Source organism: Pedobacter sp. CAN_A7 (genome assembly GCF_015752175.1).
In the GTDB taxonomy this organism is placed as follows: domain Bacteria; phylum Bacteroidota; class Bacteroidia; order Sphingobacteriales; family Sphingobacteriaceae; genus Pedobacter.
In genome coordinates this window covers 1-115,343 of record NZ_JADOUW010000003.1, presented here as the reverse complement: position 1 = coordinate 115,343, position 115,343 = coordinate 1, and the positions used below count along the sequence as shown (strand labels likewise).

The following is a 115,343-nucleotide window of genomic DNA, read 5'->3' as shown; positions in this document are numbered from 1 at the left end:
GTAACATTTTAAAATATACGACAATGAAGAGAGTATATAAGAATTATTTTACACTGCTATTTTGTGCGGGAATTGCCCTTACAGGATGTAAAAAAAATCTGGAAGAAACGCCACGTGCGATCTTTACGCCAGAGTATTTCAAAACACAAGCAGGGGTGCAGGGGGGGATTACTTCACTTTACGGCCACCTACGTTATATGTTTGGCAATGGTTATTTTCTGAATTCGAATGTAATCAGTACCGATGAAGCCACCTGGGGACAAAATTCTGATGGTAATGTTAAGAACCTTGATTTTTCTGGTGTAGGTAATATAGATCCCTCCTCCAGTAATACAGGGATTCTGTGGGGCGCAGCTTTTGGTGCCATTAACACAGCCAGTGGTGTTATTGAAAACGGTGAGGCCGTTGGTGTTTCCGAAGCCTTACTTGCAGAAGCAAGATTTTTCAGGGCATTCGATTATTTCTGGTTGGTGCAAACATTTGGTGGTGTACCACTGGATCTGGGTGGTGGTGAGTTAAAGTTTAACACCTCTACTGTAAGAACATCCGTTCGTAATACCGTACCTGAAGTCTATACTAAAGCAATTTTTGCCGACTTAAGGATTGCGGTAGACAAGTTGCCTGCTACCGGACGTGTGGTTGGTGGGGTAACTAAAACCGTTGCTCGCCTGTACCTGGCTAAGGCTTACCTTACCTATGGCTGGTGGTTGCAAAATCCAAACAACATTCCAACTTATCCAGCTGCGCAAAGAACTGATCCCGATGGTCATGATGCGGCTTGGTATTTTAACCAGGCATATACTATCGCTGCGGAGGCTATTGAAAGTCCAGGGGCAGCAGGTTTACAGCCTACATTTTATGATATCCATGTAGGTACTAACGACCGTAATAATGAAGTGATCTTGTACGCAGACCATACCCAATCAAGCAGCCTATACAATGGTGGAGATTTAGGCTATAGTGGCGGTGGTTTTGGTACCGACAGTTTTGCCCAATGGTTTTGGCAATGGAGTTATCCAAATATCAGGAGTAGCACTTCAGCAACAGCCTGGACGCCTTATAGCTCTGTACAACGTGCAGCAGAACAGCCTTTAGGTCGCCCATGGACCATGCTTGCTCCGCCTCATGGTGTATTTAAAAACACTTTTGCCGATAAAACCAATGATTCGCGTTACGATGGTACTTTTACAACCCGTTATCGCACAAACTTTAAACAAGCGGGTTTCAGTGGAGCAACTTTGTATAATGCTAACTTCCTACCTGTTGGTCCGAACGAGCCTGTATTAAGCTTTTTAAATGAAGATGTAGGTGGTGTAGATTATTCAAATACAACCTTTAACAGTACTGTAGGCGCAGGTGTATTGCCTGGAAGAGCAGACTTTGTGATTGAGCCTAGTAATTTCAGCAGAATTGCTTACCCTGCTAACTGGAAATTAGGACCTTATCGTACAGACAATAATGGTGGTTTAGGTTCGCCAAATGGTAGCCTTACCCGTCCGTTCCCAGTTGCTAAATTCTCTGAATTGTTTTTTATCGCAGCAGAGGCTGCAGCGAAGGGTGCTGCAACAAGAGGCATTAGCGGTACTTATGCAAACGACGGAACCGCAAGAGGTTTAGTTAATGTGATCCGTGCCCGTGCAGGTAAGTGGCGTTTTGACAATGCCAATAATGTGGCTAAAGTTCAGGATAACAGTGCGGCATTAATTGCAGCTACCCCAGCTTTAGTTGATGTTAATTACATCCTTGCAGAAAGATCACGTGAGTTTTTTGGTGAAGGTTACCGCTGGTTAGACCTGGTGCGTACACAGAAATTGATTGAGTTTAGCAGCAGTTTTACCATTGCCGGCAGTACGAATCCTAACAATTGGAATGACCATTCGGTTAAAACGTTTACACGTAACATCACGCCAAACCATTACCTGCGTCCGGTTCCAACCTCTCAGTTAGATGGTATGGACATGAGCGCAGCTGATAAACAAGCTTACCAAAACCCAGGATACTAAGTTTGTAGCCTGTAATTATTTATTAATGGTGAATTTATTAAGGAGAGACGGCTGTCTCTCCTTTTATAGTATAAAAAGCAGGGCGTTATTTTATACAAGTATTATTTCACATCACAAACAGCCTTAATATTGCTTATGAATTATTCAGTACTTCTTCATCAACCAAAAAAAAACTGCGTAAGCATTTTGTTGGTGCTTGTGGGATGCTTTCCATCCCTGGCACAGCAAAAAATTGCAGACAAGGGAAGGGAAAGGATAAATTTTAATGCCGGATGGTTGTTTATGCGCTATGAGGGCCAAGCCGATAGTTTAATTTATGATGAACGGCCTGTGGATTATAATCGCAAGGATGACATGGTAGCCGACAGCCGGCCGTCGCAATCTGGCTTTGAAGGCAGCTCTGAAAAAGTATTAAAAAAGTGGATCCTGCCTACGGCCAATGATTTCATTAAAGATACAAAAAATCATTATTTAAGGCCTACGGGCAATCCGGGGAGCGATTTTCCTCTTGTACAGAAAAACTTTGACGATAAAAAATGGGAACAGGTGAACCTCCCTCACGACTGGGCAATAAAAGGTCCGTTTTATAAGGAAGCCAACGCAATTGTTGGGGGTGGCATGGGGCGCTTGCCCATACAGGGCGTAGCCTGGTACCGTAAGAAAATGAACATTCCTGCTGCCGATCGGAATAAATCTGTTTACCTGGAACTGGATGGCGCCATGTCATATGCTATGGTCTGGTTAAATGGGAAACTGGTGGGGGGCTGGCCTTATGGTTACAATTCTTTCCGGCTTGACCTGACCCCATATCTAAATTTTGGAGGCGACAATCAAATTGCGATCAGAATAGATAATCCACCTAACTCGGCCAGGTGGTATCCAGGTGCGGGATTATACAGGAGCGTTTGGTTAACCAAGACCAATAAGGTGCAGGTAGCACAATGGGGTACCTCAATTACTACGACTAATGTATCCAAAGCTTCGGCTAACGTAGCCTTAGGCATAACAATTCAGAATAAAGGCTTGAAGGAAGAACAGGTAAAAGTGTTGACAGATATTTACAGCCTGAACGAAAAGTTTGAAAAAGTGAAAAAGGTGAGCAGTTTCCCCGTATCCACTATCAGATTGGGTAAACTGGCGAAACAGGTGGTTGAAACTCAGGTATCGATTAAACAACCTGCACTGTGGGGCCCGCTGCCTACTCAAAAACCAAATATGTATGTGGCGGTGACCCAAATATTTGTAGGTAATCGCCTTGTGGATAGTTATGATACGCCCTTTGGCATTAGAGATATACAATTTGATCCTGTAAAAGGAGTGATTGTTAATGGCGAAGCGGTGAGGATACAGGGGGTTAATCAGCATCATGACCTTGGTGCGCTTGGTGCAGCTTTTAATTACCGGGCGGCCGAAAGACAATTGGAAATGCTGAGGGAACTGGGAAGCAACGCCATTAGGTTTGCGCACAATCCTCCGGCACCTGAATTATTAGACCTGACAGATAAAATGGGTTTTCTGGTGATTAATGAAGTTTTTGACTGCTGGGCACAGGGGAAAACTCCTTTAGATTTTCACCTGATATTCCAGGATTGGCATGAAGCTGATGTCAGGTCATTTATTAGAAGAGATAAAAACCACCCATCAATTATCGCCTGGAGTTTCGGTAATGAGGTAGGGGAACAGTATACAGCAGCAGCTGGAGCCGCATTGTCCAAAAAGTTAAGTGACATTGCAAAAGACGAGGATCCAACAAGGGCGACTACGGCGTCTATGAATTATGCAAAACCAGATATGCCTTTCCCTGCAACGATGGACCTTATTTCATTGAATTACCAGGGGGAGGGTATCCGCGATGCGCCTGCATATGCCCATTTAAAAGGAATTAAAACTTCTCCTTTATATCCGGCTTTTCATCAGAAATTCCCAGAGAAACTGATTCTGAGCAGTGAAACTGCATCAGCTTTAAGCACACGCGGAACGTATATTTTTCCTGTTGTGGAAGGATCAAGTGCTCCGGTAAGTGATTCTACAGGTGGCGATCCAATAAAACAGCAAGTAAGTGCCTATGAGTTGTATACTGCGGCATTTGGTGCATCGCCAGACAAAGTTTTCGCTGCACAAGACAAACATCCCTTTGTGGGTGGTGAATTTGTATGGACCGGCTGGGACTATTTAGGCGAGCCTACCCCATATTATGGAGCACGCAGTTCCTATTCTGGTATTATTGACCTGGCAGGATTTAAAAAGGACAGGTTTTATTTGTATCAGGCACGCTGGCGACCAGCGCTTCGTTTTGCACATATCCTGCCACATTGGACCTGGGCTGATCGTGTAGGTAAGGTAACACCGGTTCATGTTTTTAGCGCTGCTGATGAGGCAGAACTTTTCCTGAATGGCAAATCTTTAGGTCGTAAAAAAAGGGGAACTTTTGAATACCGCTTCCGCTGGGATGAGGTGAAATATACACCTGGGGAATTGAAGGTGGTAAGTTATAAGGATGGGAAGCCATGGGCTACAGAAAGTGTGAAAACGGTGGGCGAAGCGGCCAAACTGCAATTGACTGCCGACCGGAATAAAATCCGTGCCGATGGAACAGACCTTTCATTTATCACCATAAAAGTTATGGATAAGGATGGGAATGTAGTACCGGAAGCTACGCATCACATCACTTTTTCTATTGCCGGCCCAGCGGAGTTAATTGTTACAGACAATGGTGATCCAGCTGATCTGGTGGCTTTTCCTGCTAAGGAGCGGAAAGCATTTAGCGGTTTGGCCTTAGCAATTGTGAGGTCAGTAGATAAACAGTCTGGCGAGATCATCGTGACCGCAAAAGCGGAAGGTATGACTGAGGCGAAAATAGTGTTAAGAAGTGAAAAATAGATAAGGTTTAAAGGCCTTGAAAGCCTTAAACCAGTAAATTACAATTTTGGTTAGTTGTATGATAGAGGCCGATCATTGAAAAATGATCGGCTCTCTTTTTTTAGGAGATATATGTTACCTCACCCTTGCTTCAAAAGGAGATGCAGGCAGGTGCTCCTGGTTATACAGGTTTGCAGTATCCGGGTGATGTGCCCAGGCATACCTTACCGAAACTGGGTGCGGGATATTATCATTCCACACGATCACCTTGTTACCTTTTATTTCTGCTTTAGCCCATTGGTATTTACCATCAGTGCCGGCAATGGCAAAATGTTTAAGCTCACCACCGTTTTTTGTTTTTAATCCCGATCCGGTATTTGTAAAACTGATCACCAGTTTATTCCCTTTCGCAATAACTTGTGTAAATAAGGGGCCACTGTGTATAATATTCTTGTTTCCATAAACCAACTGTTCCGCCTGTAGCGCCAGTCGTTTACCCACATCTTTTTTGTTCAAAGGGTGAATGTCATTCCACTCCCCTAAATCAAGGGCTACAACCATTGCCGTGTGGTCAACTTTTAACAACTGTAACTGCTGCATCCGTAATTCCGCCCAATTACTTTCTTCCGGTTGGGTATTACTTTCCATAAAACCTGGCAGTTGGACATAAAGGAAAGGAAGCTTTGGCTTGTTCCAAGCCTGGCGCCAATCTTTAATCAGTGTTGTCATCAGGTCTGCATATTCAATGGCCCTCCCGGTATTCGATTCACCCTGGTACCACATTACACCTTTTACCGAATAATTAACCAAAGGCGCAATCATCGAATTATATAAACCTACGGGTTTCCAGCGTACAAAGGTGGTGGAAGGGGTAATACCCATTTTTGCACCTAATTTATATTTCCAGGGGCCGCGCAGACTTAGTGTATCTGTTCCGGCAATTAGTTGATAAGGTTTATCTAACACGAAACCACCTTTGCCCGAATTATTGATCACTTTAATGGCAATGGTGTTTTTGCCTTTTTTTAAGGTTTCGCGAGCTAACAAATACCTTCTAGGTGGGTATTGGTAACTTGTAGAACCCACCAGCTGGCCATTGATAAACACCGAATCAGCGTCTACAATTCTTCCCAGCAGTAGTTTAACAGGTTTGCCGACCATGGAAGCAGGGATGTCAATGGTTTTTCTAAACCATACGGCACCATTTACATTTTTTAATTTTTGGTCATGCCAATAGCCTGGAATGTTCATTTCCTCCCAATCCTGATCGTTTAATACTGCCGCTTTCCAGTTTTCTTTTAATCCCTCATCCTGCTGGTTTAGGCTGTTGTACCATGCTTCAGCAGCAGATTTATCTTTTTGTTCAATGCTTGCAATTAGGCTGTCGTCTTTAAATTTCTGCAATTCCTGATCATATTCAGGGAAATTTTTGATTGCTTTTTCACTGATCCAGGCCTGTGCAGGCGATCCGCCAAGTGCGGTATTGATCAGACCTACAGCAACTTTGTTTTTTTTATGAATGTCCAGCGCGAAAAAATAAGCAACGCCCGAAAAGTTCAGGATATTTTCTGCTGTAGCAGATTTCCAGGTGCCTGAAGACACATCTTCCTGTGCTGCTTTGAAATTATACTCATCGGGAACCAGAAACTGCCTGATCTGTGGATAATTTGCGGCCTTAATTTCCTGAGGATATTCATCAATCAGTCTGTCTAAGGTGAGTTCCATGTTCGATTGGCCGCTGCAAATCCATACATCACCGAATAGGATGTCTTTTAGAATTACTTTATTACTCGCCGTGAAAGTCATTTCATAAGGGCCACCGGCCGCTTGGGGGGGTAATTTAATAGACCATTTCCCATGTTGATCGGCAGTAGTTTGATAAGTTTTATGTTTAAAAGAGAGTTTGATGTTTTCTTTCGGACTAGCCCATCCCCAAATGTTGGTGGTATCAGCTCTTTGCAAAACCATGCCGTTGCTGATTAGTTTTGGAAGTTTAATTTGCCCTACCGCAGGGCTAGACAACAGGAATAGGGCAGGGAGCAGGTATTTTTTATTGAAATCTATCATACAGAGAAATAAAGAATTTGGTTTCTCTAATTTATGAAAATAATGCAGTTATGCAATCGGTTGTAATGATGTTTTCTAGTGGTATGAGTACTTTTGCGGTAATCAGGCTTTCAAATAAAAGATGTTATGGTTTACAAATAGAACAGGCCCCATATCCACCTGAAATAGCTGCTTTTTTTGTTGTTTCAATTTTACTGCGACTTAGGTAACGGCATGTGCCAGTATGGTATTTATTACCTGTTTTTGTGGTGTAAACTGTAACTTCTTTTTTATCACTAAAGTATGTGTTAACGCAAGATGTACTAAATGCGGGAGTTGCAAAGAGACTTAAACCTATAAGTAAGGAAAGAATAAGATTTTTCATAGGAGATGCGTTATTTCATAAAAGTAATGTTTCTTGGGTTAAGAACAGGTGAATAGATCAAGATATTTACTTAATAGAAAATAGCCGTTTAACCCTTAATTGATTAGATTGGTTATTTTAGCTCCTTAAACCAATAATATTATGCAACCTATAAAAGAAGATGATTTCAAAGGTAAATCGATGGGCCTGCCTGAAATGGCGGTCTGCATTATGAATACCCAAGCCATGGTAGAAGAATCCATTAATATGCAAGCTAAAATATTGGCCAAATTGAATGGCACCACAGTTGATGAGGAGAAAGCCATAGCCTCAACACACATTGAAGCCAACTTTAAAGCGCTATTAAAGACCTTGTTGATCCGTGAAGAATAGCCGGTTTACTTGCTGTTTAATTCGTTAGTTGGACGTAACCCAATGTCTATGAGATGTTTCTTGCTACTCAAATTTAACTATTTAATTGTTAACTTAGGTCCTATGACTATCCGATCGTTATTACCACCTATCTTCCTCTTTATCATTTGTTTATATTTAGCTCCATTCGCATCTGCGCAGATCAGAACTGAAGCAGAACTCACGAACTGGAAATTTCAAAAGGGACCAAGTGATGTTGCTTCGGAAGTAGGATTTAATGATAAAAAATGGCAGACCGTTACTGTTCCTCACGACTGGGCAATCTATGGCCCATTTGACAAAGAGATTGATAAGCAGGTAGTGGCCATCACGCAGAATGGAGAGAAAGTGGCTAGTGAAAAAACCGGCAGAACAGGCGCCCTTCCTTATATTGGTGAGGGATGGTATCGCACTTCCTTTACACTCCCCAAATATAAAGCAGGGCAGAAGGTGCTTGTGGTCTTCGAAGGCGCCATGAGCGAACCTAAGGTGTTTCTTAATGGAAAGAAGGTTGGGGAATGGAATTATGGATATAACTATTTTTATTTTGACATCACCAATACCATCTTAGCCGGAAAGTCAAACCTATTGGCTGTTCAATTAAATAATAAAGGATTATCTTCTCGTTGGTATCCCGGAGCTGGATTGTATCGTAAGGTGCGCATTATTGTTAAAAATGAGGAGAGTGTAGACCAATGGGGGATTAATGTAACCACGCCGTTTATTTCTGCGGAAGTGGCTAAAGTGAACATTAAAACTAAAGTATCCGGGGAAAAGCTTCGCTTACAAACAATCATATTAAATGCATTGGGCGATACTGTGGCTTCTGACGAAACAAAGGCAGTATTTGGGAAGCAGTTTGAACAAAATATTGCAGTTTCAACACCACAATTGTGGAGCCCTGAAACACCCTATCTCTATAGGGCGGTGATTAGATTATACGAGGGTGATGTACTTAAGGATGAAACCACCACACGTTTTGGAATCCGTGAAATAAAATATGAGGCGAGTGTTGGTTTTAGCTTGAACGGAAAGGTTCGTAAATTTAAAGGTGTTTGTTTACATCATGACCTGGGCCCTTTAGGTACAGCCATCAATGTTGCAGCTTTACGCAGGCAATTGGTTATTTTAAAAGATATGGGTGTTGATGCCATCCGGAGCGCGCATAATATGCCTTCCATAGAACAATTGGAGCTCTGTGACGAGATGGGTTTTATGTTTTTAGCAGAAAGCTTTGATGAATGGGCTAAGCCCAAGGTGAAAAATGGCTACAATCGCTTCTTTGATACCGACGCGGAAAAAGATGTGGTCAATTTAATTCACGCTACACGTAATCACCCCAGTATTGTGATGTGGAGTTCGGGGAATGAAGTTCCTGACCAGTTTGGGGCTGAAGGTGTAAAACGTGCCAAATGGCTCCAGGATATTTTTCATCGGGAAGATCCGACACGGCCGGTAACTGTTGGTATGGATCAGGTAAAGGCCACCATGGCCTCGGGTTTCGGCGCATTATTAGATGTGCCTGGTCTTAATTACAGAACGCATTTATACGAGGATGCCTATAAAGCCTTCCCTCAAGGCATGATATTGGGTTCAGAAACAGCCTCCACGGTAAGCTCCAGAGGGGTTTATAAATTTCCGGTCGTAAAAGGCGTGGAAAAGCAATACCCAGATTTCCAATCCTCCTCTTATGATTTAGAATATTGCAGTTGGTCTAACCTTCCGGAAGACGATTTTATACTGGAAGATACCAAACCTTGGGTAATTGGGCAGTTTGTGTGGACAGGCTTCGACTATTTAGGTGAACCCACGCCATACGATGATAAATGGCCCGCCAGAAGCTCTTACTTTGGCATGGTAGACTTAGCTGGCATACCTAAAGACAGGTTTTACCTTTACCGCAGTAAATGGAATACCAATTCAGAAACATTACATATACTTCCGCATTGGAACTGGGAGGGTAGAGAAGGTCAAATTACGCCTGTGTTTGTATATACCAATTACGATAGTGCAGAGCTTTTCATTAATGGGAAGAGCATGGGCGTAAAAAAGAAGACTGATGAATCGGCCCAAAGCAAATACCGGTTAATGTGGATGGATGTAAAATATACACCAGGTACTTTAAAAGTAGTTGCGTTTGATAAAAATGGAAATAAAGCTTCGGAGAAAACTGTAGTAACCGCTGGAAAGCCCCATAAACTTGTGCTCGACCCTGATTGTACGGTCATTAAAGCCGATGGTAAGGATCTTTCTTTTGTTACGGTTTCTGTAGTAGATGAAAAAGGAAATCCATGCCCAAATGTAAATGACCAATTAAAATTTAATGTAACCGGGAAAGGAACCTTTCGTGCTGTGTGTAATGGAGACGCCACTTCCTTGGAGCAGTTTCATTTGCCAACCATGAAGCTGTTTAATGGTAAACTGGTGGTCCTGGTGCAGTCTGGAACTGCCGCTGGAGATATCAATTTGTCTGTAAGCGGCAAAGGGTTTAAAACCGAACGTGTGTTATTACAGGCCCAATAAATACCTATTATTTTAAATGAAAAACCCCTGCAAAATACGAACCTTAGGCATAGTTATACCACTTTCATCAGAAATGAAGTCTCTATCATAGTTATGATTTTAAAATATTAACGATTTCCGTAAATCTTTTGGACTGCGCATGTTGGAGTGGTGTTTTACCATCGTGGTCTGGAATATCCAATTTAGCGCCAGCATCTTTGAGAATCTGCACAATCTGCTGGTATTTTTTACTTCCGTCGCCAAGGACGATGGCTTCCATTAAAGCGGTCCATCCCAAACGGTTAATATGATCGATTGGATAGTTTTTAGTGTTTGCCAGCAAGTGGACCGTTTCTACGTGTCCACGCTCACAAGCCGGTATTAGTGCCGATCCGCTGTAGCGATTGAAAACATCAAAACGTGCATCATTATCTAAAAACAACTTGACCAATTCTGTTTGTCCACTTGCCCCAGCATACAGAAATGGGCTGTCTTGGTTACTTGCTTGCTGGTTGACATCTGCTTTATATTTCACCAACAGTTTCGCCATTTCTGCATGTCCGTTATTGGTTGCAATAAGCAATAGCGAACGTTTATTATTGTCTGTGCTATTGACGTTAGCACCGTTTTTTAAAGCCGTTTCAACAGCGGACAGGTTATTTTTATTGACTAATGCTATCAGCTCTTTGTCTTCTTTCATTATATCAGCATTAAACGCTTCGGCTTGCGGAGCGGAATGGCAGGCACTTGTCGTTATAAATAACGGCAATAGAAGGGTGATTAATTTCATCTTATTAGATTTCTTAATAAACAATATTTCCGTTATGGATCAGCGAACGTATCGGCGACATTCTGGAGACAGCTTCCGCAGAACAACTGGCATCGACCAATACAATATTTGCCACATCGCCTGTTTTTGGCCATTGTTGCACACCTTTATCATCTAATGGAATAGCCCCAGCAGTAGCCAATTTGAGCATTCGAGATAATCCGAATTCGCTTACTTGTCCATACAATTGTGTAGCGAGATTAGCTTTTTGCAAGACACTTCCCGTTCCGAAGGTGTTCCAATGATCGACAATGCTATCGTTTCCAGTCATTACAATGACGCCAGCTTTCAATAAAGTAGGAATAGGCATGATGGTATTGCCAAATGGAATTGTAGAAACAATACCGACCTTTGCTGCTGCCAGTTTTTCTGCCATTTCATCTTGTTTGGATTTTTCCAATCTTGCTAATGCAAAAGCATGACTGATGAAGGTTTTTCCGTTTAGTTGAGAATTTTCATTGACTTTATCGATCAGGTATTCAAAGGTTTTTATTCCCGATTCACCCGATTCGTGCAAATGAATATCAATCCCTTTATTATTATCTAAGGCAAGTTGCACCGTAAAATCTATTGTTTTTTCAATAGCGCCATCAATCGTAAAAGGATCCAAGCCACCAATAAAATCAATATCCATTTTTGCAGCTTCTCTTAGATAGGGAACCGAGTCAGTATAAAAAACACCATGTTGAGGAAAGGCTACCAGTTCTGCCCTAAAACCTTGCTTTTTATTGACCAAAGCCGCCTGTAAATTTTTTAGTGATTGTAGTTTTGCCGTTGGATCAATATTCACATGACTACGGGCAAAGGAAGTTCCGTGCGATTGCAGAAGTTCTATTAATTTTTCGGCCTTATAGGTAGAATTTTCCAATATTCCAGGTAGTATTTGCTGTTCCAAAGCAATCATACCTTTCACGCCACCTGTCCGTCTTCTTACTGCCTGCCATTTGTCCCCATAAAATGTTTTATCCAGATGAATATGCATATCCCGAAACGCAGGAAGCATTAATAACCCTTTGGCATCAATAGCTTGCGCGTTTGGGTTATTAGGCAAGGTTTTTTGTATTTTTCCGTCGCTGATTTCTATGCAGAACAATGCTGTTTTAGTACGGATAATTTCTTCACCATCGCACTCAAAGCCGATTTCCAGTCTGACATTTTTCAACGTATAAGACTTGGATTTATCATTACGCAGAGAATTTTCTCCAATTTCGGCAGCGGTTGCCGAATTTAAAAATCCTGAACCGATCGTTACTCCGGCAATTCCTAAAGCTGAGTTTTTTAGAAAGTCCTTACGTGATATAGCTGAATTTTTCATACTTTAACATGGTGTATTGTTCTATACAAACTTACCTATAACACCAACAAGGATACTGAAGAATTTATTCCGAAGCTTGTAGAATTTATAACTGCCCTCGAAAATCAGTAGGTGTCATGCCGGCTTGGACTTTAAAGAAATTTGAAAAATAGGAATGATCCATGAAACCTAGTTCATAAGCAATTTCCTTGACTGAAAGCGCGGTAGATTTTAGCAAACGTTTTGCCTCCAGAATGGTTCGTTGCTGAATCAATTGTGTTGCGGAAACTTTTAGGTGCTTTTTACAGCGTATGTTCAGATAATTGGCGGAAATATGCAATTTTTCGGCATAAAAAGAAACCCTCTTTTCTTCCTTAAAATGGGTGTTGATCAGTTGCTGGAACGTTACAATCCTTGGTTCTACCTGATAAATTTCGGGATTTTCAAAAACCTTTATAGCTTCCTTGCTTACAATAGAAGCAATAACTGCTGCACGTGAACTCATCAATTCATGGAGCGGATTTTCAGATTCAAGTTCGTTTTTAATCGCATCAAATTCATAATGGATTAATTGAAATGATTCAGGACTTAATTCGATTATTGGGTGCTTTTGGTATGCAGCAAAAGAGAACCGAAAACGGGGGTAAAAACGTTCAAAAAAATCGCGGTCTATCATTAATTGATAGCCAGTTGTGTTAGGTTCTATGTTCCATGTATGTACTTGTCCGGGAAACAACAAATGTACTTGCTTGTTCCCGATGGTATAATCAATAAAGTCGATATTGTGAATGCCTTTTGCCTGATCAAAAAGTATGATGATGAAAAAATCGTGCTGATGCGGTTTTTCGATATGTCGTTCTCCATGCAGCTCATTGAACAAAACCTGATTTCTGACCTTCAACCGATTTTTGCTGAATTCCTGTAAGCCGAGGATCGGAAAATGTTTGTTTTTTTCAGTTCGGACCATATTTAACTTATCATCATGTGAAGTTAACCATACAAACCAAGATATGGCGGTATGATCCTATTTAGATTGATATTTATTTGAGTTTGTTGATATGATGTAAAACAGAAAACTCGCAAAATTAGACTGACCCCAAAAAGCTGGACTAATTTACGCAATGTTTTTAAGGGAATGAGTTCGGTAATTCACCGTACTAATTCCTACTAAAATTGCCCCGAAAAGTGTCTAACTTTTGGGGCATGTCTATAACGATTTGTTAAAGGGGTGTTTATATACCAGCCAAATGCAGATTTAAATGTTATTCTGATGTTAAGCTAAATAACTTACAAAAAATTTAATAAAGACATTGTTTAAAATATCAACAAAAAAAGCACCTACCATAGGCACAATTAAAAATGCTTTATGTGAAGGTCCGTATTTATCGGTGATGGCTTGCATATTGGCAACGGCTGTTGGGGTTGCACCCAACCCAAAACCACAATGCCCAGCGCTCAATACAATGGCGTCATAATCGCTTCCCATTACCCTAAAAGTGATAAACATGGCAAATAAAATCATTAATATGGTTTGCAACACGAGCACAATTAATACTTGAGAGGCCAAACCCTGTAATTGCCATAATTGTAAGGACATTAAAGCTACGGTCAAAAACAGGTATAAACCGGTATTACCCAGAACATCTACAGCATGGTCATTAACAATGTAGTCAGATACTCGGGTAATGGTGTTGCGAATAATAACACCGATAAACAGACACCAAACAAAATTAGGTAGTTCCAGCCATGTTCCTTTTAAATAGTCATATAGTAATGTTCCTAATGCTAAACAAATGGCTAACATGGTTAGGGTTTCAATCATATTCCTAACATTGATTCTTCTATTGGAAGTCGGATTTTCGAACATTTCTACAGGTTGTTCATGTTCCAAGATTACTTTTGATGGCTGTATATTCTTTTTTTTCAATAGTGCTTTTGCAACTGGGCCTCCAATGATACCACCCATCACTAAGCCATAGGTAGCACACGCCATGGCTAATTCCATCGCACCACTTATTTGAAACGTTTCCGTAAGATTTTCTGCCCATGCAGCACCTGTTCCATGTCCTCCTGTTAGTGTTATAGAACCTGCAATAAGGCCATAGCTGGGGTCTAAACCTACTAATGAAGCTATGGATATTCCAAAAATATTCTGAATCATGATGAATGCACCGGTCAACATAATAAATATGCCTAAGGGTTTTCCTCCTTTTTTTAGCTTTTCGAAATCAGCACTTAACCCAATGGAGGCAAAGAAGACGAGCATCATCGCTGATTGAAGCGAGCCTTCAAAGGAGAGACTTATGCCCATGGTGTAATTTAATATATAGAGGATAATGGCAATGAAGAAGCCACCAACTACGGGTTCGGGAATGTTGTAGTTTCTGAAAAAACTTACTTTTTTAACGATAAAAAATCCTAAAAGTAAGACCAGGCATGCAAACGCTAATGTTTCAAATAATCCAAATGTCATCATAGTTTCGTAATAGGTTTTGACTTAAATTAAAATGGAAAGGTAAGCATAAAATTTGAAGACACGTTTTTGGAGAATCTCCGTGTTTCAAAAAGCTTAAAAACAACAAAACCCACTGATAGTCAGTAGGTTTTACATCGTTGCTGCGGAGAGAGAGGGATTCGAACCCTCGGTACCGTTGCCAGTACGACAGTTTAGCAAACTGTTCCTTTCGGCCACTCAGGCATCTCTCCATTTCCACTCATTTACTTGCGGTGAGGGAGTGCAAATATAGCAATTCATTGATATTTGCAAAAGAAAATTACACAGTTTGTAGATAATCTATTCGGACATGATAAATGCTCATCAGCATCGTCTTGAATATCAGCTTTATAGTTTCTAAATCTTTTAACGTTAAATCGCAGTTGTCTAACTGATTTTGTTCTAATTTGTAGTTAATGATGCGTTCTACCAGGTCATTTATGTTCTGAGCGTCCGGATTTTTAAGACTTCTTGATGCCGCTTCCACCGAATCTGCCAACATTAAAACCCCTGTTTCCTTAGAAAATGGAATAGGACCGGGGTAACGGAAAATGTTCTCATCAACAAACTTTTCAGGTGAGTTCTTTAAAAATGATTGATAGAAGTAATCTACCCGTGTATTGCCATGGTGCGTTCTAATGAAGTCGATCACACTTTCGGGCAATTGGTGCCGGCGGGTAATTTCTATGCCTTTAAGTACATGTTTGATGATGATCTGTGCACTTTGCTCGTATGGCAGCTTGTCGTGCGGACTTACAGCTGTATTTTGGTTTTCAATGAAGTACTGTGGGTTTTCAATTTTACCAATATCATGGTAAAGTGCACCGGCACGAACCAACAGGGAGTTTCCGCCAATTTTAAAAATAGCTGCTTCGGCAAGGTTAGCTACCTGCAACGAGTGCTGGAAAGTACCCGGCGCCTTAAATGCCAATTCGCGCAGTAACTTATTATTCGTATTGGTTAACTCAATCAGTGCCACATCCGAAGTGATCCCAAACATCCGCTCAAAAGCGTAAATTAAGGGGTAAGCCAATAAAGAGAGCAATACACTTACTATAAAAGGAACAAAGTTTACCCATTCAATTTCATTTAGGGAACCTTCACGTAATAAGCCGATACCTAGAAAACATATAAAATACGAACTGAGAATAAATAAAGCCGACAAGAGCAACTGCTCCCTTTTTATAAGGTTCCTGATGCTGTAAATGGCTACCATACCTGCTGTGATTTGGTAATACACAAATTCAAAACTGTTGGGTACAAAAAAACCAGCCACCAGAATAACCAGCAGGTGGAGGTAGAGTGCAAGTCGGGTGTCAAATAATATCCTAATGATAATCGGAACAATGGTAAAAGGGATATAATACAGCGTAGGGAGGTTTAACTTAATGGCCCAGGTTAAGGCAAGCAGCATAATCGTGATCACCAGGAGCAATAAGGAAAGCTGTCTGTTGTCAGCGAAAATGTCCTTCCTAAACATGTATAAAAACACCATCAGCAGACTCAAATTAAATCCAACCAGTAATATCTGGCCGATGTACACCAGGGTACTATCGCCAATGGTTTTTGTTTGCGCTTCGTAAGTAGACCTGAAGGAATGTAGTTTCTGGTAGGCTTCATCATCTATCACACTGTTTTTTGCAATGATCAGTTCTCCTTTTTGTACCATGCCATGTGTGGTCGATAAACTGTTCACCGTGTTGTTTTGCACAATGGTAGTCATGCGTTCATCAAAAAGAATATTGGGTTGCAGGTGATTTTCAATCAAACCAATCACCGCATCTTTATAAGCAAGGTCTGTAGCTTTAAAGTTATCTTTTACATAGTCAAGCGCAGTTTGCACGGTATAAAGGTCCTGCGAATTCACCGTTTTTGTGATATTGTCTTCCAATAAGGAAATATCGTAGGGTTTCTTTTCTTTCAGGTGTTTTAAATCCGGCGCTATAATGCCCTTTTTATAAACCGAGGTCAGCATTTTGTGTGCAGCCGTTTTATAGTTCTGGCGGTCATTTTCCGGGAAGGTACTGGTCTTCCACCTCACATCAAATTCATTTAAAAATGCCTCTTCTATGGCATTAAACATATCCGTTTCATAACGATAAATGGGCAATACATTTTGCAGGGCCTCTTGTTTATCGGTTACCACCTGAGGGTTGGTTTTTAGAATCGCAAAGCTAAATGGCGAGATCAGGTCCTTGTTTAACCACACTTTGCCTTTTTCAAATTCATACCTGAACCTTGGCTGTTTGGGTAAAAAGAAGGTGATGATCAATACGGTAAGTACCATCATAATATACTTGATATTTGATGAGTACTTTCGGTAAAGCACTTTGTGGGAATTCTGTTTAATCTTAGCCAAAATAAGGGGGATTGATTTATGTCAAAATTAACATTATTTCAGCAATAACAGTATAGGAATAAAGTGACCGACGATGATCGCATCCCGATCCCGTCAGCCAGCCCCCTGATTATTTTTTTATCAGCTTGTCCTCTTCAGTATCTTCATCTTCCCGGTCATTTCCCAGGTCGGTATCCTGTGCATTTCCGGTTAAAGAATCATCATTTTTAGTGTCCATATCGGCTTTATTACTGGTTTCATCAGCATGTAACTGGTTATTTTCATCATTTTGTTGATTTAAATTTTCAGTTTGTGGTAACCCTTCACTGCTTCTTTTATCAGTATTGCTATTAAACGCTGGCTTGGTAATGTTTTGCGGATTATTAACGTCATATCCCTCATTATCAGGTGATTTGAATTTACTCTTGTTTTCTTCGTTACTCATGATGATTGGTTTATTTTAACTTTTTAATTAAACAAACTCAAGAATTTATAGTTTTATAAGATATAAAATATAAAAACAAGCGTTTCTAACAACGTTAATCATTTGTTTGAAAACCAATAATTATTATCTTTAAACCCATAATACATTTAAAAACGAACAAAATCCCATGGAAAAATTTTCAAAATTAAAAGAACTACTTGCCGGAGTTGAGGCAGATGCTGAGAAATTTTATAACTCAGGAAATGGTGCTGCAGGAACAAGAGTACGTAAGGCAATGCAGGATTTAAAAACTTTAGCTCAAGATATCCGTACGGAAGTAACTGAGAAAAAAAATAGTGCGAAATAATAACTACCCGCATTAATCAAAAGGTCTGCTTCGGCAGGCCTTTTTTTATTTTCGCTGTTTAGCAATTACACCAAAAGAATCACGTTATACAATAGTTTTAAATACTTTACTTAAAGTCATAAAAAAGTAATAGATTGACAGCTAATTCCTTACTTAGATTATTTTCTTATCTTTGTATAAGCATTACATTAAATAGGTTAAACAAAACTTATTATTTTTAGCACGAACCTAAATAGATACCTATGAGAAAATACATTTTAGGAATTTCCGGAACCATGGCTATTGCTGTCGCTTTAACGATTAGTAGCTGGACGTCTACAGATAAAACAGTGAACATTACTAAACCAATTGCGGTTGCTGAACTTACAGAAGATTTATATAATTCACACATCAGAGATATATATGTAACCGCACAGCTTGCAAACCGCGGTTTATCACTTTCAGTCTTTGAAAAAGCAGTAACCGGTTTTTATAACCTGAAAAGCACAGGGAAGGTAGCGGAAGGTAAATCAATTTTAAGTATTGCAGATTTTGACCAGAACAGTACCAAAAAACGTTTATGGATTATTGACCTGGATAAAAAAGAGCTCTTGTTAAACACTTGGGTAGCTCATGGACAAAATAGTGGTGCAGACATCGCATCGAAGTTTTCGAACGTGAACAACTCTTTCCAAAGTAGCGTGGGTTTTTATGTGACCGGCGAAATATATACTGGACAACATGGAAGGTCATTACGCCTTGATGGTATGGATGAAGGATTTAATTCAAATGCCCGTCAACGTGCAATTGTGGTACATGGAGCCGACTATGTAAGTCAAGGTACAATCAATGCCTTAGGTAGGCTTGGACGTAGCCAGGGTTGTCCTGCAGTAGCTTCTGCATTAGCAGGTACAGTGATTAATACCATTGGTGGTAAAACTGTCTTGTTTATAAACTCAAGTCAGGAATCTTATTCCTCTAAATACTTGAACCTACACCAGGCAGCTTTACTTGCTGTAAATGACTTAGAAACAGAAAAAACCTTAGTTACGCCAACGCGCAGCTAAGGTTCTTCCATATATTATCGATCCCGTTGAATTAATCAACGGGATTTTTTTATGCTGTTTTATTTAGCTTTTGCAAGTAGGAGTAAAGCACTACATCTAATCCGTAGATGTCATCTCTAAACTGCAAGGTGCCATTAGCATCAACCCAGGTGGTGAAATAGGTTAAGTAAACTGGAATCTGTGTAGGTAAGGCAATGTCTTTTGCTTCCTGATTCTCTGTTTTAGCCATCTCGGTTTTGATCACCTCATACTGTTTGCTGTTGCCAAACAAGGCTTGTGCTAGTTCCAATGGTTTCTCTACACGTACGCAACCATGACTTACCGCCCTCACTTTCTTGTCGAAAGCTGCTTTAGCCGGGGTATCATGCAGGTATACTGCTACATCATTTTTGAAAAGGAATTTAATTTTTCCTAATGAGTTATCATCTCCTGGGCGTTGTTTAAACAAATAGTTTTTTCCTGTGGCAGGGTCCGACCAGTCAATTAATTCTGTGTCTTCAATTATTTGACCGTCTTTAAACACGTCAATATTGTTGTTTGATAAATAATAACGATCTGCGGCAGCATGTTTTCTAATTTCATTGGTCACAATACTTTCCGGAATATTCCAAACCGGGTTAACCTGCACACTGTGAATCATACTTCCTAACTGTGGAGTTTCGCGACTAAACGGTCGGTCTTTCTTTAATCCGGTTTCATCATATTCTTTCAATTCGTCGCTTGCATTTAACTTACGGCCTTCACCTACACAAACTTTCATGTCAAGAATTGACTTTCCATTGTCCATTACATTCAGCGTAAAGTCGGGAATGTTAACCACAACATACTTCTTGTTATCTTCCCTGTTTTTCCAGCGAAATCTTTCCAGGTTAACTTGTAACATGCGGAGGGTTTCTTCTTGTGTCATCCCTGGAGCAACTACATTACTGGCTAAACCTTTTTGCAAAGCCAGGTATTGCGGACTTTTAGGTTGTATGCTATCCAGGTAGTTTTTCAAATCTTTAACCGCAAACACCCGCATCATCGATGCACTATCTGGTCTTTCCGTTTCAGTATAGTATGTTGCATAGATTTTTCGGGGACTAATCATGCCATATTGCAATGCATTGCTGTAGTCAATTAAAGAATTTGCAGTAAGCAACTCTAACTCAGCAATAGTTTTGTAAGCATCTTCTACAGATTTAATTGCTTTTTTGTCATAAACTTTTTCAACCAATCCAGCTAAGGTCGTCGCGCTAAACAATTGCGGGTCCAGACCATGGGCATTTGCCTGGCTCAGGTAAGTAGACAAGGTCTTTAACTGTTCGCCAGGTAGGTGGCTTGTCACCAATACCGGATCAAAATCATTGCTTTCATAGAAAGCGGTAATCAGTTTTGGGTTTCTTAGTGTAGATTTCTTTTCTTCCAGAGTCTGTTTGAACACCGCGATGAATGCATCCGTTTCAATGTTTTTAAAAACTTTATTCTTTGTTTCTTTGAATAAAACCTGCCCTATATCTGAGCGGCTTTTCTTGCAGGATGATAAGGTAGCAAGGGCTATAAATAAGTAAATTATTTTGTTCATGATACATGTATAATAAAATTCATGCCCCTTTTCTAAATCCAGATATTTCATTGTGTTTTTACCTAATAAAATACGAATGTTAACACTTATCCACAATAAAATTTGTAAACTTTCTTGTATGCTTGTGCTAATGAATTAGTTAGAAAAAAGACAAAATTTTCCTACTCAATGTTAGTAAAATTTGTGATCTTCGCATCCCCAACCACGGGGATATCCTGAACGCTCGGGAAATAATAACCTATAAAACTAAAGAACTATATGATGAACACTTGTACACAAGTATGGAATAACTGTCTTCAAATTATTAAGGATAATATCCCTGCCCAGAGCTTTAAAACCTGGTTTGAGCCTATTACGCCGTTGAAATTGGAGGATAAAGTTCTGACGATACAAGTGCCTAGTTTGTTCTTTTATGAGTGGTTAGAAGAACATTACGTAAGCTTACTTCGCCGTACACTTAAGCTACAGTTGGGTGATGAAGGACGTTTGGAATATAACATCGTTGTTGATAAAAGTTCAAATGGTGTTTTGCCTTATACCACCAAGATGCCATCAAGTGGAAATGGCTCTGATAACCGTAAGCAAAGCATGAATGTACCGGTTAACATTAACCGTGATATTAAGAACCCATTTGTGATCCCTGGATTGAAAAAGATACAGGTAGATCCTCAATTAAATCCCAATTATACTTTCGAGAATTATGTGGAAGGTGACAGCAATCGACTGGCACGTTCTGCGGGGCACGCAGTGGCTGCAAAACCGGGTGAAACATCCTTCAACCCTTTAATGATTTATGGCCCGTCAGGGATGGGCAAAACCCACCTGGCTCAAGCTATCGGAAATCAAATCAGACAAACACTTCCAGATAAACTGGTGATTTATGTTTCTTGTGAGAAATTCTGTCAGCAGTTTGTGGAATCCCTAAAAAACAACACGATTAATGATTTCGTGAACTTTTACCAGGCCATGGATGTAATCATTATGGATGATGTGCATAACTTTGCCGGTAAGGAGAAAACACAGGATATTTTCTTCCACGTGTTTAATCACCTGCACCAATCGGGTAAACAGATTATCATAACGTCAGATAAAGCACCTAAAGATTTATCAGGGCTGGAAGAACGTTTATTAAGTCGTTTCAAATGGGGACTTTCAGCAGATCTGTCGTTACCGGACTTACAGACGCGTATCGCCATTCTGAAAAAGAAAATGTATGTTGATGGTATTGATTTACCAGATGAGGTAGTGGAATACGTTGCACATAACATCAATAACAACGTGAGGGAGTTAGAAGGGGCCATGGTTTCTCTATTGGCTCAATCGACCTTGAATAAAAAGGAAATTGATCTTCCCCTGGCTAAAGCCATGATGAAGAACTTTATCAAAAATACCAATAAAGAGGTTTCTATGGATATTATTCAGAAACTGGTTTGTGAGTATTTTGAGGTTCCTATGGACTTGCTTAAAGCATCTACCCGTAAACGTGAAGTGGTACAGGCCCGTCAAATCTCTATGTATTTGTCCAAAGCCATGACCAGATCATCGTTAAAAACAATAGGCGCCTTTTTTGGCGGCAGGGATCACTCTACCGTTATTTACGCTTGTCAGACGGTTGAAGACTTAATCCAAACCGATAAAAAGTTCAGAACTTACGTGAACGACATTGAGAAGAAACTAAAAATGGGCTAATTACTTCTTTCTGGAAGCGAAAATGGCACCAGTCACCAGCGCATCTTCAGCAAGACCCAAAGTCACATCAGGCACATTTGTTTTTAGCTTGATCTCTTTTCTCAGTTTATACATTGCATAAGAAGATACTATAGCCGTAAGGCCACCCACTAAAGCTCCTGTTAAGGGGCTTTTTTTGGCTAAAGTGTAAATAACAGCACCAGATATGGCACCCATTACCGCCCTGCCTGTTAATGGTGCCGGTGCTACGCGGTCTGGTGTTTCCGGTAATTTATCGCCTACAAATTCTCCTGCAGCAAGTCCATGTATGGTTTTTGATACGATAGGGTTGGCTAGAAAACGCAAAGGCTTTGAAAGTGGCAATATTGCCCTATGCTGGTGGATCAGATTACTGGTAAAGGCCAAAGCCGATACACTTCTCATGCCCGATATCCAACCGGCTGCAAGGGTTTTTAATATATAATGGTCGTTCAACTTGATGGCTGGTTTAATCTTCATATGATTTAAATTTATAACCCTAGCGGGTTTATGTGCTCTTGAACAACAATAGGACGCTATTTTAGTTCTAAAAAAAAAACGTCACCTGGAAATTTTCCAGCTGACGTTTTTTGTAACAAAAAATATGGATTGTTATTTTTTAGAAATCTTAAATAATTTACCACCATCAGTAACGGCATACAAGGCGCCATCTTGTCCTGGTGCAAGTCCACGGAAACGTTCACCCTTATCTTTCAATAAGCGTTCTTCGCCAACTACTTTGTCGTCTTTAATCACCAAACGTGCAATGTGAGTACCACTCAAAGCACCAACAAACAGGTTGCCTTTCCATTCTGGAATAACGTCGCTGTTATAAAATGCAATTCCCGACGGCGAAATGCTTGGATCCCAGTAATACACCGGTTGTTCCATGCCTTCTTTTTGCTGAATGGCATCACCAATTTTTTCACCACTATATTCTAAACCGTAAGTAATAATTGGCCAGCCATAGTTTTTACCTGCACGGATGATGTTAATTTCATCACCTCCGCGTGGTCCGAACTCTGCTTCCCATAGGTCACCGGTACTTGGATTCCAGGCCAGTCCCTGTGGATTACGTATACCATAAGCATAAACTTCTGGCTTCGCCTTGGCATTACTAGCGAATGGCCCATTGGCTACTGCTTTACCCTCTTTGGTGATGTGAACAATCTTTCCAAGGGTAGCATCAAGATCCTGTGCCTTAACACGGGTTTCTTTTGTAGAACGTTCGCCGATACTTACGAACAAATTCCCTTCTTTGTCAAACACAATACGTGATCCGTAATGCAGGTATCCTTTAAACCTTGGTGATGCCCGGTAAATCACTACCGGATTCTCCATCGTGTTATCATTGGCAGACAGTTTACCTTTAGCAATAGCTGTAACCGTACCTTCATTAGTTTCTTCAGAATAACTCCAGTAAACCATGCGGTTAGATGCAAACTGTGGATCAATGTTTACATCGAGCAATCCACCCTGGCCTTCAGCAGTTACTTTTGGCAAACCTGCTATATTTTTAACGGTAGCACCATCGGCCGAAACTAATACCAGTGTGCCTGCTTTCTGCGTAACCAGGAAACGACCATCAGGTAAAGGGCAAATGGCCCAGGGATTTTTCAGCGTACTATTTAAGACCTCGATGGACAATGCTGTATTTGTTTTTACACCAGGGGCACGTGTTTGTCCTTCTAACGCCGCTTTGTATTCTGTATTTGGGGCGTTAGTTTCCACTGGAGGCAGTTTGGTTGTATCCGATGCTGCGCTATCTGTCTGTTCTGCAGACCCTGAAAGGCCAGTATCACTATTACATGCGGCAGTTGCAGACAGGAAGGTCATTCCAATGACCATTGTTTTGTAACTTATAGATCTCATAGAAATTATCAAGTTTATTTATACTAAAATGTATTCGTAATTAAAGATAAAGGATTAATAAGCGTTTTGCAAATGAATAAAATCTAAAAATGGCCATCTGTAAAACCGGCTGGCAGTAATAGCTGTTATGGAAAGGAAACTAAAAAAGATCATTATGCAAAATCTAAATCAAAGACCAGAAGACGAAGAAGAAGAAATTCAAAACATTGAACAGTTCCAGGTTAAACGTTCACAGCTACCAGATGAGAACGACGATGAAAATGGCGAAGAGGAAGAAGAAGTGGATGTAGAGGAGGATGTAGAAGATGACCAGGATGAGGGTGATGACGAAGATGTGGACGATATCGGCGGCGACCTTGCCGGAAATGCTTCAGGAAATGAAGATGACCTGAGTACTTACGATGACGACGATGATGAAGACGTTGATATTGATGAAGATGATGACGAGGACGAAGTTGACCGTTAGTACCCTTGAATAACATCTGGATTTGGGGCGTTTAATCACGCCCCAAATTTTTAATTCATCAGCATTCAGTCTTGATTATGGTCTGCTACGTTGTGTATGTCCCCAGGGGCCAGGGCTGTCTTGCAACCAGAACTCTAGTTTTCCACCTTCCATGATCTGCTCGTAAGTGATGTATTTCTTTTCGTAAAATTTTCCGTTTAAAAATACTTTCTCCATGTAAACAGCTTCTGGGGAGCGCTTATGGGTAACAATTTCAAAAGTCTTTTCCCCTTGTAATTTCATTTTTACCTGATCAAATAATGGAGAAGTAAGCTGGTATTCATTGGAAACCGGGTTTACCGGATAAAAACCCAAGGAAGCAAACACATACCAGGCACTCATCTGGCCAGCATCATCATTGCCACTCAAGCCTCCCGGGCCGTCGCTGTATTCGTTTTTAATAATTTCCCTCACTGCCTTTTGGGTCTTAAAAGGTGACGCTGTATAATTGTATAGAAAGGGAATCTGGTGGCCAGGTTCATTGCCATGCCAGTACTCATTTTTGTGAAATAAACTGTCCAATGCATTTTCAAAAGGCTTCGTGCCGCCCATTAAACGGGCAAGTCCTGGTATGTCATGTGGTACATAAAAGGTGTAGTGCCGCGGTGTGCCTTCGGTAATATAGGCTTCTCTTTTATCGGCATTAAAGGAGGGATCCCAGCTGCCATCTTCATTTCTTCCGCGTACCATACCTACCGAAGGATCAAATACATTTACATAGTTAAGTGCACGCTTGGTCAGTAATTTAAAGTCTGCATCCTTATTCATTCCTTTAGCCATGACCGACAGCGCATAATCATCAAATGCGTATTCTAAAGTTCTACTCACCTGCTCTTTTGTATGGTAAGCATCAGGTACGCTATCCTGCATTGGTATATAACCATATTTCAAATATGTGGTTAAAGCTCGTCTTCCCATGCCATTTTTGTAATCCTTATCGTCAGGCGTTTGAAAGGCATTTTTACGCATCAGCTGATAGGCTGCTTCCGTATCATACTGGCGGATGCCTTTGTGATACGCTGAAGCAATAAAAGCGGTTACATGGTCGCCAATCATTGCTGCGGTATAATTGTTCCAACATGGAAAAATGGGTAACCATCCACCTTGCTGTCCTTTCAAAATCAAAGATTGAACAAAGGCATTCACCTTTTCGGGCTTTAGAATTTCCATCAGCGGCAGTTGCGCTCGGTAGGTGTCCCACATGGAAAAGTCGTCATAATATTGACCGTCTGCCATCTTTTTTAACTGGTTGTTGCTCGCAAAAGCCGGATAAGTGTGGTCTACATCACTAAACAACCTGGGGTGTTGCATCGCATGGTACATGGCGGTATAGAAGATTCGTTTGTCCTTTTCATTGGTCGTTTGTACTGTAACCTGCGATAATGAAGTTTCCCAATTTTGCTCCGCCAGCTTTCGGATATCGTCGAAACTGCTTGTCCCAATTTCGGCTGCCAGGTTGTTCCTTGCGCCTTCCATGCTGCAAAAGGAGGTACCAATGCTTAGGCGCAATTGTTCTCCTTTTTTCATCTTAAAACCTACGTAAGCACCAGCTTGTTTTTTGTTTAACACCTCATTTGCGGCAAACACCTCAGCGCCGCTAAAAGTCCCGCTGGTACCGATGGCTTTTTCTATCCGGATAAAAAACCAGCCTTTAAATCCGGCTGATTCCCCTTTTCCCTGGTAAAGCCGGTGTGCAGGATTGTACCCCCAGACGACGCCATTTTTCACATCTATTCTTACATATCCTTTTCCCTGATCACTATTTGGCGTCACCAGCAAATAGAGACTATCGGCAGCTGCAGCTGTAAATTGCATAAAGCCTGATCGGGCCGTAGCCGTCATTTCTACCTGTAGTTTTTGTTGAGGTAAAAGGAGTTTATAATAAGCAGGACTGGTTGTTTCCTGGTCATGTGAAAATGGAAGGGCGTAATCACTGGCTTTGGTCTTTAATTTACCTACGACCGGCATGATCGTGAAACTGCCATAATCCTGCGTGCAGGAACCACTTAACCAATGGGTGCCGCGGAAGCCGCTCAGCATCGTGTCTTTATAGAAGTAGGGTGGTATACATTTATTTTCTGTCTGCTGTGTTTGCGGCGTCCATTGTGTCATGGCAAAAGGTAATCCAACCGCTGGAATGGTGTTTGCGTTTTTCTCTGATCCGGCCTCGCTGTGTTTTAATGCCGCGCCGGTGGTTGAGCCCGCTGTTCCAGATAGCGGTTGTACATAGGGTAACAAACTTTGCGCGTGCGCACCTGTGCAAAAGAAAGCCAAACAAATAAGGTGTATAATTGAATTCTTACAAGAACTTAATTTTGCTAAACGTTTATTTGTTAGGTTGTAATACATGTAGCAAGATTAAGATTACCAGAATACCGTGTAGAGGGCCACGAGGATGCCCATGATGATGATGGAACCAAAGGCAAAACCTGTGGTGATCCTGAACATAGATGTATCCACCTCAATCACATGGCTTTCATTTTCTTTTTTAGGGTTAATCAGGGTAATTGCAATCATCACTAACACTATGGATACAAAAGTAATGCTCATGCGGTCTAAAAAAGGGAAATCTGGGAAAGCACCATTAGTCCACACCGGTAAGAACTTTAAAACGGTCGACATGGGGATGGTAAGTAAAGCGCCTGCCATTGCTGCCGTTGCTGTTGTACGTTTCCAGAAAAAGCCCATCAGGAAGATGGCCAGCACGCCTGGAGATATAAAACCTACATACTCCTGGATAAATTGGTAAGCTTGATCGAGGGATTTTAAAGCCGGGGTCACTAATCCTGCGATAACCATAGAGATGACCACTGCCCAACGGCCAACAACAACCATTTTACGTTCAGTGGCTTCTTTATTAAAATATTTTTTATAAATGTCAAGGGAAAATATAGTGGAAATACTATTGGCTTTCCCTGCAAGGGAAGCCACCACAGCAGCCGTTAAGGCAGCAAAGGCTATACCTTTCAAGCCTGCTGGCAATAGATTCATCAAGGTAGGATACGCATGATCGGGTTTTACAAGGCCGGCTTCATTCATCATTTCCTGTTGGAAAAGTCCCTGATTGTGTAATACATACATCACTATACCCGGTAATACGGCAATGATGGGGATCAATAATTTTAGAAATGCAGCGAATAAAATACCATTTCGTGCGGTTTTTAAATCGGCACCTAAAGCCCGTTGTACAATGTATTGGTTACAGCCCCAATAGGCCAGGTTATTCACCAGCATACCACCAAATAATACAGATAAACCTGGCAATTCCTTATAGTAGGGGTGTGAAGAGTCAAAAATCATATGGAAGTGTGATGGGGCTTCCTTTCTTAAAATAGATAAACCTTTAAAAATGTCTTTGCCATAACCAAATTCCTGCGATAACAACGTAAGGGCAAGATAAGTGGTGACCAGTCCGCCGATAATCAATACCACCACCTGTATCACGTCTGTATAACCAATCACTTTCATGCCACCCAAGGTCACAAACATAGAGAATATGAGCAGGCCTATGATGCTCCATTCAAAGCTGATGGTGGAGATAGAAGAAATGGCTAAGGCACCGAGGTAGATGATGGAAGTCAGGTTTACAAATACGTAGACTAAAAGCCAGAATATGGCCATGATGGTACTCACTTTATCGTTATACCGCACCGAAAGGAATTGCGGCATGGTAAAGATTTTATTTTTCAGGTAAATGGGGATGATAAATACCGCTACGATGATAAGGGTGGCTGCCGACATCCATTCGTAGGTAGAAATGGCTAAACCTAAAGCAAATCCAGAACCAGACATGCCGATAAAATGTTCTGCCGAGATGTTAGAAGCAATGAGGGATGCGCCAATGGCCCACCAGGTTAAGGATCCTTCGGCAAGGAAAAAATCTTTTGAACTTGTACCGGTGGTCTTTTTTCGGTTGTAGATGTAAAAACCATAGGCTGTTACCGCAAAAAAATAGACAAAAAAGACAATGTAATCGGCAAGTTGTAATTGGTTCATATTTGGTGAGGTCGAAACAATAATTATCCTGGAAAATAAACAAGGTGTAGGTTAACCAGCCAACACCTTGTAATGATAAGCGATAATAAGAAATTTATCTTAATATCCTGGATTTTGTAATGATTTTTAGTTTGGGAAATAGAACAAGGCATGCCCATTCCTTTCTATGATGAAGCTAGCCTGGGCTTAATAGCTTATATTTAAGCAATTTGCGGTTACAATTCACAAATGGAAAGATGTAGCTTGGCCACAAGTTTTCGTTTTCATTTTAATGCTGAGGCAACAATAACAGGAGTATATTCCCAAAACAGGAGTTCATTCCAAACAACTGTTGTGAAAAACTGAAACGGCATTACAATTTCAGTTTTTGCGGGAAATATTTAGCCGCTAAATCTTCATAATAAGGCTTTAATTCGGTCCAATTAGGTGCAATGGCACTTTTCGAATACAAGTCGTAGGGGTTAAATAGGTCTACCCATTTAAACATTTCATGGTCATATGCATCCATCAGGTGGTCATATGCATGTTCACGGTGCTGTGAATAAAAAGAGTGATACCTTAACATGTACAATCCAGATTCAGGTAGGTAATCCTTAGCCATATGGTATACATATTCATCATGTCCCCAGGAAAGGTGTACATTTTTTAAGCCGCAATTTGGGCTGTATACGCCATATTTTGTATTATACCTAGGGTCGTTGTAGTCAGGATTATCTTTGAAAAACTCTGCGTACACAATTTTATCAGAGAAAGCGCAACCTACGGGAAAGGTGTCACCCACTACGGCCCATTGAGGTTCACCAAATAAACAAAGCACTTTCCCCATATCGTGTAGCAGACCTACCATCACCATCCAATCGGGATGTCCATCGCGGCGTATAGCTTCTGAGGTTTGTAACAGGTGCTGGAACTGGTCAAGATCAGTGTCTGGGTCTGATTCGTCCACCAATTGGTTTAGAAACTGAAAGGCATCCCAAAAAGGCATTTCTTTTTTGTTAAACTGCAGGAATTCTGCTTTTTTATCAACTACAAACTGATAAGTTTGGTATTTGTGGTTCAACCTATAAAACTCCCGTACGTTATCTTTTTCCGTTTTATCATAATCACGAAACGCTTCTGTAGCCTTGCCATCACTGATAGTGTTCGGGTCTGGATAGCGTTCCAGCGTATCGTCTTCCCATTCGTCAAGGCTTTTTAACGGATTAATCTCTTTTGGCTCCAGTTGCTGATATTCAGGGTTCATACCTTTGATTTTTGGTTTATGATTTGGTCATTCTAATTTGCAGAATTAATTGATTGAAGCCCAGTACATCCCGATATATTTTTACGCAACCGTTTTCGTATAAGCGCATTATTGGTAATTATTTGTAGTTTACATCATAGTTTACCAGCAGTTTAGGCATCTATGAGTAAGATTACGATCAAAACGTTAGCGAAAGAACTCCAATTGTCGGTTTCTACCGTATCTAAGGCCATGCGCGATAGCCATGAAATTAGTGAGGAGACAAAATTGCGGGTAAATGAGCTGGCGAGGAAACTGAATTATGTGGTCAATCCTTACGCGAGTAGTTTAGGTAGTAAAAGCAGTAAAACTATAGGTGTGGTGATACCGGAAGTAGTGGATAGTTTTTTTGCCCTGGCCATTAATGGTATCGAGTCAGTTGCACAGGAAAATGGCTACCATGTACTGATCTATTTAACGCATGAAAGCCAGGAAAAAGAGAAAAACATCCTCATGGATTTTGAAAGCGGCAGGGTAGACGGGGTGTTGATGTCGGTTTCCCGCGAAACCCTTGACCACACTTATATCGATGAATTGATGCTTGCAGGTATTCCATTTGTGTTTTTCGACCGTGTATTTGAGGATATTGAAACCACACAAATTACCACCAACGACTATGAAAGTGCGTATCTGGCTACTCAACACCTGCTGGGAAAGGGTTGTCAGCAAATCATGTTTCTCTCTTTCTCTAAAAACTTATCGATATCAAGTAAAAGATTACATGGTTACCTTGATGCTATAACAGCGCATGGTTTGGTGCCTGATAAAAACGACGTGATTAGTTTTGATGAGGACTTTAGTGAAGCTTACCCGGGTTTGAAAGCCAGGTTACAAGCAATTAATCGCCCTGATGGCGTGTTGGCTTCGGTAGAAAAACTGGCCATCCCAATTTACCAGGTCTGTGAAGAATTAAACTTAAGCATTCCCGGCAACTTGCAGATCATCAGTTTTTCAAACCTGGAAACTGCGGCTTACTTAAACCCACCTTTAACCACCGTTACACAGCCAGCGTTTGAGATCGGTCAGGCTGCTGCAGCAGCCTTGATGAAAGCTTTGAAGCGAAAAGGCAGTGTGTTAATTAAGGAAGAAATCGTCATTCCCTCCACCCTCGTGATCAGAAAATCGACAAAAACGTAAATCGGTAACAGCGCATGTGTGTTTTTATGTGTAGTGGTTTTGTGGCTTAAGCATTTCTCTGTAACCTTATGTAGTGTTGGACTGCAAAAACTGTATGTATATCTTAATAAAAACAGGTTTTTTATAGGTTCCATAGGTTGCAGAAACGATACCATTCAAGTGAGTTTATTTGCATAAACCCTAATTATAGGGCTTTAAAGCTAGTAAGTTTTACTCAATTCCATAAAAAAACCGCTCTAGATATATCTAAAGCGGTTTAATGTACACCCAATAGGATTCGAACCTATGACCTACGGTTTAGAAAACCGTTGCTCTATCCAGCTGAGCTATGGATGCATTTCCTAATTCTTGGAGCGCCAAAGATAGGAGAAAAGCCCTTAAACAGCAAATAAATTTAGTTTTTTCTGCTAAGGAATTGATAATAAGGCTAAAATTTTATACTTAACTTCTTTGAAGGGTGCGCATCAGCGTAAGTAAGGATCAAATTGAGGATATAATCGTTGGATGGATAGGGCTGAAGTGCAGATTTCAATGTTTCCAGATCGGTCACATCACTGTAGTGCGAAACATAACCCATACCGTAAAACTGTCCTTTTTCTACCCACAAACAACTTTGTTCTTCTTCATTCCGCCCCTGATCAATTAAGGCAAAGGAGGGAAGTAAGGTGTGTAGCGACTGCAAGGCATATTTCACGCGAACATTGTATGAAGCAGCTGATTCTTCACCTACACATGCGCCTGCACAGGTACCTAATGCATGACCAGTACATGCGGTTCTTTTACTTTGAATAAAGCAAAGCTTCTCACACAGTACATGCTCCTTAATCAACATCCTAAGTAGTTGGTGGCCATCGGTCAGGCTGTTGAAACTGTATAAGGATAAAACTTGTTTTTTGTATTTGTCGATGCCTAGTCGGATATAACCTTGCTGGTCAGTATAAGAAACCAGGGCATATTTCTGTTCGAATCTTTTCATTGCCCGGTTACTGCTAGGCCACAGTCGCTTAATTTCGGTAGCCTCTAATATGAATGCCATCAGTTCAGTACCGCAAATTTCAAAGTCCACGTGGTGGATGCTTCGTAAAAATTCCTGGCGTTGCGGCCCCGAGTTATTGCCGGTGAAATGCGAACACACTCTTTTTTTTATATTTTTAGCTTTCCCGATATAAACCACAGCACCTTTTTGGTCTTTAAAATAATAAACACCTGGTTTGTCTGGCAGCCCATCTATACAGGCTTTAGCCAGGTTAGGCGGTAGGGCCTGTTCTTTTGAAGTTTTGTTTAAAGATTGTTTAATATGGCCATCTGCGTCGGCTTCCAAAAGCAAGCTCAGCAAAATAGCTGTGGCAGCCGCATCACCACCTGCACGGTGTCGGTTTTCTATATTGATCTTTAAGTTGCTGCAAAGTTTTCCAAGGCTGTAAGATGGGAAGCCTGGAAATATCTTCCTGCTTAACCTCACTGTACATAATTTTTTACATTGCAAGTCGTAACCGGCTAAGGCCAGGTGATGTTTGACAAATGAAAAGTCGAAATTCACATTATGGGCTACAAACACGCGGTCTTTAAGCAGATTGTAAATGGTATCGGCCACCGCCTCAAATACAGGTGCGTGTTCCACCATGTCATTACTGATGCCTGTTAAGGCCTCGATGTAAGGAGGGATAAAACTTTGTGGATTAATCAGGGTTTCGAAGGTGTCAAGCACCCTCATCCCATCATGAATCTGTATCGAAATCTCAGTAATTCCGTTTCCTGATGCAAATCCACCGGTCGTTTCAATATCTACTACAGCATATTGCATTGTCTAATAGAATTTATATCTGGCAAATATACTAATTATTTTAGTAACAAGGCTTTGTGTTTGACAGACTTGCACAAACGTGATTTGAACTTCTTTTTAATTATTGTAATTCAGAAGTTACAATTTGTATTGGATTTGATAACATTTTGTGGATCGGGCATTTATCAGCAATTTGTAGTAAATGCGCACGTTCTGCTTCGGTCAGTTCTCCTTGTAAATGTATAACCCGGTTAATCACCGTACCAACAGAAATCGTATTTTCAGGCTCGATGGCCAGTTCTATTTTGATGGCGCTCAGTTGATATTTTTTTCGGTCTGCATACATGCGGAGGGTGATGGCAGTGCAACTGCCTAAACTGGCTAATAATAGTGCTGCAGGCGACATGCCTTCGTCTGTACCGCCCATGGATAAGGGTTCATCTGCATAGATAAAATGACCGCCTGCATATATTTTGGTCCTGTAGTGTGATTCATCTAATTCTGTAATCGCTGTAATCTGTTCTTCGTTACTCATATCTTGATTTTGTTTAAATTTACGAATATCTTCCTCAATGGGGGGCAAAGCAGTGCAGTTCATTGCTTTGCTTTCAAAAGCGACTGAAAATCAGGTTATTCCAATATGCTGATGGCCTTCATTCATAAAGAGTTTAAATGTTAATAATTTGTTAATATCTTCTTTAACATGCCGAAACATTTTATATAGAGCTTTGTTATTCTTACTCATTAGCCAAATATAATTATGTTAAGCAATTATCTTAATTTCGATTTTGATCTTCAGGGAAAACATGTCAAAGGTTTTTGCATGCGCATACCCGACGATTTCCACGAAACCTACGCGGTAATTATGGATGGCTGCCATTCATTTTGCGTGTGGATTGATGGCAACTCTACCTGGAAAACCTCTAAATACACAAATGTGGAGCCAGGGGTGTTAGAGAAAATACTCAATTACCTCAGTACAAGTAAAACTGCTTAAGGGGGCGCTAGAGGTTTAGTCTATCGTTATCCCTTTGTTAAATGGGGCTTAGCTATCGCTTATCCGAAGAATAAATAACAAAGGGAAATGGCGGTAATGATACCAACCAGGTCGGCAAGCAACATGGCCCCCACGGTATAGCGGGTATTGGATACACTTACGGAACCAAAATATACGGCAATCACATAGAAAGTGGTATCGCTGGAACCCTGTAAGATACTGGATAAGCGCCCTGCAAAAGAGTCGGGTCCGTGGGTGGTCATCGTATCGATCATCATACCCCGGGCACCGCCACCACTGAGTGGTTTAATCAATGCAGTAGGTATCCCGTCAATAAATCTGGAATCGGCTCCCAAAGCAGTACATACATATTTTAAACCATTAATCACCAGGTCGAAAGATCCGCTGGTGCGCAATAAACTGATCGCAATCAGCATACCTACCAGGTAAGGAATAATTCTTACGGCAGTATCAAAACCGCCTTTGGCGCCTTCAATAAAGGAATCGAACACATTGATGTTTTTGTAAACACCGCCCAATACAATCAGAAAGAAAATGAGCAGCAGGATGCCGTTGCTTAATATGCCTGAAAAAGTTTGTAATCCGCTGGTGCTTAAGCTGGTTAAGTATAAAACCAATAAGGCAATAACAAAAGATATCCCTAACACCCAAGCCAGGATTACGGGCTGCAATACATTAATTTTCTGTTTGAAAGAGACAATGAGCATAGCCGCGATGGTAGCCACAAAGGTGGCTATCATGCAGGGAATAAAAATATCTGTAGGGTTAGCTGAATTTAAAGAGGCACGAATGGCAATAATACTTACGGGAATGAGGGTTAAGCCAGACGCATGGAGACATAAAAACATGATCTGCGCGTTTGATGCAGTATCCTTATTTGGATTTAACTCCTGCAAACTTTCCATGGCTTTTAAACCAAAAGGGGTAGCAGCATTGTCCAACCCTAGTAAGTTTGCCGAAAAGTTCATCACCATGTGTCCTGTAGATGGATGTCCTTTTGGAATATCTGGAAACAACTTAGCGAAAAAAGGGCCAATCACTCTGGATAATAACCTGATACCACCTGCTTTTTCGGCAATACTCATAAAACCCATAAAAAGGGCCATGATACCAATTAGCTTTAGACAGATGTTTACTGCTGTCCAGCAGGTTTCAATGATGCCATCAACATGTAAAGGGTTTCCTGGATCGTCTGCTTTCCCGATAATCATCCAGTTGAAAATTTCCGTCTGCCCTAAAAAAAAGCACTTAATACTGGCTACAACAATTGCAACGATGATAAAGGCTGACCAGATTCTGCTTAATGCCATGTAAGATATATTGTTTTAAAGGCCTAATTTATAGTTTTGATTGTGAAATCCCGTTTTTGAAGCTCATAATTATTTCGCCATCTCGGCTGAGCTGGAAATTTGCAGGTTTATAAATATCGATTTCACCTGTGATTTGCAATCCTTCTCCTTCCAATACCCTGTACGCGCCAAGGTGCCTGAGGTCGCCAATGTCTTGGATGATATAACTTTGGCATACAGCCTCACCGTTTTGCACAGGTTCTTCTTCATAACACAAACCTATGCTTAGTGTTGTGCCTTCAAAAACAAGGTTGTGTACCAGCAGGTGAAATATTTCTTTATTATTTGCCGGAATGGTGTGGTAGACATCAGGATTTTTATGGTGGTAGTTGTTTTTAGCGATGGACATCAAACCACTTAGAATCGACAAAAAGTAATATTTTCTAATCTCCTGTTTTTCTTCATCCAGGTGCAGTCCGCCAGCTTCAATTAATATGGTCGACATGCCTGCAGCCTGAAAGTTGTCGCCGAAAGCCCGGTGTTCATATTCGTCATCAAACAAGCCAATCTGCTGCGGGAGTAAGGGATTAAGCTGCTCAAAGATATCGCCAATGACCAGCATGGCATTTTTCCGCGTAACGTTGATGTCAAGCGCTTCATTGTAAGGCGGGGCTAAAAAGGAAAGGGTAGCTGGATTACCAGTTTTTTTCACGCTCCACAAGGTGGACTGGTCGTGCAGGTTGAAACCAAATGCTGGTTTGATCTGTTCGCGGATGCTTTTCAGGAGCCGGGCCTCGGGCGTAGCGGTTTGCAGGTAATCGCGGTTGATGTCGATCTTTTGCGCACTTCTGCGGGTAAACATTTCTGCGCCATCTGGATTAACCATAGGCAGAAAGTGCAGGGTACATGACTTTTCCAATTCTTGGGAAATGTCTTGAAAAGCAGGGCATTGCAGGAAATTAAAAAGATCAAATATCGCCATGGTGCCTGTGGCTTCGTCGCCATGCATCTGACTCCACAGGAAAATGTCAATGGGGCCGCGGCCCCATTGAATTAGCTGTAAAGATCGTTTCTGGTGAGATTCGCCAACTTTGGTTTGTCTAAAGTTAGTTGGCAGTTGTTCCAGTAGCTTAACTACTGTTGCATGTTTAACAAAGCGGTTGGTCAGTTCTGGAGTAATAAATTGACCGTATTGTTTTAAAATATCAACAGCTTGCATGTTATGGTTTCTCATCGGTGAGTTCAAATCCCCAGGTGGTACCTTTTTCTGTAGCAGGAACGCCACCCGCCATCCAAACGGGTGCTTTAGCACCTTTCAAATAATGATCGAAGAACTGTTGTTCCCTAATTTGTATGTCTTTTCTGTTTTGACGTAAAATAAGGTTGTGTGCTTCGTTATTATAGTTTAACAACCAAGAAGGTTTACCTAATCTTTTTAGTCCGGTAAACAACTCTATTCCTTGATACCATGGCACCGCTCCATCGGCATCGTTAGCCATGATCGCTAGTGGCGTATTTACTTTAGGCAGGTAGAATAATGGGGAGTTCTCGATATACAATTCTGGTTTTTCCCATAAAGTAGCACCAATCCTGCTCTGGGTTTTCTCATATTGAAACTGTCTGTTCATGCCACTGTCCCAACGGATACCACCATAAGCAGAAGTCATATTGGCTACCGGTGCACCAGCCCATGCGGCGGCATACATATCTGTTTGGGTGATCAGGTAGGCCACCTGGTATCCACCCCAGCTTTGGCCCTGTATACCGATTTTTTTACCATCTACCCATGGATTTTTCTTGAGGGATTCAACGCCGGAATTAACAAATTCAACCGCCGATCTGCCAGGATAGCCAGTTTCATAACTGATATCAGGAGCAAACACCAGGTAACCATTACTCACGAAGAAGGGAATGTTTAACCTAGATGGTGTAGGAGCAGGGGCCTGGTAGTTAAATAACCCGTCTGAAAGTTTCTCATAGAAATAAGCAATCATCGGATATTTCTTGTTGGGATCAAAGTTTTCAGGTTTATACAAAATACCTTCCGCTGCAAAGCCTTTTGGCGTAGTCCATTTGACCAGTTCTGCTGTGCCCCAGTTATAGTTTTGCTGCTGCAGATTTGTTGAACTTAGTTTAGCTTCTGTTTTTAAATCTACTGTGGTATAAACATCAGGAGATTTGGTGTAATTTCCTTTATCGTATAAGTATCGATTTTCCTCTTTTGCTTTTACCAATGTTGAATATTTAAAAGGCCCCATCACCGCTAATTCGGGTGTTTTATTATCGTACAAGCTTTTTTTGAAGAAACCGTTTTCTTTGGTTACGTTATTAAAAGCATTCACAAATACCTGCTCTTTTTTTGGGATAAATCGTTCTTCAGTTGATAAAGCATCATAACGGAAAGTGATGTTGTTTTTGCGTCCATAACCGTCCGTCACGTTTTTAGGTGATGACTTCCCATCTGGCGAAAATGACCAGATATCATAACGATCGTATATTAATACGGCTTTATCCTCTTCAGTCCATCCGGCAATACCATATGGAGATGGGTCTGCCGGTACATCATTAAGTTCGTCAGCAAATTTTACGGCCATGCCTTTGGTTAAGGGAATGGTTTTATCCGTTTCGATACTGTAGCTATACCAACCCGCATTCTTTTTATCATAAAACAGGATGTAGTTTCCACCTGGTGAAGCAATAGCAGAACCATTTAAACTTTCCATGATTTTCTTGCGTGCACCGGTATTAACATCAACCAGGTGGTAGTCTCTTGCAGGCGAACCGCTCCATTGTATGGCAATTCGGTTTCCATAATCTGTAGAGGCTAGTATCCAATCGGCATTTCCTTCATTTAATATTGTTGCTTCCGGCAGTTTAACATCTGTTAGCGGAATAATTCTAGGGTCGACATTAAAGATATCGATGACGCTCAGGTAACTTTTTTTACCTTCTTTATCTGCATTTTTCAATTGCATGGGTTGCAGGTAATCATCTTTATAACCCCATACATCAAGCTTGGCATGCTCAAATTCAACCAGTGTAGTATCTTTTGGTTTTTTAACGGGTGCAATTCCAAAAAACAGGCGATCGCCATTTTTGCTGAATGTTAGTTTCCCTTCACTACTAATGCCCCAATTAGCGGGCATACCCGGAAAATCTCTTTCTACCAATATTTGGGCAGTATCCAGGGTAATGGTGTTGTAATAGATGTTATAATCTTTCACTTCTGCTTTTTCTGGTCCGGTTTCACCTAAAAACACCAGGTTCTCGTTTTCTTCATCAAATAGAAAGCTTTTAAAGGTCCCTTTTTTAGACACCAAAGTTTTCATATTTCCTTTTTCAACATTGAAAAGAAATACACCTGCCGGCACTGTTTTATCGGTCTTAGATCCCGAGCTAGCCAGGGCCAAAAGCTTACCGTCTTTACTCAAAGCATATTCAGTAACATACTTAAACCGGCGTTCTGTACCTGTAGTCAGGTTTTTGAATACCAATTCCGTCCCTTCAGTAGCCGGTTTTTTCACATCAGCAGGCGGGGTGGGTGTCGTTTTTTTAGTGGTATCTACAGGTTTGTCTAATTGATAAGCAATTAAATCGCCTCCAAGTTCTGGAATCTGGTATGTTTTTACTTGTGGTATTTTAGTCACGGCCAGGGTAGTCAGGTTTAAAATACCCAGGGTGTCCTTAGTCAAATCTTCTGGTTTCTTTTTTTTGATTTTAGCTAAGCGGATGTCTTTATGTAAAGGCTTAATCAAAAAGATGGCGTATTTAGCATCTCTGGTAAATTTTACCTGTTCGCCTCTTGGGATTTCTTTTTTTGTATTACTCGTAAAATTATGGAAATAGAGTTTGCCATCACCTTCCTGCAGCAGAATGTTATAGGCTGCCCATTGCCCATTATTAGATAGGTGTTTAGTGCCCACATTCTCCCAGGTATCATAAACACTATGGTCCAGCGGTTTTTTTTGTGCATAACTCATGCTCGCTAGCAGGAACAGAAAAAGAAAGAGGTTTTTTTGCATGGAGGTTAAGGGTTAGTTTAGAATTCTTAAGGGCTAAAAATACAATTTTTACGGCGCAGTTTAAACGAAAAAAGTGCCCCATAAAGGCACATTTTTCGTTACAATAAGAGGTGTAATAAAGATTATTTGTTCTTTTTAGTCTGTATTTTTGTTTGTTGCTGTTGTCTCATGTAGTCATCAAGACGCGACTGAAACTTGCTTTTCTTTTTCTCTTCTTTTGGTTTGGTTTTGTTCTCTTTTAAAATCGCGTGGATTTTATCATCGTTCACCATTTTCTTAATTAAAAACTGCTGACCGAAAGTTAGCATGTTAGCCAGGAAGTAGTAATAGTTCAAACCTGCTGGGTAATCGTTTAACACTCCTAAGAAAATGATTGGCATAATGTAACCAATGTATTTCATTTGTCCGGTTGCACCGGAGATCTGGTTATTGTAATACGTGTAGATTAACGTAGATATCGTCATCAACACACACATCAAACTTAAGTGATCACCTATAAAAGGAATGGTAAATCCAAACTTAACGAACTCATCATAAGTGGAAAGATCGTTCATCCATAAAAAGCTTTCTCCCCTTAATTCAAATAAATTCGGGAAGAAGAAGAAGAATGCCATCACGATAGGTAATTGTAATACCATAGGTAAACAACCGCCTAATGGATTAACACCCACTTGTTTATAGAGTTTTAGGTATTCCTGTTGTAAAAGCGTAGGGTTATCATCGCCAACTTTGGCTTTAATTTCGTCCATTTCTGGTTTCAGGATTCTCATCTTAGCCATGGAAACGTATGACTTGTAGGTTAACGGCGATAAAACCACTTTTAACAAGATCGTTAACACTAAAATGATTAGTCCATAATTCCATCCAAAACCTTCTAAGAAGTTGAAGACAGGAAGTACCACAAAACGGTTAATGTATTTAATAGGCCAGTAGCCCATTTCTACTAATTTCTCAATTTCATGTCCCTGGCTTTTTAGTTCACTGAATTTGTTATTTCCGAAGTAGAAAGACATGGCATAATTTTGCGAAGCCAGTTGATTAAATGGTAACTGCATGTTTGCACCGTACCATTTCACTTTGCCTGGCTCTGTGCTTACCTTAACTTCCAGGTCTCCTTTTTGAAAGCCATCTTTAGGAATTAAAACACCAGAGTAGAAGTGTTGTTTAAAAGCAATCCATTCGATTTTACCTTCAGTAAGTTCTTCTTTAACATCTTTGTCGGTACCAATATGGTCAGGATTCTTTTCTGCATATTTATAGTAAGGAGCCGAGTAACGTTGTTCGTTTTTAACAGATTTTTCCTGTTCCAATAACACCGTTTCCCAATTTAAGGAAATGCTGTTACCTTGGATCACCTGGTTTAATCCGTTAAGATTAATATTGAAGTCAATATTATTACTTTTTGGTTTCAGGTTGTAAACATATTCTACATATTTACCGGCGCCATAAGTAGCACGCATTGTCATTGATGTAGCAGATGATTTAGTAGCTGCAAAATACAAGTCGTTTGTGCTTGTAATTTTCCCACCGATGTTCAGGTTTAAACCAAACTTATTCTGGTCACCCTGAAATAAAATTAGTGGATCTCCCTTATACGTTTTCTCGTTTTTAACCTCTACAGAAAGTAGTTTACCACCTTTATTGGTGAAGGTTAATTTAAGTTTTTCATTTTCAAGCACACTGGTCGATTGCTCACCAGTAAGGTTAGCCCCAAAGGGACCTTTTAAAGCTGCAGAATCTAAAGCTGGAGCAGCGGCAGCCAGGGGAGCAGCAATGCTATCAGGTGTAACACCTGCTTTTCTTGCTGAATCTGCTGAAATCCGTTGTTGTTCTTTTTTGATTTCTGCCTCACTAGGCTTAAAAAAGTAAAAAGAACCCGCAAAAACGATCATGATCAGGAACAGCCCTGTAAATGTATTTCTATCCATTATTATTGTTTAAACGCTTATTTGTTTGTTTTTTTCTTCGCATACTCCATTGCAGCGGCGACAAATTTAACAAAAAGTGGGTGAGGATTTGCTACTGTTGATTTTAATTCTGGGTGAAATTGTGCACCTAAGAAGAAAGGGTGATTTTTCAACTCAATTATTTCCACTAAATGATTGTCTGGATTAGTTCCTGTTGCCACCATGCCTGCTTCTTCGTATTGTTTTAAATAAGCATTGTTAAACTCATAACGGTGTCTGTGACGCTCCGTAATATGGGCTTTTCCATATGCTGCAAAGGCTTTGGATCCTTTTTTCAGGTCGCAAGGGTATGATCCTAAACGCATGGTTCCACCTTTATTGGTTACTTTTTTCTGCTCTTCCATCATGTTGATCACCGGATGTGGTGTTTCTTCATTGATCTCGGTGGTATTCGCGTCTTTTAAACCTAATACATTACGGCCATATTCAATCATGGCACACTGCATGCCTAAGCAGATTCCAAAAAACGGGATATTGTTTTCTCTCACATACCTAATGGTATCAATTTTACCTTCAATACCACGGCTACCAAAGCCTGGAGCTACTAATACACCATCTAAATGGCTTAGTTTTTCAGCCGCGTTATCAGGATAAATGCTTTCTGAAGGAATATATTCCATTCTTACTTTACATTCATTCGTTGCACCTGCATGGATAAATGATTCTATAATTGATTTATAAGCATCTGGCAATTCTACATATTTTCCAACCAGGCCTACCGTTACTTCTGCAGTTGGGTTTTTAAGTCTACCTAAGAAATCTTTCCAGAGCTCCATATTTGGCTCGTTTTTCTGAGGTAATTTTAATTTACTTAATACCGTTTTGTCAAGTTGTTCTTTAATCATCAATAATGGAACACTATAAATGGTCTTCGCATCCATGGATTCAATAACTGCATTGATGTTCACATTACAGAACAAAGCTATTTTTTTACGAATATCAGGGGTAAGGTGGTGCTCTGTACGGCATACCAGAATATCAGGTTGAATACCATATTCTAATAAGGTTTTTACAGAATGTTGTGTTGGTTTAGTTTTTAATTCGCCAGCTGCAGCTAAATAAGGAATTAGTGTTAAGTGAATAACAATGGCATTATTAGCGCCCTCTTCCCATTTGAATTGACGAACAGCTTCGATAAATGGTAAGGACTCAATGTCACCTACAGTACCACCAAGTTCGGTGATCACGATGTCAAAGTCGCCACTTTCACCAAGGATCCGCATGTTGCGTTTGATCTCATCAGTAATGTGTGGAACCACCTGAACAGTTTTACCTAAATAATCGCCCTGGCGTTCTTTGTTAATTACATTTTGATAAATACGACCGGTAGTAATATTATTGGCTTGTGAGGTAGGAACATTTAAGAAACGCTCGTAATGACCTAAATCCAGATCTGTTTCTGCACCATCTTCTGTTACATAACATTCTCCGTGTTCATAAGGGTTAAGGGTGCCTGGATCGATATTGATATAAGGATCAAATTTCTGGATGGTTACCCGATAGCCTCTTGCTTGTAAAAGCTTGGCCAATGAAGCGGAGATGATGCCCTTTCCTAAGGAGGAAGTAACACCGCCCGTAACAAAAATATACTTAGTCATGTTTGTGAGTTTGTGTGAGAGAAGTGCCTTTTTACAGCATTTCTTATCGTTTTTGTACGGGATACAAAGTTAGTAAATAAAAGGAAACTCCAAGGGATTTGTGAATATATAAAAGCAGCCAGGCCTTGGGTAGGCTGGTGTTTTAAAAAAAAAGGCCTGAAAATTTCAGGCTCTTTTTTTAACTTATATTTGGTTAGAATATTTGAGTTTAGGCGATTGTTTAGCATTACACTAAGTAATCGTTTTATAATGTTAAGTATATATTTTGACAAAATAAAAACAATTGAATATAATAAAACTAAAGTGCTGTAAATCAACGTGTTTAATTTACTATACAATAATTACAATACCTGATTTTGAATTTATCCCTCCTAAAGCATGATAAATGTCATTAAAACATTTATTTTCCTAATCTAAAAGGCTTGATGTATAAAATACACTAAGGTCAATTAACAGCACTGATAATAGATTTTAACTTGTTGCTCTTTTTCAGACCAGGCAATATAGATTTTCGTCTCCTTACTGATCCGGTATTTAAAACCATTTAAATTTGTCCTCTTAAGTTCCTGGTAAAAGACTTTGTCGGGCGTGTATTGGTCTGGAGATTCTTCTTCGGTCACTGCTGGTTCCAGGAAATTTTCATCGTCCAGGAAAAAATTCAACTCTTGCAGCATAAAATCATGTTGCATTTTTTCTTTTCCTAAGTCCAGGGTTTCTTTATAATTGTCCAGTAAAGCAGAAGCCTGCAGAACCTGCTGATAAATTTCTTTTCCCTTCCAGTTCTTTATGCTGAAAGTGAGCAACATGTTTTTTGGTTTTTTTCCGGTAAGGGTAATTTGAAAAGTATCAACTTTAAGGGAGTCGCTGAATGATTTGGTCATTGTTTTTACCTGCGTAGCCTCCTCCGTCTCTGGCGATGACTTGGTTGTGCAGGCTGCAAGTAATAAGATAAATGCGAGGATTGGGAGCGTAAATATTTTCATAGGCGATAATTAAATAACCACAAACATTATAATATGTTTTATGAGAGCTTATTCAGGTCCTCTGGCGTATCGATCGCGAGGGTTTCCAGGGTCGTGATCCTGACTTTAATTTTATAGCCGTTCTCCAGCCAGCGTAATTGCTCCAGGTTTTCTGCCAGTTCTAAACTAGATGGCGGAAGCTGGGTAATGGCCCGAAGTGCCGTAGCTGTATAACCGTAAATACCGATATGTTTATAATACGGATGTGCTGATAGCCATTGTGCCGGTGAATGATTTCTTATAAAGGGGATGGTTTGCCGGCTAAAATAAATAGCTTCTTCCATGGCATTAAACACCACTTTAGGAATATTGGTGTTAAAGAGATCTACTTCATTGGTAATGGCTTTTACCAATGTGGCCAGTTGAACATGAGGGTCGTTAAAACACCTGGCTACTAAATCTATTTGTTCTGGGTCAATAAAAGGCTCATCGCCCTGAATATTTATCACCGCATCGATATCAGGAAAGTGGCCGACCACCTCTGCACAACGATCTGTTCCACTTTGGTGAGTATCACTGGTCATCACATACTGGCCGCCAAAACTTTTAACTTCATCTGCAATGCGCTGGTCGTCTGTAGCTACAACAACTGCATGGAGCAAGGAAGATTTTGAGGCTTGTTCGTATACCCTCCTGATCATGCTTTTTCCATTGATTTGTACCAATGGCTTACCCGGAAAACGGGTGGATGCATAACGGGATGGGATAATACCTAATATTTTCATGTTAAAACAAGCCGTGAATTTCCGCTTCGATCGATTGGATTACCGCACCTAAATCATCTGTGTTGTTTGTAAAGTCCAATTTGTCTTTATCTAGAATAAGTAATTTACCTAAGGTATAACCATTAATCCATTCCTCATATTTCTCATTAAGCTTGGATAAATAGTCTAAGCGTATACTGGCTTCATATTCTCTACCCCGGCGCTGAATGTTATTGACTAGCGTAGGTACCGATGCACGCAGGTAGACCAGCAAATCAGGTGGTTTTATAAAAGAAGTAATGTTGTCGAAAATCGCTTTATAGTTTTCAAAATCGCGACTGGTCATTAAACCCATATCATGCAGGTTTTCAGCAAAAATGTGAGCATCCTCATAAATGGTCCTATCCTGGATCACATTGCGGTTTAATAGCTCAATCTCCACAATTTGCTGGAAACGGCTATTTAGAAAATAAATCTGCAAGTTAAAGCTCCAACGTTTCATGTCCCCATAAAAGTCTTCCAGGTAGGGGTTGTTGTCTACAGCCTCATATAAAGCTTCCCATCCGTAATTTTTAGCTAACAGCCCTGTTAAGGTTGTTTTACCGGCACCAATATTTCCAACAATTGCTATATGCATATATTTTATTCTAATAGGCTAAACAGGCTACTGCTAGTCTTATTTGTGTTCAATTTAAAAAGGTTTAAAGCCAATTAATTCCCTGACTTCCTTAATGGTTTTCTGAGCGCTTTCTCTTGCCTTTTCTGCGCCAGTATGAGCTACTTTTCTTAAGTAATCTGTATCGTTAGCAATATCTTCAATACGTTCCCTGATCGGGTTGTTCGCAATAATCATGTCTTCTGCCAGTTGTTTTTTGAAATCGCCATAACGAATCGCCATTTTATTATACAGATCATTATAATGTGCAAGCGTGTCTGGTGAAGATACAATAGACATGAGGTCAAACAGGTTTTGAATGGCCTCTGGTTTTGTTTGATTTTCGGCTGTGGGACCACCATCCGTAACCGCACGGGATACTTTTTTGCGGATAATTTCAGGGCTATCGGCTAAATAGATGCAGTTACCATCGCCTTCTGATTTACCCATTTTTCCTTTTCCATCTAAACCCGGTACTTTAACCAGCTTATCAGAATAACTGAAAGCATAAGCTTCTGGAAAATATTCCTTGTTATATAACCTGTTGAAACGATTGCCGAAAGTGCGTGTCATTTCCAGGTGTTGTTCCTGGTCTTTACCTACAGGAACTTTTGTAGCATGGTGCAACAGGATGTCGGCAGCCATTAACGAGGGGTAAGTTAACAAACCAGCATTTACGTTATCTGGATGCGAGCGGATTTTGTCCTTAAATGAAGTACTTCTTTCCAGTTCTCCCAGGTAAGCATTCATGTTTAAATAAAGATACAGCTCTGCTACTTCCGGAACATCCGACTGGATATAAATGGTGCAGGCTTCCGGATCAATTCCGCAAGCCAGGTATTCGACCAATACGTGTTTAACATAGCCGTTAAGGTCTTGTGGCGTCGGGTGGGTTGTTAAGGAATGTAAATCTGCTATAAAAAAGTAGCAATTGTACTCGTGTTGCATTTTTACAAAATTGCTAACAGCACCAAAATAATTTCCCAGATGCAATTTTCCTGTTGGACGTATCCCACTAACAACCGTTTCTTTCATAGGGCCGAAATTAATAAAAAAATGATTTGGAATGGTAATTTCATCACCATATACCTATTTTTAGTATTTTTGATTTGAATGAACAAGCGCTTAAGGCGGGCACACCGCATCTATGTCATCTTCGTAATTGTATTTTTCTTCCTTCTATTTTATCCATTATATTATATCGCTGCCAGTAAACCCGTGTATTACCGCTGGCTCAACAAACTTCGTAAGTATAACGCCAGGTGTTGTTGTCTGTTTACAGGCATCTTTTTCAGGTTAACTTACGAACAGCCTTTAAATAATGAAAGGACCTATATCTATTGTGCTAACCACAGTTCTAACCTTGATATCATGGCCTTTTGCCTGTTGGCGACCGGCAAATTTCATTTTATGGGGAAAGAGGAGTTACTTAAAAATCCAGTCTTAAAACTATTCTTCAACACCATAGATATTCCGGTAAGCCGGAGCAATAGGATATCGGCTTTTCGGGCGTTTAAAAAGGCAGGACATAATTTAGAATCGGGGAGGAGCCTGATCATTTTTCCCGAAGGAGGAATTTCTGCGGAGAACTATCCGCCGGTATTATCTCCATTCAAAAATGGACCATTCCGTTTGGCCATTGAGAAAAAGATTCTTGTTGTACCGGTTACCCTTTGTGATATATGGAAAAAAATGTGGGATGATGGAGAAAAATATGGCAGTAGTCCGGGGATTTGCGATATTTACATCCACAAAGCCATTCCAACGGCTCACCTGACGTTGGATGATACTGATAGGCTTAAAGATGAAGTGTTTGAATTGATTAACAGTAAACTGGTGACCCAATGAATATAGATAAAGAAACCATATATAAAGTTGCCGATTTGGCCAGGATTGAAGTGAAAGAAGCGGAAGTTGATGGCCTTATTACGGAGATGAGTAAAATCCTTACCTTTATGGAGAAGCTTAACGAACTGGATACCCAGGATGTGGAGCCGCTGGTGTATATGAATCCGGAAGTAAATGTCTGGCGCGATGACATAGTAAAACAAGAAATTAGGGTGAAAGAAGGTTTAATGAATGCCGCAAAGCATAATGACGACTTCTTTATGGTGCCGAAAATCATAGAAAAATAACAATTGGTGTAACATTAAGGCCTTGATTTCGGTCTAAAATTAAAAAAGATGGAAGAAGCATTAATCCAGATTACAGATATAGGCCGGAAATACGTTATAGGAACAGAAGTTATTCACGCTTTAAAGTCAGTATCCCTTCATATTAAAAAAGGGGAGTTTGTTGCATTGATGGGGCCATCAGGCTCTGGAAAGTCTACGCTAATGAACATTCTTGGTTGTCTGGATACGCCCACCAAAGGCGTTTATGTGTTGAATGGCATAGATGTGAGTCGCATGACTGATAATGACCTTGCCGAAGTACGTAACAAAGAAATTGGTTTCGTATTTCAGACCTTTAACTTATTGCCACGTTCAACTTCACTCGATAATGTGGCCCTTCCATTAATTTATGCTGGAGTTAATAAAACTGATCGTGATTTACGTGCAAGAACAGCGCTTGAAAACGTTGGTTTAGGCAATCGGGTTACCCATAAGCCAAATGAACTCTCCGGTGGACAGCGCCAGCGTGTGGCGGTAGCACGTGCACTGATCAACAACCCCTCTATTATTCTGGCCGATGAGCCTACCGGTAACTTAGATACCAAGACTTCTGTGGAGATCATGGGGCTGCTGGAAGAGATTCACAGTAAAGGCAATACCATTATTTTAGTTACACACGAAGAAGACATCGCTCAGCACGCCCACCGTATTGTAAGGATGCGTGACGGATTAATTGAAAATGATTATTTAAATACAGATATTAAAACGGTATCCCCAAGATTAACCGTACTCCAGGAGAGAGGCGACGATTTTGAATCGATGGGTTAATATCGACGCATTTCATGAAGATATATACAAAAACAGGTGATAAAGGCTTAACCTCCCTTATAGGGGGTACCCGTGTACCTAAATACCACCTCCGCATAGAATGTTATGGCACCGTAGATGAACTGAATTCTTACGTAGGCTTAATTGCCTGCCAGGAAATAGATCCACATGACCAGGCCATGCTAAAAGAAATTCAGGACCGTTTGTTTACCATTGGGGCCGCCCTGGCTGCAGATCCTGAAAAGTCCAAAATGAAAATTCCAGACCTGCTGACCACTGATATCGAATTGCTGGAAAGTGAAATGGACAACATGAACGAAATTTTGCCTCCATTAAAACATTTTGTTTTACCAGGTGGAAATACGACAACCTCTTATTGCCATGTCGCCAGGTGTATTTGCCGCAGAGCGGAACGCCTAACTTTTCAACTAAACGCTGAAAGCTTTGTTGACGAAAAAATGACTATTTATTTGAACAGGTTAAGCGATTATTTATTTGTTTTGGCCCGCAAACTTAATTTAGACGCGGATACAGATGAAAACATCTGGATTCCAAGGGTTTAAAAAAAAATTATAAAATTTTGTTTTCATCAGGTTTTTTAATATACTTTTGCGGAATTAATATAGAATAAACTAATAAGAAAACATATGTATTGGACATTAGAACTCGCATCGCATTTGGAAGACGCTCCATGGCCTGCAACAAAAGATGAATTAATTGATTACGGCATTAGATCAGGTGCTCCTGTTGAGGTGATTGAGAATCTGCAAGCACTGGAAGATGATGGTGAGCCCTATGAAACCATTGAAGAAATTTGGCCGGATTATCCGACAAAAGACGATTTCTTCTTTAATGAAGATGAATACTAAATTAACCATTTAAAGCCCTGCATCCCCAGGGCTTTAATTTTTGGAACGAAGATTGTTTATGAATTGTCAAGAAAGCAGTTGATGCTTTGAAAAATCATTTAATTAACAATTAACTCTAAAAATTACAATTATGGGAAATTTACTTTATCTAGTTGCAGTAGTATTAGTCATATTATGGATCATTGGTTTTTTCTTTCAAGGATTTGGTGACGTAGGTGGATTGATCCACGTTTTATTGGTAATCGCAGTGATTGCAATTATCTTGAAATTAATCAATCGGGCGGCTTAATATAAAAAAAAGGCTTCTGCTTAGCAGGAGCCTTTTTTTTGTAATAATAAACTGGCCAGTTCCAGATCTACTGGGTAAGTTATTTTCAGGTTTTCCCTTTCACCTTCAATAAGTTGTATCGGAAATCCCGCTTTCTCTACTACAGATGCATCATCCGTAAAGCCATTCCGAAAAGGTTGTTCATAAGCCTTTTTAAGTTGCGCCAATTGAAAAGTCTGTGGTGTTTGGATTAAATATACATCTTCTCTATTTATTGCCCTCGTTTCGTTTGCCTGCGTTATTCTGATAGAATCGACCGGGCGTATGGCCGCAACAGCATTCCCTTCTGCTTCTGCAATCTTAAAAGATGCAGCAATTAAATCCACCGATACCAGGGGTCTTACCGCATCATGAACCGCAACAATGGCCGTTCCTTTAATCAACTTTAACCCGTTTTTTACCGAATGATACCTTTGTTCTCCTCCTTTTACCAATTGGAGTGGGACAGTAAACTGGTATTTAGTACACAAATCTGTCCAGTACTGGTGCTGGTCAATGTTGAGTACAAGAACAATTTCAGGGTTCACATCACACTGGTGGAAGGCATTTAAAGTATGCATCAGAATAGGCAGGTCGTTTAACAGCAAAAATTGTTTAGCCTCTGCGGTATTCATTCTGGTTCCAGATCCTCCTGCAACAATGATCGCGTAGTATTTCATGGTAAAAATGTATAATCAGGTCATAAAAAAGGAGATTTATACCTAAGTCTAAATCTCCTGTCCTTTGCTATATAAAAATGGATTAAATAATCAACATGGCATCACCATAGCTATAAAAGCGATATTTTTCTTTTAAAGCCACTTCATATGCATTTCTTACATAGTCATATCCACCAAATGCACTTACCATCATTAATAACGTTGATTCTGGTGTATGGAAATTGGTGATCATTGAATTAGCAATACTGAATTCGTATGGAGGGAAAATAAACTTACTGGTCCAGTCGTTTGCAGGTTTCAATAAGTGTCCTGAAGATACTGCAGATTCAATTGCACGCATAGATGTAGTTCCTACAGCACAAATTTTTCTCTTTTCTTCTAAAGCTTTATTAACGATCGCTGCATCTTTAGCTTCGATAATGAATTGCTCAGAATCCATTTTGTGTTTCGTTAAATCTTCTACCTCTACAGATCTGAAAGTACCTAATCCTACGTGTAAAGTTACTTCGGCAAAGTTTATACCCTTTAATTCCAGTCTTTTCATTAACTCGCGGCTAAAGTGCAAACCTGCAGTTGGAGCTGCAACAGCGCCTTCATGTTTAGCGAATATCGTTTGGTAACGTTCTTTATCCTGAGCAGTAGCCTTACGTTTAATATATTTCGGAAGCGGTGTTTCGCCTAAAATTTCAATGTTCTTTCTAAATTCTTCATCCGTGCCATCAAAAAGGAAACGAATGGTACGTCCTCTGGAGGTGGTGTTGTCAACAACTTCAGCCACTAAAAGATCGTCTTCGCCAAAATATAATTTATTTCCAACACGAATTTTACGTGCAGGATCAACCAAAACGTCCCATAAACGGAGCTCTTTGTTGAGTTCGCGTAGCAAAAATACTTCAATAGTAGCACCGGTTTTCTCTTTATTGCCATATAAACGGGCAGGGAATACCTTTGTATTATTTAAAATCATTACATCCTGATCATCAAAATAGCCTAAAACATCCTTAAATATTTTGTGCTCAATCTTGCCACTATCCTTGTGTAATACCATCAAACGGGCTTCGTCGCGCTGATCAGAAGGGGTATTGGCAATTAATGATTCAGGTAAATTAAATTTAAATTGAGATAACTTCATGTTTTTCGATGTAATAATTAAGGGTGCAAAATTACTAAATTTATTCCCTAATTTAGAAATAATGATTATATGTACTAAAAAATTGACGCTTCATTTATTTTAATTATACCCCAACAAAGCTGTAACCTTTTTAACTAGTTTTGGTCTAAACATTAATTATGATGATCTTAAGACTTATAGGCGAGAGTTTTTGGTTTGCCTCCGATGCCCTCCGCCAAAATAAACTCCGCACCATGTTGTCCTTATTGGGCATTACAATTGGTATTTTTACCATCATATCCGTGTTTTCAGCGGTTGATACCTTACGTAATAAGCTTCAGGAAAGTGTTGATAAATTAGGTTCTAAAACCATCTTTGTCCAGAAATGGCCATGGATTTTCGGCGATTCTTATCCCTGGTGGAAATATATCAACCGTCCTCAGCCTAGCATGAGGGATTATGATGCCTTAAAAGAGCGCCTGGAAAACGTACAGGGCATCTCATTTGAAGCTTCAGCCAGCAACCGCACCGTTAAATACAGAAGCAATTCAGTAGAAAATGTAGGGTTAAACTCGGCATCACAAGACTATAATCAAACATGGAACCTTGATTTTCAGGAGGGACGTTACTTTACAGAAAGCGAAGGACAAAGTGGTGCCCCGGTAGTCATATTGGGGGCAGATATTGCTGATGGGTTGTTTAGCGGAGCAGAAGCGATGGGTAAACAAATTAAGGTGATGGGCCGGCGACTTACCGTTGTGGGTGTCTTTAAGAAAGAAGGCGAGGATATGCTGGGCATGTCACAAGATAAAAATGTATTAATTCCTATTAACCTCGCCCGTGGTTTATTTGATATAGAAAACGAAAATTATAATCCCCAGATTACCGTAAGGGGTAAAGAACACATTAGCCTGGAAGAAGTAGAAAGTGAATTGCAGGGTGTATTGCGTTCTATTCACCGCCTAAGACCTGGTGCTGAAGATGATTTTTCACTCAACAAAGCCACTATTTTATCAAACCAGCTCGATGTGATGTTTAAAATGGTCAACATTGCCGGTTGGGTTATCGGTGGATTTTCTATTTTGGTCGGTGGTTTTGGGATTGCAAATATTATGTTTGTTTCCGTAAAAGAGCGCACTAATATTATTGGAATCCAGAAGTCACTAGGTGCAAAAAACTATTTTATATTGCTTCAATTTATGTTCGAAGCCATCGCTTTATGCCTCTTAGGTGGGGCCCTGGGTTTATTCCTGGTGTACCTCATTACCGTCTTTTTCACCTATGTCATGGATGTTAAAATCATTCTCGACATGCAAAACGTCATCACAGGCATTACCATATCGGTGATCATCGGTGCCATATCAGGCTTCTGGCCAGCTTATGCCGCCTCTAGATTAGATCCGGTAGAAGCCATCAGGTCATAATCCTTGCATAGCATAAGTAATTAAACACCAAGAGCCCGATGATCCATCGGGCTCTTGGTGTTTAAAATAGATTTTATAAAGTACCCGCACCTCCACCTAATGCCCTGTACAGTGATACTGCAGCAATAAGTTGTGAAGTTTTAATTTCGGCCAATGCCAATTCACTTTGTAAAGAATTACTTTGTGCCGTAATTACTTCCAGGTAGGTAGCCATCCCATTCTTAAATAATAAGTTCGAATTTTTAACGGCCTGTTGCAGCGTGTTTACCCGTTGCAAAGAAATATCATATTGCTGCTGCAGCTTCTGAATTTTCACCAGCTCATCCGACACTTCGCCCGTGGCGTTCAGCACCGTTTGTCTGAATTCGATCACTACCCGTTCACGGTCAATTTTAGCCAAATCATATTGCGTTTTCAACTGCTTACGCTGAAAGATGGGCTGGGTAATTCCCCCTGCCACCACACCAAACAAGGATGCGGGTATATTAAACCAGTTACTGGCCTTTAAGGAGTTTAATCCACCGTTTGCTGTAATACTTAAGGTAGGGTAGAGATTCGCTTTAGAAATGCCAACCTGGGCATTAGCAATGTTTAAGGCTAGCTCCGCGCTTTTTACATCCGGCCTGGCACTCACCAAGGACGCTGGATACCCGGAAGCCAATGCAATAGGTGTATTTATCTTTTCCAGTACCGAATGGCGCTCCACTGCGGCCGGTACTTTCCCCGTTAGCATACTGAGTGCATTTTCCTGTATGGTAATGGCTTGTTCCAACTGTGGAATCAATTGTGCAGCAACCAATTGTTGTGCTTCTGCCTGTTGAATGGCCAGCGATGTGACTTGCCCTACATCAAACTGCATTTTTATAATACGCAGCGTACTGTCATTTAATTTCAGATTTCTTTTAGCCACTTCCATCTGCGCATCCATCATCAATAACTGGTAAAAACCCTGCGCTACATTGGCTACAATCCTGGTTTGTAAAGCCTTTCTGGCTTCAGCAGTTTGCAGGTAGGTCGCCAATGCAGACCGTTGTTGGTTTTTTATCTTGCCCCAAATGTCTGCTTCCCAGCTTAAACCCACACTAGCGTTGTAATCTTCGATATGTTTAGTGCCCAAAAACTGACTGGTGCTCAATCCATTTAAACTATTGTCTGATGGCCGGTTTGAACTGGCTGATAGCTGCATATTAATTACCGGTAAATTGCCCAGCCGCGATTGTTTGAAAAGCAACTCCGCAGCTTCAATGTTTTTAACAGCCAACTGCAGATCATAATTCTTTGTTAATGCGGTATCAATAAGCTGCTGAAGGTCAGTCTCCCTGATGAATTCATGTATCGGAATAGAAGCAATACTACTGGAATCATTAGGCACAGCATCTCTATAGGAAGCCGGTATGGCATTGACAGGCGAGGGGATATCCTTTGATATTTTACATCCCGCCGCTACTGCCGAAAGGACGAAGAGGTAATATAAATAGTTAAACGTTTTCATGGGCAAGTTCTTTAACATGATTTGAATTTTTAGTGAGCACTACATGTAGTGGCGATACTTTTTCCTGTAAATACTGGAAGAAGATAAAGAGCACGGGAATGAGCAATAAACCCAAGACCACACCGAACACCATTCCTCCGGCAGCACCGATACTGATCGAATGATTTCCCAATGCAGAAGGGCCAACGGCATTCATCATTGGGATCATGCCCACGATAAATGCCAGGGAAGTCATAATGATGGGACGAAGACGTAGCTTTGCGGCCTCAATTGCCGATGCTGCTAATGATTTACCTGCACGCCTGCGTTGTACAGCAAACTCTACAATCAGAATGGCGTTTTTGGCTAATAAACCGATCAGCATGACCAGTGCAACCTGCACGTATATATTATTAGAGATTCCAGTCAAACCAATGGCTACAAATACACCTAATATTCCAGCAGGAATGGACAATACTACGGCTAATGGTAAAATATAACTTTCATATTGTGCAGCCAGCAAAAAGTAAACAAATAGCAGACATAAGCTGAAAATGATGGCCGATTGCCCACTGGAAGAAATCTCTTCCTTGGTAAGTCCAGTAAATTCGTAGGAATAACCGAATGGTAATTGTTTTTGGGCCACTTCTTCCACGGCTTTAATGGCATCACCTGAGCTGTAACCCGGTTTAGGAATCGCATTGATCCCAATGGAGTTAAACAAATTGTACCTCGACACATTCTCTGGTCCGTAAACACGTTTTAACTTGACAATGGTGTTAATAGGAACCATGTGGCCTGCACTATTTTTTACAAAAACACCATCCATGGCGGCCGGATCAATTCTGTTGGCTTTATCTGCCTGTACCATGACCCTGTAATACTTGCCAAAGCGGTTAAAATCTGATGCCTGGGTACTTCCAAAATAAGCTTGCATGGTCTGCAGCACATCTTTTACACGCACCCCAAGCTGATCTGCTTTTTCATCATCCACCTGCAGTTCTAGTTGGGGGTAATCTGACCTGAAGGAAGTGAAGGCCACAGCAATTTCCGGTCGTTTCATTAACTCCCCAATAAACTTGCTGCTCAGGCCACTAAACTTATCCAGACTACCACCCGTGCGATCCTGAAGAACCATGTCCAGGCCATCAACATTACTAAATCCGGGAACAGTAGGGAAGGTGAAGACAAAGAAACTGGCACCCTTGATGCCTGCAAGTTTGCCCCTCACCTCATTCATAATCTCATTAATGTCTTTTATTTTACCTCTTTCGCCAGTAGGTTTTAATAAGATGAAAGATACTCCCATAGAAGGACTGGAAGATTGAGTAAGGATGTTAAATCCTGACAACCCCATCAATGTTTTTTTAGATTCCATATCATCAAGCCTGGTTTCCAGCTCTTTAATCACTTTAGTGGTCCGGTCTAAAGAAGCACCAACAGGCATGGACAAGGAAATCGCAATAAAACCTTGATCCTCAGATGGGATAAAGCCTGATGGTGTTCTTTTAACCAAAATTCCGGTCGCAAGCATCACAACGAGTAAACCAACTACACTCACCCATTTAAAACGGATCAGAAAACGTAAAGCTCCTAAATAGTTATTGGTCAGTTTATCAAAGCCGCTATTGAAACCCATAAAGAACTTTTCTTTAAAACTTCTCTTTTGCGTTGGGTCAGCGTGATGACTGTGGTTTTCTTTTAAAAATAATGCTGTTAAAGCGGGACTCAAAGTTAGGGCGTTAACCGCGGATATTACAATCGCAATGGCCAGGGTAAAGGCAAACTGTCTGTAAAAAACACCTGTTGAACCTTCCATAAAACCGACAGGTAGAAACACTGCCGACATCACCAGGGTTATCGATATAATGGCACCGGTTATTTCATTCATGGCTGAAATGGTGGCCGCTTTTGGAGGCAGTTTCTGATGCTCCATCTTGGCATGCACAGCTTCCACCACCACAATCGCATCATCTACCACAATACCTATGGCAAGTACTAAGGCAAAAAGCGTAAGCAGGTTGATGGAAAAACCAAACAACTGCATGAAAAAGAAAGTGCCTAAAATTGCTACAGGTACCGCAATCGCAGGAATTAGCGTAGAACGGAAGTCCTGCAAGAAAAGGAACACCACAATAAATACCAGAATAAAGGCTTCAATAAGCGTAGTTTTTACCTGGGCAATCGAAAGATCAAGCGAGTCTTTGGTATTGTATAAAATCAGGTGTTTTACTCCTTTAGGGAAATCCTTCGCAGATTTTTGCATCAGCTTATCAATGGCAATCTGGATCTCATTGGAATTGGATCCTGATAATTGCATCACTGCAATGTTGATTCCGGGCTTGCCATTTACCCGCGTAAAATTTCCATAGGTATAGGTGCCAAATTCTACCTTAGCTACATCCTTAAGTCTTAATACAGAACCATCCGCATTTGTCTTCACCGCGATATTTTCATAATCTGCCGGTTTGTTCAACTTTCCTTTATACTTAATTACGTATTCAAAAGAAGCGGTGCTGCTTTCACCAAATTTACCTGGCGCGGCTTCCAGACTTTTGTCCTGTATGGCAGCCGTTACTTCTGCTGGTGATAACTGGTAAGCAGCCATTTGCGCTGGATTTAACCATACCCGCATGGAATAATCTTTATTTCCTCCAAAAATGATCGATTGCCCTACACCTGGTATCCTTTTGATTTCCGGAATGATGTTAATCTGTGCATAATTGGCTAGAAAAGCCTGGTCGTAGTTTACTGTATCCTCGGCATACATGTCCACCACCATGATCAAGCTGTTCTGTTGTTTTGCGGTAGTAATACCTGCCTGTACCACCTCAACGGGTAACTGACTGGTAGCCTGGGCTACCCGGTTTTGTACATTTACCGCCGCCTGGTCTGGGTTAGTCCCCAGTTTAAAATAAACGGTAATCACTAAAGAGCCATCGTTACTGGCTGTAGAGCTCATGTAACTCATGTTTTCTACACCATTAATAGACTCTTCTAAAGACGGCGCAACGGATCTTAAAACCGTTTCTGCGTTAGCACCAGGATAAAGTGCCATGACCTGCACGGCAGGCGGCGCAATATCTGGGAACTGCTGTAAGGGCAGTTTGGTGAGGCCAAGTATACCCAGTATGACCAGGATAATGGATATAACTGTGGCCAGCACGGGCCGCTCAATAAATTTCTTAAACATCTTGCTAACTATTTTTTAATATGAACTGCTGTTAAATCTGGGGTTGTTTCTGGTGTAATGATTTCACCTTCTTTAAGGCCCTCCATACCTTTTAATACAATTCTGTCGCCTGCCTTCAAGCCATTTTTTACCAGGTAACTGTTGCCGCTGGTGCCCATCACCGTAATGGGCTGCTTGCTTACTTTGTTGTCTTGACTAACTGAATAAATGAAAATTTTGTCCTGTATTTCCATGGTCGCTTCCTGTGGTACAGATAAAGCTTGTTCATGCGTCATCGTTAACCGTAGTTTGCCTGTATTTCCAGAGCGCAACAAGCCTTTTTGATTTGGAAAGGTGGCCCTTAAGGTTATGGCACCTGTTTGTTTGTCAAACTGTCCATCTACCATGTCTAATTTACCAGGATGTGGATATTCTGTATTGTCGGCCAGTAAAAGGGAAACGCCGGGAATATTTTTTAAACGCTCCGCTAAGGTGTGTCCAGGATATTTTTCATTGAAATTTATAAAGTCATCTTCGCTCAATGAAAAATAAACATGTACTTCATGGGCATCAGAAAGCTGTGTAAGTGGAGCCGGATCAGCATTGCTGACTAAACTACCTTGTTTCTTAGGTAATCTGCCTACATAACCTGTTACAGGGGCCTTAATTAGCGTATAACCCAGGTTGATATGAGCAGTGCCTATTCCTGCTTTAGCCTGCGCCACATTGGCAAGAGCCATTTGATAGGCAGCTTTAGCACTTTTCAATTGAAAGTCTGATACCACCTTGTTTGCCACCAATGGCGTAAGCTTCTCGATGTCGAGCTGCGCATTTAATGCTGCGGCCTGTGCCGACTGTAACAATGCCTTCGCATTATTCAACGCTTCTTTATAAGGAAGTTCATTGATTTTGAATAATGGCTGACCTTTCTGTACCAGCGCACCTTCATTTACAAATACCTTTTCTATGGTGCCGGATACTTGTGGACGAATTTCCAAGTCTACAGCGCCTTCAATTGCTGCGGGGTATTCCAAAAATGTTGTTTCTTTACTGTTGCTAATGGCCATTACGGGCAGGGTTTGTACGATCGGATTGGCCACCTGCATTTTCTCCTGGCGATTGCAAGCAAAGAGAATAATGGCTAAAACAAGGCTCATTGCCTTTATAACGTTATTAGATAGTTTAACAGCGTTAGATACTGGGGTGTGATTGGGTAATTGTTTCATGATATATTGGATTTTTAAGGACTGGTTATGTAACGGCTGTAATTAATCTAACACCGTTAAGTAAGAGGTTAAAAAAGCGGTTCATATGAATGAACCGCTTATATTTTAGTTAATCGTTAATGTATTTAATAATGCCTTTTATGGCGTCGTGCAAAATCTGTTCGTTCATTTCCTGACCTCTGCCTTTGTTGACCAGGTTTATGGAGATCAGTCCATGTATAATGGACCAGAAAGTATAGAATTTTCTACATACTAATTCTTCCTCAGGATTTTCGGCCGTCATCACCTCCCTAATTTTGTTGTAAAAGAGATTATTGGCGTGGACAGCTTCCGGAAAGGCTTTCTTTTGGTAACAACAGTTCATCTCCACACCATACATTAGCTGGTACAATTCTTTGTGTGCAAAGGCGAAATTCCAGTATGCAATCCACATGTCTTCCAATTGCTTTTCCGCATCGGTTTCCACATTCATTGCTTTTTTGACTTCCTGGTTTAAAATCACATATCCCTGACGGGTAAGTTCCAGCAAAATACCTTCTTTATTTTCAAAGTATTCATAAATAATAGGTGCGGTATATTCTATCTTATCCGCAATCTTGCGCATACTTAAAGCTTGCCATCCTTCTTCTTTTACAATTTCTAAGGATGCATCCAGAATATTACTTCTGGTGTCTTCTTTTAATCTTGCAATCCGTTCTTTACTTCCCATAGCATAAACCGTTATATTATTTAACAGTGTTAGACAAATGTAAAACGGAATTTCTAACTATTCATCATTTATTTGTCAAAGAATAAATCGCCTAATGGTTCACTGAAATTAAGACCCCGGCAACCGTGATTTTTGGCCAGCCTAATTAAAGAGAGGAGTAAGGTGGTTCTCAAAAAAAATGAGCCCAATACAATATTGGGCTCATCTATAAGTTATAATAATCGTATAAACTTTACAAAGCTTCGCTGTGTGTTCCGCTTGGCTTAGATTAATTTACTTAACGCATTTGCTATTCTGCTTACCGCATCTCTTAAGGTATCTTCAGATGCAGCATAGGAAATACGGATGCAATCTTCATTACCGAAAGCTTCACCGGTCACCGTAGAAACATGAGCTTCGTTTAGTAAGTATAAGGATAGGTCTTCTGCAGTATTGATGGTTTGTCCGTTAACGGATTTACCGAAAAACGACTTTACTTCCGGGAAGAAATAAAAGGCACCTTCAGGAAGGTTAACCTTAATACCTGGAATTTCTTTCAGCAGGTCATAAACAACATCCCTGCGTTTTTTAAATTCTGCTACCATTTCGTGTACCGTATCCAGTCCGTCCTGGTAAGCTTTTAAAGCTGCTCTTTGGGCTATAGAACAGGTACCAGAGGTAATCTGTCCTTGTAATTTATCACAAGCACTTGCAATTTCTTTGTTAGCGGCTACATAACCTACTCTCCAACCAGTCATTGCATAGGATTTTGAGAATCCATTCACCACCACTACGCGGTCCTTTATCGCGTCGAAAGAAGCAATAGATGTATGTTTTCCTACAAAATTGATGTGTTCGTAAATTTCATCTGAAAGGATGTAAATGTTAGGATATTTCTCGAAAACAGCTGCCAATGAAGCTAACTCTTCCTGTGTATATACCGATCCAGTTGGGTTACATGGCGATGAAAACATAAACAACTTTGTTTTCGGGGTAATGGCAGCTTCTAGTTGTGCTGCTGTAATTTTAAAGTTTTGCTCAACAGTAGCATTAATAAACACCGTTTCACCTTCCGCAAGTTTGATCATTTCCGAATACGATACCCAGTAAGGGGTAGGAACGATAACTTCATCTCCTGGATCAATTAAACACAGGATAACGTTTGCCAAAGACTGTTTAGCACCTGTAGATACCACAATCTGGTCAAAGTTATACGACAAACCGTTTTCTTTCAACAATTTCTCTGCAATAGCTTTACGTAATTCTGGGTAGCCAGAAACGGGTGTGTAGTACGAGTAATTATCATCTATGGCCTGTTTACCCGCTTCTTTTACGTGTTCAGGGGTAAAAAAGTCTGGCTCACCAAAACTCAGGTTGATCACATCTATTCCCTTTGCGGAAAGTTCTCTACCTAGTTTTGCCATTTTGATGGTCTGCGATTCTGAGAGGTTATTGATTCTTTTCGATAAAAATGTCATAATATTTAAGGCCTAAGCAAAATATAATTTTGTTGCTAAGCAAATATAGGAACCTGACGGAATTTTAAACTAAAAAATAATACTTTTTGACAGAGTTCAGCCACTAAAGCCTATTTTTGTACGCTAATTACTGAAGTTTGAATCCAAAGAAAAAAGCAATACTCGTATCCTTATGCGTGAGTATCCTGTTGATGCTCGCGAAGTTTACTGCTTATTTTATCACCAATTCCAATGCGATTTTAACAGACGCGGCCGAAAGTATCGTCAACGTTTTAGCCAGCAGCTTTGCCTTTTATAGCATCTACCTCACCACTTTGCCAAAAGATGAGAACCATCCTTACGGACATGGTAAGGTAGAATTCTTCTCAGCTTTCGTGGAGGGTGTCCTTATCGGCATTGCCGGAATCATCATTATTTGCAAAGCCACTTATGACCTGATTAATCCGAATGTAATCAGGCAACTTTATGATGGGGCCGTGATCATCGGTGCCACCGGTGTCATCAATTTACTAGTGGGCTATTTCCTGATCAACATGGGCAAAAAGCACCATTCCTTAACGCTGGAAGCCGACGGAAAACACCTGCTCACTGATTCCATCACCAGTGCGGGTTTAGTCATTGGCGTGGTCCTCATCCAGCTCACTCAAATTTACTGGCTCGACGGGGTCATTTCTATCCTGATGGGTGCTTATATCGTATACAATGGTTATCGCCTTACCCGAAAATCAGTTGGTGGTCTTATGGATGAGAGTAATACTGAACTGGTTAAAGATATTGTAGGCATTATGCAGGATAACAGAAGTGATTCCTGGATTGATGTTCATAACCTGAGGGCACAACAATATGGTGCCGACCTCCATATCGATTGCCATGTGACCTTGCCTTATTATTACGACCTGAATAGGGTACACCAGGAAATATCGTCTATTGATAAGTTGATAAACAAAAATAAAGGTCGTACAACCGAATTATTTATTCATACAGATCCCTGTTTATATGAGTGCTGTCACTATTGCAAAGTGAAAAAGTGCCCGGTGAGGCAGGATAACTTTGGCGGAGAAATTCCATGGACTTTAGAAAACGTCACTAAAAACAAAAAGCATTTCGATCAATGAGTTATTTCAATGTAAGGGTATACGGACTGCTGATTGATCCGGAACGCGGGATATTGATCAGCGATGAGCAGGCCGAAGGTAAACGTTTCAGTAAGTTTCCGGGTGGGGGATTAGAATTAGGCGAAGGCCTGAAAGATGCCCTAAAACGTGAATTTGTCGAAGAATGTGAAACAGACATCGAAGTGCTGGAGCATTTTTATACCACTGATTTTTACGAAAAGTCTTCCTTTAACGACAGCCAGGTCTTGAGTATCTATTACTTTGTGAAGGAGTTACATCCTTTAATTCACCTTGCTTTTACCAGTAAACCCTTTGATTTTGCAGAAAACAGTGACCAGAGTTTCCGCTGGATCCCTTTAAAGGATTTAAAAGTGGAGGATGTCACCTTTAAAACCGACCAGACTGTAGTTGAACGTTTATTAGCCCAGGTAGCGCTTTAAACGGCGACAACCCCTGTAGGTGTAATGGCATAGACCTCATCCTCATCCTTGGGTTTAAGCATGCTCAATCCTGTAAATACACTAAAGGCCGGCAGAATGGCACAGGTTTTTCCAAAGAAAAAACAAGGCAGGCGTAGCTGTTGCCGCGCTCGGCCAAAGAGCGTAATACCTGGATGGATATGGCCTGAAATATTATAATACTCGTCAAAGGTATCCGGCTGGTCGTGTACAAAACGAAATGGTCCATAAAGCAATTCCTTCAGGTGCACCTCAATTCCCAAGGCTTCGTATTCTTGCCGTGTTAAACCATCATGATTACCCTTGATTAATTTAATTTGCAGCGCCGGGTATTGTTCCCTCCATTCCTGAAAAGCAGTGACATCACTGTTCATGTAATTGTGGAACATATCACCAGTAACCAGCAGTACTTCAGTCTCAAAGCTTGCTAAACACTCGCTTAATCTTTCGAGGTCTGTCTGGCCCACCGTTGCAGGCACCTGTATCCCGGATTTGCGGAAAAACGCCGCTTTACCAATATGCAGGTCGCTGATGATCAGTGTCTTTTTTGCTTCCCAATACATCACTCTTTCTTTACACAGCAAAAAGGTTTCACCTTTACATGGTATGATCATTTTTCTTCCTTGGTTTTTTCTCTGCTTCCGCAGTCATTCTTTGTATACGTTGTCCTAACTCCTCTGTACTCATGTTTTCCCTCAGGCTATCTACCTTAATAGGGAAACACAATGGGGTATAGGAGGTGGTGGTAACCACCACTAACTTACTCGCCTGTATGCGGTGTAAGGCTGCTGCCAGGCGGGGCTCTTCAATCTGCTGATAAAACGCTTCATCGTAGGCTTGGCGCAATAATAAGTTATGTTTATCATAATCACTAAAAACGTTGAAAAATAATGCCGATGAAGACTGCAGGTGTTTGTTTGCCGTGTATTTTCCCGGAAAACCCTGGAACACCAAACCTGATATGCAAGCAATATCACGAAACTTGCGCCTGGCCATTTCCGTGGCATTAATACTGGCCACAATATCCACAGCCAGGTTATCTGGCGTAAAAAGGGCTTTTAACATTGATTTCTCCACGGGAAATGGCTGTTCACTTAGCAGTTCAAAGCCGTAGTCGTTCATGGCAATAGAGAACGTAATGGGTAACAGTTTCCCAATGCGGTAAGCAATTAAGGCGGCCATCACTTCATGTACCATGCGGCCTTCAAAAGGATAGGCAAACAAGTGATAACCATCGCGGGTATGGATCAGTTCGATCAGGAACTCATCATTTCTTGGTACATGCGATACCTTGGCCTGCCGTTCAAACAAAGGTTTTAAGATACTCAGTTCATCATCTTCCTGTTCTACATCCAAAGCCTGGTTGTACTTTTTTCGAAGCAGCGTTCCCAGGTTGGCCGTCAGCGAAATCCGGCCGCCCAGCCAGCTGGGTGTAATAGCACTTTTCATTTTGCTTTTCCGCACCAACACTGTCATGTCTTTCACCATCACAAATTCCAGAATCCTGCCCGCCAGCGTAAAGCTGTTCCCAGGTTTTATTTTGGAGATGAAAGATTCTTCCAACATGCCTACATAACCGCCCGTCATAAATTTTACCTTTAACATCGCATCACTCACAATGGTGCCAATATGCAGGCGGTGCCGTAAGGCGATCTGCCTGCTGTCCACTACCCAAAGACCATCTTTGTGAACCACCTTATTAAATTCGTTATAAGCGGTTAAGCTATCTCCACCTGTAGTAATAAATTGCATAATCCATTGCCATTCTTCTGGTAAAAGCTCCTGGTAACAATGGGTTTGTTTCACTTCTTCAAACAATTGCTTTTCGTCAAAACCGTCGCCAACTGCCAGTGTCACCAGGTATTGGATCAGGGTGTCAAAAGCCATCACTACGGGTTCTCGGCTCTCAATATCCTGTGTTTTTGCCGCTTCTTTAATTGCTGCGGCCTCCACTAATTCCAGCGCATGGGTGGGTAAAAAATAAATCACCGAGGTTTCATAGGGCGAGTGGCCACTGCGACCTGCACGTTGTAAAAAACGGGCTACGCCTTTAGGTGAGCCAATTTGCACCACCGTATCCACCGGTTTAAAATCTACCCCAAGATCTAGCGAAGATGTACTGATGACGGCCTTCAAAACCCCTGCATGTAGGGAATCCTCTATCCAGTTCCTCAATTCAAAATCAATGGAACCATGGTGGATCGCAATCTGCCCCGCCAGACTTTCATCAAGTGATAACAGATTTTGGTACCAAAGCTCAGCCTGGCTTCGCGTATTGGTAAAAACCAGGGTGGTTTTGCTTTTGTGAATCACAGGCAGGAGTTTATGTGCCAGCTTATGGCCTAAATGCCCCGCCCAGGGTAACATGTCTATATGATCGGGCAATATGGCCCTAATATCAATTTTCTTCTCTACATCGGCCTTAACCATCACTTTCAGTACTTCCGGGTATGGGATCAGCACGTCCATGGCCTGCTGCATATTGCCAATGGTGGCCGATATGCCCCAGATTCTTAACAACCGTTCGGGATGTGTTTGCTGTAGATAGCCCTTAATGCGCGATATAGCCAGTTCCGTCTGTACCCCGCGTTTGCTGCCAATCAATTCATGCCATTCATCCGCAACTATGCCTTGTAACTGATCAAAATGACCAATGCCACCTTTTTGAGCAAGCAACAGGTGCATGCTTTCGGGGGTAATAATCAACACCTCGGGCATTTGTTTTTTCTGTTTCAGCTTGTCGTTAGTAGAGGTATCGCCATTGCGGATCCCGATCTGCCAATCGAGTTCTAGCTCCAGGCAAACCTCCCGCATCGCACGGGCAAGGTCTTTAGCCAGGGAGCGTAGCGGTGTGATCCATAATAACTTTAATATTGATTTTTTGCGTTTATCCGGCTTTATTTTCAGTTTTATGTTTTCTGCGCGTTGGTTTAACTCGTCAATCACAGCGGCAAGGAAAATTGAATAAGTCTTCCCAAATCCTGTAGGCGCGTTCACCAATCCGCAATAACCTTCGGCATAATACTGCCAGGCTTCTTTCTGGAAGGTAAAAGGCTTTCTTTTATTCGCGCGGAGCCATTTATTTACTTGTTTATATCCTGTGCTTTTTTCTAGGCTCATTTGATTTCTAAGGTAGCATTCAACAGTTGTCTGAGGTCGTCCAAAGTATTGATTTCTGCCGCCACTTTATCTTTACGCCAGCGGGCAATCCTGGGGAACCGCAAGGCCAGTCCCGCCTTATGGCGTTTACTTTCGGCAATGCCTTCAAAGGCAATTTCGAATACCAGTTCTGGTTTAACCGTACGCACCGGACCAAACTTCTCTATGGCATTTTTTTTCACAAAGGAATCGACCTCCTTAATTTCTTTATCAGTCAAGCCGGAATAGGCTTTGGCTACCGTAATTAGGTTTTCTCCATCGCGTACGGCAAAGGTATAATCGGTAAAAAAGTTTGCCCGGCGACCATTACCTTTCTGTGCATAAATCATCACCGTATCAACGGTATAGGGGTTTATCTTCCATTTCCACCAGTCTCCGCGTTTCCTGCCAGCATGGTAAAGGGAATCTAGTTTTTTTAACATCAGGCCTTCACTATTATTCTCTCGTGCATTTGGCCTGATCTCTGCCAGTTCTGCCCAACTGCTAAAGGTAACGATCGGTGATGCGGTGACGATGCTTTCCTGCAGGGGCAATAGTACTTCTTCCAATAATTTCCTGCGCTTGAGCAGCGTTTCGCCACGCAAATCCGCTCCCTGGTATTCCAGCAGGTCGTAAGTGTAAAAGCCAATAGGCGCATCCTGCAATTGTTTTTTATTGATGGTTTTGCGGTTCAGGCGTTGCTGCAATATGCTGAAGGCTTGTACCCGGTCATCTTTGACGGATAAAATCTCCCCATCGAGCACGGTGCCATCGGGCAATACCTCATTCAGAAAATGAAGTTCCGGAAATTGCTCGGTCACCAGTTCTTCACCCCGCGACCAGATGAAAAGCTCGCCATTGCGCTTAACGATTTGTCCACGGATGCCGTCCCATTTCCATTCTGCCTGCCATTCTGCAGGTGCACCTAGATTTTCTGGTTCGCCATCCAGGGCATAAGCCAGGCAAAAGGGGTAGGGCCAGGAGCTATCAGTATTGACATGTAAACCTTCAATTAATTCTTCATAGGTAATTTCATCAGGTTTCCATTTACCCATAATGCTATGCATGATGCTGTTGCTTTCCATGCCACTATGTTTAGCCAGGGCGTTGACCAGCATTTTATTCGATACCCCGATTCTGAAGTTACCAGCAATTAGTTTATTGAAGATAAAGCGCTGGGCAATATCCAGACTGTTCCAGCTGTCGAGGATGTATTCCTTTTTCACTTCATCTGTAGCTCCCGTTAGGGCCTGCAAGGCTTGTATCCATTCATGCAGTTTTAGTTCTCTTTCTTTTTCTGGCGGCGGTAATATCAAAGCAATGGTTTCACTAAGGTCGCCCACACTATGGTAACTCTCTGCAAAGAGCCATTCTGGTACACCGCTGCGCTCAATGGCCCATTGTTTTAACAGGTTGGTATTTACCGGTCGTTTAATGCGTTTGCCGGTAAACATGGCAATGACATATGGTTTATCCTTTTCATCAGCCATGCTGAAATAGGCCATTAACGCAGCGATTTTATCGTTGGTTTTATTGCTGGTTTCCAGCTGCTGGATCAACTCGGTGAAACGTTTCAATTGATGCTGTTGAGGTTAATAATTTATTCTGCTGAAGTTAATACTGCCGTTTCGGGTTCTTCTTCTTCATTACCGTATTGAGTTTTGACTTCATCAGCCGAAATGCCAATTTCATTCAGATACCTGGAAAATGTGGACGTGAAGCCATGGGTAACATACACCTGTTCGGCTTCTGTAGCTTTGATGGCCGAAAGCAGACCAGGCCAATCGGCATGGTCACTGAGTGCAAAACCCGCATCAGCACTTTTCCACCGGCGACCGGCGCGAACCTGCATCCAGCCAGAACAGATACCCGTGGCGGCCTGCTGCAGCGTTTTAATCCATTTGCCTTCCGCTAATGCCGGGGGAACAATCAAAATACCTTGTTGCAGGGTTTCCTTTTTAATTTCTGGCGTAATCCTGATGGTTTCTGGCAGGTCGACACCAGCCGCTATAAAACGTTCATTGAGGTTGGCAATGGCATTATGCACATAAATATCGCCATGATTGCTTAGGTTTTTAATCAGCCGCTGCGCCTTGCCCAGGCTATAAGCTATTAAAACAGTGGTTTTACCCTGTTCCCGGTTAGCTGTCGCCCAGTCTTTAATCGACTTAAATATCGTTTCCTGAGGTTTCCAGGTATATATTGGTAACCCAAAAGTGCTTTCCGTCACGAAAGTATGGCATTTTACTGGTTCAAACGCCGTACTGATGCCATCGTACTCCACCTTATAATCGCCTGATACTACCGCAACTTCTCCTTTGTATTCCAGGCGAATTTGTGCCGAGCCGATTACATGACCTGCGGGGAAAAGACTTACCTTAACGCCATTTATATCAAGTTGCTGGTCATAGGGCAGGGTTTGAACCTGCACATCGCCCAGACGCTGCAATAATATAGGTTTGCAAAGTTCGTGGCAGAGGTAGGCGTCATTGCCCCAGTAAGCATGATCGGCATGTCCATGGGTAATCACCGCCAGCTTCACCGGTTTCCAGGGGTCGATGTAAAAATCGCCTTGCGGAACATAAATGCCCTTATCTGTAAATTTCAGGAGTGCCATATCCGTATAAACAGCAGCTTGCCCGTAAAAGTTCTTTAACGGTCAAAAGGATTTCATGCTAACATCTTTATTACTGTAAACTATGAAGTTACTATAGCAATTATCGGTACTACAAAACTTCACCACGTTCAGGAGAATATAAGGTCCATCATCGTACGTTTCACGTCTGAAGAACTTATAACATTTCGTCAGGCTTTTGAAGAAATACAGTTAGTTGGTGTTCGAACACCAGAATCTGTTTTAAATGATTTAGGATAACCAAATGCATTTGGGCATTCTATACGAATGCCCAACATTTTGGCCGAACCAGTATTATTTCACAATTGGATTTCGCCTTGTGTCAAGGTAACATAACCAATTACTTTCTCTTAAAGGGCTATTTTGACAGATATACACTATCCGTCACGTTCTCAAGCCATACAGTAGGTCCATTTTGCCGACTAGTTATTGCAACCTGCACAAACTTCGTTTCTGCGCTTGCACCATGCCAATGGGGCAGGTTAGGGGGGCATTTAACCACATCTCCTTTTTTAAGGATAACTTTTGCCTTACCTTTTTCCTGATAGTATCCCACTCCTTCTGTCGCTAATATAATTTGACCAGCCGGATGCGAATGCCACTTGCTTCTTGCTCCGGGAGCAAAGGTTACATTCCCAACTGCTGTTTCATTTAAGCTATCTGCCTCAACAAGGGACTTCACCCAAACTTCACCTACAAAATTATCATTGGTGTTTTTATCTCCTTTAAGAAAAAGAGCGGATGCTGTATCTACGGTTTTTTGATCTTTGGCGCAGGCCATAATAAAGGCGGCTACAACTAGAAAAACGTATTTTGATTTAAATTTCATAGTTCTAATATTAAAGATTGACTTTATAAAATTGAAGCAGTTTGTTTACGGCTTGCCCCACATATTCTGGTTTCCAGTAGCTTTGTATATGGGTGGCTCCATCAATAACAAATAGTTCCTTGCTTTTTGCATTAGTCGCTTTGCTAAATGCTTCATCTGTCATATATTTTGTATCCGCCTTGCTGCCTGCCATCATTAGCAGCGGTTGATTGATCAGATCCATATTTGTGGTAGCATCCCAGGTCATTAAGTCAAGCATGCTGCTCATGGTATACAAAAAGGTTGAATTCGGATGTGTGTGGGTACGGTAATAATATTCATATCCCTCACGATACAGGTCCGTTGAGGTCTTTGCTATCTCCTCATCTGTAATACTCGCCACGCCAGCATAAATTATTTTACCCCCGGCTGCTTCCTGTTCACGGGCATCTGTTGCTTTCTGTAAACGCTCCTGAATTGTGGCTACCTGTGAGTTTTGAAAGCCATTCCGCCTTACCTCTCCTGAGTTGAACATACTTAACGTGGCCACTGCTTTAAAACGTTTGTCGCTTTGTGCTGCTTTTAAAGTATAACCACCACCACCACATATACCTAGAACACCTAAACTGTTCGTATCTACGCCAGGGTACCGGGTAATATAGTCAGCCATACCATGAATATCCTCAACACGATTTGCAGGTTTGTCCGTATGACGTGGTTCTCCGCCACTTGCGCCCTGGTAAGCCGCATCAGCAGCGATGGTTATGTAACCAGCCTCTGCTAAACGTTGCGCATATAGCCCTGCTGTTTGTTCTTTTATTCCACCATTTGGATGTGCGACAACAATAGCCGGAAATTTACTATTATCATTATAGTTTGCCGGTGTATAAACATGAGCAGCGATAACTATTCCGTTTAGCTTGTATTTTACGGGATGAATATTCACCTTTCCCTTCTCATTTTTAGTAACAGCTCCTTCATATACCAGTGTATATGGATTTTGCTGACGCACCTTTTGAGGAGATTGCGCTTTCACTGTGTCCAATGTTACCATAGACATTGCCAATACGATTACTGAAGTTATTTTTTTCATTTCGTTTTTTATTCTTTGTTTTTGTCAGCTAAGACTTCATTCAACACTTTTTGAGCAGACTTGCCCTTCTTTTTTCCAATGATAGGTCTGATGACCTCAACAAATTGCTGTAGCTGGTTAGGAGTTAAACCAACATTTAGACATATGGCTAAATGTGAACGTAACATAGGTTCAGCTTCGCCAATACTACTGATAACAGCTATTGTTACTAGTTCACGGTCTTTAAATGTTAGCACATCCCGTTCAAAAATGTCTGCAAACAGATGCTCTTTAAGAAAGACTTCCATGGCAGGCGCAAAAGCTGCATAGCCTTTTTTTGGCCCGGTTTCTTTTACACCTGTTAAGTTTTCCAATATCGCTTTTCCACGATCATATTTACTGCCTTTATCTGTAATTGGCGATGCTTCAGCGCCCAAGACGTCATTAATACCTTTGGCTTTACGTTCGTCCAACACAGTCATAAAGGTTTGTAACCCGCGAATGCTACGTGGGAACCCGCAATAGGCATAGGTATGCAGTATAGCTTCCTTAATTTCATTTACGGTCAGTCCGGCATCCAGTCCAGCATTCAAATTGCCCCTTAATGATGTCAGATCACCTTTTGCAGTTTGTGCAGAAATCGCAATGATATTTTGTTGTTTAGGATTTAAAGAGTCTTCCATATTCGGCTCTTGTGCATCAGTTTTCGAAAAGATGGCTACCGTCAGTACCATTAAAATGCAGAGCGATTTGTTCTTTAATATTTTCATTTACCTATTCTATTTAACTATTTCAATTTTTTGTAACCATTTTTGTATTTCAGCATCCGCCTGCTTTTCTTTTTCACCTTCCATCACAAAATAAATCCCGTCCCGTTCTTTTCCTCCCTGCGTGGAGAATCCCTCCAGGATGTTGCTCGATGGAGCCAGATCTTTTACAGTTTGAAATGTGCTTCCTATGCCATAGCCCGCATTCGTATTAAATGGTATAAGGGTTTTCCCTTTAAAATTGTGCTTGGTAAGGAAACTTTTCATTGGGGGTGGCAGCTGCATACCCCAGGTTGGAAAACCTAAAAAAATTATATCGTACTTCTCTATGCTGTCGATTTTAGTTTTAAGGGGAGGCAAATAGCCGCTACTATTTTCTTTTGCTACCTGATCCACAATAGCTTGATAATTTTCAGGATAGGGTTTTTCCAGTTCCAAGGAAACCAGTTTTCCACCTACCTTCTTCTGGATAATCTCGGCAATAGCTTTAGTGTTTTTTGTCCTTGATAAATAAATGATTAGCACCTTTTCATTGAGATCAGTAACTGGGCGCTGCGCTTTAGAACAACTGGAAAACAAGCAGCTCGTTGCCGTCAAGAGGATGCAAAATTTGAGTATCGTTTTCATTTTCATTTCTTTGATTACAAAGGTCCGGACAAATGCAGCGCTTAATGTAGACGGATTACAGAGATAGTAACCAATGTTACTTATCCAGACCTTTTTCTTTTAACCAATCGGAAAGCAAATCAGCGATTTGGATGTTATTCAGATCTGAAAACGGAAAATGGGTATTACCATTAATTCCTATCTCAGGTAAATGCACCACTTTTGCATCCCCTCCATGTTTATTAATGGTTGCTGCCCAAATTTTCGCCATTTCCAGGCCAGATCGCCAGTGATCTTTATTCCACACCGTAGAGGTTTCTTTTGCAATATTATCACCATAGTAGATGACAATAGGGAGTTTGGTTAGTTTAATAAAATCATACAAGGGTATTTCTGTACCTTTAAGTTCTCCGAAGAGACCTGACGATTTTATCGGTTGTGGTAGTTCACCTTTAGGGAATACAAAGCCGCTGTAGGGTTCATATGCTATAATCGCTTTAACTTTAGCATTTTTTATTGCTGTGCTCCAACCCGGACCACCTCCCTGGGAATGTGTTATTAAAATACCTCCATCAAGTTTATCAATCAATCGGGAGATTGCATTTGAAATAACATCAGCATCAAATGGACCTGTGTTAGGCGTCATTTGCCTGTAGAACTGCTCCAAGGCGGCAGTATCTTTAGGAAACTGAACTCCAGGAAAATAGTCGGGGTAGTTGCCAATTCTAAATTGTGTAAACCAAAACTGCTCATCGGCAACTGGAGAAACAGATGAGGCAACCATACTTTTACCCGCTGCACCTCGACGTGGCTGATCGAGCAGGTATATGCTGTAACCTTTTCTCAGGAAAATATTCTGAAACCCATCACGGCCATCAGGTGTGGTTTCCCAGGTTTTTTTTGATTGTCCGGCGCCGTGTAAGAAGACCATCGGATAACGTTTAGATGATGCAGCTATTTGGTAAAATACATAAGCATGATCACCGTGGAAGGTTTGACCAGCGGGTTTAAGGGCATCTTTCAAATCGAACGTTCCGGGTTCTTTTTTCTGAGTACCTCCGATGGCAAAGCTGCCCTGCTCTTTAATCATTAAAGGGCCGGACGCAGCATGTTGCTTTATCGTGTTACATGCGGAGAGAAACACTGAAATGACGCTTAACGCGAGAACAAGCCTACTTTTTTCCATAATAATCTTCATCAGAAACTTTGTCCAGCCAAATGGTTTTCCCTTTTTCCGCGGGCGATGTAGCGATGTAGGTTACGCCTTGATCAGGCGTTGCACCGTGCCAGTGTTCAATCCCTGGTAAACATTTGATCACGTCACCTTTTTTTATTGTCCTTTTAGGTTTATTCCTTTCCTGGTAGTAGCCTTCACCTTCAGTAACGATCAGGATCTGACCGCCAGGATGTACGTGCCAGTTCAAGCGTGCATCGGGATCAGATATCGCAACTGAGGTGCCGTAACTAAATACACTATCCGCATGGTTGAGCTCCCTAAGCCAAACATTTCCGGTATGGTTAACATTAGGTGATTTTTCTCCTTTTGGAAAAATGGGGGTTTCTTCAGGTGCGCTTTTGCACCCTGCCAAAGCCCCTAACAGGCAAATTGCTAATATTGAATTCTTCATAGTTTTTTTAATTTTAACTGATTCCACTCATAAACGCTATTTACCAATCATTTTTTGGCTTTGCTCTGTGTACCGATGACCTTTTACTTCAATTTTAGATACAGCTGCTTCAATTTCGATCAAATCTTGCGCTAATAATTGAACTTGGGCAGCGCCGATGTTTTCTTCCAGGCGATGCAATTTCGTTGTACCTGGAATTGGAACAATATATGGCTTTTGAGCCAGCAACCACGCAAGTGCAATTTGTGCTTCAGTTGCATTTTGCTTATTTGCTATCGTTGCAAGTAAGTCTACCAGCACCTGATTGGCTTTACGGTTGTCTTCAGAAAATCTTGGTACGGTGTTGCGAAAATCTGTTTTATCAAAATTGGTGTTTTCATCAATTTTTCCTGTCAAAAACCCCTTGCCGAGCGGACTGAAAGGAACAAAGCCGATTCCAAGTTCTTCCAGCACCGGCAGGATTTCTTTTTCAGGTTCGCGCCACCAGAGGGAATATTCACTCTGCAAAGCTGCGACAGGCTGCACGGCATGTGCTTTTCTGATGGACTGAATGCCAGCTTCGGAAAGACCAAAATGTTTTACTTTACCTTCGGCAATCAAATCCTTAACCGTTCCAGCAACGTCTTCCATTGGAACGCCGGGATCAACACGGTGTTGATAGAAAAGATCAATACGATCAGTGCGTAACCTTTTTAATGAGGCTTCAGCAACTGCACGTATGCTTTCCGGGCGACTGTCAAGTCCTTCACTTGTTTGAGCATTCTTAAAGCCAAACTTAGTAGCAAGAACAATCTCGTTGCGAAAGGGGGAAACCGCTTCGCCCAGCACCGCTTCATTGGTATATGGGCCATAAACTTCTGCCGTGTCAAAGAAGGTCACGCCATGCTGGAAGGCAGCCCTTATTAATTCGATGGCTGTGGTCTTATCAGCTGCAGGACCATATCCGAAACTCAATCCCATACATCCCAGTCCAAGTGCCGATACTTCCAGTCCGCTTTTACCTAATATTCTCTTTTCCATTCTCTTTATTATAAATGTTTACTGATCCAGTTTTCTTTCGCCCAGCCACTTGACCATTGCAGGATCGCGGTGGTCAAAAAAGCTACTGGTATTGGTGTCTAAAGTTTTGATGATTTCCATTTCTTCGCTACTCAACTGGAAATCGAAAATGTCAAAATTTTCCTCCATGCGTTCTTTGCGAACCGACTTTGGAATGGCGACTACACCCTGTTGGGTAAGCCAGCGGAGAACCACTTGAGCAATGGTTTTGTTGTGCCTGTTCGCGATAGAACCAAGTACCTCGTTTTGAAAGATATTATTTTTACCTTCAGCAAAAGGGCCCCAGGATTCGATCTGCACATTGTTCTCTTTCAAAAAGCTGTGCGAATAAACTTGCTGGTGAAAAGGATGGGTCTCAATTTGGTTTACAGCAGGGGCCACTTCATTGTGAATGATCAGGTCGATCAGGCGGTCAGGCTGAAAATTACTTACGCCGATAGCGCTGACTTTACCTTCTTTATATAACTCTTCCATAGCACGCCATTCTCCATACACATCACCAAAAGGTTGATGAATCAAATACAGATCTAAATATTCGAGTTGAAGTTTTTTTAACGAGTATTCGAAAGCTTTTTTGGTGCCCATGTAACCCTGAGATTGTATCCAAAGTTTGGTGGTGATAAACAGCTCCTCTCTAGGAACATCACTGTTCTTGATGGCCCTTCCTACGGCCTCTTCATTCATATAGGAGGCTGCAGTGTCGATTAGACGATATCCAGTAGCTATAGCATCCAAAACACTGCGCTCACATTCTGCCAGATCTGTTACCTGGAATACCCCAAAACCTAGTATGGGCATTTCTATACCATTATTTAATCTAACTGATTCCATGCAATAAATTTAAATACAATTACTATTACAAATATCCGCCAATAACACGCGTGGGAAGTATACAGATTCCTGTTTTAACTACCAATCTTACTGATGGCACTTACATTTCTATGCTAACACTACCGAATTCATTAAGTTTGTATAGGCAAAGACATAGTGCTATGGAAAAGGAATATAACTTTAAAACAATCAGTGAATACAATGCTTTTAACAACCACGAGACGCTGCATCCGCTAGTTAGTGTAATTGATTTCTCTAAAGCAGCAGAACGAACAGGTTCGAAAATGAATTTTGAACTTTATTGTGTTTTCCTGAAAGATGTGAAATGTGGCGATTTAAAATACGGACGTCACTATTATGACTACCAGGAAGGGACATTGGCTTTTATATCTCCGGGACAAATTGTAGACGTAGAAAATAAAGTAGACATTTATCAGCCCAAGGGGCACGCCTTGGTTTTTCACCCTGACTTGATACGAGGAACATCCCTTGCGAAAACTTTCAGTGAATATAATTTTTTCAGCTACTATACGAATGAAGCGTTGCACTTGTCATCAAAAGAACGCCAGTTGGTATTAGATTTATTTGCAAAGATTAACAGCGAAATTCAGCAGTCTATTGATAAACACAGTAAAAAATTAATCGCCTCTACTATCGAATTGCTGCTCAATTACTGCGACCGGTTTTACGATCGTCAGTTCATTACCAGAGATGCCGCAAATAAAGGCGTTTTAGAAAACTTTGAGGGCTTGCTTAATGGTTATTTTGATTCAGAGAAACCTTATTCTATTGGCCTGCCTTCAGTAGCTTATTGTGCGGAAGAACTTCATTTTTCAGCGAACTATTTCGGAGACCTGATTAAAAAGGAGACCGGTAAGACCGCGCAGGATTTTATTCAGGAGAAAATTATTGATGTTGCTAAGGATAAAATTTTCGAAGGTGACAAAACTGTAAGTGAAATTGCATACGATTTAGGATTTAAGTATCCACAGCATTTTATCCGGCTTTTTAAAAAGCGGGTAGGGAGCACGCCAAACGAATACCGTACCATGAATGGATAGTGTTATAGTATCCACTTGTTCAGGAATAAATTAAACGATTCTTTAAATTGTTCGCTTACATAAATTGTAGTATCCCCGACGAGAACTGATGTTTTGGTAGCAGATTTTATAGCTGCAGTAGACACTATGAATGAGCGGTGTAATCTTAAAAATTGATTGCCAGGTAATTTTTCCTGAAGCTTTTTTAAGCTGGTAAGCGTCAGTAAAGGTTTTTCTGTTTGCTTGAGGTAGATTTTAACGTAATCTTTTAAACTTTCAATATATAATATATCCTCTATCTCTACTCTTACAAGCTGATGTTCCACTTTTACATAAACGGAGTGTTTAACCTCGTCCACTTGGGTAACAATTCGGTCAGGCTGGTTTTGGTTTCCTTCCATCATCGTAAAATAGTCGAAAGCTTTCGCTGCCGCTTTTGAAAAGTCAACAAAACTAAATGGCTTTACCATATAATCTAGTGCATCGACGCGAAAACCTTCCAACGCATACTGGTCGTAAGCGGTAGTAAAAATTACTCTAAGGCTCTTTCTTTTGTCGGATTGCTCGATGATTCGGGCAAGCTCAACGCCGTTTAGATTAGCCATGCGAATATCAAGAAAGATTAACTGCAGTCCAGGGTTTGCATGAATGTGCTTCAAAGCATCCAGGGCATTGTTAAATTTGGCAACCAATTCCAAAAACGGTGTTTGGCTGATATATGAGCTTACTAGCGTTAACGCAGCAGGCTCATCGTCTACGGCAATACATTGTATGATCATTTCAGAATGGTTAGGGTTATACTGTATTCCTTTGCAAATGTATCACTTTCAATATCCAAACTGTATTTTCCGGCATACAACAAATCCAGCCGTCGCCTGGTATTAGCTATACCAATTCCTTGATCGGCATCAAGCTGTTTGCCCAGGTCTTCAAAAAGTGAGTTCCGCACTTCGAATATAAATTCTGTATCAGTCATTGCAATCCCAATGAATATATAGCTCGGTTCTATGGCACTGATTCCATGTTTGAATGCATTTTCAATGAAGGGGAGTAGCAGCATGGGAACAATTTTCATGTCGGACATCGGCGTTTGCTTATCAACGATGATCTGTACTTCATCTGATATACGCACTTTCATCAGTGCAATATAATCCTCGATAAATCCAATCTCCTTGTTTAGAGAGGTCCTGTCATTCTTTGTGTCATATAATACATAGCGCATCATATGGGATAGATTGTATATGGAACTTTTTGCAGCAGGCTGATCGGTATCCATCAACGCATATATGGTGTGCAAGGTATTAAAAAAGAAATGGGGATTTATCTGAGCTTTTAAGAAGGATAGTTCGGCACTTATCCTTTCCCGCTCAGATGCCTCGTAAGCAAGCTCATTTTTGTGCATTTTTTTCGCCATCGCTGAAAAATAACTTCCTGCGAGCACGATCGTTAAAATAGCGATAACAACTGTGGTGTCCCAGTGGTCACTTGGGCGATAAGGATAACCTGCAGAAGCATAAACATCGGTTAGTGCCGGATAAAGGTCAGTAATGTTTCTGACCCAGCGAAGTACTATTGGAACCAGGTATATAAGCAAGCATAGTACAATAAAATACAAGAACCCATACTTTTTATTGGCTAGTTTTGGAAAAAGAAAGTGAACATTTCCGAAATAGAAAATTACGTACAAGGTGTATTCTATTAGCTGTTTAATCCAAAAAACGGCTGGCATTTCCACATCCCGAGTCAAAGGAAAAAAAAATCCGATAATAAGTGCAATAATGGCAATAAAGTCAATGCTATATATTGTACGGAAAATCCGCTGATAAATTGTCATGAATGTCCTGTATCTTATAATGTTATAAGCCTGCAAAAGAGTTCATTTTATTTGGAAGTTGCAATAACTATTATACAGCTGAGCGAATTGCATAGATGAATGTGCATAAATCATCGATGGGCTTCCTTGATTTATAGTCGTCGATAGAAAAACGCAGACCATCTACGAAAATCCTAAAACGGTCTATTAATATAGTTATATTACTTTAAAATGTTTTGCTTTGAGTATGAGCCAATTATTAAAAAGGACAATTCGGAAAACTATATTTATTTGGGGATGCACATTAATAATGCTGTCTTGCTCTAAAAAGAAAGATGTTATTACTGAAGAACCCGCACCAGTAGTGCCAACAAACCCAACAACAGGTGGTTCACCTGTAGAAAGAAATCCTGCCAATTCAAATTACAGCCCTGCTTTTACCGGTCAGACCCGAATTGAAGGAGTTATCACTGCCACAAGAATTCGTTCAACCATACTCACTTCATCACTAACTGCTCCATGGGGAATAGCTGCTTTGTCAGACGGAAGATTCATTGTAACTGAAAAAGCTGGCAGAATGCGGATGGTAAGTGGTTCAGGAGCTGTTAGTGAGGCAATTACAGGCATACCCCCAGTCAATTCTAATGGACAGGGGGGGTTGTTAGGAATATGTTTGGACCCGAACTTTAATGTAAATCGGATGATCTATTGGTCTTTTTCTGAGCCAGGTACTGGAGGGAACAGAACAAGTATTGCAAAAGGAAGGCTGGCTGACAATGAGCAATCTATTGAGGCAGCCATTATTATTTATCGCTCAAGTCCTGCTTATGCCGGAGTAAATCATTACGGAGGAAGAGTGGTGTTTGATGCCGCTGGTAATCTGTTTATTAGCACCGGGGAGCGTGCGGATAATGCAACCCGCGCACAGGCACAATCCACGGCCGCTTCTATTGGAAAAGTAATTAGAATTTCCACAGATGGGCAAGCGGTTGTTGGCAACCCCTTTGCTGGACAAGCTGGTGCATTGCCAGAATTATATTCTATCGGCCACCGGAATCCACAGGGACTTGCAGTACACCCAGTTACCGGAGAATTATGGTTGAGCGAACATGGTCCACGTGGCGGAGATGAATTAAACCGTATTCAGGCTGGTGCAAATTACGGCTGGCCTGTTATTACTTATGGCCTTGAATATAGCGGACAGCCAGTGCTAACCGGTAGTCAGCAAAGAGATGGTATGACGCAACCTGTTTATTATTGGGATCCAGTAGTTTCACCTAGCGGTATGACTTTTTACAATAGCGACCGAATACAGGAATGGCGAAATAACCTTTTTATTGGTGCTCTTAGTGGCATGCATATCGTTCGGCTGGTCATTGAAAATAATTTAGTTATCGGAGAAGAACGACTATTGGCCGCTGAAAGTCAGCGCTTTCGTGACATTACTCAAGGTACTGATGGTGCATTGTATGCCATTACAGACCAGGGGAGATTGTACAAGTTAGATAGAGAATGATCATTTAAATAGTAAAATAAAGTTATATGAAAAAAGTAATTTTCACCTTATTGATGTTTAGTGCAGGCTTTCAGGCCGCAAGTGCGCAGTCAAATAGCACATCTAGCACGCCAACAAAGTCAGAACAAGAAGTTTTGGACTTGTCCAAAAAGAAATGGCAATGGATGTCCGATAAAAATGTAGATTCTTTGAGTCTGTTATTTGATGCTAAGGCGATGTTTGTGCACATGGGTGGCAGCTGGGGAACAGAAAGGGAGCTTGATGTCATCAAATCAGGGGGTATACACTATAAAAAGGCTGAGGTTTATTCTGCTTCAGTTAAGCTATTTGGTAATACCGCCATTCTGTTAAATGATATCGACTTAGTAGCGGTACTGGGTAGCAATGAGGTTATCAATGCCTTTATGGTGACCGAAGTGTATATTAAGGAAAATGGTAAGTGGAAAATGGGTTCACTCACCTTCTCGAAACTTTCAAGGCCGGTTAAACTGCAGTCTGATAAAAAATAGTGCTATGCATAATCCAGAAGATAATAATAACTCACATGCTATGAATCGCCGTAGTGTGCTTAAAGGCGGCTTAGCCCTTGTTGGCGCAGCAATGTTGCCAGGAATTTCAAATGCGTCACCTGAGCAACCCGCACCCACTCATGATAAATCATTAACAGCACGTAGAAAACTAGGTAAACTTGAAGTTTCAAGCATTGGTCTTGGGGTTCAGAATATGCACCGAACCTACCAGACCACTATTCCCTCAAGACCTGAGATGATAAACATCATCAGGAAAGCCTATGAAACAGGGGTAACCTTATTTGACACCGCAGAAGCGTATGGCCCTTTTGAATGTGAACGGATTCTTGGCGAAGCTACCTCATCTTTCAGAAATAAGATTGTTATTGAAACAAAGTACGGATGGAATATTGATCAAAAGACCGGGCAACGTTTGCCTGGTTTGAACAGTCAGCCTAACCATATCAAGGAAGTGGTAGAAGGCATGCTGAAACGTCTTCGGACCGATCGCATTGACTTATTGTATCAGCACCGTGTAGACCCGGCCATTCCTATTGAGGATGTTGTTGGAGCTATAAAAGATTTGATAGGAGAAGGTAAAGTCCTACATTATGGGCTATCCGAGCCCGGGGAACAAACCGTTAGACGCGCGCATGCAATCCACCCGGTTACGGCTATTCAAAACGAATATTCGTTATTATGGCGCGGGCCTGAAGAAACGATAATTCCGCTTTGTGAGGAATTGGAGATTGGCTTTGTATGCTGGAGTCCACTTGGCGTAGGATTTTTGACCGGTGCAATTGACGAAAGCACTCGCTTTGCTCCCGGGGATATACGTGGCATGGAATCCCGCTTCTCTCCTGAAAACCTGCCAAATAATCTTGCACTTGTCAAACTACTAAAGACATGGGCGGAAAAGAAAAGTGCAACGCCCGGACAAATTTCTTTAGCATGGCTATTGGCGCAAAAGCCATGGATTGTGCCAATTCCTGGAACTACACAGATGCCACATATGTTAGAGAACGCTTCGGCAGCTGATATTAAATTGTCTGCGCCAGAGTTAAAGCTATTTAATCAGGAATTAGCTGGCATCTCCATAAAAGGCATGCGTTTACCTCAAGCGGTACTGAACTTTTCTGACGTGGAGGCACCGACAAAAAATTAAACTTTTCTACCCAAATGTTATACAGGTAATCAAAAAATTATGAAGTACTTTTTATTGGGATTGAGCCTATTTATTAATTGTTCAATTCATGCTCAAGAAGCTGCACCAACAGTAAAAACAAGTTTGGGGATTTTGAAAGGGGTGACTGAGGGTGATGTCTCCATTTTTAAAGGAATTCCATATGCTGCTGCACCTACCGGAGCAAATCGTTGGCGTCCACCTCAGCCATTTCCAGCATGGCAGGGCATAAGGGATGCGACAAAATTTGGTGCAGACCCTGCACAAATGGGGTTTCCCCGTGATGGTAATAAGATTTCTTCAACTTCGGCAGAAGATTGCTTGTTCTTAAATATCTGGCGTCCGGCTAACGTTTCGCCAAATTCAAAACTACCCGTAATGGTTTGGATTTATGGTGGAGCTTTTGTGTTTGGAAGCGGTGCTCAACCCGGTTATTCAGGTGTTAGGTTTGCTAAACAAGGAGTCATGCTGATCACAATCAACTATCGCCTTGGTCGTCTAGGCTTTTTCGCATTCCCAGCGCTAAGTAAGGAAAAACCGGAGGAATTTAAAGGCAATTATGCCTATATGGATCAAATTGCGGCTCTCAAATGGATACAAGAGCATATTTCGGCATTTGGCGGTGACCCGAAGAACGTAACAATTTTCGGTGAATCCGCAGGTGGTGTGTCTGTTCAATCGCTTTTAACGATCCCAAGTGCAAGAGGGCTTTTTCATAAAGCAATTGTCGAATCGGGAGGCGGCCGTGATGGTGTGCTAACGGGGAAATCTATAAATAAAGAGAATGCTGATCGCTATTATCCTGTGTCTGCAGAAATAATCGGTGTCAATTTTGCCAAGAAACACGGAATTGAAGGCACTGATGCTGCTGCGCTTGCAAAATTACGTGGACTTAGCGTTGAGGAAATCATCGATGGTGGGCAAGAAACAGATGGTCCTGGTGGAGCCCCCATTTATTCCGGACCTATTTTGGATGGCAAATTAGTTGTTGAAACAGCTCAAAGTGCCTACAATGCAGGCAGAGTACCAAAGGTTCCGCTAATGATAGGATCTAATAGTGCCGAGATAGAAGCTGGCTTTATTAATGCAAATTCTAAAGAGGAGCTGTTAAATTTATTCGGCGACATGGCTGCTGAAGCAAAGGCGGTTTATGACCCCGATGGGACTACAGACTTTGCTAAAATGCGCACCATGGTCATAACAGATAAGGTGTGGGCAGAACCAGCGCGTTTTACAGCAAAAGCGTTTGCCTCGAAAAAAGTGCCCGCTTATGTGTATCTTTTTTCTTACGTGTCTCCTTCTTCACAACAACGAATGCGTTTTGGGGCGGCACATGCATCAGAAATTTCCTATGTATTTGATAACATAGCAAGCCGGGATGGAGCAGCTATAACGCCTAAGGATCAGGAAGTGGCGAAAACAATGAACACTTATTGGGCTAACTTTGCTAAAACAGGCAATCCTAATGGCGCAGGATTACCACAATGGCCAGTATATATCACTCAAAAAGCCGAAATATTAGAAATTCAGGCTGATGGGTCAGCGGTAGGTAAGCCTGACCCCGTTAAAGCCAGAATGGATCTGGTAGAAAAGGCTGTTGCAACTGGAAATCTTTATTAAGCAAGTGCAAGCAATGACTAATTAACTGTATCTAATAATATTATAAAAAGGAAATTATGATTGCCAAACAAATTAATACCAGCAGGCATAAGGGCACATTTAGGTCATTTCTTGTAATGACAGTGCTATTATTAATAGTAGGTTTCATGGCCGTTGGGTCAGGAATTGGGAACGAGGAAGAGAAAACGCAGGCTAAGCCTACAGTGGTAAAAGACAGTGTTGAATCAGTAAAGGCTTTTAAAAAGGTGTATGCTGTATTGATGAGCCCACGCTGCATGAATTGCCATCCTGCAGGAGACGTGCCTTTGCAGGGAGATGACAGTCACCTTCATGCGATGCTGCCAAAAAGAGGCCATGACGGAAAAGGTGTTTTTGCAATGAAGTGCATGAACTGCCATCAGCCTACCAACACACCTGGTCTGCATACGCCTCCGGGCAACCCCGACTGGCATTTACCTCCTGCAGATATGAAAATGGTATTTGAAGGCAGATCACCTTATGAGCTGGCTAAACAGCTTGTCGACCCTAAACAGAATGGGCATAAGGATATTAAAAAACTTATTGAGCATGCTGATGACGACCTGGTTCTGGCTGGTTGGAACCCTGGAGAGGGTCGTACCCTTCCGCCAATGTCCCATGCCGAATTTAAAAAGGCCTGGATTACCTGGCTGAAAACCGGTGCTTTTGCACCACTGGAGAAATAATCATTTTGTAAACCGTCAAGGCATTCTAATGGAAAAGAGTAAAACAGATAATAGCAGGCGAACCTTTCTTAAAACCTCCCTATTAGCAGGAGGAGGATTACTGATTCACTTCAGCGGACTGGCGAAATTATCGCTGCCGCATAACGATGGTGGAGTTCCCGCTGTGAAATGGACTGAAATCAATGGTTACGTAAAAATCAGTCCGGAAAATATTGTTACGATCATCTGCCCAAATCCAGAATTTGGACAAAACGTAATGACTTCCCTTCCAATGATCGTAGCCGAAGAGCTTGGGGTCGACTGGAAAAAAGTAGTAGTAGAAATGGGGCCACACGACAACGTCAAATTAGGGCCTCAGTTTACTGGCGGTAGCAATTCCATGAGAATGTATTGGAAGCCCCTTCGAGAGGCGGGTGCAACTGCACGTCATATGCTGATGCTTGCAGCTGCTACGGCATGGAGCGTGCCAATAGACGAATTGACAACTAAGGATGGAGTGATCTTCCACGATAAAAGCGGCAAGAATGGCACATACGGCGAGTTCGCTGAGAAGGCTTCCGGCATTCCTGTTCCTAAAGGGGTGAAGCTAAAGGAGGTGAAAGATTTCAATGTTGTAAGAAGTTCACAGAAGAATGTAGAGGGCGCAAAACTTGTTAGTGGCAAACCGCTTTTCGGATTAGATTATCAGCATGAAGGGATGTTGATCGCTATGATACAGCATCCGCCTGCTTTTGGCATGACACATAAGTCTTTTGACGCCTCAGCGGCACTTAAGATGCCAGGTATTAAGGATGTCTTTACCATTAAATTATATGAAGAAGGTTTTGAACAAGGGGGCTTCGATGTACGCACATTTAATGACCTGATTGTCGTAGTTGGCAAAACAACCTGGGAGGTGATGAATGCCCGTAAAAAACTGATTGTAGAATGGGTGCCTGTAGGCGATGTCATCAATACCATGGGTGGCAGGAGTGGAAAAACAGAGGTGGTTGTTCCAGGAGAACTCGAGAATACCACTACGCAATTGCAAAAAATGCTAGACTATGCAAAAAAACCTGCCAGGCAGTTAAGAATGGACGGTGATCCGGAAACAGCATTCAAGAATGCCGCTGAAATTATCGAACGCACTTACAATGCACCATTCCTGGCACACAATTGTATGGAGCCAATGAATTTCTTTGCCCACGTTACTGAAGAAAAAGCGTTACTGGTTGGCCCTTTACAGGCTCCTGGATGGACGGAGCCGACACTTGCAAAAGTGTTAAAACTTCCAGCTGATAAGATCGAAATTCAAATGACGCGTATGGGCGGAGGTTTTGGACGCAGGGCATATGGACACTATTTGGTAGAGGCTGCGCTTATCTCTAAGAAAGCAAATGCACCGGTGAAGTTAATATATAGCCGTGAGGATGACTCGACATATGGTGTTTACAGGCCGATGTACACTGCAACTTACCGTGCAGCTTTAGATTCAAATAAAAATCTGATTGCTTTCCATGTTAAAGGAGGTGGAATTCCTGAACACGCCATTCATGCAAATAGGTTTCCAGCTGGTGCCATCGATAATTATCTTGCCGAAAGCTGGGAAATCCCATCTAATATTACAGTCGGCGCATTCAGGGCCCCACGATCTAACTTCAATGCAGCGGCAGAACAATGTTTCTTAGATGAGCTTGCAGAAGCAATGGGCAAGGATCCAATAGACTTCCGGTTGGAACTTTTGAAGAGGGCAAAAGAAAATCCCGTGGGAAAGAATAATGAATACGATGCTGACCGGTATGCCGGCGTGCTGGAACTAGTACGTGACAAATCGGGTTGGAATGGTGCAGAACATAAAAAATTTAGCCGTGGTGTCGCTGCTTACTTCTGCCATAACTCGTACGCTGCCCATGTGGTAGATTTGACATTAAAAGATGGGCAGCCCTATGTAGAACAGGTGTTTAGTGCTGTCGATTGTGGTATTGTAATTAATCCAGACGCTGCAGTAAATATGATTCAAGGTGCAGTTGTTGATGGCATTGGGAACAGTTTGTATGGCGGGTTGACACATAAAGATGGCGTAGTAAAAGAGAATAACTTTCATAGTTACAGGTTGATCAGAATGCATGAAGCCCCCAAGAAGATTGAAGTTTCATTTGTCCAAAATGATATAGATCCAACAGGGCTAGGTGAACCACCATTTCCACCTGTCTTTGGCGCAGTAGCGAATGCCCTTTATAAGGCATCGGGAAATCGTCATTACCAGCAACCCTTTGCCTTATCAAAAATTGAGTCTAGTAGTATTTAATTTATCAATCTTTTTACCCCTTACATTTTACATATGATTACCCTGAATATAAATAAGAAAAACTATAAGGTCGAGGCCGATCCAAATACGCCATTGTTATGGGTACTTCGCGACAACATTGGTCTTGTGGGAACAAAATATGGATGTGGCGTGGCTCAATGCGGAGCTTGCGTAGTCCATCTTGATGGTGAAGCTGTTCGCTCCTGCGTTACAAAAATCAGCCGTGCCCAGGGGAAAAAAGTGGTGACCATTGAAGGTTTGTCAGAGAATAACAGTCACCCACTTCAAATGGCCTGGCTTGAATTGGATGTTTCGCAATGCGGTTATTGTCAGGCTGGGCAAATCATGTCGGCAGCTGTGTTGCTTAAAGAGAAGAAGAACCCCACAGACCAGGACATTAACGACGCTATGGCAGGCAATATTTGCCGATGTGGAACTTACCTGCGCATCAAAGAAGCAATCCATTTAGCCGCAAAAGAGAGCAGTACTAAATAAACATTAGCTAATCAAACCATCAAATCTATTTATTTAATAACATTAGGCATGATCGCAGATTCTTTTGGTCGCATACACGATTATCTGCGGATATCACTAACTGATAATTGTAATTTTAGATGCTTTTATTGCATGCCGGAAGAGGATTACGATTTTACTCCAGCGTCCAGGCTAATGCAACCGAAGGAAATATTAACATTAGCAAGAATATTTGTTGATCAAGGTGTAACAAAAATCAGGCTGACAGGTGGTGAACCTTTGGTTCGTAAAGATGCCGCACAAATAATTGAAGGGCTTGGCAAACTTCCAGTAGAACTGGTGATCACAACTAATGGAACAAGAATCGCAGAAATGCTTCCTGTTTTAATTTCCGCAGGCATTAAGACCGTTAACATCAGCCTTGATACCTTGCAAAGGGAGAAATTCATGCTCATTACCAAACGTGACGCGTTTGAGCAGGTTCGTAATAGTGTAGAATTGCTCTTGCAGAACGACATTGTTGTTAAAATCAATATGGTTGTGATGAAGGGTTTAAATAATGATGAAATCTGCGACTTTATCAGCTGGACCAAACATCAGGCAGTACAAATTAGGTTTATAGAATTTATGCCATTTAGTGGCAATAAATGGACAAGTAATAAGCTTTTCTCGCTTCAAGAAATTTTAGCAGTAATTCAGAAGGGTTACACTGCTCTGCCCGTTGAAGGAAAACCTCACGACACCGCTAGGCGCTTCCATATTCCTGGCCATAAGGGTTCCTTTGCTATAATAAGCACAATGACTGCACCTTTTTGCAGTACTTGTAACAGGATGCGACTAACTGCGGATGGCAAACTTAAAAATTGTCTTTTTAGTAATGGCGAAACTGATTTGCTAACCGCACTGAGAGCTAAACAAGAAGTTCTTCCATTAATTCTAGCTTCCATTTGGAGTAAGAAGAAAGAGCTCGGCGGACAGTTTGATCATCAGTTTGAGCTAATAGATGCTCAGGGAATTAACAACCGAAGCATGATTACAATCGGTGGCTAGTATCTTATCTTAAGTTTCATAATACTAAAAATTAGAAGATCTAAATACACCTTGTAGTCGTTATAAAGGTGATGGCTGTTGAAGGAATACAATAATTGCAGATTTCGCTTTTATAAATTTGAAGTACATAAATTATAGGCATGCAACGCAGAAAGCACTATATCGAAAAGCTGTTTACCAGCTTCCTGCACCCGAAGCAGGTTCCCAACGACCTGGTTACAGTTCGGCGCCCGACCAATTAGTTACCATACGTCAATGCCCAGCTCCTGTCAATGGTTTATTTTTGTATCATCAAATCAACATATTATGGCACAAACAATTTTGCACAAAGCTGGTACCCGTGGTCATGCAGACCATGGCTGGTTAAAAAGTTTCCATACCTTTAGTTTCGCTAATTACTACAATCCGGAAAGAATGCAGTTTGGTGCATTGCGGGTTTTAAATGACGACCAGGTATCTGGTGGAATGGGATTTGGTAAACATCCGCATAACGATATGGAAATTATTTCCATTGCCCTGGAAGGCGAATTACAACATGAAGACAGTATGGGTAACCAAGCCGTGATTAAACCAGGAGAAATCCAGGTGATGAGCGCCGGTACCGGGATCTACCATAAAGAATTAAATAAACATGCAGATCAAGAAGTAAAATTTCTGCAAATTTGGGTAGTCCCTAATGAAAAAGGGGTAACCCCACGTTATGACCAGATTGAAATTCCCAATGTTGGAAAAAACAATCAATTGGTACAGATTTTATCACCTAGTCCAGAAGATGAAGGGGTTTGGATCCACCAGGAAGCCTGGTTCCATTTAGGAAAGTTTGGTCAGGATACCGAATTGGAATACCAATTAAAACAAGAAGGAAACGGTGTTTATGTGTTTGTTTTAAAAGGAAACCTGGAAGTAAACGGACAAAAACTGGAAACCCGTGATGGCTATGGCATATGGGAAACCAGCAGCATCGACATAACGGCTTCTGCTGGTGCAGAGGTGTTATTGATGGAAGTTCCGATGGATATATAATTTCTTATAAAGAAAATTATACTGTCGTTTCTCAGGGCTTTATAATTTCATATTTGAACAGATTTAGGGCTAGAATAGGATAATTAATCATCCAGGAATTTGAGATGGATTATCCCTTGGTCCATGTTCAGTCCAAGTTCAGTCCAAGTTGAGTCCAAGTTTTGCTAAGATTACTTGGATTCACTACGGAATGAATTGATTTCGAATTTGGACTTAGGAATAACTGCTGTTGAGTCTGTATAATTGCTTTAAACTATAAAAGCCGCCTTCTGCATAAAAACAGAAGGTGGCTTTTATAGTAATGGAGGCTATTAGCCTTTATTGTGCGCCCGGAGGGCAATTTTCTTTTAAAAACTTAGTAAAGGTAGCCGCCAGGTGAGCGCTGGTACCTGCACCTTCGTTAATGCTGTGGCTGCGGTTAGGATAAGCCATTAATTGGAATACTTTTTTATGTACAATTAACTCGTTGATCAGCATTTCAGCATTTTGATAATGCACGTTATCATCACCTGTTCCGTGGATGTACAGTAAATTTCCCTGCAGGTTTTTCGCGTAATTAATTGGTGAGCCTAAGGTGTAAGCTTCTTTTGTTTTTAAAGGCGATCCCATGTATCGTTCCTGATAAATGTTATCATAAGTAAGCTGGTTGGCTACTGCCGCTATCGCAATTCCGGTTTTATAGATTTCCGGATATTGGAACAACAGGTTCAGGGTAGAGGAACCACCGCCGCTCCAGCCCCAGACTGCAATTCTGTTTTTATCAACGAATGGCCATTCCATAATTTTTTTCGCTGCCATGGCCTGGTCTCTGATGTTCAGGCGGCCAATCTGCTGGTAAATGCTTTTGCGCCATTCGCGACCTTTAGGTGCAGGTGCACCACGGTTTTCTACAGAAATATAAATATAACCATCTTTAGCCATATCGCCTTCATACAGGCGGTTTATGCCTGCGCCATAAGTATCCGTAACGGTTTGTGAGGCTGGTTCGCCATACACATAGAACAGTACGGGGTATTTTTTGGCCGGGTTAAAGTTGTCTGGTTTTTTCATCCAGCCATCCATTTCCACGCCATCTTCAGTCGTAATTTTAAAGAACTCTACTTTGTTTTTTGGAGGCTGTATTTTCCCCAATTGGTTGGTTAAACTGCCATCCATAGTAAGGGGATTGCCGGTGGTCAGGTTCATCCATTCGCTTACTGGTCTGGAATTAGCTGATTGAAAACGGTGAAGGGCATAGGTGCCATCTGGTGAGATGTCGTAACTATGTGTACCGGCTAATATAGATGGCGTTACTTGTTCTAACTTCCCTTTGCCATCTAACTTGGTTTTAAACAGGTATTTTTGGGTGGCATTGGTTGGGGAGGCCATAAAGTAAAAAATATTGTTCTTCTCATCAATTAACGAGTTCTCGATAACATCATAATTCCCTTTTGTGATTAAGGTTTGCTTTTTACCGTCTTTGCTGATGCGGAAATAGTGCTTCCAGCCATCTTTTTCGCTCTGCCAGATAAATTCTTTATTGTCGTTTAACCATTTCCAGGGCTCACCGGCATCTATCCATGCTTTGTCGGTTTCTTCGTAAATGGAATTTACCTTGGCGGTTTGTGCATCGGCAACGTAGATTTTGCTGACGTTTTGTTCGCGGTTTAACTGCTGTAAAATCAGTTCCTTGCTATTTGGTATCCATTCCATGCGTGGAATGTAATGCTGGATGTTATCGCCGGGAACCGGCATCCAAGTGGTTTTAGCGGTATTAATGTCTACTACACCCACTTTACAAGCCGAAGGATTTTCACCCACTTTAGGGTATTCCACCGGGATGGTATAGGCATAGATGGAATCCGTATTGTTGATCATCAGGAAGTTTTTGATCTGACGGGCGTCCAGTTGCCAGTAAGCAATAGCTGTTCCGTCAGGACTCCAGCTAAATCCATCGCGGCAGCCAAATTCTTCTTCATACACCCAATCGAATGTACCATTTATGATGCGGTCTGTGCCATCTGTGGTCAGGGCTTTGCTGCTGTTTGTGGCAATGTCTTCCACGTAAATATTATGTTTTGATACATAGGCCACTTTATCACCTGTCGGATTGAACTTCGCAAACATCAGCGAGGAGGCTGGTTTATCTTTACCTATCTGGGTTACTTTATTGGTAGACAAATCAGCTACATAATAGTCACCGCGGGTCTCATAACGCCATACCTTTTTAGTGTTGGTGAAGATCAATGCTTTTTGTCCATCTTCAGAAAGCTGGAAAGACTTAATGTTGCCGGCATGAAGGCCTTTTGTGCCTAGCAGCGCTGCGGGAACAACGACCTTCCTGTCATTTTTTGGAAGGGCGACGGAAACAATGCCCTGTTCGTTAATTTGATAATAGGCGTTGGCATTTTTTGCCCAATTGATGGCGCCTCCATATTGTGCCATTGCCGGCGGTAACAGGCCGCCGATACTGGCTACAAAAATGACGATGATGGCTAGATTTTTTAATCTCATGGTTGTAGTTCTATAAATTGTTGAAAAACGGTTTGTAGGTATGCTTTACCTTGTTTAAGGGTTTCTTCAGTTTGTGGCACATTGTCTTTATCCGAATTATGGAGGATATTTTTGCCTGTATTGTCAAAGCTAACGCTATGTTTATCGGTGATCATGCCCAGGCCATTGTCCCAGCTAAAAAAAGCAAAGGCTTTGGTATAGGGGTTCATCAGGTTTTTACTCCAGGTAAACTGTTTGGCATCCATGTTCAGCTGGCTCATCAGGGTGGCCGCAAGATCGACCTGGCTACCTAGTTTTTCCACTTTTTTACCGCGGAATTCGGGTTTGATCACCTCGCCGTAAAACAACATGGGTACATGGTAACGTGCTGGCATGTACACTTCATTGGTCATTTTAGGTAAGATATGGCCATGGTCGGCAATGAAAATAAACAAGGTGTTTTTATACCAGCTTTGTTTTTTCGCTTGCTGCAGAAAATCGTTAATGCAGGAGTCTGTATAATAAGCTGTGCTTTTAATGGCTTCTGCATTGGTTAAGTTACCAAATTTATAAGCACCAGGCACCTCAAAAGGTTCGTGGTTGGTTAAAGTCATCACGGTAGAGAAAAACGGCTGTTTCACTTTGTTAAGCTCTTTCAATTGCCGGTTAAATACCACCCCATCATAAGCGCCCCATTTGGAGTTCATTTCACTTTCTTTAAAACTGCTTTTATCCACCAGTTGGTTGTAACCGTGACTGAGGATAAAGGCTTTGTAATTGTCAAATTCTGATTGTCCACCATAAAAGAAAGAGGTGGCATATCCATTTTTGAGAAACTCTTGTGGTATTGCCGGTATCGCTTCCATTTTATTGGTAAACTTGACTATGTTTCCATTTCCAAGACTAGGGTAGGCCGCTAAAGTTCCAATCAGGCCTTTATCGGTCCGGTTACCTGTGGAATAAATTTTATTAAATAACACACCCTTAGTGGCCATGGCGTCAAAATGTGGGGTAATATCTTCTGTGGCTTCACCTACACTTTTTGTTAAATCGGCGGTAAAGCTTTCCATAATAAACAGCACCACATTGGGCTTATTGGTGGTTAGCATGTGGATGGTGGTATCTTTTTCTACAGCATGTAAGTCTTTCACCGTTTGTTCAGCTTCAGTTCTACTGTAATAAAGGTATTTATTTTTGCTGGCGTTGCCAGAAGAAAGGGCACTTTTAAACAGGTTCCATTCTGTGTTTACAGCGGCCTGGTTAAGTAATAGCTGGTCAGAGAAATAAGCAGAACTCTGGTTCATGGTAGATACCCCTACGCCACCCCGGATAAGCAGGAAATTGATACCCAATAACAAGATGGTAAGGAGCAGTTTCGCCCAGATGGGGATAGCCACAAAATGGAGGTTTCTGCTCAGCAGCAGTTTTTTCCAAAGCAGACCGGTAACCACTAACACGGTGATGATGACCAGGGTAGGTAATATAGGAGATGATGCTCCGGAGGCAAAAGCTTCCACAGGATCGGTAAAGGCAAAACCCAATGCTTTAGCATTGAGTTTTGTACCCCATTCGCGGTAAATATTGAAGTTAATTGCTGCGATGATACTAAAGGCAACAATTAAAACGGTATTGTAAATATTAATTCCTTTAACGGTTACTGAATGACGGCCACTAAAGAACCAAAAAAGGTAGATCAATAGGGGAATGACACTCAGGTAACCGGCCATAGATAAATCTATGGGGATGGCATTGTGGAAAGTTGATAATGTTGTTTTTAATGGTACTTCGCGTAGTTTTTCATGATGGAAGGCTAAGAAAAGTGCCCGGTCCGTAAAAAAGAAAAGGAGCCAGAACAGGTAAAAACGAACAAAAAAAAGAAGACTTTTTAACATTTATGCCTAACCTCCACCTCTCAATGCTTCCAACTCTGCCATGGTCAATAGCTCATAACCTTCAGGTACAGCTAATGAAAACGGTCCTACAGCACTTTCCTTAATGCTTTTGATCGTCATGGTAGTTTTGATTGTATTTTGATCCAACGTAAATTTAATCGGAGTACCTTTCAAATCCTTAAATTCTGAATTGGCTGCACCTGGCGTTAATTCTACGTCCTTAGTTAACCAAAGTTCATAAGCTGTGCCTTTATCATCTTTATAAGTATATTTCTCCGTGTTGTAACCAGATACTGTTTCTTTTACACCAGTTGCTTTGAAATCGCTGTATTTTATAGATCCAGCTTGTTTTTCGATGTCTTCTTTAGACATTTTAGTAGCAATCTGTTTCTGTGCAATCGGTATGTCGATCAGCAATAGGGCATTGTTTGCTGCACCATCTTTGTAAATGGTCAACATGGTTGGCCCCATTTCCATGGCCAATTTAGAGATGTTGCCATTAAATTCAAGCTTGTTTTCTTTAGGCAAGGCAGAAACGTCAATGGCAGACTTCTGTTCTGCCGACAGGTCATATTCTACACCATAAACAATGGTACCCTGTGAAATTTTCTTCTGGGCATGGGCATAAGCCGCTGTGCCGATTAATAGGAGCGCAAGTACGCTGGTTTTAATTGATTTAAGCATTATTTAGTTATTTAGGTTACCAATTTATATTTTCTTTATTTACAAAGGCACTAATGCCCTTTTTAAAATCATCACTATCCCTTACTCTTGCATTTATCTGAACAGCTAATTCCAGACTTTTCTCCAACTTCTCATTGGTTGTTTGACCGATGATTTGTTTGGTGACCATTAATGAATTTGTGGAGGCTTGATGGCACAAATTTAAAGCAAATTCTCTGGTATTCTGATCAATCGTTTCTTTGTTTGTTACAAAATTGATCAGTCCGTAGGCTAAAGCTTGCTCGGCAGTAAAGAGATCGCCGGTGAGGAGTATTTGTTTGGCAATGGTTTCACTGGTTTTACGAAGCAGGAAACAGGCGACCAAAGCAGGAACAAAACCAAGTTTAACTTCTGTATAACCAAATTTAGCTTCAGGCACAGAAAAGATGAGGTCACAAACTGTAGCCAATCCGCATCCGCCAGCAATTGCATGTCCTTCTACCTGTGCAATCACTACTTTTGGGAGGTAGTAAATAGTTGTAAATAAGTTTTTTAAGTTGTTTGAATCGGCCAGGTTTTCTTCGTAGGTAAACTGTTGTAATTCCTGTAAGTAAGCAAGGTCGGCACCGGCGCTGAAGCTGGTTCCATTTGCTTTAAGGATAATCACTTTCACCTCATCATCGTCCGCAGCTTCGAGCATGTTTTCGGTAAGCAGTTTTACCAGCTCAGGATTTAGTGCATTTCGTTTTTCAGGCCTGTTTATGGTGATCGTGGCGATCCGGTCTGCAACCGAATATAAAACCAAAGGTTCTGTCATATACTTAAAATGGGTTTTTTTATCAAAGATGGTTTATTTTCTTCAAATCAGAAGGGGCATTTTTTATTTGTAAGGAAGTGACGTGGTGCAGGTCTAAGCCAGGTTTTATGGAGTACTGATAAGTTGCGCTTTCTGGCTCCAGGTCGGTATAGAGCAAAGCATGCTGGCCCTGGATGTAAGCCACGGCATGATGTTTATAGAGCTTGAACACGATGGTTTTAAACTGCTTTCTCGCTTGCAGCTGCTTTACACTAAGGGAGCTTTGCAGGCATAACCATGCGCATAAGGCGAAAAACAGCGAATATTTCTGTGCCTTGATGAAGGACCGGAGACCGAAAATGACAAGCAACAGCAGCAGGATCAATTCATGTGGCTGTAACCAGATTGAAGATATGGTGGCGTAAGGTAATGCGGCAATCCATGTTAAACCAGTGTTCATCATGTTAATCAGGTATTCCAATACCGGCGCCAGGAATTCGAGTTTTGCCAATAACATCAGCAGTCCGATATACATCATCAAGGTTACCGGAAGGAGGATAAACAAGTTGCTAAACAAAAAAAGTACAGGAAACTGGTGGAAGTAATAAACGCTCAGGGGGAAAGTGGTTAGCTGTGCGGCTATGGACAATGCCGTATAGTTCCACAATTTATCTGCCCACAGCGCTTTGAAATAAATGAGATGATAAAGCAGGGGTTGCAGGTAGATTAAGCCAAAAACTGATAAAAAACTGAGCTGGAAACCCAGGTCGAACAGTAACAGGGGTTGATAAATAAGTAAGGCGACCGCCGAAAAAGCCATGGTGTTATAACTGTTGCTTTGGCGGTTTATGGTTTTGCCAATAATAAAGGTGCTAAGCATAAAAGCGGAACGCAGGACGGAAGGGGAAAAACCTGTTAACATGGCATAAAACCAGATGAGGCCAATGATCAGCAAAGTTCTGCTGATTTTTAATAACCTGGACTTGTTCATAAACTGTAACAACGCATGGAGCACGATGTAAATCATACCTACGTGCATGCCCGACACCGATAAAGCATGAATGGTTCCGGTAGCGGAATAAGCGGCAAGTGTTTCTTTACTGAGGTCGGCACGGTAACCTAAAATCAGGGTGGAGGCCACCGCGAAGGCCTCGGGATGCTGCAGGGTTTTCTTAAAAAAAGCAACTTGTTGTTTCCTTAAATTGATGGCATAAACTTTCAGCGGATGGCCAGCAAAATGTTTTAAACGGAACACCTTCTGGGGCGGCACATAGAGCTGGTGGTATACCTGGTGATTGGCTAGCCAGTTTCGATAATCGAATTCACCAGGGTTTTGCGGGGGATTCACTGTTTTATAGCTGGCCGGCAGTATTAACACTTCGCCATAGGTAATAGTGTTAACTGAGGTACCTTGAATGGGGATGGTGACTAGCATTTTACCGATGCTCGCCAGGCTGTTGTGGTCTTGGTAGGTATGGGTTATACTTGCCTTAAAGCGAAGCAGGTCGCCTTTTAGCTGGGGTTCATCGTCTACAATGACCTTCAGGAATTCTGCTTGCTGTTTGGAGAAATGATTGGTTTGTAAGTGTTGCACCTGGATGAGGTAAGTCCAGGCTGCAGTAAAGAAAATGAGCAGGTACAATAGTGGTCCCCAATACACCTTCAAGTGATAAACCTTTAGCTTCCTGTAACCCATATTCAGAACCAGCAAGCCAAGGAATAATAGAGAGGTAATGGCAGCACAGACGTGTTGTACGATTAAAGAGGGGAGATAGTAAGCGAAAAAAATCCCTGCGATATAAACAAACAGGAGTTGTACAAACATAGTTTCCGCCCGGTAAAACATTAGAGCTGGTAGCGTAACTGGAGTTTAAACTCTGATTTTTTGTTTCCCTGAATTTCATCCAGGCCGGAGCCTACGGTTTCTGCATCCTGGTAAATGAACAAGGCATAGCGTGTCCAAAGGTCCATGCCCTTTAATAACTTATACTTGATATTGAGGTAGGTACGTGCACCTTTGCCGTTATACATGCCGAAACTGAAACCATAAAGCACATCATCTTCATAGGCATACACGCGGCTATTATAAGAAGCGGTGTTAAAATAAGCGATACGTACATTGGCCGATAAACGTGACGACAGGGGGGAATAGGCCATATCCTGGTAAGCGAGGTAACCACTTTCCCGTGAGGCTTCCCCTTTTTGAAACTGGCAGAGTTCGAGCCTGTTTTGAAAAATAAACTTCTTATTCATGCGCCAGTTGACTTCCATCCTGTAATTTTGCTTGCTCACTTCGTCAAGGTATTTATCATCCATCGGCAGGTCTGTATTTTGCTGGCTTTGTTTGGTTTTGAACCTGGCCACTGCACTAAAAGTTTTATGTGGACGATACAACAATTGTGTCATAACTTCATAACCTTTAGAAGCATCGTTCACCCTGTATTTTAACCAGGGAAATTTAAAGATATCAGCATACACAGCGCCTGTCCATCGTGGTGTAGCCGCATAATGAATACCTGCATACCAGCTGTTTTCATTATTGGCGTCACTATTTTCGCCGCTGGCTTGAGCAAAAAAGTTGTGGTAATTGGTGTCGTAATGCCGGTTAACCAATACCACCGAGGTTTTTGGCGAAAGACTGGCCATTGCCCCGTTCAACAGGGCCTTGCCGCTATGCAAGCTCTTGGCCGCTTCGCCAAAGAAGTAAATGTTCCTGAACGTATAATTATAATGGAGGCCGATATTGGTTAAGTCTTTTCCTTCAAAACCAAAGGCTTTGTATTGCTGATTTCCCCGGCTAAAGGCGCTTTCGTAATGTGATTGGTAACCAACCAGGCCTACCGACAGGTTATTACTCAGGTATTGCAGGGCGCCGCCATAAACCAACTGACCCAGGCTAGCCCGGTTTTCCATTTCTGTTTTAGTACGATGCAGGCCACTGCTGCTAAGGTTAACCTGTGTGAATTCACCGCTTTCAGCTGATGACTGACTGGCATCAACTTTCCTGTAGGAGAAGAAAGGGGTAAACTGCAATTTATCTAAGAGCAATAAGGTTGTGGCTATTCCTCTAAAAAAGGAAATCTCGTTAGTGGAGGTATAAGCTTTCAATCCCACATCGTTTTTAGCTACACTTGCTACATCCGGGCCTTTGCCATAGGCAAAACCCGACCATATGGTTAAGCCTTGCCCGAATTGCAGGCTATAATCACCAATCACCAGTTTACTTATCCTGCCAATTTGATAAAGGCCTATGCTGAAGGAACTAAAATCAAAGGCGTAACTATTACTGCCACGGAAGAGTTCTTCGCCTGCATCTTTTTTACCCACTAAAGAAATAGATAGCAGTTTATCGTAGGTATAGCGGTATTTGGTTAATAGTTTTTCTGGACTGCCCAGGTACTTGCTACCGGGCAAGTCTTGAAAGCCTTTTTGTGCTTGTAAGGTTTGAGCATATCGGAAGAGCAGGTCGTGTGTACCTTTCTGGGCCAAATCCCTTAGGCGTAGGTTCTGGTAGGCCGGATTACCTTTGAGGGTAACAAAAGGCAGGATATTTTGGATGGTCTGCAGGTCGAATGCAGGTATGACTTGCAACTCGTTAAGATCTAGTAATTTGCCGTTATTAGAAAGGTGGCTAAAGAAGTTGCTTATTTGTAAGGGTGACAACAGGACCAGGCTTTTAAGCTCTTCGGCTGTGGTGTTGTTGAGGTCGATGGGATGTTTGGCAAAGTGCTCAAGCTGATCGATAAGTTCTGTTAAGTCAAAGTCGGCCGTTAAATCTGCCGAAAGGCTCTCTACCAGGTCTTTAATTGCCTGTTGTTGTTGCGCCGCTACTGGAGTAACCGTAAGGACCAAGAAAAGTAAAAATAATGTTGCCTGCAACAGGCCATAATTTGATGCCATAGGGAATGCTTATTGACATTCAAAACAGCGCAATATTTATGGTAATAAAAATTTAATTTACGATTTAGATTTCTTCATTAAGCTTTAGTAGAAAACTTTTCAGTTTCTCTAGAGAGTCAATGATCTTCTGGTTTTCTTTAATCTCGCCGGTATTATTTTTCAAATGCTCTTTGGCACCTTTTAGGGTGAAACCTTTATCATCAACCAGGTGGAAGATAATCTTTAAATTTTCGATATCTGCAGGAGTAAACAGTCTGTTCCCTTTTTTATTTTTCTTTGGCTGTAATACATCAAATTCTTTCTCATAAAACCTGATCTGAGAAGCATTTACACCAAACATTTCTGTTACCTCTCCCATACTATAGTACATCTTATTAATTTCTCTTTCTTTGTAGGGCATAGTTTATTGTTGATTATTAGGTGATTATGGCATTTAATTAAAGTATTCAAATGTAAAGCGATTTTAGTAGAATACCGCAATAAAGTTTTATTTTTGTTGGATAACACAAGAAGGATGACCGCAAAAGAAATTAGAAGTGCTTATTTACAATTTTTCGAATCTAAGCAACATCATATCGTGCCATCGGCACCAATCGTAGTGAAGAATGATCCCACTTTGATGTTCACCAATGCTGGTATGAACCAATTCAAAGATTTGTTTCTAGGCGAAGCTCCAATCAAATATAAAAGAGTAGCTGATACACAACGTTGTTTACGGGTTTCAGGTAAACACAATGACCTGGAAGAGGTAGGTATTGATACCTATCACCACACCATGTTTGAGATGCTGGGAAATTGGAGTTTTGGCGACTATTTCAAAAAAGAAGCCATTGCCTGGAGCTGGGAGTTGCTGACTGAAGTTTATAAAATTCCGAAGGACCAATTATACGTTTCTGTATTTGAAGGCGACGAGAAGGAGGGCTTACCTCAGGATACCGAAGCTTTTGAACTGTGGAAACAATATGTTGATGAAGACCGCATCATATTGGGTAATAAAAAAGATAATTTCTGGGAGATGGGTGATACCGGCCCATGTGGTCCTTGTTCAGAAATTCATGTCGATTGCCGCTCTGCAGCAGAACGTGCACAGACTTCTGGCAAATTACTGGTGAATGCCGATCACCCACAAGTGATTGAAATCTGGAACAATGTGTTCATGCAGTTTAACAGGTTAAAAGACGGATCGTTACAAGAGTTACCTGCGCAACATGTTGACACCGGTATGGGCTTCGAACGCCTGGTAAGGGTGCTTCAGCAAAAGGCTTCTAACTACGACACTGACGTTTTTCAACCGCTGATACAAGTGATTGCTCAAAAAGCAGGCATCGCTTATGGAACTGCCGAGAAGACCGACATAGCGATGCGTGTGATGGCCGATCATATTCGGGCAATCTCCTTTGTCATTGCCGATGGGCAATTGCCGGCTAACAATAAAGCGGGATATGTGATCCGCAGAATTTTACGTCGTGCAGTGCGTTACGCCTATACTTTCCTGAATTTAAAAGAGCCATTTTTGAATCAACTGGTGCCGGTACTGGCTGCACAATTTGTGGGCACATTTAATGAATTGGCCGAACAACAGGATTTTGTACAGAAAGTGGTACTGGAGGAAGAAGTTTCTTTCTTACGAACCCTTGCTACCGGAATTCAGCGTTTTGAAAGTTATACTAAAAAACAGGCAGACTTATTACTGGCAGAAAATGCCATTGAAAAAGGTAAAGCCTTTGATGATCCATGGGTGTACAGCATCATTAAAGACCAGATGGTGATTGATGGAGATTTTGCCTTTGAATTGAATGATACCTATGGGTTTCCGATCGATTTAACGGAGTTAATGGCGCGGGAAAAGAACTGGCAGGTGGATATGGAAGCGTATAATAACGCTTTGCTGAAACAAAAAGAACGTTCACGTGCGGCAACAGCCATTGATACAGGCGACTGGATTATGGTTAACCCGGATCTGGAAACCGACTTTGTAGGTTATGATGATTTAGAAGTAGAAACAAAACTGATTAAATACCGTAAAGTAAATGTGAAAGGTAAAGAGCAATTCCAATTGGTATTGAGCAAAACACCTTTTTATGCAGAAAGTGGCGGCCAGGTAGGAGATACCGGTCGTATTGAAGATTTCAGTCGCCTGTTTTCTGTAGAAGTAACCGACACCAAGAAAGAAAACGGTATTACTATTCATTTCACTGATACTTTGCCAGAAGATCTGGAAGGGATATTATGGGCTGTGGTAGACGAGAATAAACGGATACTTTCACAGGACAACCACTCCGCAACACATTTATTACATGCTGCCTTGAAAAAGGTATTGGGTTCACATGTGAACCAAAAAGGTTCCCTGGTAAATCCAGATTACCTGCGTTTTGATTTCTCCCATTTTGCTAAAATCACGGAGGAAGAACTGGAGAAAATTGAACACCTGGTGAATCAAAAGGTGCGTGAAAATATTAAATTGAAAGAACAGCGGGAAGTACCTTATGAACAAGCGCTTTCGAGTGGCGTTACCGCTTTGTTCGGAGAAAAATATGGGGATTTTGTACGCATCATTACCTTCGACGACCATTATTCTAAGGAACTATGTGGTGGAACGCATGTGAAAGCTACCGGGGAAATTGGTTATTTCAAAATCATTGCTGAAAGTGCAGTAGCTGCCGGTGTACGCCGGATTGAAGCCATTACCGCTGCCAAAGCAGAAGCTTATATTGTAGAACAAAGCAAAGAATTGAATGAACTTAAAACCTTATTAAAAGGAAATAAGGATATTAAAAGTGCGGTAGCTTCCTTACTGGAAGAGAATGCAAAATTAAAAAAGGAAGCTGATAAGGCGATTATCGAACAGGCTGCAAGTATGAAACATGAAATTGTACACCATGTTAAAACCATTAATGGTATTAACCTGATTGCTACTCATGTTGATTTGCCGCATGCTGATGCCGTGAAAAACCTGGCCTTTGCAGTGAAAGACCTGGTGGATAACCTTGTTCTTGTGTTTACCACCATTATTGACGATAAACCCGGTATTACGGTGATGTTATCGGAAAATCTGGTGAGCGATAGGGATTTGAATGCCTCAAAAATGGTCAGAGAACTGGCTATAATTATACAAGGTGGTGGTGGTGGACAACCATTTTATGCCACTGCTGGTGGTAAGAATAAAGATGGCCTGGCTGCCGTACTTGTAAAAGCTGAAGCCATGGTTCACGCTTGTTAACCCCATAAAAAAAGAGGAGAAGACCATGGTCTTCTCCTCTTTTTTTATAAACTGATTTCAGCGACTAATGACGACCGTTTCCGTGTCCTCTGCCATTGCCACGGTTATCATTTTCTCCGCGACCTTTTTGGTTACGGTTATCATGATGTTTACCTTGTTTCTGGTAGCTTCTATTGTCTTTTCTGTTATAGCTTGACCTGTTGTTGTCGTATGATCTATGTGCTACTACCCGTTTATTGATGTAGTGATCTCTGCTGGCGATACGTCTGTTGTTTGACTGGTTATAACGTACTGGCGCGTAATTGTGACTTGCATACCGTTTTTTATAATTGTTATGCTGTAAATACGGTCTGTGGGAATTGATAACCACCTTACGTCCGTTGTGTAAATTATAACCCCGGTACCTTGACGGCAGATTATTAGAATGTCTCCAGTTACCGCCGCTTAAGTAAATAAACTTACGGGTAGGTACGTAGTAATAGGATTCTACTTCAGGCAGGTAATAATAATCTACGTGATTGTAGCCTCTTGGGCCCCAGTCTGGCTGGGAACCGATGTTAATGTTGACACTAACCTGAGCTTTTGCAGGGGTTACAGCCAACGCTGCAAAGCCTAACATGGCGAATACGATTAATCTTTTCATAACCTTTATCATTTGTGTGTGTTAACTGAAAGTCAATTTACATGCCAGTATTTCCTAATCGTCAACAATATGTATTAAATGCCTGTTTAAGACTATTTTGGTTATATTTGCATAGAGAACATTTTACGTCTTTGATAGATTAAAAAACATAAATGAGTACGAATACGGTAACCACAGCTTCTGAATTTGAATTGGTATCAGGTTTGGAGATTCACGTACAGCTAAATACGAATACCAAAATATTTTCTTCAGACAGTGCATCTTTTGGTGCTGGGCCTAATGAACATATATCAACGGTATCCCTGGCTTTGCCTGGCGCTTTGCCAAAACTGAACAAAGAAGTGGTGGAGAAGGCGGTGAAAATGGGTCTTGCACTCCATTGCACCATCAACCAGGTAAATTATTTCGACAGAAAGAATTACTTCTATGCCGACCTTCCTAAAGGATATCAAATTACCCAGGACAATTTACCTATTTGCCAAAATGGATACCTTGATGTGACTTTAGGCGATGGCAGCATCAAACGGATCGGTATAAATCGTATCCACTTAGAAGAAGATGCCGGGAAAAGCATGCACGACCAAAACGACCACTATTCTTATGTTGACCTTAACCGCGCTGGTGTACCGCTGATTGAAATAGTTACGGAGCCTGATATTCGCAGTGCGGAAGAAGCTTCGGCTTTGCTTACTGAAATGCGAAAACTGGTGCGCCACCTGGATGTAAGTGATGGCAATATGGAAGAAGGCAGCCTACGATGCGATGCGAATATATCCATCCGTAAACCGGGTGCCACTACATTTGGTACTCGTTGTGAAGTAAAAAACTTAAACTCCATTAGAAACGTACGCAGGGCCATGGATTTTGAATTCAGTCGCCAGGTAGACGTGGTGTCACAAGGTGGAACGATTATACAAAGTACCTTAAATTTTGATGCCGATAAAGGAACTACGTCGCCAATGCGCAGCAAAGAAATGGCTAACGACTACCGGTACTTTCCTGACCCGGATTTGGCACCTATGATACTTTCAGACGAATGGCTGGAACGCGTAAAAGCGGCCATGCCTGCTTTGCCCAGTGAGATTACACAGGAACTGATGGAAAGTTACGGCATTAGCAACGGTGAAGCCAGTTTATTAGCAGGAGATGCCGAATTATTGGCCTTTTTCCATAAGGGTGTAGGTACAGTAAAACATAATAAAAGCTTAATAAACTGGCTTGTTGGACCGATAAGGGCATTGTTGAATGAGCGGACACTCGCTATTGCAGATTATGCCATTACGCCCCTGCAGCTTGCAGCAGTCATCAACCTCTGCGATGATAAAAAAGTAACGCAGCAGGTGGCCTTGCAACAGCTGTTGCCGGCGCTGGAAAAGGATCAGCAGGCTGATCCAACTACCCTGGCAAAATCGCTGAACCTGTGGATTGAGGAAAATGACGATGAGCTGAATGGATTTATCGACGAGGTGTTAGCTAAATATGCGGCACAGGTAAGTGCTTATAAAAAAGGAAAAAAAGGGGTTTTAGGTTTATTCGTTGGCGAAGTATTAAAAATGGCCAAAGGAAAAGCTGACCCGCAAAAAGTGAATATCCTGGTACAGGAAAAATTAGCATAAAATATGATCAAGAAATTAGCCTATGTTATTGTGGCCAGTATGGCCTTTGTTGCATGTAAAGACAATAATAAGTTTGTGATTAACGGGAAGTTCGAAAATTCCACACCACAAAGCAAAGTGTATTTATTCGCCTTAGATAAGGCAGACCCTACAGCAGTAGATTCGACCGTATTATCAGATAAGGGCGATTTCCTGTTTAACTATCCATCAGAAGATCCAAACTTTTTTAAAGTATCTATTGGAAACAATGAATACATGATTATAGCTAAAAATGGCGATGATATTAAGCTGAGTGCCGACCTGAGCGACCCGACCATGAAATACAGTTTGGCAGGTGCAGAAGATGCCGAAAAGCTGGAAACACTCAATGTGACCAAAAACAAGTATATGGCCAAAATTGATGCAGTACAGCGCAAGTTTGACGAGCAGGTAGCTGAAAACCCTGATAAAAGGGATGCCATTATGGAAAACATCCGTCCGCAATACACAAAAGAAATTGAGAACCTTAACCAGGAGATCATGAAGTTTGCGAAAGACAACAGCGGTTCTCTGGCAGGATTTTATGCCATCAACTTATTGAATCCCTCAGAATACGAAGAGGAAATGGTAGCCTATGCTGATCAGATTAAAAGTAAGTTTAATAATAACCCTGCTGTAACAGAATTTTTAGTACGTATGGCGAACTTAAAAACTGTACAAGTTGGTCAGCCTGCACCGGCTTTTGAAATCAATGGCCTAAATGGAAAGAAAATGAGCCTGGCAGATTTTAAAGGGAAATATGTATTATTAGACTTCTGGGCCTCCTGGTGCCAGCCTTGTCGTCAGGAAAACCCTAACATCGTTAAGGCATACAATACTTATAAAAATAAAAATTTCACTGTGTTTGGAATCTCTTTGGATAAAGACAAAGTAGCATGGGAAAAGGCCATCAATACGGATCAGTTAACCTGGTCACATGCTGGTGAGTTAATGGATTTTGAAGGTCCTGTAGTTAAACAATACCAGATTGAAGCCATTCCTACCTCCTTTCTAATTGACCCTCAGGGTAAAATCATTGCGAAGAACCTTAGGGCTGAAGAATTGGATGCCTTTTTAGCAAAGACCTTAAATTAAGGTGAGTTAGTTGTTAACTGTATAATACGACTTAACAATTTCGTAACTTGATGTTAACCTTGCCGTATTTTAAAATGAGTAGTTTCGTAATAAATAATTTAAAGATATGAGCGTAGCCAAACAGAAGATCCTTATTGTTGATGATGAACCTGATATTTTAGAGTTAGTGGAGTATAATCTAAAAAAAGAAGGATACCAGGTTTTTGTGGCAAGTAATGGTCAAGACGGAATTGCAGTGGCTAAAAAGGTGCATCCTGATTTGGTGATCCTGGATATCATGATGCCAAAAATGGATGGAATTGAAGCTTGTCGTTTAATGCGTGCCATTCCGGAGTTTAAAAATACATTTATGGTATTTTTAACCGCAAGGAGTGAAGAGTACTCTGAAATAGCCGGTTTTAACGTTGGTGCAGATGATTATATTGCTAAACCCATTAAACCACGTGCCCTGGTTAGTCGCATCAATGCTATTTTACGTAGAAACGGCAGCAGCAACGAGGTATCGGAAAACAAAGTAGAAATTGGCGACCTGGTGATTGACCGCGAAGCTTACCTGGTATTCCAGAGTGGAAATAAGGTAGTGTTAGCTAAAAAAGAATTTGAGTTGTTATACCTGCTGGCATCAAAACCTGGAAAAGTATATACCCGCGAATCCATTTTGAAAAACATCTGGGAAGATTCTGTGGTGGTGACTAATCGTACGATTGATGTCCATATCCGTAAATTAAGGGAGAAATTAGGGGAGAATTATGTCTCTACCGTGAAAGGCGTGGGGTATAAATTCGAACTTTCTTAGTACTTTTGCAGCTAAGAACACGATAGCCATTGAAATATCCAAATTTTAAAGACCTCATTATATTTGAAAACGACGATTTTATCGTTGTCAACAAACCGCCTTTCGTTGCATCACTTGATGAGCGCGGCGGATCCGGCGAAGTAAACATCCTGCGCCTGGCCAAACAATACAGTGACGATGCACAAGTGTGCCACAGGTTAGATAAAGAAACCAGTGGCGCCATTTTAATTGCAAAAACTCCGGAGGCCTATCGACATGCTTCTATGCAGTTTGAACGACGCAAGGTGAACAAAGTTTACCATGCAGTAGTTGACGGGCAGTTTACCTTTAATGATCTTTTTGTTGACCTCCCTATTTTAAATGATGGCAATAAGAATGTTACCATCGACAGGATGGAAGGGAAACGTGCTGAAACCTATTTCAATTCCCTTAAATACTATAAACATTATACGCTGGTGGAGTGTAAACCCGTAACGGGCAGGATGCATCAGATCAGGATACACCTGGCTACACAGCGTGCCTCTATCTGTGGCGACCACATGTATAAAGGTAAACCGGTATATTTATCGGCACTCAAAAAAAATTACCGCATTGCGAAGGATGATGAGGAGCAACCCATCATGAAACGTTTTGCACTACATGCCAGGTTCCTTACCTTTAAAGGTATGGATGAGCAGGACATTTTAATCGATGCCCCATATCCTAAAGATTTTGCTACTTTAATTAAGCTTTTAGATAAATTCGATAGTTAAATTAATCGTTCATGGATGAAAGGTTCCTTCGTTATATCGACGCACTAAATCAGTACAGAAGAACGAAAATATCTAACCGGAACTTTTTAGTTATTGCGGCTTTGGTGGTGGGAATTCTTGCAGGGTGTGCTGCAGCTTTACTAAAAAGCTTAACCCACCATATTGAACAGTTTTTACAGACCGGTTTTCAATGGCATTATAAGTACTACCTGTACTTCTTTTTCCCATTTATTGGTATCCTGCTTTCAGTGATGTATACCCGCAGGTTTATCCGTAAGGGTAAGTTCGAAACAGGCCTCAGTCCGGTGTTGTTTACCATTGCTAAAAAATCCAGTAACGTTGAACCGCATAACGCTTATTCTCAGATCATCACTGCGGCCTTAACCGTAGGTTTTGGTGGTTCTGTAGGTATTGAATCGCCAATTGTAACCAGTGGCTCTGCCATTGGATCTTCCGTAGGACGTTTTTTAGGACTATCTTATCGGGAAATTACCATGCTTTTGGCTTGTGGTGCTGCCGCTGGTATAGCCGGTGCATTCAATAGCCCTATAGCAGGCATTGTGTTCGCCATAGAAATTCTGTTGCCAGAATTTACCATTCCAGCATTTATCCCGCTTCTGTTATCGGCCGCCACAGCAGCAGTAGTTGCTCGGTTATTTTATTCAGAGCAGCTTTTTATTTTAGTCACTGAAGGCTGGGTAGTAAGTGCTGTTCCTTATTATGTGATACTAGCGGTATTGGTAGGTTTGTTTTCCATTTATTTCACCAAGGTCAACTATCTTGTTAAAAACTATTTCCGTAAAATTGATCATCCTTACAAAAAAGTAGTGGTAGGTGGCTTATTCCTGGGTATCCTTGTGTTTTTATTTCCGACCCTTTATGGCGAAGGTTATGTCACCATGCGAAGTTTACTTAGCGGTAACTATGAATCGATCGTAGGTAACAGTATTTTTGCCGATTATACCAATTTACCTTTTGTTATTATCCTTTTTACGGTGGTTACCATTTTTGCTAAATCATTTGCTACACTCATTACGCTAAGTGCCGGTGGTAATGGCGGGGTGTTTGCCCCAAGTTTAATCATGGGTGGCCTGATGGGCTTTATCTTTGCCTATACGGTGAATACTTTAGGTATTGCGGAGTTGAATGTGGTGAATTTTATTGTCGCCGGGATGGCTGCTGCCCTCAGTGGCATTATGCATGCCCCATTAACCGGTATCTTTTTAATTGCTGAAATCACGGGTGGATATATCTTAATGGTACCCTTGATGATAGCTTCGGCCGTATCTTATTTCATTAGCCGCAGTTCCAGTAAATATTCCATTCATACCAAATCCCTTGCAGAGAGCGGCAGCCTGCTATCGCATGAAGACAAGGACACTACCGTGCTTAATATGATGAAACTTCGTTACCTGATCGAAAAGGATCACCTGGTATTGAAAGAAGGAGAGATTTTGTCTGACCGACTTACTGACATGATGCAATCTAAACGCAACCTGTTTCCTGTGGTAAATGATGAGGACAGTTTAAAGGGCCTGGTCTATATGGAAGATATCTTTAAGTTAGCCACAGATGCAGCCGCGAAGGCAAGTCCGATTTCCCGTTTGATGCATGCTGCACCTGATGTGATTCAGCTAGATGATCCCTTAAAAAAGGTGCTTGCTAAAATGGAAGCAGAAAATGTTTGGGTATTACCTGTGGTCAATGAGCACGGAACGTTTATCGGTTTTGTTTCCAAAACCGCAATCTTCAATAAATACAGAGCTTTGTTAAACCGGCAAGCCGATTACATGGAATAACTAAAGTTACCGGTATAAAAAAAGGCAGATTTCTTAAAGAAACCTGCCTTTTTTAGACATTTATGATTCTGTTGTTCGTTTTAAGCCGAACTTTTCAATTTTACTATATAGATGACTTCGTTGAATATCAATGTCGTCGGCGGTTTTAGATACATTCCAATTATTCTTCTCCAGTTTAAATTTAATGTACTCACGTTCCGCATAGTCCTTGTAATCCTGGAAATTACTGAACCTATCGTAATCCAGTGCCGTAGGAGCAAGGCTGGCTACAATTTGTGAACTATTGGCCGAACCGATATTGGTGCCACCACCTGGGTTGGCAAAAGCAGCCACATCATGTTCCGTGATCACCTTATCGCTTAAAATAATTAAACGTTCAATCATGTTATGTAGCTCCCGGACATTACCTGTCCATGGTAAACGCTGTAAAGCTACAACACCTGCATCACTGATTTTTTTAATCGGCATGCCATATTCTTTGCAAATTTCTTCCAGGAAACTCTGTGCGATGACCGGAATATCTTCTATACGTTCCGTTAAATGCGGCACGTGAATGTTAATGACGTTTAAACGGTGGTATAAATCCATACGGAAATTACCATCTTCAATCTCTTTCATTAAATCTTTATTGGTTGCCGCAATGACCCTTACGTTTACTTCAAACTCCTTTTCGCCACCCACACGGGTTATTTTGTGTTCTTGCAGGGCACGGAGTACCTTGGCTTGTGCGGAAAGACTCATGTCGCCAATTTCATCAAGAAACAGCGTTCCGCCATTTGCAAGTTCAAATTTACCAATACGTTGTTTTACTGCAGAAGTAAAGGAACCTTTTTCGTGACCGAAAAGTTCGCTTTCAATTAATTCTGATGGGATGGCTGCGCAATTTACTTCGATAAGTGGGGCGTCGGCACGGTATGATTTTTCATGTAACCAGCGTGCAACCAGTTCTTTACCACTACCGTTGGCACCGGTAACCAGCACACGGGCTTCGGTTGGTGCAACACGCTCAATTGTTTCTTTAATTTTGCTGATGCATTCAGAGCTTCCCAGGATATCTCTGGTTTTGCTGACCTTACGTTTTAATACTTTGGTTTCTGTAACCAGGTTACCACGATCCAGGGCATTTCTAACGGTGATTAGCAGGCGGTTTAAATCCGGTGGTTTGGAGATAAAGTCAAAGGCACCTTTTTTACTGGCTTCGATAGCAGTTTCTACGGTGCCATGACCAGAGATCATGATAAAAGGAAGATCAGGACTGTAGGCTAATGCTTGTTCCAGCACTTCCATACCATCCATTCTATTCATTTTGATATCGCATAACACGAGATCAAACTTTTTCTTTTTTATTAGTTCAAGCCCTTCAACGCCATTATCAATATCATCAACCTCGTAGTTTTCATATTCCAAGATTTCCCGCAAGGTGCTTCTTATCGCCCGCTCGTCATCAATTATTAATAATTTTGCCATAGGTTATGCTAAATATTTTTATCGGATACTAATATATTACTATTTACGAATATTGCTGGTAAATAAAAAAAATGCAAGCCTGTAAGCCGGGTTCTGTATTCCATTTCTGGAGTATCTATCATTAATCTACTATAAATGTTGCCATTTATCTCTAACGACCTACCCACTAACATCGGACGGGCAGCCCTACATGCGTTAGCCTATTTGGTCTTTCAACTCCCGGGGTTTACCAATGCTCCGGTCGCCCGGAGTATTCGTGAGCTCTTACCTCACGATTTCAACCTTACCTGTGCCTAAGCCATCGGCGGTGTATTTTCTGCGGCACTTTCCATAATTTAGGTTTTCAATCCTAAACCTCTTCCCGTTAGGAAGCGAGATGCCCTGTGTTGCCCGGACTTTCCTCTTGCTGCTTACCTTTACCATTGAACAAGTCAATATAAATGAATCAGCAAGCGATAGATCGGCTTGCATTTTTTTCAAAGATAGCAAAAACGTTCCTATTTGTAGTTTTTTAGGTCGGCAGCCACTTGTTCGGTACTATACATGCCTTGTTTATTTCCAAAGTTATTGGTGATGTAAACGATCAGTTGGGCGATGTCGATATCGGCCATGGTATCTTCAGCGGGCATTTTTTCATTATACACTTTGCCTCCAACAGTAATAGGGCCTTCGAGTCCATATTTAATATAACCTGCTAATTGTGTTTTATTTTCTTTTAAAAAGACAGTGTCGGTTAACGGCGGAGCCAGTTCACCCAGTCCTTCGCCTTTAGCACCATGGCAGTTCTGACAATGGGCGAGATAAATATCGCGGCCATTAACATAATAACGATCCTGTTCCAGCTGCTGAGCCGACTGGCAAGAATAGATGATGGCCGTCAGGGTGACTGCAAAAATGCCAAGAAGTAATTTTCTGCGCATGATCTACTTTTTGTATTCTGCTAACAAGATGGGTAAATCTTTAGCCAATTGTGCAACTGCGGTGTCATCGGTACCTTCGTAAGCACCCCTGATTCTTTTGTCTTTATCGATCAGAATAAACCATCCCTGGTGTACATATCCATCTTTATTGGTGGAATCTTCGCCAACAGCGACCAGGTAATCGGCAGCAATGCCATATATATCAGCTTTAGGGCCATAAGCAAACTGCCATTTATCACCATCAACACCTAGTTTTTGCGCGTATTTTTTAAGCTTCGATGGCGTGTCATATTTGAAATCGATGGTATGCGATAAGAACATAATTTCAGGATTATCTTTATACTGATCAAATATAAGCTTCATGTTACGGTGCATTATAGGGCAGATGCTCGTGCAGGAAGTAAAAAAGAAATCGGCAATATATATTTTATTCTTAAAATTGTCGTTAGTGATATTTACACTATCCTGATTTAGAAACTGAAAGGCTGGAATGGTCTGATAAACCGAATCAATGGTGGTTGTACCATCAGCATGTTTCACAGTTTCTACATCTCTATTCCCATAAATTGGAAGCTTTTTATCGTTTTTGCAGGATGTAAGGAGTAAAGCGCTTGAAAAAAGTAGAACAGCAAGCTTATTGAAGTGTTTCATAATGAATAGGACTAGTTGCAAAGGTACATTTCATATAAAATAAAGTGTAACGTAGCTGTAAATTTTGTTAATTTTGGCGTCAAGAATTTAATATAATTAATGAGAACAAGATATAATGCCGGGATTACCGCTTTAGGGGGGTACGTACCTGACCATATTTTAACCAACCATGCTCTGGAAGAAATGGTGGATACAAATAGTGAATGGATCGTTTCCCGCACAGGAATTAAAGAAAGACACATTGCTATAGACAAAAATATTGCTACTTCAGACCTGGCCGTAATTGCGGTTGAGCGCTTATTAGCCAATGCCGGATTAGACAAAGCTGCTGTTGAATGTGTTATTGTCGCCACTTCTACACCTGATTACATCATGGTGTCGACGGCTAGTGTAGTTTGTGAGAAAGCAGGTTTAACCAATGCCTGGGGTGTGGATTCAAATGCAGCCTGCAGTGGTTTTCTGTATGCCCTGACTTTAGGTGCCAGTTTAATTGAAAGTGGTCGCTATACCAATGTGATTGTCATCGGTGCAGATAAAAATAGTGCGATTATTAATTATGAAGACAGGAATACCTGTATACTATTTGGTGATGGTGCGGGTGCCGTATTGCTGGAGCAGACCACAGAAGATTTTGGGTTGATAGACAATGTGTTCAGAACCGATGGTAGTGGTAAAGAACAACTAATTGTACAGGCAGGAGGTTCAAAGAACCCGTCGTCTATGGAAACGGTAACCAATAAACAAAATTACATTTCACAGAATGGTCGTGTTGTTTTTAAAGCTGCCATAGAGGGGATGACCCAAACCTGTAAAGAAGTATTCAGAAGAAATGACCTGGTGGCTGACGACATCAACTGGTTAGTGCCACACCAGGCGAATTTGAGAATCATTCAATCCGTAGGAGATATTTTGGATATCCCGATTGAGCGCGTAAAAATTAATATTGATCGTTATGGTAACACCACAGCGGCGACAATTCCTTTATGTTTATGGGATTATAAAGATGATTTCAAGGTAGGGGATAAAGTGATGCTTACGGCATTTGGTGCTGGTTTTTCATGGGGTGCTTCTTATTTAGTCTGGGGTAAACTACGCGGACAATAACCTGCGACGTGCTTGTGTAGCCTTACACAAGCATATGTACTGGAATACGCAATAAGGTTTTGGAGCAGATTTTATTTAAACAAAGCATTTATTAGCTTGTTTAACTGCTAACCAAAACCTTATGCTATGAAAAGTAAATTTTTAATATCTGCACTAGTTCTCGGTGCTTGTGCCTTTCAGGCTTGCGAGAATACGAGCAGTACGAGTAACGACCCTGATTCTCTGGCGACCACGATGATTGATTCTGCAGAAATGGCTATGGCCGATTCTACGGGTATGCATAACAATGATACGGCCTCCTTTATGCAAAAAGCGGCTATTGGCGGAATGATGGAAGTGGAATTAGGTAAGTTGGCGCAGGAAAAAGCCAGCCATCCAAAAGTCAAAGAATTTGGAGCCATGATGGTTAACGACCACACCAAGGCCAATGTAGAATTGAAAAAACTTGCTCAAAGCCGTGATGTGACCTTACCTACTGGCTATCCGGAGAAAGACAAAGCCCATGTGGAGGAAATGAAAAAACTTACTGGCGATGCTTTCGATAAACATTATATGAAGATGATGGTAGACGATCATGTGAAAACAATTGATCTCTTTAAGCTGGCAGCTAAAAACAGTGACATTAACATTAGCAAGTTTGCCGCTAAAACACTACCAGTGCTGCAAGCACATCATAAAACTGCTGTTGGCATACAAGCATCCTTAAAATAAATAATGGAAACATGATGCCTGAACAGGGCATCATGTTTGATACAACGTTGACTTAACCTATACAATCATGGCACACGTAAATCAACCAGGAGAAACGCAAACACCTGATCCTAACCAACTCCCAAAGAAACCTATTACCAATGATGATGCTGAAGAATTTGAAAATCCAGCAGTAGATCCGGGTTTTGAGCCCAGTACACCTTCAACACCTGAAGAGGAGGCCGATGGCGATCTGGAACATGATGGTCCATTAACTGATGAAGAAGTTGCCAACGATGATGCGCTCAATTATAAAAACGACCGCGACGGTGGTGCATATAACCCAAAAATTATTTAAAAAGGTCAAAACTATATTGTGCGTCATTCCAGAATTCGTCTAAGGCAATGATTCTCGGTTTAAAAAACGATATTAACGTTGGCCAATCTTCCTGTTTAAACACACTAACTTGTGGAATTTCCTTATAAATTCGGCTTACGGTTTTGTAGTGCTCATTTTGTACCTGCATTTGCCAATCCCATTCTTCACCCAGTGCGCCTTCCAACATCACCTTAAATTCTTTAAACTGTTCAAACATTAACATTTGGATACCTGGATCGGGATGTGTCATTTCAATGGCCATGTAAGCAGAGCGTTGCTCGGCCTGCATTTTAAAATTCAAATGTTTAAGGCCTGTCTTATAATTAATCCAGTTTATTTTTTGTCCGTCTGCCGAAAGCGACAACGACATATATTGACCAAAGGCGGTCCAAAAGGCTTGTTTTAAGGCAGAAGTTTGTTCTTTTGAATACAAAGGCGCAAGTTTTGGGTAGATATGAAGTTTCAAAATTAAGGAATTATCGGTAAGGAATACTTTTCAGATTAATTTGGATTAATTCCAAATAATAACAATCTTTGTTTTAAATCATTACTTCATGCACCAATCAACGACAGTTATTTCACCTTCTTTCGCCGAAGTATTCAGTACAAAAAAAGGCAGTGTATACCAATCCGATGCTGAGAATTGCTGGTATATTGACTTTGGCGGTAAATTAGCACGATTCGATTACCGTTGTCTGTTGAAATTAAAAAAAGTGGTTGCAAACTTTGATGTAGCTGGTTTATTACTGAATAGTGAGCCTGCTGCCGACCTGGAGATTGTATTTATTTGTGCCTGCGATCATTTCTATATCCTGTCGATTATGGAAATCATTGCATTTCAGGAGTTACTGGATGGGACTTTTACAATGTTACATTTAAATCAGATGTTGCACGATTGCCTGTATAGAATCCCGGCTTAACTGGCATTAGACTCTTTCCATATAGCATATAACGTTGGTTAATGTAAATTATAGCACTATTTTTGAGTTGTTAAAATCATACAATTAAACTCAAGGCTATGAAAGATATCATTCGTCATAAAAGCTTAATCTCTGCTGATGTAGAGATGCTTTTAAATCAACAAGTAAAAAAAGAAGCACATTCATCGTCAATATACCTTTCTATGGCTTCGTGGTGCGATCGTAACGGATTTGACAATTCTGCAGATTATTTTTTTAAACAAGCCGAGGAAGAGAGAGCCCACCAACTTAAGTTTTTTAAATATATTCTGGATATGGGCGGAAATGCCACCTCTCCGGAAGTCATGAATATTAAAGGTGAATATAACTCCTTTCGTGAAGTTTTTGAAGAAGCTTTGGAACAGGAAATCAATATTACGCAATCGATAAAAAATATTGCTGCACGTTGTCATAAAGAGCAGGATTACATCACGGTTGAATTCTTAAACTGGTTCTTTAAAGAACAAAGAGAAGAAGAATACAAAGCGAGAAGAGCACTAGAATTGTTTGACGTGATTGGTGAAGAAGGAACCGGTAGATGGCAAATAGATAAACATGTTGGTAGAATCAGTTATACCAGCGAAGATTAAACCACTAACCTGGTTTTATCAGGCTGCTGGTTTTCGAAACTAGCAGCCCTAATTTAAACAACCAGACATTGGGTAAACATTCAGATAAAGAACACAAAAACAGCAAAAAGGACGATAAAAAGAAGAAAAAAAAGTTCTGCTGTGAAAAGTATAAAAAAGGCAAAAGGTGTAAAAACTGTCCACTTGCCTGATCTAAGCCTTTCTGGCATACGTATAAGTGCGTTTTTTTGAAATAGATTAAACACTACATTGGTATAGTAAAGAAACTAAAATAGTTCTCCTTAAAACAAAAAAGCTGAAGCTGGAATTATGGACTGCCCCCAAAAGTTTAGACAAATTTAATTATTAGATTTGTTATAATGAGCCCGATATTCCATCGGGCTCATTCCATTTAAATTCAATTTTATACGTTCCATGTTGTAGTAGCAGATATACTCAGCTATATCTTTTTTCAACTGATCTGTCGATTCATATTTATTTAAATAAAATAGCTCGGATTTTAATGTTCCGAAGAAGTTTTCAATTACTGCATTGTCCAAACAATTTCCTTTTCTAGACATACTCTGTGTAATTCCATTTGCTTTTAGTATTTGCTGATACTTTCGCATTTGATATTGCCATCCCTGATCAGAATGTAATACCAGTTGTGCAGTATTCTTCACCTGGGGTAGCGCTTTTTTGAGCATGTCCATTACGCCTTTGAAAACCGGTGTGTCAGTTAGTTCATAGCTAATGATTTCCTGATTAAACAGATCAATGATTGGGGAAAGATATAGTTTGTCTCCTTTGACTTTGAATTCTGTAACATCTGTGGCCCATTTTTGCATCGGTGCGGCAGCATTGAAGTTTCTGTCAAGAATATTTGGAGCAATTTTTCCTAACCTACCTCGGTAAGATCTGTATTTCTTTACCCTAATCAGGCTCTTTAACTTCATTTCTCCCATCAATCTACACACGGTCTTATGGTTAATGAGGATTCCATCTCTTTTGAGCCTCAGGGTGATGCGGCGATAGCCAAAGCGGCCCTTATGAGCATGATATACCCTGTTGATTTGAACCTTAACTTGTTCATATTTATCTTTTTGCCTCGCATTCTTCGAATAATAATAGAATGTACTC

Annotated in this window: 100 protein-coding genes, 2 tRNA genes and 1 other RNA gene (1 of these 103 running past the window's edge); 41 read left to right on the top strand and 62 right to left on the bottom strand. The window is 41.2% G+C overall.

All coding sequences use genetic code 11. From position 1 onward, the window contains the following. The 3 genes from IWX76_RS11950 to galB form a co-directional block, all read left to right on the top strand. Window positions 1-12, top strand: partial view of a SusC/RagA family TonB-linked outer membrane protein gene (locus IWX76_RS11950; RefSeq protein ID WP_196860167.1) — the 3' portion only. The gene continues 3,120 nt to the left of window position 1, outside the view; only the last 12 of its 3,132 coding nucleotides appear in the window; the start codon falls outside the window, past its left edge; its stop codon occupies window positions 10-12. 11 nt (window positions 13-23) lie between these two features. Beyond that, window positions 24-2,003, top strand: coding sequence for a RagB/SusD family nutrient uptake outer membrane protein (locus tag IWX76_RS11945; protein WP_196860166.1), 1,980 nt, complete (start codon window positions 24-26; stop codon window positions 2,001-2,003). Window positions 2,004-2,138: 135 nt separating this feature from the next. Continuing rightward, window positions 2,139-4,883 (top strand): beta-galactosidase GalB, encoded by a 2,745-nt coding sequence (gene galB / locus IWX76_RS11940; RefSeq protein ID WP_196860165.1) that lies wholly within the window; start codon window positions 2,139-2,141, stop codon window positions 4,881-4,883. 114 nt (window positions 4,884-4,997) lie between these two features. Here galB and IWX76_RS11935 read toward each other — a convergent pair whose 3' ends face one another. Both IWX76_RS11935 and IWX76_RS11930 read right to left on the bottom strand, forming a co-directional pair. Further along, a complete protein-coding gene (locus tag IWX76_RS11935; protein WP_196860164.1) occupies window positions 4,998-6,929 on the bottom strand; it encodes a sialate O-acetylesterase in 1,932 nt (643 codons plus the stop codon). Between the two features lie 124 nt (window positions 6,930-7,053). Beyond that, window positions 7,054-7,293, bottom strand: coding sequence for a hypothetical protein (locus IWX76_RS11930; RefSeq protein WP_196860163.1), 240 nt, complete (start codon window positions 7,291-7,293; stop codon window positions 7,054-7,056). Window positions 7,294-7,434: 141 nt separating this feature from the next. Here IWX76_RS11930 and IWX76_RS11925 point away from each other — a divergent pair, with 141 nt between their 5' ends. After that, window positions 7,435-7,665 carry a hypothetical protein gene (locus IWX76_RS11925; protein WP_196860162.1) on the top strand — a complete coding sequence of 77 codons (231 nt, stop codon included), beginning with the start codon at window positions 7,435-7,437 and terminating at the stop codon, window positions 7,663-7,665. A 102-nt stretch (window positions 7,666-7,767) separates the two neighbouring features. Beyond that, complete coding sequence (locus IWX76_RS11920; RefSeq protein ID WP_196860161.1) at window positions 7,768-10,206, top strand: DUF4982 domain-containing protein; 2,439 nt, start codon at window positions 7,768-7,770, stop codon at window positions 10,204-10,206. A 91-nt stretch (window positions 10,207-10,297) separates the two neighbouring features. Here the strand turns inward: IWX76_RS11920 and IWX76_RS11915 are convergent, their stop codons facing one another. From IWX76_RS11915 to IWX76_RS11885, 7 genes are all read right to left on the bottom strand, one after another. After that, entirely contained in the window at window positions 10,298-10,885 is a 588-nt protein-coding gene (locus IWX76_RS11915) for an ankyrin repeat domain-containing protein (RefSeq protein WP_334641837.1), read from the bottom strand. A gap of 103 nt (window positions 10,886-10,988) precedes the next feature. Beyond that, window positions 10,989-12,329: an amidohydrolase gene (locus tag IWX76_RS11910; RefSeq protein ID WP_196860159.1), complete on the bottom strand. Its 1,341-nt coding sequence runs from the start codon at window positions 12,327-12,329 to the stop codon at window positions 10,989-10,991. An 85-nt stretch (window positions 12,330-12,414) separates the two neighbouring features. Beyond that, window positions 12,415-13,275, bottom strand: coding sequence for a helix-turn-helix domain-containing protein (locus IWX76_RS11905; RefSeq protein WP_196860158.1), 861 nt, complete (start codon window positions 13,273-13,275; stop codon window positions 12,415-12,417). A 306-nt stretch (window positions 13,276-13,581) separates the two neighbouring features. Further along, window positions 13,582-14,784, bottom strand: coding sequence for a sodium/glutamate symporter (gltS, locus tag IWX76_RS11900; RefSeq protein WP_196860157.1), 1,203 nt, complete (start codon window positions 14,782-14,784; stop codon window positions 13,582-13,584). 143 nt (window positions 14,785-14,927) lie between these two features. Further along, window positions 14,928-15,014 (bottom strand) — tRNA-Ser (locus IWX76_RS11895). 68 nt (window positions 15,015-15,082) lie between these two features. Beyond that, entirely contained in the window at window positions 15,083-17,089 is a 2,007-nt protein-coding gene (locus IWX76_RS11890; protein WP_196860790.1) for an HD family phosphohydrolase, read from the bottom strand. A 181-nt stretch (window positions 17,090-17,270) separates the two neighbouring features. Next, window positions 17,271-17,585, bottom strand: a complete 315-nt coding sequence (locus IWX76_RS11885) for a hypothetical protein (protein ID WP_196860156.1) — start codon at window positions 17,583-17,585, stop codon at window positions 17,271-17,273. 166 nt (window positions 17,586-17,751) lie between these two features. On the opposite strand from IWX76_RS11885, the gene IWX76_RS11880 reads away from it, so the two are divergent. After that, window positions 17,752-17,931: a histone H1 gene (locus tag IWX76_RS11880; protein ID WP_196860155.1), complete on the top strand. Its 180-nt coding sequence runs from the start codon at window positions 17,752-17,754 to the stop codon at window positions 17,929-17,931. 242 nt (window positions 17,932-18,173) lie between these two features. Continuing rightward, window positions 18,174-18,977, top strand: a complete 804-nt coding sequence (locus IWX76_RS11875) for a murein L,D-transpeptidase catalytic domain family protein (protein WP_196860154.1) — start codon at window positions 18,174-18,176, stop codon at window positions 18,975-18,977. Between the two features lie 49 nt (window positions 18,978-19,026). On the opposite strand, the gene IWX76_RS11870 is transcribed toward IWX76_RS11875, so the two are convergent. Beyond that, complete coding sequence (locus IWX76_RS11870) at window positions 19,027-20,541, bottom strand: L,D-transpeptidase family protein (protein ID WP_196860153.1); 1,515 nt, start codon at window positions 20,539-20,541, stop codon at window positions 19,027-19,029. A 258-nt stretch (window positions 20,542-20,799) separates the two neighbouring features. On the opposite strand from IWX76_RS11870, the gene dnaA reads away from it, so the two are divergent. Further along, a complete protein-coding gene (gene dnaA, locus IWX76_RS11865) occupies window positions 20,800-22,230 on the top strand; it encodes a chromosomal replication initiator protein DnaA (RefSeq protein WP_196860152.1) in 1,431 nt (476 codons plus the stop codon). Here the strand turns inward: dnaA and IWX76_RS11860 are convergent, their stop codons facing one another. Further along, window positions 22,231-22,728 carry a DUF4126 family protein gene (locus tag IWX76_RS11860; RefSeq protein WP_196860151.1) on the bottom strand — a complete coding sequence of 166 codons (498 nt, stop codon included), beginning with the start codon at window positions 22,726-22,728 and terminating at the stop codon, window positions 22,231-22,233. It abuts the gene before it with no gap. 132 nt (window positions 22,729-22,860) lie between these two features. Then, window positions 22,861-24,120 carry a PQQ-dependent sugar dehydrogenase gene (locus tag IWX76_RS11855; protein ID WP_334641831.1) on the bottom strand — a complete coding sequence of 420 codons (1,260 nt, stop codon included), beginning with the start codon at window positions 24,118-24,120 and terminating at the stop codon, window positions 22,861-22,863. Window positions 24,121-24,274: 154 nt separating this feature from the next. Here IWX76_RS11855 and IWX76_RS11850 point away from each other — a divergent pair, with 154 nt between their 5' ends. Then, window positions 24,275-24,586, top strand: a complete 312-nt coding sequence (locus IWX76_RS11850; RefSeq protein WP_196860150.1) for a hypothetical protein — start codon at window positions 24,275-24,277, stop codon at window positions 24,584-24,586. 75 nt (window positions 24,587-24,661) lie between these two features. On the opposite strand, the gene IWX76_RS11845 is transcribed toward IWX76_RS11850, so the two are convergent. The 3 genes from IWX76_RS11845 to IWX76_RS11835 all read right to left on the bottom strand — a co-directional run bounded on the left by IWX76_RS11845 (window position 24,662) and on the right by IWX76_RS11835 (window position 29,864). Then, window positions 24,662-26,974, bottom strand: a complete 2,313-nt coding sequence (locus tag IWX76_RS11845) for a GH92 family glycosyl hydrolase (protein ID WP_196860149.1) — start codon at window positions 26,972-26,974, stop codon at window positions 24,662-24,664. Window positions 26,975-26,989: 15 nt separating this feature from the next. Beyond that, entirely contained in the window at window positions 26,990-28,621 is a 1,632-nt protein-coding gene (locus IWX76_RS11840) for a sodium/sugar symporter (protein WP_196860148.1), read from the bottom strand. A 352-nt stretch (window positions 28,622-28,973) separates the two neighbouring features. Beyond that, window positions 28,974-29,864: an inositol oxygenase family protein gene (locus tag IWX76_RS11835; protein ID WP_196860147.1), complete on the bottom strand. Its 891-nt coding sequence runs from the start codon at window positions 29,862-29,864 to the stop codon at window positions 28,974-28,976. A gap of 162 nt (window positions 29,865-30,026) precedes the next feature. Here IWX76_RS11835 and IWX76_RS11830 point away from each other — a divergent pair, with 162 nt between their 5' ends. After that, window positions 30,027-31,040, top strand: coding sequence for a LacI family DNA-binding transcriptional regulator (locus IWX76_RS11830; RefSeq protein ID WP_196860146.1), 1,014 nt, complete (start codon window positions 30,027-30,029; stop codon window positions 31,038-31,040). Between the two features lie 262 nt (window positions 31,041-31,302). Here the strand turns inward: IWX76_RS11830 and IWX76_RS11825 are convergent. The 3 genes from IWX76_RS11825 to IWX76_RS11815 all read right to left on the bottom strand — a co-directional run bounded on the left by IWX76_RS11825 (window position 31,303) and on the right by IWX76_RS11815 (window position 33,358). Beyond that, window positions 31,303-31,376: transfer RNA gene (locus tag IWX76_RS11825), tRNA-Arg, on the bottom strand. A gap of 91 nt (window positions 31,377-31,467) precedes the next feature. Continuing rightward, complete coding sequence (locus IWX76_RS11820) at window positions 31,468-32,844, bottom strand: exonuclease domain-containing protein (protein WP_196860145.1); 1,377 nt, start codon at window positions 32,842-32,844, stop codon at window positions 31,468-31,470. A gap of 100 nt (window positions 32,845-32,944) precedes the next feature. Next, window positions 32,945-33,358 (bottom strand): OsmC family protein, encoded by a 414-nt coding sequence (locus IWX76_RS11815; protein WP_196860144.1) that lies wholly within the window; start codon window positions 33,356-33,358, stop codon window positions 32,945-32,947. 225 nt (window positions 33,359-33,583) lie between these two features. On the opposite strand from IWX76_RS11815, the gene IWX76_RS11810 reads away from it, so the two are divergent. Continuing rightward, window positions 33,584-33,820 (top strand): hypothetical protein, encoded by a 237-nt coding sequence (locus tag IWX76_RS11810; protein WP_196860143.1) that lies wholly within the window; start codon window positions 33,584-33,586, stop codon window positions 33,818-33,820. 59 nt (window positions 33,821-33,879) lie between these two features. Here IWX76_RS11810 and IWX76_RS11805 read toward each other — a convergent pair whose 3' ends face one another. From IWX76_RS11805 to trpS, 9 genes are all read right to left on the bottom strand, one after another. Then, window positions 33,880-35,151, bottom strand: coding sequence for a nucleoside recognition domain-containing protein (locus IWX76_RS11805; RefSeq protein WP_196860142.1), 1,272 nt, complete (start codon window positions 35,149-35,151; stop codon window positions 33,880-33,882). A 28-nt stretch (window positions 35,152-35,179) separates the two neighbouring features. Beyond that, a complete protein-coding gene (locus IWX76_RS11800; protein ID WP_196860141.1) occupies window positions 35,180-36,364 on the bottom strand; it encodes a M14 family zinc carboxypeptidase in 1,185 nt (394 codons plus the stop codon). Further along, window positions 36,351-39,152, bottom strand: a complete 2,802-nt coding sequence (locus IWX76_RS11795) for an alpha/beta hydrolase family protein (protein WP_196860140.1) — start codon at window positions 39,150-39,152, stop codon at window positions 36,351-36,353. The genes IWX76_RS11800 and IWX76_RS11795 overlap by 14 nt, the downstream gene beginning before the upstream one ends. 122 nt (window positions 39,153-39,274) lie before the next feature. Next, window positions 39,275-41,080, bottom strand: a complete 1,806-nt coding sequence (gene yidC, locus IWX76_RS11790) for a membrane protein insertase YidC (RefSeq protein ID WP_196860139.1) — start codon at window positions 41,078-41,080, stop codon at window positions 39,275-39,277. Between the two features lie 17 nt (window positions 41,081-41,097). Further along, the gene (locus IWX76_RS11785; protein WP_196860138.1) at window positions 41,098-42,717 is read right to left on the bottom strand and encodes a CTP synthase; all 1,620 of its coding nucleotides are present in this window, start codon (window positions 42,715-42,717) and stop codon (window positions 41,098-41,100) included. Window positions 42,718-43,166: 449 nt separating this feature from the next. Further along, window positions 43,167-43,700, bottom strand: coding sequence for a hypothetical protein (locus IWX76_RS11780; RefSeq protein ID WP_196860137.1), 534 nt, complete (start codon window positions 43,698-43,700; stop codon window positions 43,167-43,169). A 38-nt stretch (window positions 43,701-43,738) separates the two neighbouring features. Next, a complete protein-coding gene (gene kdsB, locus IWX76_RS11775) occupies window positions 43,739-44,464 on the bottom strand; it encodes a 3-deoxy-manno-octulosonate cytidylyltransferase (protein WP_196860136.1) in 726 nt (241 codons plus the stop codon). A gap of 1 nt (window position 44,465) precedes the next feature. Beyond that, entirely contained in the window at window positions 44,466-45,080 is a 615-nt protein-coding gene (locus IWX76_RS11770) for a deoxynucleoside kinase (protein ID WP_196860135.1), read from the bottom strand. Between the two features lie 54 nt (window positions 45,081-45,134). Next, window positions 45,135-46,133, bottom strand: coding sequence for a tryptophan--tRNA ligase (gene trpS / locus IWX76_RS11765; protein WP_196860134.1), 999 nt, complete (start codon window positions 46,131-46,133; stop codon window positions 45,135-45,137). A gap of 78 nt (window positions 46,134-46,211) precedes the next feature. Here trpS and IWX76_RS11760 point away from each other — a divergent pair, with 78 nt between their 5' ends. From IWX76_RS11760 to IWX76_RS11735, 6 genes are all read left to right on the top strand, one after another. Continuing rightward, on the top strand, window positions 46,212-46,946 hold the full coding sequence (locus IWX76_RS11760; protein ID WP_196860133.1) for a lysophospholipid acyltransferase family protein: 735 nt from the start codon (window positions 46,212-46,214) through the stop codon (window positions 46,944-46,946). After that, window positions 46,943-47,233 carry an Asp-tRNA(Asn)/Glu-tRNA(Gln) amidotransferase subunit GatC gene (gene gatC / locus IWX76_RS11755; RefSeq protein ID WP_196860132.1) on the top strand — a complete coding sequence of 97 codons (291 nt, stop codon included), beginning with the start codon at window positions 46,943-46,945 and terminating at the stop codon, window positions 47,231-47,233. Before IWX76_RS11760 ends, gatC begins: the two co-directional genes overlap by 4 nt. 48 nt (window positions 47,234-47,281) lie before the next feature. After that, complete coding sequence (locus IWX76_RS11750) at window positions 47,282-48,040, top strand: ABC transporter ATP-binding protein (protein WP_196860131.1); 759 nt, start codon at window positions 47,282-47,284, stop codon at window positions 48,038-48,040. A 14-nt stretch (window positions 48,041-48,054) separates the two neighbouring features. Continuing rightward, window positions 48,055-48,603, top strand: coding sequence for a cob(I)yrinic acid a,c-diamide adenosyltransferase (locus IWX76_RS11745; RefSeq protein ID WP_196860130.1), 549 nt, complete (start codon window positions 48,055-48,057; stop codon window positions 48,601-48,603). Between the two features lie 84 nt (window positions 48,604-48,687). Then, window positions 48,688-48,909: a DUF2795 domain-containing protein gene (locus tag IWX76_RS11740; protein ID WP_008240955.1), complete on the top strand. Its 222-nt coding sequence runs from the start codon at window positions 48,688-48,690 to the stop codon at window positions 48,907-48,909. 130 nt (window positions 48,910-49,039) lie between these two features. Then, on the top strand, window positions 49,040-49,198 hold the full coding sequence (locus IWX76_RS11735; protein WP_196860129.1) for a lmo0937 family membrane protein: 159 nt from the start codon (window positions 49,040-49,042) through the stop codon (window positions 49,196-49,198). A 20-nt stretch (window positions 49,199-49,218) separates the two neighbouring features. Here IWX76_RS11735 and IWX76_RS11730 read toward each other — a convergent pair whose 3' ends face one another. Both IWX76_RS11730 and queA read right to left on the bottom strand, forming a co-directional pair. Beyond that, complete coding sequence (locus tag IWX76_RS11730) at window positions 49,219-49,896, bottom strand: 2-C-methyl-D-erythritol 4-phosphate cytidylyltransferase (RefSeq protein ID WP_196860128.1); 678 nt, start codon at window positions 49,894-49,896, stop codon at window positions 49,219-49,221. An 82-nt stretch (window positions 49,897-49,978) separates the two neighbouring features. After that, the gene (gene queA, locus IWX76_RS11725; protein ID WP_196860127.1) at window positions 49,979-51,028 is read right to left on the bottom strand and encodes a tRNA preQ1(34) S-adenosylmethionine ribosyltransferase-isomerase QueA; all 1,050 of its coding nucleotides are present in this window, start codon (window positions 51,026-51,028) and stop codon (window positions 49,979-49,981) included. Window positions 51,029-51,186: 158 nt separating this feature from the next. Between queA and IWX76_RS11720 the strand changes: the two genes are divergently transcribed. Next, complete coding sequence (locus tag IWX76_RS11720) at window positions 51,187-52,431, top strand: ABC transporter permease (protein WP_196860126.1); 1,245 nt, start codon at window positions 51,187-51,189, stop codon at window positions 52,429-52,431. A 73-nt stretch (window positions 52,432-52,504) separates the two neighbouring features. Here IWX76_RS11720 and IWX76_RS11715 read toward each other — a convergent pair whose 3' ends face one another. The 5 genes from IWX76_RS11715 to IWX76_RS11695 all read right to left on the bottom strand — a co-directional run bounded on the left by IWX76_RS11715 (window position 52,505) and on the right by IWX76_RS11695 (window position 60,466). After that, on the bottom strand, window positions 52,505-53,941 hold the full coding sequence (locus IWX76_RS11715; protein ID WP_334641801.1) for a TolC family protein: 1,437 nt from the start codon (window positions 53,939-53,941) through the stop codon (window positions 52,505-52,507). Beyond that, on the bottom strand, window positions 53,910-57,095 hold the full coding sequence (locus tag IWX76_RS11710; RefSeq protein WP_196860125.1) for an efflux RND transporter permease subunit: 3,186 nt from the start codon (window positions 57,093-57,095) through the stop codon (window positions 53,910-53,912). Before IWX76_RS11710 ends, IWX76_RS11715 begins: the two co-directional genes overlap by 32 nt. 8 nt (window positions 57,096-57,103) lie before the next feature. Beyond that, window positions 57,104-58,300 (bottom strand): efflux RND transporter periplasmic adaptor subunit, encoded by a 1,197-nt coding sequence (locus IWX76_RS11705; RefSeq protein WP_196860124.1) that lies wholly within the window; start codon window positions 58,298-58,300, stop codon window positions 57,104-57,106. A gap of 109 nt (window positions 58,301-58,409) precedes the next feature. Continuing rightward, on the bottom strand, window positions 58,410-59,009 hold the full coding sequence (locus IWX76_RS11700) for a TetR/AcrR family transcriptional regulator (protein WP_196860123.1): 600 nt from the start codon (window positions 59,007-59,009) through the stop codon (window positions 58,410-58,412). A gap of 263 nt (window positions 59,010-59,272) precedes the next feature. Next, window positions 59,273-60,466, bottom strand: coding sequence for a pyridoxal phosphate-dependent aminotransferase (locus IWX76_RS11695; RefSeq protein ID WP_196860122.1), 1,194 nt, complete (start codon window positions 60,464-60,466; stop codon window positions 59,273-59,275). Between the two features lie 191 nt (window positions 60,467-60,657). On the opposite strand from IWX76_RS11695, the gene IWX76_RS11690 reads away from it, so the two are divergent. Then, the gene (locus tag IWX76_RS11690; protein WP_442952260.1) at window positions 60,658-61,581 is read left to right on the top strand and encodes a cation diffusion facilitator family transporter; all 924 of its coding nucleotides are present in this window, start codon (window positions 60,658-60,660) and stop codon (window positions 61,579-61,581) included. Next, window positions 61,578-62,021, top strand: a complete 444-nt coding sequence (locus IWX76_RS11685; RefSeq protein WP_196860120.1) for an NUDIX domain-containing protein — start codon at window positions 61,578-61,580, stop codon at window positions 62,019-62,021. Before IWX76_RS11690 ends, IWX76_RS11685 begins: the two co-directional genes overlap by 4 nt. On the opposite strand, the gene pdeM is transcribed toward IWX76_RS11685, so the two are convergent. From pdeM to IWX76_RS11625, 12 genes are all read right to left on the bottom strand, one after another. Then, window positions 62,018-62,653: a ligase-associated DNA damage response endonuclease PdeM gene (pdeM, locus tag IWX76_RS11680; protein ID WP_196860119.1), complete on the bottom strand. Its 636-nt coding sequence runs from the start codon at window positions 62,651-62,653 to the stop codon at window positions 62,018-62,020. The two genes, IWX76_RS11685 and pdeM, sit on opposite strands and share 4 nt — an antisense overlap. Then, on the bottom strand, window positions 62,637-65,159 hold the full coding sequence (locus tag IWX76_RS11675; protein ID WP_196860118.1) for a ligase-associated DNA damage response DEXH box helicase: 2,523 nt from the start codon (window positions 65,157-65,159) through the stop codon (window positions 62,637-62,639). The genes pdeM and IWX76_RS11675 overlap by 17 nt, the downstream gene beginning before the upstream one ends. Continuing rightward, window positions 65,156-66,754, bottom strand: coding sequence for an ATP-dependent DNA ligase (locus tag IWX76_RS11670; protein ID WP_196860117.1), 1,599 nt, complete (start codon window positions 66,752-66,754; stop codon window positions 65,156-65,158). The genes IWX76_RS11675 and IWX76_RS11670 overlap by 4 nt, the downstream gene beginning before the upstream one ends. Window positions 66,755-66,777: 23 nt before the next feature. Then, on the bottom strand, window positions 66,778-67,794 hold the full coding sequence (locus IWX76_RS11665) for a ligase-associated DNA damage response exonuclease (protein ID WP_196860116.1): 1,017 nt from the start codon (window positions 67,792-67,794) through the stop codon (window positions 66,778-66,780). 376 nt (window positions 67,795-68,170) lie between these two features. Then, a complete protein-coding gene (locus IWX76_RS11660) occupies window positions 68,171-68,641 on the bottom strand; it encodes a cupin domain-containing protein (protein ID WP_196860115.1) in 471 nt (156 codons plus the stop codon). A 10-nt stretch (window positions 68,642-68,651) separates the two neighbouring features. Further along, on the bottom strand, window positions 68,652-69,713 hold the full coding sequence (locus IWX76_RS11655) for an alpha/beta hydrolase (protein WP_196860114.1): 1,062 nt from the start codon (window positions 69,711-69,713) through the stop codon (window positions 68,652-68,654). Window positions 69,714-69,721: 8 nt separating this feature from the next. Then, on the bottom strand, window positions 69,722-70,462 hold the full coding sequence (locus IWX76_RS11650; RefSeq protein ID WP_196860113.1) for a carboxymuconolactone decarboxylase family protein: 741 nt from the start codon (window positions 70,460-70,462) through the stop codon (window positions 69,722-69,724). A 9-nt stretch (window positions 70,463-70,471) separates the two neighbouring features. Then, window positions 70,472-71,092, bottom strand: a complete 621-nt coding sequence (locus IWX76_RS11645) for a flavodoxin family protein (RefSeq protein ID WP_334641792.1) — start codon at window positions 71,090-71,092, stop codon at window positions 70,472-70,474. 70 nt (window positions 71,093-71,162) lie between these two features. Beyond that, entirely contained in the window at window positions 71,163-72,251 is a 1,089-nt protein-coding gene (locus IWX76_RS11640) for an alpha/beta fold hydrolase (RefSeq protein ID WP_196860112.1), read from the bottom strand. After that, the gene (locus tag IWX76_RS11635; protein WP_196860111.1) at window positions 72,238-72,693 is read right to left on the bottom strand and encodes a cupin domain-containing protein; all 456 of its coding nucleotides are present in this window, start codon (window positions 72,691-72,693) and stop codon (window positions 72,238-72,240) included. The genes IWX76_RS11640 and IWX76_RS11635 overlap by 14 nt, the downstream gene beginning before the upstream one ends. Window positions 72,694-72,729: 36 nt before the next feature. Continuing rightward, window positions 72,730-73,713, bottom strand: a complete 984-nt coding sequence (locus IWX76_RS11630; protein WP_196860110.1) for an aldo/keto reductase — start codon at window positions 73,711-73,713, stop codon at window positions 72,730-72,732. A gap of 18 nt (window positions 73,714-73,731) precedes the next feature. Continuing rightward, window positions 73,732-74,583 carry an aldo/keto reductase gene (locus IWX76_RS11625; protein ID WP_196860109.1) on the bottom strand — a complete coding sequence of 284 codons (852 nt, stop codon included), beginning with the start codon at window positions 74,581-74,583 and terminating at the stop codon, window positions 73,732-73,734. A gap of 161 nt (window positions 74,584-74,744) precedes the next feature. On the opposite strand from IWX76_RS11625, the gene IWX76_RS11620 reads away from it, so the two are divergent. Beyond that, window positions 74,745-75,644, top strand: a complete 900-nt coding sequence (locus tag IWX76_RS11620; protein WP_196860108.1) for a helix-turn-helix domain-containing protein — start codon at window positions 74,745-74,747, stop codon at window positions 75,642-75,644. Window positions 75,645-75,646: 2 nt separating this feature from the next. Here the strand turns inward: IWX76_RS11620 and IWX76_RS11615 are convergent, their stop codons facing one another. Beyond that, the gene (locus tag IWX76_RS11615) at window positions 75,647-76,402 is read right to left on the bottom strand and encodes a LytR/AlgR family response regulator transcription factor (protein WP_196860107.1); all 756 of its coding nucleotides are present in this window, start codon (window positions 76,400-76,402) and stop codon (window positions 75,647-75,649) included. Continuing rightward, window positions 76,399-77,457 (bottom strand): sensor histidine kinase, encoded by a 1,059-nt coding sequence (locus IWX76_RS11610; RefSeq protein ID WP_196860106.1) that lies wholly within the window; start codon window positions 77,455-77,457, stop codon window positions 76,399-76,401. Before IWX76_RS11610 ends, IWX76_RS11615 begins: the two co-directional genes overlap by 4 nt. Before the next feature lie 289 nt (window positions 77,458-77,746). Here IWX76_RS11610 and IWX76_RS11605 point away from each other — a divergent pair, with 289 nt between their 5' ends. From IWX76_RS11605 to IWX76_RS11565, 9 genes are all read left to right on the top strand, one after another. Then, on the top strand, window positions 77,747-78,952 hold the full coding sequence (locus tag IWX76_RS11605) for a PQQ-dependent sugar dehydrogenase (RefSeq protein WP_334641788.1): 1,206 nt from the start codon (window positions 77,747-77,749) through the stop codon (window positions 78,950-78,952). Window positions 78,953-78,978: 26 nt separating this feature from the next. Then, window positions 78,979-79,461, top strand: a complete 483-nt coding sequence (locus IWX76_RS11600) for a nuclear transport factor 2 family protein (RefSeq protein WP_196860104.1) — start codon at window positions 78,979-78,981, stop codon at window positions 79,459-79,461. Window positions 79,462-79,465: 4 nt separating this feature from the next. Further along, window positions 79,466-80,626: an aldo/keto reductase gene (locus IWX76_RS11595; protein WP_196860103.1), complete on the top strand. Its 1,161-nt coding sequence runs from the start codon at window positions 79,466-79,468 to the stop codon at window positions 80,624-80,626. 39 nt (window positions 80,627-80,665) lie between these two features. After that, complete coding sequence (locus IWX76_RS11590) at window positions 80,666-82,264, top strand: carboxylesterase/lipase family protein (protein ID WP_196860102.1); 1,599 nt, start codon at window positions 80,666-80,668, stop codon at window positions 82,262-82,264. Window positions 82,265-82,410: 146 nt separating this feature from the next. After that, entirely contained in the window at window positions 82,411-82,968 is a 558-nt protein-coding gene (locus tag IWX76_RS11585; RefSeq protein WP_334641785.1) for a hypothetical protein, read from the top strand. Window positions 82,969-82,996: 28 nt separating this feature from the next. After that, window positions 82,997-85,255 (top strand): xanthine dehydrogenase family protein molybdopterin-binding subunit, encoded by a 2,259-nt coding sequence (locus tag IWX76_RS11580; protein WP_196860100.1) that lies wholly within the window; start codon window positions 82,997-82,999, stop codon window positions 85,253-85,255. 33 nt (window positions 85,256-85,288) lie between these two features. Then, window positions 85,289-85,750, top strand: coding sequence for a (2Fe-2S)-binding protein (locus tag IWX76_RS11575; RefSeq protein ID WP_196860099.1), 462 nt, complete (start codon window positions 85,289-85,291; stop codon window positions 85,748-85,750). A 48-nt stretch (window positions 85,751-85,798) separates the two neighbouring features. Further along, the gene (gene moaA, locus IWX76_RS11570; RefSeq protein ID WP_196860098.1) at window positions 85,799-86,779 is read left to right on the top strand and encodes a GTP 3',8-cyclase MoaA; all 981 of its coding nucleotides are present in this window, start codon (window positions 85,799-85,801) and stop codon (window positions 86,777-86,779) included. 306 nt (window positions 86,780-87,085) lie between these two features. After that, window positions 87,086-87,802 (top strand): pirin family protein, encoded by a 717-nt coding sequence (locus tag IWX76_RS11565; RefSeq protein ID WP_196860097.1) that lies wholly within the window; start codon window positions 87,086-87,088, stop codon window positions 87,800-87,802. Between the two features lie 318 nt (window positions 87,803-88,120). Here the strand turns inward: IWX76_RS11565 and IWX76_RS11560 are convergent, their stop codons facing one another. The 7 genes from IWX76_RS11560 to IWX76_RS11530 form a co-directional block, all read right to left on the bottom strand. Beyond that, window positions 88,121-90,295, bottom strand: coding sequence for a S9 family peptidase (locus tag IWX76_RS11560; protein ID WP_196860096.1), 2,175 nt, complete (start codon window positions 90,293-90,295; stop codon window positions 88,121-88,123). After that, window positions 90,292-92,166: an LTA synthase family protein gene (locus IWX76_RS11555; RefSeq protein WP_196860095.1), complete on the bottom strand. Its 1,875-nt coding sequence runs from the start codon at window positions 92,164-92,166 to the stop codon at window positions 90,292-90,294. The genes IWX76_RS11560 and IWX76_RS11555 overlap by 4 nt, the downstream gene beginning before the upstream one ends. 6 nt (window positions 92,167-92,172) lie before the next feature. Next, on the bottom strand, window positions 92,173-92,850 hold the full coding sequence (locus IWX76_RS11550; protein WP_196860094.1) for a DUF4412 domain-containing protein: 678 nt from the start codon (window positions 92,848-92,850) through the stop codon (window positions 92,173-92,175). A gap of 16 nt (window positions 92,851-92,866) precedes the next feature. Then, window positions 92,867-93,646, bottom strand: coding sequence for an enoyl-CoA hydratase/isomerase family protein (locus IWX76_RS11545; protein WP_196860093.1), 780 nt, complete (start codon window positions 93,644-93,646; stop codon window positions 92,867-92,869). Between the two features lie 22 nt (window positions 93,647-93,668). Further along, a complete protein-coding gene (locus IWX76_RS11540) occupies window positions 93,669-95,450 on the bottom strand; it encodes a ComEC/Rec2 family competence protein (RefSeq protein WP_196860092.1) in 1,782 nt (593 codons plus the stop codon). A 20-nt stretch (window positions 95,451-95,470) separates the two neighbouring features. Continuing rightward, a complete protein-coding gene (locus tag IWX76_RS11535) occupies window positions 95,471-97,525 on the bottom strand; it encodes a helix-hairpin-helix domain-containing protein (RefSeq protein WP_196860091.1) in 2,055 nt (684 codons plus the stop codon). A 64-nt stretch (window positions 97,526-97,589) separates the two neighbouring features. Then, window positions 97,590-97,925, bottom strand: coding sequence for a MerR family transcriptional regulator (locus IWX76_RS11530; RefSeq protein ID WP_196860090.1), 336 nt, complete (start codon window positions 97,923-97,925; stop codon window positions 97,590-97,592). Between the two features lie 114 nt (window positions 97,926-98,039). Between IWX76_RS11530 and alaS the strand changes: the two genes are divergently transcribed. Further along, window positions 98,040-100,745 (top strand): alanine--tRNA ligase, encoded by a 2,706-nt coding sequence (alaS, locus tag IWX76_RS11525; RefSeq protein ID WP_196860089.1) that lies wholly within the window; start codon window positions 98,040-98,042, stop codon window positions 100,743-100,745. A gap of 64 nt (window positions 100,746-100,809) precedes the next feature. On the opposite strand, the gene IWX76_RS11520 is transcribed toward alaS, so the two are convergent. Continuing rightward, a complete protein-coding gene (locus IWX76_RS11520) occupies window positions 100,810-101,388 on the bottom strand; it encodes a hypothetical protein (RefSeq protein WP_196860088.1) in 579 nt (192 codons plus the stop codon). Window positions 101,389-101,540: 152 nt separating this feature from the next. On the opposite strand from IWX76_RS11520, the gene gatB reads away from it, so the two are divergent. The 5 genes from gatB (at window position 101,541) to IWX76_RS11495 (ending at window position 107,464) form a co-directional block, all read left to right on the top strand. After that, the gene (gatB, locus tag IWX76_RS11515) at window positions 101,541-103,004 is read left to right on the top strand and encodes an Asp-tRNA(Asn)/Glu-tRNA(Gln) amidotransferase subunit GatB (protein WP_196860087.1); all 1,464 of its coding nucleotides are present in this window, start codon (window positions 101,541-101,543) and stop codon (window positions 103,002-103,004) included. 3 nt (window positions 103,005-103,007) lie between these two features. Further along, entirely contained in the window at window positions 103,008-104,117 is a 1,110-nt protein-coding gene (locus IWX76_RS11510) for a redoxin domain-containing protein (RefSeq protein WP_196860086.1), read from the top strand. Window positions 104,118-104,223: 106 nt separating this feature from the next. Beyond that, a complete protein-coding gene (locus tag IWX76_RS11505) occupies window positions 104,224-104,913 on the top strand; it encodes a response regulator transcription factor (RefSeq protein WP_196860085.1) in 690 nt (229 codons plus the stop codon). Window positions 104,914-104,942: 29 nt separating this feature from the next. Then, window positions 104,943-105,665 carry an RluA family pseudouridine synthase gene (locus tag IWX76_RS11500; RefSeq protein ID WP_196860084.1) on the top strand — a complete coding sequence of 241 codons (723 nt, stop codon included), beginning with the start codon at window positions 104,943-104,945 and terminating at the stop codon, window positions 105,663-105,665. Window positions 105,666-105,676: 11 nt separating this feature from the next. Next, window positions 105,677-107,464 carry a chloride channel protein gene (locus IWX76_RS11495; protein WP_196860083.1) on the top strand — a complete coding sequence of 596 codons (1,788 nt, stop codon included), beginning with the start codon at window positions 105,677-105,679 and terminating at the stop codon, window positions 107,462-107,464. 60 nt (window positions 107,465-107,524) lie between these two features. Here IWX76_RS11495 and IWX76_RS11490 read toward each other — a convergent pair whose 3' ends face one another. The 4 genes from IWX76_RS11490 to IWX76_RS11475 all read right to left on the bottom strand — a co-directional run bounded on the left by IWX76_RS11490 (window position 107,525) and on the right by IWX76_RS11475 (window position 110,502). Beyond that, entirely contained in the window at window positions 107,525-108,931 is a 1,407-nt protein-coding gene (locus tag IWX76_RS11490; protein ID WP_196860082.1) for a sigma-54-dependent transcriptional regulator, read from the bottom strand. 66 nt (window positions 108,932-108,997) lie between these two features. Then, window positions 108,998-109,403, bottom strand: an RNA gene (rnpB, locus tag IWX76_RS11485) — RNase P RNA component class A. A gap of 25 nt (window positions 109,404-109,428) precedes the next feature. Further along, window positions 109,429-109,851, bottom strand: coding sequence for a c-type cytochrome (locus tag IWX76_RS11480; protein ID WP_196860081.1), 423 nt, complete (start codon window positions 109,849-109,851; stop codon window positions 109,429-109,431). A gap of 3 nt (window positions 109,852-109,854) precedes the next feature. Further along, complete coding sequence (locus IWX76_RS11475; protein WP_196860080.1) at window positions 109,855-110,502, bottom strand: SCO family protein; 648 nt, start codon at window positions 110,500-110,502, stop codon at window positions 109,855-109,857. A 99-nt stretch (window positions 110,503-110,601) separates the two neighbouring features. Here IWX76_RS11475 and IWX76_RS11470 point away from each other — a divergent pair, with 99 nt between their 5' ends. The 3 genes from IWX76_RS11470 (at window position 110,602) to IWX76_RS11460 (ending at window position 112,654) form a co-directional block, all read left to right on the top strand. Then, window positions 110,602-111,606, top strand: coding sequence for a beta-ketoacyl-ACP synthase III (locus tag IWX76_RS11470; protein ID WP_196860079.1), 1,005 nt, complete (start codon window positions 110,602-110,604; stop codon window positions 111,604-111,606). A gap of 126 nt (window positions 111,607-111,732) precedes the next feature. After that, window positions 111,733-112,317: a DUF4142 domain-containing protein gene (locus IWX76_RS11465; RefSeq protein ID WP_196860078.1), complete on the top strand. Its 585-nt coding sequence runs from the start codon at window positions 111,733-111,735 to the stop codon at window positions 112,315-112,317. A gap of 67 nt (window positions 112,318-112,384) precedes the next feature. Then, complete coding sequence (locus tag IWX76_RS11460) at window positions 112,385-112,654, top strand: hypothetical protein (protein WP_196860077.1); 270 nt, start codon at window positions 112,385-112,387, stop codon at window positions 112,652-112,654. On the opposite strand, the gene IWX76_RS11455 is transcribed toward IWX76_RS11460, so the two are convergent. Beyond that, window positions 112,647-113,108, bottom strand: coding sequence for a DUF4268 domain-containing protein (locus IWX76_RS11455; RefSeq protein WP_196860076.1), 462 nt, complete (start codon window positions 113,106-113,108; stop codon window positions 112,647-112,649). The two genes, IWX76_RS11460 and IWX76_RS11455, sit on opposite strands and share 8 nt — an antisense overlap. Window positions 113,109-113,229: 121 nt before the next feature. Here IWX76_RS11455 and IWX76_RS11450 point away from each other — a divergent pair, with 121 nt between their 5' ends. Together IWX76_RS11450 and IWX76_RS11445 are read left to right on the top strand one after the other, a co-directional pair. Continuing rightward, a complete protein-coding gene (locus IWX76_RS11450) occupies window positions 113,230-113,595 on the top strand; it encodes a hypothetical protein (protein ID WP_196860075.1) in 366 nt (121 codons plus the stop codon). Window positions 113,596-113,693: 98 nt separating this feature from the next. Next, window positions 113,694-114,224, top strand: a complete 531-nt coding sequence (locus tag IWX76_RS11445; protein WP_196860074.1) for a ferritin — start codon at window positions 113,694-113,696, stop codon at window positions 114,222-114,224. 338 nt (window positions 114,225-114,562) lie between these two features. On the opposite strand, the gene IWX76_RS11440 is transcribed toward IWX76_RS11445, so the two are convergent. Next, a partial coding sequence (locus IWX76_RS11440; protein WP_196860073.1) for an IS3 family transposase occupies window positions 114,563-115,343 on the bottom strand: 781 nt, incomplete at its 5' end.

Bases quoted from the DNA above. Each gene is read 5' to 3' on its own strand.
- IWX76_RS11785 (WP_196860138.1), bottom strand. From the start codon at position 42,717: ATGACTAAGTATATTTTTGTTACGGGCGGTGTTACTTCCTCCTTAGGA.
- IWX76_RS11445 (WP_196860074.1), top strand. From the start codon at position 113,694: ATGAAAGATATCATTCGTCATAAAAGCTTAATCTCTGCTGATGTAGAG.
- IWX76_RS11655 (WP_196860114.1), bottom strand. From the start codon at position 69,713: ATGAAAAAAATAACTTCAGTAATCGTATTGGCAATGTCTATGGTAACA.
- kdsB (WP_196860136.1), bottom strand. From the start codon at position 44,464: ATGAAAATATTAGGTATTATCCCATCCCGTTATGCATCCACCCGTTTT.
- IWX76_RS11890 (WP_196860790.1), bottom strand. From the start codon at position 17,089: ATGGTACTTACCGTATTGATCATCACCTTCTTTTTACCCAAACAGCCA.
- IWX76_RS11820 (WP_196860145.1), bottom strand. From the start codon at position 32,844: ATGCAATATGCTGTAGTAGATATTGAAACGACCGGTGGATTTGCATCA.
- IWX76_RS11465 (WP_196860078.1), top strand. From the start codon at position 111,733: ATGAAAAGTAAATTTTTAATATCTGCACTAGTTCTCGGTGCTTGTGCC.
- IWX76_RS11830 (WP_196860146.1), top strand. From the start codon at position 30,027: ATGAGTAAGATTACGATCAAAACGTTAGCGAAAGAACTCCAATTGTCG.
- IWX76_RS11710 (WP_196860125.1), bottom strand. From the start codon at position 57,095: ATGTTTAAGAAATTTATTGAGCGGCCCGTGCTGGCCACAGTTATATCC.
- IWX76_RS11760 (WP_196860133.1), top strand. From the start codon at position 46,212: ATGAACAAGCGCTTAAGGCGGGCACACCGCATCTATGTCATCTTCGTA.
- IWX76_RS11480 (WP_196860081.1), bottom strand. From the start codon at position 109,851: ATGCGCAGAAAATTACTTCTTGGCATTTTTGCAGTCACCCTGACGGCC.
- IWX76_RS11705 (WP_196860124.1), bottom strand. From the start codon at position 58,300: ATGAAACAATTACCCAATCACACCCCAGTATCTAACGCTGTTAAACTA.
- IWX76_RS11450 (WP_196860075.1), top strand. From the start codon at position 113,230: ATGCACCAATCAACGACAGTTATTTCACCTTCTTTCGCCGAAGTATTC.
- galB (WP_196860165.1), top strand. From the start codon at position 2,139: ATGAATTATTCAGTACTTCTTCATCAACCAAAAAAAAACTGCGTAAGC.
- IWX76_RS11530 (WP_196860090.1), bottom strand. From the start codon at position 97,925: ATGCCCTACAAAGAAAGAGAAATTAATAAGATGTACTATAGTATGGGA.
- IWX76_RS11560 (WP_196860096.1), bottom strand. From the start codon at position 90,295: ATGAGATTAAAAAATCTAGCCATCATCGTCATTTTTGTAGCCAGTATC.
- IWX76_RS11650 (WP_196860113.1), bottom strand. From the start codon at position 70,462: ATGAAAATATTAAAGAACAAATCGCTCTGCATTTTAATGGTACTGACG.
- IWX76_RS11730 (WP_196860128.1), bottom strand. From the start codon at position 49,896: ATGAAATACTACGCGATCATTGTTGCAGGAGGATCTGGAACCAGAATG.
- IWX76_RS11840 (WP_196860148.1), bottom strand. From the start codon at position 28,621: ATGAACCAATTACAACTTGCCGATTACATTGTCTTTTTTGTCTATTTT.
- IWX76_RS11575 (WP_196860099.1), top strand. From the start codon at position 85,289: ATGATTACCCTGAATATAAATAAGAAAAACTATAAGGTCGAGGCCGAT.
- IWX76_RS11795 (WP_196860140.1), bottom strand. From the start codon at position 39,152: ATGCAAAAAAACCTCTTTCTTTTTCTGTTCCTGCTAGCGAGCATGAGT.
- IWX76_RS11915 (WP_334641837.1), bottom strand. From the start codon at position 10,885: ATGAAAGAAGACAAAGAGCTGATAGCATTAGTCAATAAAAATAACCTG.
- IWX76_RS11625 (WP_196860109.1), bottom strand. From the start codon at position 74,583: ATGGAATCAGTTAGATTAAATAATGGTATAGAAATGCCCATACTAGGT.
- IWX76_RS11535 (WP_196860091.1), bottom strand. From the start codon at position 97,525: ATGGCATCAAATTATGGCCTGTTGCAGGCAACATTATTTTTACTTTTC.
- IWX76_RS11685 (WP_196860120.1), top strand. From the start codon at position 61,578: ATGAGTTATTTCAATGTAAGGGTATACGGACTGCTGATTGATCCGGAA.
- IWX76_RS11715 (WP_334641801.1), bottom strand. From the start codon at position 53,941: ATGTTAAAGAACTTGCCCATGAAAACGTTTAACTATTTATATTACCTC.
- IWX76_RS11700 (WP_196860123.1), bottom strand. From the start codon at position 59,009: ATGGGAAGTAAAGAACGGATTGCAAGATTAAAAGAAGACACCAGAAGT.
- IWX76_RS11640 (WP_196860112.1), bottom strand. From the start codon at position 72,251: ATGGAAAAAAGTAGGCTTGTTCTCGCGTTAAGCGTCATTTCAGTGTTT.
- gltS (WP_196860157.1), bottom strand. From the start codon at position 14,784: ATGATGACATTTGGATTATTTGAAACATTAGCGTTTGCATGCCTGGTC.
- IWX76_RS11470 (WP_196860079.1), top strand. From the start codon at position 110,602: ATGAGAACAAGATATAATGCCGGGATTACCGCTTTAGGGGGGTACGTA.
- IWX76_RS11690 (WP_442952260.1), top strand. From the start codon at position 60,658: ATGCTCGCGAAGTTTACTGCTTATTTTATCACCAATTCCAATGCGATT.
- IWX76_RS11835 (WP_196860147.1), bottom strand. From the start codon at position 29,864: ATGAACCCTGAATATCAGCAACTGGAGCCAAAAGAGATTAATCCGTTA.
- IWX76_RS11905 (WP_196860158.1), bottom strand. From the start codon at position 13,275: ATGGTCCGAACTGAAAAAAACAAACATTTTCCGATCCTCGGCTTACAG.
- IWX76_RS11565 (WP_196860097.1), top strand. From the start codon at position 87,086: ATGGCACAAACAATTTTGCACAAAGCTGGTACCCGTGGTCATGCAGAC.
- IWX76_RS11770 (WP_196860135.1), bottom strand. From the start codon at position 45,080: ATGCATATAGCAATTGTTGGAAATATTGGTGCCGGTAAAACAACCTTA.
- IWX76_RS11805 (WP_196860142.1), bottom strand. From the start codon at position 35,151: ATGGCATTAAGCAGAATCTGGTCAGCCTTTATCATCGTTGCAATTGTT.
- IWX76_RS11945 (WP_196860166.1), top strand. From the start codon at position 24: ATGAAGAGAGTATATAAGAATTATTTTACACTGCTATTTTGTGCGGGA.
- IWX76_RS11740 (WP_008240955.1), top strand. From the start codon at position 48,688: ATGTATTGGACATTAGAACTCGCATCGCATTTGGAAGACGCTCCATGG.
- pdeM (WP_196860119.1), bottom strand. From the start codon at position 62,653: ATGATCATACCATGTAAAGGTGAAACCTTTTTGCTGTGTAAAGAAAGA.
- dnaA (WP_196860152.1), top strand. From the start codon at position 20,800: ATGATGAACACTTGTACACAAGTATGGAATAACTGTCTTCAAATTATT.
- IWX76_RS11720 (WP_196860126.1), top strand. From the start codon at position 51,187: ATGATGATCTTAAGACTTATAGGCGAGAGTTTTTGGTTTGCCTCCGAT.
- IWX76_RS11605 (WP_334641788.1), top strand. From the start codon at position 77,747: ATGCTGTCTTGCTCTAAAAAGAAAGATGTTATTACTGAAGAACCCGCA.
- IWX76_RS11555 (WP_196860095.1), bottom strand. From the start codon at position 92,166: ATGTTAAAAAGTCTTCTTTTTTTTGTTCGTTTTTACCTGTTCTGGCTC.
- IWX76_RS11660 (WP_196860115.1), bottom strand. From the start codon at position 68,641: ATGAAATTTAAATCAAAATACGTTTTTCTAGTTGTAGCCGCCTTTATT.
- IWX76_RS11910 (WP_196860159.1), bottom strand. From the start codon at position 12,329: ATGAAAAATTCAGCTATATCACGTAAGGACTTTCTAAAAAACTCAGCT.
- IWX76_RS11645 (WP_334641792.1), bottom strand. From the start codon at position 71,092: ATGAAAATGAAAACGATACTCAAATTTTGCATCCTCTTGACGGCAACG.
- IWX76_RS11580 (WP_196860100.1), top strand. From the start codon at position 82,997: ATGGAAAAGAGTAAAACAGATAATAGCAGGCGAACCTTTCTTAAAACC.
- IWX76_RS11880 (WP_196860155.1), top strand. From the start codon at position 17,752: ATGGAAAAATTTTCAAAATTAAAAGAACTACTTGCCGGAGTTGAGGCA.
- IWX76_RS11630 (WP_196860110.1), bottom strand. From the start codon at position 73,713: ATGGAAAAGAGAATATTAGGTAAAAGCGGACTGGAAGTATCGGCACTT.
- IWX76_RS11930 (WP_196860163.1), bottom strand. From the start codon at position 7,293: ATGAAAAATCTTATTCTTTCCTTACTTATAGGTTTAAGTCTCTTTGCA.
- IWX76_RS11475 (WP_196860080.1), bottom strand. From the start codon at position 110,502: ATGAAACACTTCAATAAGCTTGCTGTTCTACTTTTTTCAAGCGCTTTA.
- IWX76_RS11545 (WP_196860093.1), bottom strand. From the start codon at position 93,646: ATGACAGAACCTTTGGTTTTATATTCGGTTGCAGACCGGATCGCCACG.
- IWX76_RS11695 (WP_196860122.1), bottom strand. From the start codon at position 60,466: ATGACATTTTTATCGAAAAGAATCAATAACCTCTCAGAATCGCAGACC.
- IWX76_RS11850 (WP_196860150.1), top strand. From the start codon at position 24,275: ATGCAAAATCTAAATCAAAGACCAGAAGACGAAGAAGAAGAAATTCAA.
- IWX76_RS11925 (WP_196860162.1), top strand. From the start codon at position 7,435: ATGCAACCTATAAAAGAAGATGATTTCAAAGGTAAATCGATGGGCCTG.
- IWX76_RS11540 (WP_196860092.1), bottom strand. From the start codon at position 95,450: ATGTTTGTACAACTCCTGTTTGTTTATATCGCAGGGATTTTTTTCGCT.
- IWX76_RS11845 (WP_196860149.1), bottom strand. From the start codon at position 26,974: ATGTATTACAACCTAACAAATAAACGTTTAGCAAAATTAAGTTCTTGT.
- alaS (WP_196860089.1), top strand. From the start codon at position 98,040: ATGACCGCAAAAGAAATTAGAAGTGCTTATTTACAATTTTTCGAATCT.
- moaA (WP_196860098.1), top strand. From the start codon at position 85,799: ATGATCGCAGATTCTTTTGGTCGCATACACGATTATCTGCGGATATCA.
- IWX76_RS11620 (WP_196860108.1), top strand. From the start codon at position 74,745: ATGGAAAAGGAATATAACTTTAAAACAATCAGTGAATACAATGCTTTT.
- IWX76_RS11745 (WP_196860130.1), top strand. From the start codon at position 48,055: ATGAAGATATATACAAAAACAGGTGATAAAGGCTTAACCTCCCTTATA.
- IWX76_RS11595 (WP_196860103.1), top strand. From the start codon at position 79,466: ATGCATAATCCAGAAGATAATAATAACTCACATGCTATGAATCGCCGT.
- IWX76_RS11665 (WP_196860116.1), bottom strand. From the start codon at position 67,794: ATGGCACTCCTGAAATTTACAGATAAGGGCATTTATGTTCCGCAAGGC.
- IWX76_RS11870 (WP_196860153.1), bottom strand. From the start codon at position 20,541: ATGAACAAAATAATTTACTTATTTATAGCCCTTGCTACCTTATCATCC.
- IWX76_RS11935 (WP_196860164.1), bottom strand. From the start codon at position 6,929: ATGATAGATTTCAATAAAAAATACCTGCTCCCTGCCCTATTCCTGTTG.
- IWX76_RS11495 (WP_196860083.1), top strand. From the start codon at position 105,677: ATGGATGAAAGGTTCCTTCGTTATATCGACGCACTAAATCAGTACAGA.
- queA (WP_196860127.1), bottom strand. From the start codon at position 51,028: ATGAAGTTATCTCAATTTAAATTTAATTTACCTGAATCATTAATTGCC.
- IWX76_RS11860 (WP_196860151.1), bottom strand. From the start codon at position 22,728: ATGAAGATTAAACCAGCCATCAAGTTGAACGACCATTATATATTAAAA.
- gatB (WP_196860087.1), top strand. From the start codon at position 101,541: ATGAGTACGAATACGGTAACCACAGCTTCTGAATTTGAATTGGTATCA.
- IWX76_RS11885 (WP_196860156.1), bottom strand. From the start codon at position 17,585: ATGAGTAACGAAGAAAACAAGAGTAAATTCAAATCACCTGATAATGAG.
- trpS (WP_196860134.1), bottom strand. From the start codon at position 46,133: ATGAAAGAAACGGTTGTTAGTGGGATACGTCCAACAGGAAAATTGCAT.
- IWX76_RS11800 (WP_196860141.1), bottom strand. From the start codon at position 36,364: ATGAGAAACCATAACATGCAAGCTGTTGATATTTTAAAACAATACGGT.
- IWX76_RS11490 (WP_196860082.1), bottom strand. From the start codon at position 108,931: ATGGCAAAATTATTAATAATTGATGACGAGCGGGCGATAAGAAGCACC.
- IWX76_RS11585 (WP_334641785.1), top strand. From the start codon at position 82,411: ATGGCCGTTGGGTCAGGAATTGGGAACGAGGAAGAGAAAACGCAGGCT.
- IWX76_RS11505 (WP_196860085.1), top strand. From the start codon at position 104,224: ATGAGCGTAGCCAAACAGAAGATCCTTATTGTTGATGATGAACCTGAT.
- IWX76_RS11550 (WP_196860094.1), bottom strand. From the start codon at position 92,850: ATGCTTAAATCAATTAAAACCAGCGTACTTGCGCTCCTATTAATCGGC.
- IWX76_RS11675 (WP_196860118.1), bottom strand. From the start codon at position 65,159: ATGAGCCTAGAAAAAAGCACAGGATATAAACAAGTAAATAAATGGCTC.
- IWX76_RS11810 (WP_196860143.1), top strand. From the start codon at position 33,584: ATGTTAAGCAATTATCTTAATTTCGATTTTGATCTTCAGGGAAAACAT.
- IWX76_RS11615 (WP_196860107.1), bottom strand. From the start codon at position 76,402: ATGATCATACAATGTATTGCCGTAGACGATGAGCCTGCTGCGTTAACG.
- IWX76_RS11460 (WP_196860077.1), top strand. From the start codon at position 112,385: ATGGCACACGTAAATCAACCAGGAGAAACGCAAACACCTGATCCTAAC.
- IWX76_RS11635 (WP_196860111.1), bottom strand. From the start codon at position 72,693: ATGAAGAATTCAATATTAGCAATTTGCCTGTTAGGGGCTTTGGCAGGG.
- yidC (WP_196860139.1), bottom strand. From the start codon at position 41,080: ATGGATAGAAATACATTTACAGGGCTGTTCCTGATCATGATCGTTTTT.
- IWX76_RS11520 (WP_196860088.1), bottom strand. From the start codon at position 101,388: ATGAAAAGATTAATCGTATTCGCCATGTTAGGCTTTGCAGCGTTGGCT.
- gatC (WP_196860132.1), top strand. From the start codon at position 46,943: ATGAATATAGATAAAGAAACCATATATAAAGTTGCCGATTTGGCCAGG.
- IWX76_RS11735 (WP_196860129.1), top strand. From the start codon at position 49,040: ATGGGAAATTTACTTTATCTAGTTGCAGTAGTATTAGTCATATTATGG.
- IWX76_RS11610 (WP_196860106.1), bottom strand. From the start codon at position 77,457: ATGACAATTTATCAGCGGATTTTCCGTACAATATATAGCATTGACTTT.
- IWX76_RS11750 (WP_196860131.1), top strand. From the start codon at position 47,282: ATGGAAGAAGCATTAATCCAGATTACAGATATAGGCCGGAAATACGTT.
- IWX76_RS11600 (WP_196860104.1), top strand. From the start codon at position 78,979: ATGAAAAAAGTAATTTTCACCTTATTGATGTTTAGTGCAGGCTTTCAG.
- IWX76_RS11815 (WP_196860144.1), bottom strand. From the start codon at position 33,358: ATGAGTAACGAAGAACAGATTACAGCGATTACAGAATTAGATGAATCA.
- IWX76_RS11920 (WP_196860161.1), top strand. From the start codon at position 7,768: ATGACTATCCGATCGTTATTACCACCTATCTTCCTCTTTATCATTTGT.
- IWX76_RS11590 (WP_196860102.1), top strand. From the start codon at position 80,666: ATGAAGTACTTTTTATTGGGATTGAGCCTATTTATTAATTGTTCAATT.
- IWX76_RS11510 (WP_196860086.1), top strand. From the start codon at position 103,008: ATGATCAAGAAATTAGCCTATGTTATTGTGGCCAGTATGGCCTTTGTT.
- IWX76_RS11875 (WP_196860154.1), top strand. From the start codon at position 18,174: ATGAGAAAATACATTTTAGGAATTTCCGGAACCATGGCTATTGCTGTC.
- IWX76_RS11780 (WP_196860137.1), bottom strand. From the start codon at position 43,700: ATGAAAATATTTACGCTCCCAATCCTCGCATTTATCTTATTACTTGCA.
- IWX76_RS11855 (WP_334641831.1), bottom strand. From the start codon at position 24,120: ATGAGATCTATAAGTTACAAAACAATGGTCATTGGAATGACCTTCCTG.